97 protein-coding genes, 1 tRNA gene and 4 pseudogenes are annotated in these 108,812 nt (G+C 73.5%); 35 read left to right on the top strand and 67 right to left on the bottom strand.

Translation table 11 applies throughout. The features are described 5' to 3' along the window. Positions 1-184 precede the first annotated feature (184 nt). From ABTW87_RS20725 to ABTW87_RS20760, 8 genes and pseudogenes are all read right to left on the bottom strand, one after another. Complete coding sequence (locus ABTW87_RS20725) at positions 185-775, bottom strand: hypothetical protein (protein ID WP_350652483.1); 591 nt, start codon at positions 773-775, stop codon at positions 185-187. Between the two features lie 578 nt (positions 776-1,353). Next, positions 1,354-1,641: a DUF7660 family protein gene (locus ABTW87_RS20730; RefSeq protein ID WP_350652485.1), complete on the bottom strand. Its 288-nt coding sequence runs from the start codon at positions 1,639-1,641 to the stop codon at positions 1,354-1,356. An 857-nt stretch (positions 1,642-2,498) separates the two neighbouring features. After that, a pseudogene (locus tag ABTW87_RS20735) lies at positions 2,499-3,150 on the bottom strand (integrase core domain-containing protein); the annotation flags it as partial. Between the two features lie 120 nt (positions 3,151-3,270). Next, positions 3,271-3,514, bottom strand: a pseudogene (locus tag ABTW87_RS20740) (helix-turn-helix domain-containing protein); the annotation flags it as partial. A 583-nt stretch (positions 3,515-4,097) separates the two neighbouring features. Beyond that, a complete protein-coding gene (locus ABTW87_RS20745) occupies positions 4,098-4,634 on the bottom strand; it encodes a hypothetical protein (RefSeq protein WP_350652486.1) in 537 nt (178 codons plus the stop codon). Then, positions 4,631-5,383: a DUF6338 family protein gene (locus tag ABTW87_RS20750; protein WP_350652488.1), complete on the bottom strand. Its 753-nt coding sequence runs from the start codon at positions 5,381-5,383 to the stop codon at positions 4,631-4,633. Before ABTW87_RS20750 ends, ABTW87_RS20745 begins: the two co-directional genes overlap by 4 nt. An 11-nt stretch (positions 5,384-5,394) precedes the next feature. Further along, positions 5,395-5,568, bottom strand: coding sequence for a hypothetical protein (locus tag ABTW87_RS20755; RefSeq protein WP_350652489.1), 174 nt, complete (start codon positions 5,566-5,568; stop codon positions 5,395-5,397). A 132-nt stretch (positions 5,569-5,700) separates the two neighbouring features. Further along, positions 5,701-5,784 (bottom strand) — tRNA-Tyr (locus tag ABTW87_RS20760). A gap of 148 nt (positions 5,785-5,932) precedes the next feature. On the opposite strand from ABTW87_RS20760, the gene ABTW87_RS20765 reads away from it, so the two are divergent. Both ABTW87_RS20765 and ABTW87_RS20770 read left to right on the top strand, forming a co-directional pair. After that, positions 5,933-6,427: a YajQ family cyclic di-GMP-binding protein gene (locus ABTW87_RS20765; protein ID WP_350652490.1), complete on the top strand. Its 495-nt coding sequence runs from the start codon at positions 5,933-5,935 to the stop codon at positions 6,425-6,427. Between the two features lie 233 nt (positions 6,428-6,660). Further along, positions 6,661-7,359, top strand: a complete 699-nt coding sequence (locus tag ABTW87_RS20770; RefSeq protein WP_350652608.1) for a YoaK family protein — start codon at positions 6,661-6,663, stop codon at positions 7,357-7,359. A 25-nt stretch (positions 7,360-7,384) separates the two neighbouring features. Here the strand turns inward: ABTW87_RS20770 and ABTW87_RS20775 are convergent, their stop codons facing one another. From ABTW87_RS20775 to ABTW87_RS20820, 10 genes are all read right to left on the bottom strand, one after another. Next, a complete protein-coding gene (locus ABTW87_RS20775; protein WP_350652491.1) occupies positions 7,385-7,855 on the bottom strand; it encodes a GNAT family N-acetyltransferase in 471 nt (156 codons plus the stop codon). Between the two features lie 106 nt (positions 7,856-7,961). Next, positions 7,962-9,221 (bottom strand): MFS transporter, encoded by a 1,260-nt coding sequence (locus tag ABTW87_RS20780; RefSeq protein WP_350652492.1) that lies wholly within the window; start codon positions 9,219-9,221, stop codon positions 7,962-7,964. 140 nt (positions 9,222-9,361) lie between these two features. Beyond that, positions 9,362-10,237, bottom strand: a complete 876-nt coding sequence (gene htpX, locus ABTW87_RS20785; protein WP_350652493.1) for a zinc metalloprotease HtpX — start codon at positions 10,235-10,237, stop codon at positions 9,362-9,364. A gap of 146 nt (positions 10,238-10,383) precedes the next feature. Then, entirely contained in the window at positions 10,384-11,919 is a 1,536-nt protein-coding gene (locus ABTW87_RS20790; protein ID WP_350652494.1) for an NADH-quinone oxidoreductase subunit N, read from the bottom strand. Next, positions 11,916-13,442, bottom strand: a complete 1,527-nt coding sequence (locus tag ABTW87_RS20795) for a complex I subunit 4 family protein (protein WP_350652495.1) — start codon at positions 13,440-13,442, stop codon at positions 11,916-11,918. Before ABTW87_RS20795 ends, ABTW87_RS20790 begins: the two co-directional genes overlap by 4 nt. Before the next feature lie 67 nt (positions 13,443-13,509). Further along, entirely contained in the window at positions 13,510-15,459 is a 1,950-nt protein-coding gene (locus ABTW87_RS20800; RefSeq protein ID WP_350652497.1) for an NADH-quinone oxidoreductase subunit 5 family protein, read from the bottom strand. Next, complete coding sequence (gene nuoK, locus ABTW87_RS20805) at positions 15,456-15,812, bottom strand: NADH-quinone oxidoreductase subunit NuoK (protein WP_350652498.1); 357 nt, start codon at positions 15,810-15,812, stop codon at positions 15,456-15,458. Before nuoK ends, ABTW87_RS20800 begins: the two co-directional genes overlap by 4 nt. After that, complete coding sequence (locus ABTW87_RS20810; protein ID WP_350652499.1) at positions 15,809-16,312, bottom strand: NADH-quinone oxidoreductase subunit J family protein; 504 nt, start codon at positions 16,310-16,312, stop codon at positions 15,809-15,811. The genes nuoK and ABTW87_RS20810 overlap by 4 nt, the downstream gene beginning before the upstream one ends. Further along, positions 16,309-16,959, bottom strand: coding sequence for a NuoI/complex I 23 kDa subunit family protein (locus ABTW87_RS20815; RefSeq protein WP_350652500.1), 651 nt, complete (start codon positions 16,957-16,959; stop codon positions 16,309-16,311). Before ABTW87_RS20815 ends, ABTW87_RS20810 begins: the two co-directional genes overlap by 4 nt. A 73-nt stretch (positions 16,960-17,032) precedes the next feature. Beyond that, on the bottom strand, positions 17,033-17,470 hold the full coding sequence (locus tag ABTW87_RS20820) for an ester cyclase (protein ID WP_350652501.1): 438 nt from the start codon (positions 17,468-17,470) through the stop codon (positions 17,033-17,035). Between the two features lie 94 nt (positions 17,471-17,564). Between ABTW87_RS20820 and ABTW87_RS20825 the strand changes: the two genes are divergently transcribed. Continuing rightward, positions 17,565-18,626, top strand: a complete 1,062-nt coding sequence (locus ABTW87_RS20825) for a glutathione S-transferase family protein (protein WP_350652502.1) — start codon at positions 17,565-17,567, stop codon at positions 18,624-18,626. Between the two features lie 60 nt (positions 18,627-18,686). Here ABTW87_RS20825 and ABTW87_RS20830 read toward each other — a convergent pair whose 3' ends face one another. Continuing rightward, positions 18,687-19,649, bottom strand: coding sequence for a complex I subunit 1/NuoH family protein (locus ABTW87_RS20830; RefSeq protein ID WP_350652503.1), 963 nt, complete (start codon positions 19,647-19,649; stop codon positions 18,687-18,689). Further along, on the bottom strand, positions 19,649-20,365 hold the full coding sequence (locus tag ABTW87_RS20835) for an NADH-quinone oxidoreductase subunit C (RefSeq protein WP_350652505.1): 717 nt from the start codon (positions 20,363-20,365) through the stop codon (positions 19,649-19,651). Before ABTW87_RS20835 ends, ABTW87_RS20830 begins: the two co-directional genes overlap by 1 nt. A 112-nt stretch (positions 20,366-20,477) precedes the next feature. On the opposite strand from ABTW87_RS20835, the gene ABTW87_RS20840 reads away from it, so the two are divergent. After that, positions 20,478-21,524 carry a glucose 1-dehydrogenase gene (locus ABTW87_RS20840; RefSeq protein ID WP_350652506.1) on the top strand — a complete coding sequence of 349 codons (1,047 nt, stop codon included), beginning with the start codon at positions 20,478-20,480 and terminating at the stop codon, positions 21,522-21,524. A 6-nt stretch (positions 21,525-21,530) separates the two neighbouring features. Here ABTW87_RS20840 and ABTW87_RS20845 read toward each other — a convergent pair whose 3' ends face one another. Both ABTW87_RS20845 and ABTW87_RS20850 read right to left on the bottom strand, forming a co-directional pair. Then, a complete protein-coding gene (locus ABTW87_RS20845) occupies positions 21,531-22,847 on the bottom strand; it encodes a DUF2252 domain-containing protein (protein WP_350652508.1) in 1,317 nt (438 codons plus the stop codon). A 43-nt stretch (positions 22,848-22,890) separates the two neighbouring features. Beyond that, entirely contained in the window at positions 22,891-23,472 is a 582-nt protein-coding gene (locus tag ABTW87_RS20850) for an NADH-quinone oxidoreductase subunit B (RefSeq protein WP_350652509.1), read from the bottom strand. A gap of 134 nt (positions 23,473-23,606) precedes the next feature. Between ABTW87_RS20850 and ABTW87_RS20855 the strand changes: the two genes are divergently transcribed. Both ABTW87_RS20855 and ABTW87_RS20860 read left to right on the top strand, forming a co-directional pair. Next, positions 23,607-24,167: a SigE family RNA polymerase sigma factor gene (locus tag ABTW87_RS20855; protein ID WP_350652510.1), complete on the top strand. Its 561-nt coding sequence runs from the start codon at positions 23,607-23,609 to the stop codon at positions 24,165-24,167. Continuing rightward, positions 24,160-25,350 carry a hypothetical protein gene (locus ABTW87_RS20860; protein ID WP_350652512.1) on the top strand — a complete coding sequence of 397 codons (1,191 nt, stop codon included), beginning with the start codon at positions 24,160-24,162 and terminating at the stop codon, positions 25,348-25,350. The genes ABTW87_RS20855 and ABTW87_RS20860 overlap by 8 nt, the downstream gene beginning before the upstream one ends. A gap of 57 nt (positions 25,351-25,407) precedes the next feature. Here ABTW87_RS20860 and ABTW87_RS20865 read toward each other — a convergent pair whose 3' ends face one another. Genes ABTW87_RS20865 through ABTW87_RS20875 form a run of 3 tightly spaced genes read right to left on the bottom strand, consistent with a single transcriptional unit; the run spans position 25,408 to position 28,705 of the window. Next, the gene (locus ABTW87_RS20865; RefSeq protein ID WP_350652513.1) at positions 25,408-26,868 is read right to left on the bottom strand and encodes a pyridoxal phosphate-dependent decarboxylase family protein; all 1,461 of its coding nucleotides are present in this window, start codon (positions 26,866-26,868) and stop codon (positions 25,408-25,410) included. Then, on the bottom strand, positions 26,865-28,358 hold the full coding sequence (locus tag ABTW87_RS20870) for an MFS transporter (RefSeq protein WP_350652514.1): 1,494 nt from the start codon (positions 28,356-28,358) through the stop codon (positions 26,865-26,867). The genes ABTW87_RS20865 and ABTW87_RS20870 overlap by 4 nt, the downstream gene beginning before the upstream one ends. 32 nt (positions 28,359-28,390) lie before the next feature. After that, positions 28,391-28,705, bottom strand: coding sequence for an MGMT family protein (locus ABTW87_RS20875; RefSeq protein WP_350652515.1), 315 nt, complete (start codon positions 28,703-28,705; stop codon positions 28,391-28,393). Positions 28,706-28,718: 13 nt separating this feature from the next. Between ABTW87_RS20875 and proB the strand changes: the two genes are divergently transcribed. Then, positions 28,719-29,876, top strand: a complete 1,158-nt coding sequence (gene proB, locus ABTW87_RS20880; RefSeq protein ID WP_350652517.1) for a glutamate 5-kinase — start codon at positions 28,719-28,721, stop codon at positions 29,874-29,876. 65 nt (positions 29,877-29,941) lie between these two features. Then, on the top strand, positions 29,942-31,183 hold the full coding sequence (locus ABTW87_RS20885; protein ID WP_350652518.1) for a glutamate-5-semialdehyde dehydrogenase: 1,242 nt from the start codon (positions 29,942-29,944) through the stop codon (positions 31,181-31,183). Between the two features lie 69 nt (positions 31,184-31,252). Here the strand turns inward: ABTW87_RS20885 and ABTW87_RS20890 are convergent, their stop codons facing one another. The 6 genes from ABTW87_RS20890 to ABTW87_RS20915 form a co-directional block, all read right to left on the bottom strand. Beyond that, entirely contained in the window at positions 31,253-32,065 is an 813-nt protein-coding gene (locus ABTW87_RS20890; RefSeq protein WP_350652610.1) for a prenyltransferase/squalene oxidase repeat-containing protein, read from the bottom strand. A 148-nt stretch (positions 32,066-32,213) separates the two neighbouring features. After that, positions 32,214-33,395, bottom strand: a complete 1,182-nt coding sequence (moeZ, locus tag ABTW87_RS20895) for an adenylyltransferase/sulfurtransferase MoeZ (protein WP_350652520.1) — start codon at positions 33,393-33,395, stop codon at positions 32,214-32,216. A 113-nt stretch (positions 33,396-33,508) separates the two neighbouring features. Further along, positions 33,509-34,270 (bottom strand): DUF3152 domain-containing protein, encoded by a 762-nt coding sequence (locus ABTW87_RS20900; RefSeq protein WP_350652521.1) that lies wholly within the window; start codon positions 34,268-34,270, stop codon positions 33,509-33,511. 69 nt (positions 34,271-34,339) lie between these two features. Continuing rightward, positions 34,340-35,125 (bottom strand): DUF3152 domain-containing protein, encoded by a 786-nt coding sequence (locus tag ABTW87_RS20905; RefSeq protein ID WP_350652523.1) that lies wholly within the window; start codon positions 35,123-35,125, stop codon positions 34,340-34,342. 254 nt (positions 35,126-35,379) lie between these two features. Continuing rightward, positions 35,380-36,354, bottom strand: coding sequence for an alpha/beta fold hydrolase (locus ABTW87_RS20910; protein WP_350652525.1), 975 nt, complete (start codon positions 36,352-36,354; stop codon positions 35,380-35,382). A gap of 55 nt (positions 36,355-36,409) precedes the next feature. Next, positions 36,410-38,338 (bottom strand): hypothetical protein, encoded by a 1,929-nt coding sequence (locus ABTW87_RS20915; RefSeq protein ID WP_502891624.1) that lies wholly within the window; start codon positions 38,336-38,338, stop codon positions 36,410-36,412. Between the two features lie 1,123 nt (positions 38,339-39,461). Between ABTW87_RS20915 and ABTW87_RS20920 the strand changes: the two genes are divergently transcribed. Beyond that, positions 39,462-40,100: a TetR/AcrR family transcriptional regulator gene (locus ABTW87_RS20920; RefSeq protein WP_350652527.1), complete on the top strand. Its 639-nt coding sequence runs from the start codon at positions 39,462-39,464 to the stop codon at positions 40,098-40,100. 64 nt (positions 40,101-40,164) lie between these two features. Beyond that, complete coding sequence (locus tag ABTW87_RS20925) at positions 40,165-40,392, top strand: DUF3107 domain-containing protein (RefSeq protein ID WP_350652528.1); 228 nt, start codon at positions 40,165-40,167, stop codon at positions 40,390-40,392. A gap of 45 nt (positions 40,393-40,437) precedes the next feature. On the opposite strand, the gene ABTW87_RS20930 is transcribed toward ABTW87_RS20925, so the two are convergent. Beyond that, a complete protein-coding gene (locus ABTW87_RS20930) occupies positions 40,438-41,088 on the bottom strand; it encodes a ferritin-like fold-containing protein (RefSeq protein WP_350652529.1) in 651 nt (216 codons plus the stop codon). Positions 41,089-41,373: 285 nt separating this feature from the next. Between ABTW87_RS20930 and ABTW87_RS20935 the strand changes: the two genes are divergently transcribed. The 3 genes from ABTW87_RS20935 (at position 41,374) to ABTW87_RS20945 (ending at position 45,035) form a co-directional block, all read left to right on the top strand. After that, positions 41,374-43,041, top strand: a complete 1,668-nt coding sequence (locus ABTW87_RS20935; protein WP_350652530.1) for a DEAD/DEAH box helicase — start codon at positions 41,374-41,376, stop codon at positions 43,039-43,041. A 238-nt stretch (positions 43,042-43,279) separates the two neighbouring features. After that, positions 43,280-44,461, top strand: coding sequence for a class I SAM-dependent methyltransferase (locus tag ABTW87_RS20940; protein ID WP_350652532.1), 1,182 nt, complete (start codon positions 43,280-43,282; stop codon positions 44,459-44,461). A 154-nt stretch (positions 44,462-44,615) separates the two neighbouring features. After that, complete coding sequence (locus ABTW87_RS20945; RefSeq protein WP_350652534.1) at positions 44,616-45,035, top strand: helix-turn-helix domain-containing protein; 420 nt, start codon at positions 44,616-44,618, stop codon at positions 45,033-45,035. Between the two features lie 4 nt (positions 45,036-45,039). Here ABTW87_RS20945 and ABTW87_RS20950 read toward each other — a convergent pair whose 3' ends face one another. Then, the gene (locus tag ABTW87_RS20950; RefSeq protein ID WP_350652536.1) at positions 45,040-45,987 is read right to left on the bottom strand and encodes a DUF8832 domain-containing protein; all 948 of its coding nucleotides are present in this window, start codon (positions 45,985-45,987) and stop codon (positions 45,040-45,042) included. A 120-nt stretch (positions 45,988-46,107) separates the two neighbouring features. Then, a complete protein-coding gene (locus ABTW87_RS20955) occupies positions 46,108-48,219 on the bottom strand; it encodes a RecQ family ATP-dependent DNA helicase (protein WP_350652537.1) in 2,112 nt (703 codons plus the stop codon). Positions 48,220-48,322: 103 nt separating this feature from the next. On the opposite strand from ABTW87_RS20955, the gene ABTW87_RS20960 reads away from it, so the two are divergent. Then, positions 48,323-49,135, top strand: a complete 813-nt coding sequence (locus tag ABTW87_RS20960; RefSeq protein WP_350652538.1) for a hypothetical protein — start codon at positions 48,323-48,325, stop codon at positions 49,133-49,135. Between the two features lie 27 nt (positions 49,136-49,162). On the opposite strand, the gene ABTW87_RS20965 is transcribed toward ABTW87_RS20960, so the two are convergent. The 8 genes from ABTW87_RS20965 to ABTW87_RS21000 all read right to left on the bottom strand — a co-directional run bounded on the left by ABTW87_RS20965 (position 49,163) and on the right by ABTW87_RS21000 (position 55,661). Beyond that, positions 49,163-49,909, bottom strand: coding sequence for an SDR family NAD(P)-dependent oxidoreductase (locus ABTW87_RS20965; RefSeq protein ID WP_350652539.1), 747 nt, complete (start codon positions 49,907-49,909; stop codon positions 49,163-49,165). 117 nt (positions 49,910-50,026) lie between these two features. Next, a complete protein-coding gene (locus ABTW87_RS20970; RefSeq protein WP_350652541.1) occupies positions 50,027-51,145 on the bottom strand; it encodes a branched-chain amino acid ABC transporter permease in 1,119 nt (372 codons plus the stop codon). Next, on the bottom strand, positions 51,142-52,032 hold the full coding sequence (locus ABTW87_RS20975) for a branched-chain amino acid ABC transporter permease (RefSeq protein ID WP_350652542.1): 891 nt from the start codon (positions 52,030-52,032) through the stop codon (positions 51,142-51,144). Before ABTW87_RS20975 ends, ABTW87_RS20970 begins: the two co-directional genes overlap by 4 nt. Beyond that, positions 52,032-52,760 (bottom strand): ABC transporter ATP-binding protein, encoded by a 729-nt coding sequence (locus ABTW87_RS20980; protein WP_350652543.1) that lies wholly within the window; start codon positions 52,758-52,760, stop codon positions 52,032-52,034. Before ABTW87_RS20980 ends, ABTW87_RS20975 begins: the two co-directional genes overlap by 1 nt. Beyond that, positions 52,757-53,500: an ABC transporter ATP-binding protein gene (locus tag ABTW87_RS20985; RefSeq protein WP_350652544.1), complete on the bottom strand. Its 744-nt coding sequence runs from the start codon at positions 53,498-53,500 to the stop codon at positions 52,757-52,759. The genes ABTW87_RS20980 and ABTW87_RS20985 overlap by 4 nt, the downstream gene beginning before the upstream one ends. A 4-nt stretch (positions 53,501-53,504) precedes the next feature. After that, entirely contained in the window at positions 53,505-54,710 is a 1,206-nt protein-coding gene (locus ABTW87_RS20990; RefSeq protein WP_350652545.1) for a substrate-binding domain-containing protein, read from the bottom strand. A 403-nt stretch (positions 54,711-55,113) separates the two neighbouring features. Next, on the bottom strand, positions 55,114-55,365 hold the full coding sequence (locus ABTW87_RS20995; protein ID WP_350652547.1) for a hypothetical protein: 252 nt from the start codon (positions 55,363-55,365) through the stop codon (positions 55,114-55,116). After that, a complete protein-coding gene (locus ABTW87_RS21000) occupies positions 55,362-55,661 on the bottom strand; it encodes a DivIVA domain-containing protein (protein WP_350652548.1) in 300 nt (99 codons plus the stop codon). The genes ABTW87_RS20995 and ABTW87_RS21000 overlap by 4 nt, the downstream gene beginning before the upstream one ends. 288 nt (positions 55,662-55,949) lie before the next feature. Here ABTW87_RS21000 and ABTW87_RS21005 point away from each other — a divergent pair, with 288 nt between their 5' ends. Continuing rightward, entirely contained in the window at positions 55,950-56,180 is a 231-nt protein-coding gene (locus ABTW87_RS21005; RefSeq protein WP_350652549.1) for a GntR family transcriptional regulator, read from the top strand. A 461-nt stretch (positions 56,181-56,641) separates the two neighbouring features. On the opposite strand, the gene ABTW87_RS21010 is transcribed toward ABTW87_RS21005, so the two are convergent. Then, positions 56,642-57,760, bottom strand: a complete 1,119-nt coding sequence (locus ABTW87_RS21010; protein WP_350652550.1) for a glycerophosphodiester phosphodiesterase — start codon at positions 57,758-57,760, stop codon at positions 56,642-56,644. A gap of 145 nt (positions 57,761-57,905) precedes the next feature. On the opposite strand from ABTW87_RS21010, the gene ABTW87_RS21015 reads away from it, so the two are divergent. Together ABTW87_RS21015 and ABTW87_RS21020 are read left to right on the top strand one after the other, a co-directional pair. After that, positions 57,906-59,240 (top strand): TrkH family potassium uptake protein, encoded by a 1,335-nt coding sequence (locus ABTW87_RS21015; protein WP_350652551.1) that lies wholly within the window; start codon positions 57,906-57,908, stop codon positions 59,238-59,240. Further along, positions 59,230-59,898: a potassium channel family protein gene (locus tag ABTW87_RS21020; protein WP_350652552.1), complete on the top strand. Its 669-nt coding sequence runs from the start codon at positions 59,230-59,232 to the stop codon at positions 59,896-59,898. Before ABTW87_RS21015 ends, ABTW87_RS21020 begins: the two co-directional genes overlap by 11 nt. Before the next feature lie 11 nt (positions 59,899-59,909). On the opposite strand, the gene ABTW87_RS21025 is transcribed toward ABTW87_RS21020, so the two are convergent. The 7 genes from ABTW87_RS21025 to ABTW87_RS21055 all read right to left on the bottom strand — a co-directional run bounded on the left by ABTW87_RS21025 (position 59,910) and on the right by ABTW87_RS21055 (position 68,638). Continuing rightward, entirely contained in the window at positions 59,910-61,550 is a 1,641-nt protein-coding gene (locus tag ABTW87_RS21025; protein ID WP_350652553.1) for a serine/threonine-protein kinase, read from the bottom strand. 71 nt (positions 61,551-61,621) lie between these two features. Next, positions 61,622-63,175, bottom strand: coding sequence for a fused MFS/spermidine synthase (locus ABTW87_RS21030; protein WP_350652554.1), 1,554 nt, complete (start codon positions 63,173-63,175; stop codon positions 61,622-61,624). 36 nt (positions 63,176-63,211) lie between these two features. Beyond that, positions 63,212-64,213 (bottom strand): coiled-coil domain-containing protein, encoded by a 1,002-nt coding sequence (locus ABTW87_RS21035; RefSeq protein ID WP_350652556.1) that lies wholly within the window; start codon positions 64,211-64,213, stop codon positions 63,212-63,214. A 178-nt stretch (positions 64,214-64,391) separates the two neighbouring features. After that, positions 64,392-65,201 (bottom strand): inositol monophosphatase family protein, encoded by an 810-nt coding sequence (locus tag ABTW87_RS21040; RefSeq protein ID WP_350652558.1) that lies wholly within the window; start codon positions 65,199-65,201, stop codon positions 64,392-64,394. Beyond that, entirely contained in the window at positions 65,194-65,646 is a 453-nt protein-coding gene (locus ABTW87_RS21045; RefSeq protein ID WP_350652559.1) for a response regulator, read from the bottom strand. The genes ABTW87_RS21040 and ABTW87_RS21045 overlap by 8 nt, the downstream gene beginning before the upstream one ends. After that, on the bottom strand, positions 65,643-67,391 hold the full coding sequence (locus tag ABTW87_RS21050; RefSeq protein WP_350652561.1) for a sensor histidine kinase: 1,749 nt from the start codon (positions 67,389-67,391) through the stop codon (positions 65,643-65,645). The genes ABTW87_RS21045 and ABTW87_RS21050 overlap by 4 nt, the downstream gene beginning before the upstream one ends. Continuing rightward, the gene (locus ABTW87_RS21055) at positions 67,388-68,638 is read right to left on the bottom strand and encodes a PP2C family protein-serine/threonine phosphatase (protein ID WP_350652562.1); all 1,251 of its coding nucleotides are present in this window, start codon (positions 68,636-68,638) and stop codon (positions 67,388-67,390) included. The genes ABTW87_RS21050 and ABTW87_RS21055 overlap by 4 nt, the downstream gene beginning before the upstream one ends. Positions 68,639-68,885: 247 nt before the next feature. Between ABTW87_RS21055 and ABTW87_RS21060 the strand changes: the two genes are divergently transcribed. Next, positions 68,886-71,312 (top strand): M28 family peptidase, encoded by a 2,427-nt coding sequence (locus tag ABTW87_RS21060; RefSeq protein WP_502891623.1) that lies wholly within the window; start codon positions 68,886-68,888, stop codon positions 71,310-71,312. Positions 71,313-71,347: 35 nt separating this feature from the next. On the opposite strand, the gene ABTW87_RS21065 is transcribed toward ABTW87_RS21060, so the two are convergent. Both ABTW87_RS21065 and ABTW87_RS21070 read right to left on the bottom strand, forming a co-directional pair. Next, complete coding sequence (locus tag ABTW87_RS21065; protein ID WP_350652563.1) at positions 71,348-71,566, bottom strand: hypothetical protein; 219 nt, start codon at positions 71,564-71,566, stop codon at positions 71,348-71,350. 93 nt (positions 71,567-71,659) lie between these two features. Further along, on the bottom strand, positions 71,660-71,914 hold the full coding sequence (locus tag ABTW87_RS21070; protein ID WP_350652564.1) for a Smr/MutS family protein: 255 nt from the start codon (positions 71,912-71,914) through the stop codon (positions 71,660-71,662). Positions 71,915-72,016: 102 nt separating this feature from the next. Between ABTW87_RS21070 and ABTW87_RS21075 the strand changes: the two genes are divergently transcribed. Further along, the gene (locus ABTW87_RS21075) at positions 72,017-72,754 is read left to right on the top strand and encodes a class I SAM-dependent methyltransferase (protein ID WP_350652565.1); all 738 of its coding nucleotides are present in this window, start codon (positions 72,017-72,019) and stop codon (positions 72,752-72,754) included. 68 nt (positions 72,755-72,822) lie between these two features. Here ABTW87_RS21075 and ABTW87_RS21080 read toward each other — a convergent pair whose 3' ends face one another. Both ABTW87_RS21080 and ABTW87_RS21085 read right to left on the bottom strand, forming a co-directional pair. Further along, a complete protein-coding gene (locus ABTW87_RS21080) occupies positions 72,823-73,185 on the bottom strand; it encodes a tetratricopeptide repeat protein (RefSeq protein ID WP_350652566.1) in 363 nt (120 codons plus the stop codon). Positions 73,186-73,273: 88 nt separating this feature from the next. Continuing rightward, entirely contained in the window at positions 73,274-74,035 is a 762-nt protein-coding gene (locus ABTW87_RS21085) for an ROK family protein (RefSeq protein WP_350652567.1), read from the bottom strand. Between the two features lie 109 nt (positions 74,036-74,144). Here ABTW87_RS21085 and ABTW87_RS21090 point away from each other — a divergent pair, with 109 nt between their 5' ends. The 3 genes and pseudogenes from ABTW87_RS21090 to ABTW87_RS21100 all read left to right on the top strand — a co-directional run bounded on the left by ABTW87_RS21090 (position 74,145) and on the right by ABTW87_RS21100 (position 76,990). Then, the gene (locus ABTW87_RS21090) at positions 74,145-75,782 is read left to right on the top strand and encodes an ABC-F family ATP-binding cassette domain-containing protein (protein WP_350652569.1); all 1,638 of its coding nucleotides are present in this window, start codon (positions 74,145-74,147) and stop codon (positions 75,780-75,782) included. A 38-nt stretch (positions 75,783-75,820) separates the two neighbouring features. Then, a pseudogene (locus ABTW87_RS21095) lies at positions 75,821-76,066 on the top strand (hypothetical protein); the annotation flags it as partial. 198 nt (positions 76,067-76,264) lie between these two features. Further along, a complete protein-coding gene (locus tag ABTW87_RS21100) occupies positions 76,265-76,990 on the top strand; it encodes a methyltransferase domain-containing protein (protein ID WP_350652570.1) in 726 nt (241 codons plus the stop codon). A 128-nt stretch (positions 76,991-77,118) separates the two neighbouring features. Here ABTW87_RS21100 and ABTW87_RS21105 read toward each other — a convergent pair whose 3' ends face one another. Further along, a complete protein-coding gene (locus ABTW87_RS21105) occupies positions 77,119-78,120 on the bottom strand; it encodes a LacI family DNA-binding transcriptional regulator (RefSeq protein WP_350652571.1) in 1,002 nt (333 codons plus the stop codon). Between the two features lie 144 nt (positions 78,121-78,264). On the opposite strand from ABTW87_RS21105, the gene arfA reads away from it, so the two are divergent. The 3 genes from arfA (at position 78,265) to ABTW87_RS21120 (ending at position 82,423) form a co-directional block, all read left to right on the top strand. After that, on the top strand, positions 78,265-79,779 hold the full coding sequence (arfA, locus tag ABTW87_RS21110) for an arabinosylfuranosidase ArfA (protein ID WP_350652573.1): 1,515 nt from the start codon (positions 78,265-78,267) through the stop codon (positions 79,777-79,779). Positions 79,780-80,050: 271 nt separating this feature from the next. Beyond that, entirely contained in the window at positions 80,051-81,709 is a 1,659-nt protein-coding gene (locus tag ABTW87_RS21115) for a glycoside hydrolase family 10-like protein (protein ID WP_350652574.1), read from the top strand. A 174-nt stretch (positions 81,710-81,883) separates the two neighbouring features. After that, on the top strand, positions 81,884-82,423 hold the full coding sequence (locus ABTW87_RS21120) for a phospholipase (protein WP_350652575.1): 540 nt from the start codon (positions 81,884-81,886) through the stop codon (positions 82,421-82,423). Between the two features lie 113 nt (positions 82,424-82,536). Here the strand turns inward: ABTW87_RS21120 and ABTW87_RS21125 are convergent, their stop codons facing one another. Both ABTW87_RS21125 and ABTW87_RS21130 read right to left on the bottom strand, forming a co-directional pair. Then, positions 82,537-85,368, bottom strand: coding sequence for an ATP-binding protein (locus tag ABTW87_RS21125; protein ID WP_350652577.1), 2,832 nt, complete (start codon positions 85,366-85,368; stop codon positions 82,537-82,539). Between the two features lie 153 nt (positions 85,369-85,521). Beyond that, entirely contained in the window at positions 85,522-85,737 is a 216-nt protein-coding gene (locus ABTW87_RS21130; RefSeq protein ID WP_350652578.1) for an FmdB family zinc ribbon protein, read from the bottom strand. Between the two features lie 56 nt (positions 85,738-85,793). On the opposite strand from ABTW87_RS21130, the gene ABTW87_RS21135 reads away from it, so the two are divergent. The 3 genes from ABTW87_RS21135 to ABTW87_RS21145 all read left to right on the top strand — a co-directional run bounded on the left by ABTW87_RS21135 (position 85,794) and on the right by ABTW87_RS21145 (position 91,521). Continuing rightward, positions 85,794-87,062 carry a lytic murein transglycosylase gene (locus ABTW87_RS21135; RefSeq protein ID WP_350652580.1) on the top strand — a complete coding sequence of 423 codons (1,269 nt, stop codon included), beginning with the start codon at positions 85,794-85,796 and terminating at the stop codon, positions 87,060-87,062. A 72-nt stretch (positions 87,063-87,134) separates the two neighbouring features. Beyond that, a complete protein-coding gene (locus ABTW87_RS21140; protein ID WP_350652614.1) occupies positions 87,135-88,151 on the top strand; it encodes a GNAT family N-acetyltransferase in 1,017 nt (338 codons plus the stop codon). Positions 88,152-88,242: 91 nt separating this feature from the next. Then, positions 88,243-91,521, top strand: a complete 3,279-nt coding sequence (locus tag ABTW87_RS21145) for a lamin tail domain-containing protein (protein ID WP_350652581.1) — start codon at positions 88,243-88,245, stop codon at positions 91,519-91,521. A 59-nt stretch (positions 91,522-91,580) separates the two neighbouring features. Here the strand turns inward: ABTW87_RS21145 and ABTW87_RS21150 are convergent, their stop codons facing one another. Then, complete coding sequence (locus ABTW87_RS21150) at positions 91,581-92,099, bottom strand: helix-turn-helix domain-containing protein (protein ID WP_350652583.1); 519 nt, start codon at positions 92,097-92,099, stop codon at positions 91,581-91,583. 242 nt (positions 92,100-92,341) lie between these two features. On the opposite strand from ABTW87_RS21150, the gene ABTW87_RS21155 reads away from it, so the two are divergent. Both ABTW87_RS21155 and ABTW87_RS21160 read left to right on the top strand, forming a co-directional pair. Further along, positions 92,342-92,881, top strand: a complete 540-nt coding sequence (locus ABTW87_RS21155) for an RNA polymerase sigma factor (RefSeq protein ID WP_350652584.1) — start codon at positions 92,342-92,344, stop codon at positions 92,879-92,881. Positions 92,882-92,883: 2 nt separating this feature from the next. Then, the gene (locus ABTW87_RS21160; protein ID WP_350652586.1) at positions 92,884-94,020 is read left to right on the top strand and encodes a hypothetical protein; all 1,137 of its coding nucleotides are present in this window, start codon (positions 92,884-92,886) and stop codon (positions 94,018-94,020) included. Here the strand turns inward: ABTW87_RS21160 and hemB are convergent. From hemB to ABTW87_RS21185, 5 genes are read right to left on the bottom strand one after another with little or no spacing between them, the layout of a single operon-like run. Beyond that, the gene (gene hemB / locus ABTW87_RS21165; protein WP_350652588.1) at positions 94,014-94,997 is read right to left on the bottom strand and encodes a porphobilinogen synthase; all 984 of its coding nucleotides are present in this window, start codon (positions 94,995-94,997) and stop codon (positions 94,014-94,016) included. The genes ABTW87_RS21160 and hemB overlap by 7 nt on opposite strands. A 14-nt stretch (positions 94,998-95,011) precedes the next feature. Further along, entirely contained in the window at positions 95,012-96,592 is a 1,581-nt protein-coding gene (locus ABTW87_RS21170; RefSeq protein ID WP_350652589.1) for a bifunctional uroporphyrinogen-III C-methyltransferase/uroporphyrinogen-III synthase, read from the bottom strand. Continuing rightward, a complete protein-coding gene (gene hemC, locus ABTW87_RS21175) occupies positions 96,589-97,557 on the bottom strand; it encodes a hydroxymethylbilane synthase (RefSeq protein WP_350652590.1) in 969 nt (322 codons plus the stop codon). The genes ABTW87_RS21170 and hemC overlap by 4 nt, the downstream gene beginning before the upstream one ends. Then, a complete protein-coding gene (locus ABTW87_RS21180) occupies positions 97,554-98,903 on the bottom strand; it encodes a glutamyl-tRNA reductase (RefSeq protein ID WP_350652592.1) in 1,350 nt (449 codons plus the stop codon). Before ABTW87_RS21180 ends, hemC begins: the two co-directional genes overlap by 4 nt. Continuing rightward, positions 98,900-99,670, bottom strand: a complete 771-nt coding sequence (locus ABTW87_RS21185; RefSeq protein WP_350652594.1) for a redox-sensing transcriptional repressor Rex — start codon at positions 99,668-99,670, stop codon at positions 98,900-98,902. Before ABTW87_RS21185 ends, ABTW87_RS21180 begins: the two co-directional genes overlap by 4 nt. 366 nt (positions 99,671-100,036) lie before the next feature. Here ABTW87_RS21185 and ABTW87_RS21190 point away from each other — a divergent pair, with 366 nt between their 5' ends. Together ABTW87_RS21190 and ABTW87_RS21195 are read left to right on the top strand one after the other, a co-directional pair. Next, positions 100,037-101,341, top strand: coding sequence for a sensor histidine kinase (locus tag ABTW87_RS21190; RefSeq protein WP_350652595.1), 1,305 nt, complete (start codon positions 100,037-100,039; stop codon positions 101,339-101,341). A gap of 24 nt (positions 101,342-101,365) precedes the next feature. Then, positions 101,366-102,007 carry a response regulator gene (locus tag ABTW87_RS21195; protein ID WP_350652597.1) on the top strand — a complete coding sequence of 214 codons (642 nt, stop codon included), beginning with the start codon at positions 101,366-101,368 and terminating at the stop codon, positions 102,005-102,007. A gap of 5 nt (positions 102,008-102,012) precedes the next feature. Here ABTW87_RS21195 and ABTW87_RS21200 read toward each other — a convergent pair whose 3' ends face one another. The 3 genes from ABTW87_RS21200 to ABTW87_RS21210 are packed head-to-tail and all read right to left on the bottom strand — an operon-like array spanning position 102,013 to position 104,519. Next, positions 102,013-102,660 (bottom strand): HAD family hydrolase, encoded by a 648-nt coding sequence (locus ABTW87_RS21200; RefSeq protein ID WP_350652599.1) that lies wholly within the window; start codon positions 102,658-102,660, stop codon positions 102,013-102,015. A 25-nt stretch (positions 102,661-102,685) separates the two neighbouring features. Beyond that, positions 102,686-102,937 (bottom strand): glutaredoxin family protein, encoded by a 252-nt coding sequence (locus ABTW87_RS21205; RefSeq protein WP_350652601.1) that lies wholly within the window; start codon positions 102,935-102,937, stop codon positions 102,686-102,688. Then, on the bottom strand, positions 102,930-104,519 hold the full coding sequence (locus ABTW87_RS21210) for an AMP-binding protein (protein WP_350652602.1): 1,590 nt from the start codon (positions 104,517-104,519) through the stop codon (positions 102,930-102,932). The genes ABTW87_RS21205 and ABTW87_RS21210 overlap by 8 nt, the downstream gene beginning before the upstream one ends. 606 nt (positions 104,520-105,125) lie before the next feature. Between ABTW87_RS21210 and ABTW87_RS21215 the strand changes: the two genes are divergently transcribed. From ABTW87_RS21215 to ABTW87_RS21225, 3 genes are all read left to right on the top strand, one after another. After that, entirely contained in the window at positions 105,126-106,079 is a 954-nt protein-coding gene (locus ABTW87_RS21215; protein WP_350652604.1) for an ECF subfamily RNA polymerase sigma factor, BldN family, read from the top strand. Positions 106,080-106,355: 276 nt separating this feature from the next. Continuing rightward, positions 106,356-107,240, top strand: coding sequence for a DUF5667 domain-containing protein (locus ABTW87_RS21220; RefSeq protein WP_350652605.1), 885 nt, complete (start codon positions 106,356-106,358; stop codon positions 107,238-107,240). A gap of 136 nt (positions 107,241-107,376) precedes the next feature. Then, the gene (locus ABTW87_RS21225) at positions 107,377-108,255 is read left to right on the top strand and encodes an HAD family hydrolase (RefSeq protein ID WP_350652607.1); all 879 of its coding nucleotides are present in this window, start codon (positions 107,377-107,379) and stop codon (positions 108,253-108,255) included. Positions 108,256-108,353: 98 nt separating this feature from the next. Here the strand turns inward: ABTW87_RS21225 and ABTW87_RS21230 are convergent. After that, positions 108,354-108,716 (bottom strand): annotated as a pseudogene (locus ABTW87_RS21230) (MFS transporter); the annotation flags it as partial. Positions 108,717-108,812 lie beyond the last annotated feature (96 nt).

Here is a 108,812-nt window from a genome sequence, read left to right on the forward strand (position 1 = left end):
CTTCCGTGTACTTCGATGGACGCCCCAACGGGGGACACCCCTTCCTCTGGACCAACATCCAGTCTCAGGGTGTCCACATCTCAGGGGGAAGCCCAACCCTGCACGGGGTGCTGACCGATCATGGATAAGGCTAACGGCATGTCCGTGCTTGCCAAGGCGCTGGTTGTCGAAGCGGGCCGCGGACTCAGGAACTCTGCCCACGATGCTCAGCAACCCGGCTAGGAGAGCCTCCCCGGCGACGGTTTGTCGATCCGCCTTCCCGGCCGGCTTTGAGATCGTAGATCCATTGCCTACTAACACCGGCCGCTGCGGCGATCTGCGTGACACCCAAGCCCGCTTGCAAAGCGCCGCCGACAGCACCGTTGAGAGCGTCTCTCGCAACCCTCAGCCGGCTCTCGATCTCGTTAGCGGAGCCAGCTGCATCCCTTATCAGCCGAAGCGAGCGGATGCGGTCTAGAGCCACGTCACTGTCAACGACGTGGTCGCGCCGCAGTTGATAGCCCGATGAGGTTGGGTGTCGCTCATGTACAAGGTCGAAGACCTCGAAGGCGTAGTCGGCGATGGCTTGCCTCGACTCCACGCCGTCAGGCCAGGTCCCCAGGGACTTGGACCGCAGCCCTCCGTCGCGCATGGCGCCCTGGTACAGCGAGTACCTCGGGAACTCGCCCCGAATCCGCAGTTCCACCACAGAGAGGTCAAAGTAGTCGCGGCCGGTGGCTATGAAGCTCCAAGCGATGGCTGCACGGGCGCTGGAGAACCGGTGGGGTTCGCGCACGTGCTCTAGAGCCCAATGACTCTGCATCCATCGAGTGGAGCAGCACGCCGGTCCAGCGTCAAGTAGGTTGACAGTGGACGTGACGGCTGCGTCGTCGTGTATGCTCCTGTTTCAACAGCTAAAAGGACCTCTGTCAACCGTTGATCTTCAACGGGGGGCAGGGGTCCTTTTTGTCATTTCGCCGAAGGAGGACGATGCAACCGTCGCTGATCAACTTCCTCGTACACGAGGGGGTGCGGACGGTCCGGGACGCTTTGGGGAGCTCAGCCCGGACCGCCCGCCTGTGCGCGCTGCTGATGACGACCGTCATAGCAGCCACTGTCTTGCTCTGGGCCTGGCACACGTTCCAATAGAACGTCGCCCAAGCGGGGAGACAAGACAGACAACATTACCGCCCGTGTGGGCTCCGCTGGTAGGTGGCGGAGCCCACCAGCGCAACGTCACCGCCAGAGCCGACTCGACAACGTGGCTGCCGCCTCGCCGCCTCGCCTCGCCGTTCTGTCTAGTCCCACCACATGCTTGACGAATCCGTCCCACCAGATGCTTGACGGTTGTTAGGACTCTTGCTTCGGCGAGGGCTACTCGCGGCCGGTGGCCATGACGAGGGCTTCGGTGAACTGCTTCCAGGTTGGTTGGTCGGGGAAGTCGTCCCCGCGGTTGCGGTAGAGGGCTGGCAGGGCTTTGAGCGAGGACTCGAGTGCGTCCAGGAAGCGTTCGAGGGTGTGGTTCTCCCACTCGGTGGGGTGCGCGCGCAGGTCGGTGAGCATCCGCGCGACGATGTCGGCCGCATCGGTGTTCGTGGTGACGTGGTCGACCTCGTCGGGGCGGATGTTGGCGAACCTGCCGGTCTCGTATGCGCTGCTCATCGGGTCATCGTGCCTGTCCTGTAGGGGGAGTCGGTATTTCGGGGTCGGCTGGCTTTGACGTTGCGGACGGGCTGGTGAGTGGTGCGGCGGACGGTGCGAATGCCGTCGTCGCAGGTGATGGCGAGTTCGGTGTCGGTGACGTCGATAGTGACGGTCTTGCCGGCGTGGACCCGACCGAGGGCCACTTTCTGCCCGACGACCATGACCACGCCGGTGTTGTAGGCCCGCCGCTGGACCTGAACGGGTCCGGTTGCGGGTCGCGGGGATGGTCCGGCGGGTCGAGCCCCACGCAGCCGGGCCACCTCGGCGGGGGCCAGCGGGTTGGGTCGGGTGCGCAGCAGGTGCCGGGTGTCCAGGTCGAAGAAGCTCAGCGTCTTGTCCTCGACGCGGACGCCGACGCGCCGGCCGCCGAGGATCTCGGCGGCCAGGACGATGTGCTGCCCGAGGGAGACGTGACCTGCCCGGCTGATGGTCCGTTCGACCTCCACCGCTTCACCGGGTGGCGCCGGCGGCAGAGGCGGTTCCCCAGCTGGGCGCCCGCCCTGGCGCAGCAGGGCGGCGAGGTCGGCGGCGGACAGGTGTGAGCGCACCGACTTGAGCCGGGTGCCGGCGATGAGGAGGTGGATGACATCCGTGTCGGCCCAGAACGTGACCGTCACACCGGAGCGGGCCGGGCCAAGCCAGAACTGCTTGCCCGCGACTTGCAGGTTTCCCGACGGTGGCACGATGCGGTCGAACTCCACCGCCCCGGGCGTCACCTGCGCTGGCGGTGGAAGCGGAATCGGCGGTGGGGCAAGGGTCTGGTCGACGGGCTGAGTGAGCCGGGAAGGCAGCTTCACCGGCACCACCTGCTCTGGGGCGGGGGTGAACCGGTCGGCGGGAAAGGCCATGTCCAGGGACTGGTGCGGCCGGTCGGTGTTGTATTCGTGCCGGAAGGCGTCCACGGCAGCCTGAACCGTGTCCAGGTCGGGCCAGACCAGCACCTCGTCCAGGAGTTCCCGGCGCAGGGTCTGATGGAACCGTTCCACCTTTCCCGTGGTGGTCGGAGATGCTGGCTGGGTGAGCCGGTGGATGATGCCGTTCTCCCGGCAGATCCGGTCGAACATCACCTCCCCGCCCTTGCCGAACCGGTCGGTGAACTGCTTGCCGTTGTCCGTCAGCACCTCCTCGGGCACCCCGAACCGCTGCAACCCGTCGGCGAAGGCCATGCAGACCGCCCGGCCGGTGGCCCGGCGCACGACCTGGGCGATGACGCAGAACCGGGAATGGTCGTCCACCCCGGTGACGACCTTCGCTTCGGTGCCGTCGGCGAGCATGATCCCGCCGGCGATGTCCATCTGCCACAACTCCATCGGCCGAGCCCGCTGCCAGCACATAGTCCTTACGGCCCCGGCGCCGCTTGGCCGGTTCGATCAGGCCGTGGCGGACCAGGATCCGATACACCGTCATCCGCGACGGCACCGGATCCGGACACCCATGCCGGCCCAACTCGAACGCGATCCGCCGCGCGGGGGGGGGGGGGGGCGGGGGCGGGGCGCGGCGGGGCGGGGGGGGGGGCGGGGGGGCCGGGGCCCCCCGGCCGCCGGCGGCCGCCCCCCCCCCCCCCCCCCCCAACCCCCCCCCCCCCCCCCCCCCGCGGATGACGCCGGCGCAGCTCACACACCAACGCCTCCACCTCCGCCGACGCCTGATGCGCACACCCCTGCGGCCGCCGAGACCGGTCCTCCAACCCGACCAGGCCTACCCCGGCATAGCGGGCCCGCCAGGAATGGATGGTCTGCCGGGACACCCCGGTCCGGGCTGCCACCTCCACCACGGGTTCTCCGGCTTGGACGGCGAGGACCGCCCGATACCGCTGCTCCACGATCGGCAACTCCACCAGCGCCAATCCCGGCCTCCCCAGCCCGCGATGACCGCAACCATCACGCGATGAACGAAGCCGATATCGATCATGTCAAGCATCTGGTGGGACGCGAGTGTCAAGCATGTCCCGTGACGGGACACTCGCCTCGCCGTTCACATTGCCGAATTGCGCTTTTTGGATCAAGGCGGCCCGCAAGCGGGCCGCGACGGCCCGGCCCCGGCCTGCCGGCGACCTCCGGCCGGCATCGGCCGGGCCGGCCGGCCACGATGGCGAGCACCGGGGCTTGGGAGGCTGGGGCCGTACGATCGCCATCGGGGTTGCTCTCCATCGTTTGCGGGGCGATCGCTGCCGCGCAGCAAAGTTGCTTGCCCCCGAATCACTCCGGCATCGTCCGTGGTTCCACAACGACGAGGACAAGGGCCTGAGCCATCCCCGGGTGCCCGATCCTCTACGCCCCCCGGCCGGCGTCAAGGGCGCTCCGCGTCGGCGCACCGATGGCGTGCGGCCACCCTTGACCCCGACCGGGCGCCGCAGTCCATGGCACCTATGCGGGGACGGGACCAGAGTGGCGACGCCGCGAGACCACGGCGGCTTAGCGCCTCTCCCCGTCGCGGTTACGCCAGATTGAAACGATCCCGGAAGCGCCGACGACGACAGCTGCAACGCCCCCAATTGGATAGAGAATCTTCTCCAAGGAGTCGAGTTCAACCTCCCTAACCAGCGGGGCCACAGACTGCCCCAGTCCACCAAGGATCAATGCGCAGCAGAACACGTAGACCTTCGCATGGCCACGTAGCAGCATGCCAACCACACCAAGCGCGATGCCGAGACCAACGAGGATCAGAACCACCGAACTGAAGATCAGGTATGGCGATCGAGGCAATAGGCCCGCCGCGGCCCCGAAAAGATAGAGAATCGCGACCGCTACAAGGTTAGCCACGACGTTGACGGCAACATCCCTGGTGAACCTTATTCCGGGCGATTGCTCCCCGGGTCGATCGACCGGTCGGCTTAGCGTTCCTCGTTCGCCGCCTTGCCGGCGTAAGTGGTAGAGATACGCTCCTACCCCCAGCATCAGTACCGGAACGACGCCAGCGAGGACGGCTGCGGCGACTGTCCAACCAGTCATGCAGCGTTGTCCCCGCTGGGATCCAGTGGTCCTACCCGGTGTCCTTCCAGATCCTCGCCCGCGTGAAAGTGCTTCACGTCGAGTCGCACGATATGACGCGCGGAGACAACGGAGAACTGAGCGTCGAGTGGCGTCGTTATGCCGCCCTTCGAAGTGACCGACAACGGTGCGGAGAGCAGGATTTCCCTATCCTCCTTCTCCTCGAATGCCGGGTTGAAGGTGTAAACCCGTCCCTGGATATAGCTACCGTCGTCCATCTGGACGCCGACGAGGATCGGGCCCGGATCCTCATCGTCATACATGTGCATGACCGCGTACCAGGCAGACACCGTTTCGATGTCGGTGTCCTTCGAGCCAGTCACCCAGCGCAGAACCCGGGAACGGCGAATCGACCGACTACGCCACACCACCCGGGGGTCTGCGGCCAAGAGGCCAACCAAGATCGCTGCAGCGAGGACAGCGACCGACCACCACGTCAGGTTGACGTGGTGATCCCTTGCATATCCAACCGGATCCCGTACCAGCCCTCGTACGTTAACCGTGTGCGTCGGGGCCAGCGCCCTCAATCCTGCATAGAGCAAGCCGACGGTGGCGAGGCACAGCACGCTGGCAAAGACGACCCTTAGGGACTCCCGAAAGGCCGAGAAGGGACGATTCGGTGTCGTCCGCTCGTGGCGCAGGACGTAGGCGAATCCCGGCGCTAGGAGTGCCACAAAGAGCACTAGGCCGAGGAGCGTGGAGGGCACCACCTCGGAGGCCGCTACTCCTTCATCTGCTTCGGCTGGCTGTCGGACGCCTGGGGAGTGGTCTTGGCAGGCCGCGCCGGCTTCTGGGCCGACACCACCATCTGCTGCCCTCCACGCTCGGAGAACTCGCCCGTCCTGCGGCCGACGATCGCCTCCCGGCCGGTTCGCTGCTCGCGCCCCTCGGCCATCTCACCCTCCCGGTTCGTGCCCGTTGCGTGCCCGATGGGCCGGACAAGCACGGGCAATCAAGGTCATCTGAATATGGAGACGACGAAGGCCCCTGGCTAGCGTTTCCGCAGGTCAGAGGCCTTGCCGTTCCCTGGTGGCGGGTAGAGGATTCGAACCTCTGTAGCTTTCGCGACGGATTTACAGTCCGCTCCCATTGGCCGCTCGGGCAACCCGCCAGGGCACCCACCGCGTAGTGACGCGGCAGCGGAAGCAAGGATAGCGGCTGCCCCCGGCTCCGGTGCAACCGGGTACCGTCAGGGGGTCGTACCGCCGGTCAGCGGTGCACGGAACAGGACAGACCGCCCGGACAACAGGAGCATCAGCATGGCAGCCAACCCGTCGTTCGACATCGTGAGCAAGGTCGACCGCCAGGAGGTCGACAACGCCCTCCGGCAGGCGGAGAAGGAGCTCGCGACGCGGTTCGACTTCCGGGGCACGGGCGCCGAGATCTCGTGGTCCGGCGAGGAGGCGATCAGCCTGCAGGCGGAGACCGAGGAGCGGGTCCGGGCCGCGCTTGAGGTCTTCAAGGAGAAGCTGGTCAAGCGGAACATCTCGCTGAAGTCGCTGGACGCGGGTGACCCGCGTTCCTCGGGCAAAATCTTCAAGATCGACTGCAAGGTCATCCAGGGCATCGACTCGGACAAGGCCAAGGCGATCAGCAAGAAGATCCGCGACGAGGGCCCGAAGGGCGTCCAGGCCCAGATCCAGGGCGACCAGCTCCGCGTCACCGGCAAGAAGAAGGACGACCTGCAGGCCGTCATCGCCATGCTGAAGGGTGAGGACTTCGGCGTGGCGCTCCAGTTCACCAACTACCGGTAACCCCGGGCCGCGGCTGGTCGGCGCAACGCTGGACCGCGCCGGCGACGCCAGCGAAGCCGCCAGGTACGCGACGAGATCCGTACCCGGTCGAGGGGCGCGTCGACGGCCTGCCGCAGCCCCTGAGCGATGGTGCGACCGGCGGCGGGGCTTGCCGCCGGCACCGCGGGCCACGGCGAACATGATCGGTGCAAGCACGGGAAGACCTGCCCTCTCGTCAGAGAGGAGGCAGCCGGATCGCCGAGACGGACGCGGACGTCGACGCCCTGTCGCAGCGGGCCGTGGGGCGTCGACTCGTGGTGCTGGCCGCGGCGGCCGGCTGCCTCGACGTCTTCTGCGTGACCCGGCTGGGCGGCTTCTTCGCAAGCGTCATCACCGGCAACGTGGTGCAGTTCGGGCACGCGCTCGTCGCCGCCGAGGCCCGGCTGGTCCTGGGCGGGGCCGTCGCGGTCCTCGCGTACACGTCGGGCGTGGCCGTCGCCACGTTTTCGCTGCGCCGGGTCGAAGCGGGCTGGCAGGGGCGGACGCGCCGGGTGCTGGCCGCCGAGTCGCTGCTGCTGGCCGGCGTCGCCGCCGGTTGGTGGGCCACGAACGGCCACCCCGGGTACGCCGCAACACTGGCGCTGCTCGCCGGTGCCGCGGTCGCCAGCGGCGTGCAGAGTGTGGTGACGATCAGCTCCGGGATCCGGGGCGCCTCGACGACGTACCTGACCGGCTCGCTGACCGGGATGGTGCGCAACCTGGTGCTCGATCCGCACCGCTTCGCGGCGGGTGCTGGCGGTGCCGCCCGGTTGCTGGGGCTGCTGGCCGGAGCGGTGCTCGGAGCCGCTGCGCTGCGGGTGGCGCCGCGGTGGACGCCCGTCCTGGCGGCGGCGCTGGTGGCGGTCGTCGCGGTCGGCGCCCGTCCCCGGCGGACCCGGCTGCCCGGCCGGTAGCGCCCGGGTGCCGGCGGTCCACCGGTCAGGCGCCGCCGGGGTGGCTCAGCCAGACGTACGCCACGGGTTGCCCCTCGTTCCACTGCGCGGCCTGCTCGGCGGGCACCGGCACGAACCCGGCTCCGGCGTAGCAGCGCAGCGCCGGGACGTTGTCCGGGTGGACCCGCATGAACACCGCCGGGTGGTACGCGAGCCCCGCCGCGGTCAGCCGGGTCACCAGGTCCCGGCCGAACCCGCGCCCGCGCTGCGCGGGCGCGACGATCAGGCGGGCCAGCTCGACCTCCGCCTCGTCGTCGTCGACCCACAGTTCTCCGTACGCGACCGGCTCGCCGTGCTCGACCGCGACGTACGCGATCACGTCCGGCGCGGCGGCCCAGCCGGCGACGACGTCGGGCGTGACGTCGTCGCGGGAGCACCAGCGCCGCGACTCCTCCGCCGACCCGGCCCAGCCGGCCACCACGGGCGCGTGCGCCGCCTCGAACGCCGTCAACTCCATCGCGTACCGCCTCCGCCGCCACCGGACCGGGCGCCGATGTTACCGCTGCGCGGGGTGTTAACAGGGGACCCTTCCTCTACCGGAGGCGTTAACAAGGGGCCCTTCCTTACACCGCGGCGGGGTGGGGGGTGCGGGCGGATTCGGCCTCCGCGCGGGCGATCGGCCCGGCGGGCAGGCCGGCGACCACCGCTCCGACGGCGACCGCCGCCCCGGCGAAGAGGAACGCCCAGGGCACGCCGCCGGCGTGGTCGATGATCAGGCCGGCGACCGCGCCGCCGGCCGCGCTCGCGCCGACCGACATGGTCACCACCCAGGTGTACGCCTCGTTCAGCATGCTGGTCGGCGAGATCCGCCCGACCAGGGTGTTCTCCAGGGTGAGCGCCGGGGCGATGGTGGCGCCGCCGATCACCAGGGCGATACCCAGCGCGGTCGGGGTGCGCATCATCGCGAACACGGCGAAGCTGGCCGCGACGGCGGCGAGCAGCAGGGCGAACTGCCGGCTCATGTTGCTGGCCGCCCGGCGGGTGCCGAACCACAGGCCGCCGAGGGCGCTGCCGACGCCCCAGACGGCAAGCAGCACCCCGGCGAGGCTGTTCGGGTCGTCGGCGGTGTAGCCGGTGGCGAAGGCCGGCACGATGACGCCGGCCGCGCCGAAGGCGATGCCGAGGCTGGCGACGCAGAGCAGCAGCGCCGGGAAGCCGGCGACGCCCAGCGGCCCGAGCCCGCGCGTGTGGTGCTCACGCGGGTGGGGCCGCCAGCCGCGCATGACCTGGCCCAACGCGACGGCCGTGGTGCCGGCGAAGGTAACCACGGCCGAGCCGACAAGTGCGGCGCCCGCGTCGGCGAGCAGTACGAACCCGGCGACGAGCAGCGGGCCGAGCACGAAGACCAGTTCGAAGAGCGTGGTCTCGGCGGCCAGGGCGGTGTTGCGCAGGTACCAGCGGCCGGTGGCGGGTGCGGTGAGGTCGTTCCAGGCGCCGCGGATGGCGGCGGTCAGCGGCGGGTACGTGGCACCGGCCACTCCGGCGGCGACGAAGACGTAGCCGAGGCCGATCGTCTCGGTGCGGGCCGCCCAGAGCAACCCGAGCAGGGCCAGCGGGTGGGCGACGGCGGTTCCGAGCAGCACCGGGCTCGGCCCGATCCGGTCGGCGACGCGGCCGGCGACCGGGCTGAGCGCGGCCCCGGCCAGCGCGTAGATTCCGCCGGCCACGGCGGCGAGCGAGTAGCGGCCGGTGACCTGCTCGACGACGAGCAGCAGCGCCAGTGGTGTCATGCCGATGCCGAGCCGGCCGAGGATGCCGGTGACCAGCAGCATCGGCGCGCCGGGGATCCGCCAGACGCCCAGGTACTGGCGCAGTGCGGCCACGGCCGACCTCCAGGGATGTAATGAGCGGGAGCCCCTCCGACCCTAACGCCGGCCGGGCCGGCGCAAAACGTGTTATCGCCTACCCCGGACACGGCCGCACCCCGCGCCGACACGGCGCGGGGTGCGGGCGGACGGTGGGGTCAGCGACGGTAGCGGATCGGGCCGGTGTCGGCCGCCATCTGCTCCAGCCGGGCGACCCGCTCCTCCATCCGGGGGTGGGTGGCGAAGAGCGCGGCCACCCCGCCGCCCTTGAACGGGTTGTCGATCATCAGGTGGGCGGTGCTGGTCAGCTGCCCCTGCGGCGGCAGCGGGCGGGCCTGCGTACCGAGGTGGATCTTGCGGAGGGCGCTGGCCAGGGCCAGGGGGTCCCGGGTGAGCTGGGCGCCGGAGGCGTCCGCCTGGAACTCCCGGCTGCGGCTGATCGCGAGCTGGATCAGGGTGGCCGCGATCGGACCCAGGATGATCGTCAGCAGCAGCACCGCCGGGTTCGGGGCGTCCTCGTCGTCCCCGCCGCCGAGCGGGATGAAGAACGCGAGGTTGGCCAGTGCGGTGATGATGCCGGCCAGGCCGGCGGCCACGCTGGAGATGAGAATGTCCCGGTTGTAGACGTGTGACAGCTCGTGCCCGATCACCCCGCGCAGCTCGCGGTAGTCGAGGATCTCCACGATCCCCTGTGTGACGCAGACGGCCGCGTTCTGCGGGTTACGACCGGTCGCGAAGGCGTTGGGCTGCGCGGTCGGGCTCACGTACAGGCGTGGCATCGGCTGCCCGGCCTCGGTGGCCAGTTCCCGCACCATCCGGTACAGCTCGGGGAACTGCGCCTCGCTGACTGGTTGCGCCCGCATCGCGCGCAGCGCGAGCTTGTCGGAGTAGAAGTAGGTGATGCCGTTCATCACCAGCGAGACGACGACGGCGATGACCAGTCCGCCACTGCCGCCGAACCAGTAGCCCACCGCCAGGATCAGGGAGGTGAGCAGGCCCAGCAGTAGGGCGGTCTTCAGACGGTTGTGGTGCACGATGACTCCTTCGGTGCGCGGAGCGCGAGGATCCGCTGACCGGTTCAACAACACCGGTACCCGTCAACCATCCGCGGTATGACTGTGAGTTGCCTGGGAGCGCGACCAGCGAACCCCCAGGTCAGCGCGGTCAGGGACCGGCCCGCTCAGCGCGCGGCGAGGTCGAGCACGAGCTGCGGTGCGACGCCGATCACCAGGGCCGCCACCGTGGCCGCCACCAGCACCGCCGCGACCGGCCAGGCCCGGATCGCCAACGCCGGTCCGGCCGACCCGGGACCGCCCGGCACGTGGTCGTTCGGTGCCGGGCCGTCCGCCGCGGGCACGGCGGGGGCGGGCGCCGCCGACCAGAGCAGGGCGGCGACGCGCAGATAGTAGGCCAGGCCGATCACCGCGTTGACCGCCACCACCAGGGCGAGCCAGGCGGCACCGCCGTCGAGCAGTGACCGGACCACGGTGACCTTGGCGAAGAGCCCGGCGAGCCCCGGCGGCAGGCCGGCGAGGCCGACCAGCGCCAGCGCGAGCGCCACCGCCACCGCGGGACGCCGCCGGGCCGCGCCGCGCAGGTCGTCGAGCGTGCCGCCGTCGGCCCCGGCCGGCCGCAGCGCGACGACGGCCGCGAAGGCCCCCAGCTCCAGGACCACGAAGAAGACGGCGTACGCGACGGCGGCCGCGTACGCGGCGGCGCGTGCGTCGTCGGCACGCCCGGCGGCCAGCGCCAACGCGCCCAGCGGCGCGAGGATGTAACCGGCCTGGGCCACGGACGACCAGGCGAGCAGCCGGACGGTCCGCCGCTGGCGCAGCGCCACCAGGTTGCCCACGGTCATGGTGAGCACCGCGAGCAGGGCGAGCACCGGGCCGGTCACTCCGGCCGGCAGGGCGTGCTGCACGACGGCCAGCAGGGCCACCACCCCGCCGAGCTTCGAGGCGGTCGACAGGTACGCGGCCACCGGCAGCGGCGCGCCGTCGTACGTGGCGGGCGCCCAGGCGTGGAACGGCACCGCGGCCACCTTGAAGGCCAGCCCGAGCACGATCAGCGCGACGGCGGCGGTGGTCAGCGGCAGGTCGAGCAGCTCCGGCCGCTCGGCGAACAGGGCACCGAGCCGACCCAGGTGCAGCGCACCGGTGGCCGCGTAGAGCAGGGCCGCACCGAGCAGCGTCAGCGTGGTGGCGACCACACTGACCACGAAGAACGTCACCGCGGCCTCGACGCTCGCGAGACTGCCGCGCCGCAGGCCGACCAGCACGTACAGCGGGAGGGTCAGCGTCTCCAGGGCCACGATCAGGGTGATCAGGTCGCCGGCCGCGCCGAGCACCACGCCGCCGGTCATCGAGGCGGCCAGCAGGAAGCAGTACTCCCCCGCCGGCGTCGTACCGGCCCGCAGCAGCGGCCCGGACAGTCCGAGCACGCCCAGCGTGAGCAGCGCGACGACCACGGCGACCAGTGCGGCCCGGCCACCGAAGACGTACGAGCAGTCGGGCCCGACGCAGAAGGTGCGGCGCTCTTCGGCCGCGCCGACGAGGACCGCGCCGACCACCGTGGCGGTCGCGCCGAGCGCGGCGGCCGCGACGGTGACCCGGGTACGGGCGACCAGGAGGTCGGCGAGCAGCACCAGCACGGCGGTGCCGGCGGCCAGGTACGCCGGGAGCAGCGCCACGTTGTCGACGCTCTGCACCACGCTCATCGCAGCACCTCCACCAGGGCCTCGACCGGCGCCTCGGCGACGCCCAGCACCAGGGTCGGTGCGAGCCCGACGGCGAGCGCGAGCAGCACCAGCGGAGCCCAGGCGGCGAGTTCGGCCCGCGCCACCCCGGGGGTGAGCGGCTCGACGGCCGGGCTGGGCCGCCCGTGGGTCACCTGGCGCAGCAGCCGCAGGAAGTACGCGGCGGTGAGCGCCCCGCCGACCGCCGCGAGCGCGGCGAGCGTCAACCAGAGCGGGCCGCCGACGCGTACCGCGGCGACCACGGCGAACGCCTCGCCCCAGAAGCCGGCCAGGCCGGGCAGGCCGAGCGAGGCGACCGCGGCGAAGCCGAGCAGCCCGGCCAGCCGGGGCGCGGTCTCCCGCAGCCCGCCCAGGTCGGCCAGGTCGCCGGTGTGCGCCCGGTCCTTGACGGCGCCGGCGAGGAAGAACAGCAGGCCGGTGATGATCCCGTGCGCGACGTTGCCGATCAGCGCGGCCTGCAACCCGGTCGCGGTGAGCGTGGCGACGCCGAGGAGCACGAAGCCCATGTGCCCCACGCTGGAGTACGCGATCAGCCGCTTCAGCTCGGTCTGCGCCAGGCAGACCAGGGAGCCGACCAGGATCGCCGCCACCGCCAGCACGCCGAGCACCGGCGCGGCCCAGCGGGCCCCCTCGGGGGCGACGCCGACCGCGATCCGGATCAGCCCGTACGTGCCCATCTTGAGCAGCACCCCGGCGAGGATCACGCTGCCCACGGTGGGCGCCTGGGTGTGCGCGTCGGGCAGCCAGGAGTGCAGCGGCCACAGCGGGCTCTTCACCGCGAAGGCGATCGCCAGCAGGGTGAACGCGGCGAGCTGGGTGCCCCGGGACAGCCCGGCGCCGCCGGTGAGCGCCACCACGTCGCCGGTGCCGGCCGCGGCGACCACGACGAACACGCCCACCAGCAGGAGCACCGAGCCGAACAGGGTGTAGAGGGCGAACTTGCGGGCCGCCCGCCGCCGGTCCGGCCCGCCCCAGCCGGCGATGACCGCGTACATGGGCAGGAGGACGACCTCGAAGAAGACGAAGAACAGCACCAGGTCGAGGGCGAGGAAGGTGCCGAGGATGCCCACCTCGACCACCAGCAGCAGCGCCACCAGGGCCCGGCCGCTGCCGCCGTCCGGGACCTTCCAGAGCGTGTAGCCGCAACAGAGCAGCGTGAGCAGCGCGGTAAGCACCACCAGGGGCCAGGAGATGCCGTCGACGCCGAGGTGGAAGCGCAGGTCCAGCCCCGGCACCCAGGGCAGGTCCACCCGGTGCCAGGGACGGACGGCGGCGCCGGAGGCCGGTGCGGCCGGCAGCGGCGCGTAGGCGAACCAGCCGGTCTCCCGGCCGGCGACCAGCGGCAGTGCGGCGAGCAGGGTCAGCGCGGCGACCGCGGTGCCGACCACCCGGGCCGCCCGGTCGTTCCGGACCACGGCGACCACGGCCGCGCCGACCGCCGGCAGCGCCAGCACCACCACCAGCAGGAACTCACCGAGGCTCACCACACCACCTCACTCGGATCGGCGGTGGCGGCGGTCGCCACACCCGCCGGCCGGAGGCCACGACCGGTCATGCGACGCCTCCGATCAGCACCGCCGCCAGGCCGATCAGCAACGCGCCGGCCAGCACCCCGGCCGCGGCCCGGGGCAGCGCGGCCCGGTGCAGCACCGCCAGGCCGCCGCCGAGGCCGAGCGCGGCCCGGCCGCTGCCGGTGACCGCTCCGTCCACCACCACCTCGTCGGCGGTACGCGTGACCGCGGCGATCCCGCTCACCGGGCGTACCACCAGGGCGTGCTGGACGTCGTCGAGCCGGAACGCGCGGGCGAACAGCGGGCGGAGCGGACCCAGCGTGGTGGCCGGGTCGCCGGCCGGGTCGCGCCGCCAGCGGGCCCAGGCGAGCCCGGCGCCGAGCGCCAGCAGGGCCAACGGCAGCAGCACCGTCGGACCGACGTGCACCAGCGGCTCCGGGGGCAGCAGGTCGGACGGCCGCTCGCGGGTGGCGGGAACGAACGGCTCCAGCCGGCCGGCGAAGTCCCCGGAGAAGCCGGCGAAGCCGAGCAGGGCGGCCGGGACGGCGAGCAGCACCACCGGCCACCGCATCACCGCGGGCGGGTCGTGCGGCTGGACCAGCGGGGTGCGGGGCTCGCCGAGGAACGTGCGCAGCAGCAGCCGGGTGGCGTACCAGGCGGTGACCGCGACGCCGGCCAGGCCCGCCAGCCAGACCAGCCAACCCACCCAGGCCGGCGCCGGACCGCCGTGCAGCGCGGCGTCCTCGGCGGCGTACAGGACGTTGTCCTTGCTGAAGAACCCGGACAGCGGCGGGAGGCCGGCCAGCGCGCCGAGGCCGACCACGGTGCACCAGAAGGTCACCGGCATCGTGCCGCGCAGGCCGCCCATCCGGGACATCAGCGTGGTGCCCACGGCGTGGATCACCGCGCCGGCGGCGAGGAACAGCAGCGCCTTGAAGGCGGCGTGGGTGAGCAGGTGGAACAGCGCCGCCGCCGGCGCGCCGACCGCCAACGCGCCGGTCATGTAGCCGATCTGGGAGACCGTCGACCAGGCGAGCACCCGCTTGAGGTCGTCCTGCGCGGTGGCGGCGAGCGCGCCGAGCAGCAGGGTGACCGAGGCCAGCACGCCGAGCACGGCCAGCGCCACCGGCACGTCGGCAAAGAGCGGGAACAGGCGGGCGACCACGTACACGCCGGCGGCGACCATCGTCGCCGCGTGGATCAGCGCGGAGATCGGGGTCGGGCCGGCCATCGCGTCCGGCAGCCAGGTGTGCAGCGGGAACTGGGCGCTCTTGCCGGCCACCCCGGCCAGCAGGAGCAGGCAGGCCGCGGTCAGCGTCCCGGTGGCGTGGTCGTGGACGAGCACGTCGGCGATCCGGAAGCTGCCCGCGGAGACGCCGAGCAGCGCGATGCCGAGCAGGAATCCGACGTCACCCACCCGGGTGACCAGGAAGGCCTTCACCGCGGCGGCGGGCGCCTCGGGCAGCCGGCGGTCGTGGGCGATCAGCAGGTACGAGCAGAGGCCCATCACCTCCCAGCCGACCAGCAGCAGGATCAGGTCGCCGGAGACCACCACCAGCAGCATCGCCGCGGTGAAGAGGCTTACCTGCGCCGCGTACGGCGGGTAGCGGTGGTCGACGTCCACGTCGTCGTGCGGCCCGCGTTTCAGATAGCCGATCGAGTACACCTGCACCGCGAGGGCCACCGCGGCGACCGCGACCGCCACCAGCGCCACCGTCCCGTCCAGCCGGACGCCGAGGGTGACCGGCAGCCCGCCCAGGTCGATCCAGGTGCGGGACGCCTCGGTCGGGGTGTCGAGAACGGCGAGCAGCGCCACCGCGAGCGCCAGGGACGCCGCCGCGCCGGCCACACCCAGCGTGATCGCCGCCCGCCGGGCCGGCCCCTCACCCGTGGCCGAACCACGCGGCGACGGGGGCAGGAGCAGGCCGACGAGACCGGCCACCAGAGGTACGACCGGCAGCAGCGCGCCGAGCAGGACGGGTGTGCTCACCGGGCCTCCCCCGTCGACGCACCGGCGACGACGGCCGGGGTGGGCGCGGTCTCGGTCAGCGGCACCTCGTCCACCGCGACGCTGGCCCGCAGCCGGTACAACTGGAGGACGATCGCCAGCCCCACGCCCACCTCGGCGGCGGCCAGCACGATCACGAACAGCGCGAAGACCTGACCGCCGTGCGGCAGTTGGGTGCGGACCGTGGTGTCGGCGGTGACCAGGATGAGGTTCACCGCGTTGAGCATCAGCTCCACGGCCATCAGCACCAGCACGGCGTTGCGGCGGCGCAGTACGCCGTACACCCCAAGCCCGAACAGCAGCGCGGCGGTGACGTACGGGATGACCGGCCTCACCGCGACCGCCCGATGTCCGGCCGGGACAGGATGATCGCCCCCACCAGGGCGGCCAGCAGCAGCACCGACAGCACCTCGAACGGCAGCACCCAGCTGCGGAAGACCTGCTCGCCGATGCGGTCCGCGGTGCCGGCCGCCGGCAGCTTCACCGACGACCAGCGGTACGCGTCGACGAGCAGCGCGGCCAGCCCCAGCCCGGTGCCGCCACCGATCAGGGCGGCCGGCCAGCCGGGCCGATCGAGGTCGTCGGAGGCGCCGATCGGGGCGCGGGTGAGCATCACCGCGAACAGCAGCAGCACCACCACCGCGCCCACGTAGATCAGCACCTGCACCCACGCCACCAGCTCGGCGGTGAGCACCAGGTACATCCCGGCCACCGCCCCGAGGCAGACCACCAGGTAGAGGCCGGCCCGGACCAGGTGCTTCGTGGCCACCACAAGCGCGCCCGAACCGACCGCAAGCGCGCCCAGGGCGAGCAGCAGCGCGTCCGCGGCGGTCACGAGGTGGTGCCTTCCCCGGTGCCGGCACCTCCGGCGGGGCCCTGCTCGGGGCGTACCCGGGGGGCGGCCGGACGGGCGGCGGGGCTGGCCGGGACCGCGGCCTTGCGCGCGGCGGCGGTCTCCTCCTTCGCCGGCTCACCGTTCGGGTCGTGCGCGGGCGGCGGCGGGACGGTGCCCATCCACTCCCCGAGATGGTCCTTGTCGTGGAGGAGGTCCTTGATGTCGTACTCGGCGTACTCGAACTCCGGCGACCAGTAGAGCGCGTCGAACGGGCAGACCTCGATGCAGATGCCGCAGTACATGCAGAGGGAGAAGTCGATGTCGAACCGGTCCAGGACGTTGCGCTGGCGGGGGCGGGCCGCACCGGGCACCGCCACCTCCTCCTTGTGCGAGTCGATGTAGATGCACCAGTCCGGACACTCCCGCGCGCACAGCATGCAGACCGTGCAGTTCTCCTCGAGCAGCGCGATCACGCCGCGCGAGCGCGGCGGCAGGGCGGGGGCGACATCCGGGTACTGCTGGGTGGTCGAGCGGCGGGTCATCGTCTTCAGCGTGACCGCGAGCCCCTTGACCAGGCCCGCGCCGGGCAGGCCGCGCTCACCGGCGTCCGGGCCGCTGCGCTCGCTGGGGTCGGTCATGCCGACCATCCTGCCCTGTGCCCCCGGCGCGCGCGACCACCACCCGAGGGCGTCCCGCTGCCGGGACCACCGATCAGCCGGATCACGCCCCGGTCCCGCTGATCCCTCCCGCGGTGGGCGGGAGCATCTCCACCCCGAGCTGTTGGAGGAGCTGGAACAGTTCGTTGCAGCTCCACACGTCCACGATCCGGCCGGCGTCGTCGAAACGCAGGAACGTCGCCCCCGAGTAGCTGACCACCTGGCCGGTCGGCGGCACCGGACCGAACCGGCCGGCCTGGGTCCCGGCCGCCCGCCAGTGCACCGCCACCCGGTCGCCGCCCGCCACCAGATCGACGATCTTGTAGCGCAGGTCCGGGAAGGCCGACCGGCGGTCCCGGTGCCAGGCCAGCGTCGCGTCCGGTCCGGTGCCGCCGCCGAGCCCGGGACACTCCGGAGTGACCAGCTCGTACACCGACTCCTCGCGGCGGGCGTTCCACACGTCGGCGACGAACCGCCGCGCCGCCGCCTCCACATCGGTCATCGCGGCAGCCTAGTCCCGTTCGGCGGTCAGCGGGCCGACCGGGCGCGCAGCGGCCATGATGGGAAGCCAGGCAGACGCGAGCGGAGGGGGCGGCGTGACCGAGGACGGGACAGCGACCAGCAACGACGACGTGCTCCTGCGCACCGGCGGGAAGTACGTCGAGCCGGGCGGCGAGTTCACCCGCGACCAGCGCTACATCGCCACCCGGATCACCGCCGACGCCCGGGACGGCTGGCCGGCGGAGCCGGGGCGCTACCGGCTGGCGGTCAGCCGGGCCTGCCCGTGGGCCAACCGGCTCATCATCGTCCGGCGGCTGCTCGGGCTGGAGGACGCCATCTCGATGGCGGTGGCCGGCCCGACGCACGACAAGCGGAGCTGGACCTTCGACCTGGACCCGAGCGGGCGGGACCCGGTGCTCGGCATCGAGCGGCTGGCGGAGGCGTACTTCAAGCGCTTCCCCGGCTACGAGCGGGGCATCACCGTCCCCGCCCTGGTCGACGTGCCGACCGGGCAGGTGGTGACCAACGACTACGCGCAGATGAGCCTCGACCTGTCGACCGAGTGGACGGCGTACCACCGCGACGGCGCGCCCGACCTCTACCCGGCACCGCTGCGCGACGAGATCGACGAGGTCAACGCGCTCGTCTTCGCCGACGTCAACAACGGCGTCTACCGCTGCGGCTTCGCCGGCAGTCAGGAGGCGTACGAGCGGGCGTACCGGCGGCTGTTCGACCGGCTGGACTGGTTGAGCGATCGGCTGGCGGCGCAGCGCTACCTGGTCGGCGACACGATCACCGAGGCCGACGTACGCCTGTTCACGACGCTGGTGCGGTTCGACCCGGTCTACCACGGCCACTTCAAGTGCAACCGGAGCAAGCTGAGCGAGCTGCCGGTGCTGTGGGCGTACGCCCGGGACCTGTTCCAGACCCCCGGCTTCGGCGACACGATCGACTTCGACCACATCAAGCGGCACTACTACGAGGTGCACCGGGACATCAACCCGACCGGGATCGTGCCGCTCGGCCCCGACCTGTCGACCTGGCTCACCCCGCACGGCCGGGACGAGCTGGGTGGCCGCCCCTTCGGCGAGGGCACCCCGCCCCCGCCCCCGACCGCCGTGGAGCGTGTCGACCCGTCCCACACCCCGCTGCGCTGACGACAGCAGTGTTAGGAAGGGACCCTTTTACTACCCCAGGCGTTAACAGGGGGCCCTTCCTTACATCGCGACGCGGACGGCTGCGGTCAGGACGAGCTGGGCCAGGGACGCGGGGACCAGGACCAGCCAGCACAGGCGCTGGAGCTGGTCCTCGCGCAGACGCGGGTAGCTCACCCGGAGCCAGATGATCACGAAGCTGACCGCGGCGACCTTGAGCAGCGTCCACAGCCAACCGAGCTGGGCGTCGGCGAACGGGCCCTGCCAGCCGCCGAGGAACAGCACCGTGGTGAGCGCGGCGATCACCACGATCCCCACGTACTCGGCGAGCAGGAAGAACGCGAACCGCAGCCCCGTGTACTCGGTCAGGTACCCGAACACCAGCTCCGAGTCGGCGATGGGCATGTCGAACGGCGGGCGCCGGATCTCGGCCAGCCCGGCGACGAAGAAGACGACCATCGCCGGGGCCTGCCAGAGCAGCCACCACGGCTCCCACGCCTCGACGATGCCGGAGAGGCTCAGCGTGCCCGCCGCCATCGCCACCGACGCGGCGGCGAGCACCAGCGGCAGCTCGTAACCGAGTAGCTGGGCCGCGCCGCGCAGCCCGCCGAGCAGGCTGTACTTGTTGGCCGACGCCCAGGCCGACATGAGCACGGCCACCACGCCGACGCCCACCACGGCCAGCACGAAGAACAGCCCGATGTCCAGCGGCTGCGCCACCAGGTCACCCGGCCCGAGCGGGATCACCAGCAGCACCAGCAGGTAGGGCACCAGGGCGACCACGGGGGCGAGCCGGAACACCGGACGGTCCGCCTCCCGGGGCGTCACGTCCTCCTTCTGCACGAACTTCACGCCGTCGGCGATGAGCTGCGCCCACCCGTGGAAGGCACCGGCGTACATCGGGCCGAGCCGGCCCTGCATGTGCGCCATCACCTTGTGCTCGGCCTGGCCGACCAGCAGCGGCAGGGTCAGGAAGGCGACCAGCACGCCGCCCACCCGCAGCAGCAGCTCCAGCCAGAGTGGCATCAGGCCGTCCCCCCGTCGTCGTCGGCCCGCCCGGTCGCCGCGGGGCCGCGCGGGGACGGCCGGGCGGGCCGCTCCCGGGCCGGCCGGGCCGGCACCCCGCCGCGCGGACCCTCCCCCACACCGGCCGCGCCGGCCGGCGTCGGCGTCGTTCCCCACTCCCCCGGAGCGGGTACGCCGGGCGGACGGATCGGCCGCCGGCCGCCACCGGCCTCGGACTCGCCCGGCTCCTTCGCGCCCGGCCACGGCTTGGCGACCCGGGAGGCGAGGACGAACTCCTTGCGCAGCGGATGCCCCTCGAACTCGGGGGGCAGCAGCAGCGGCTTCAGGTCGGCGTGGCCGGCGAAGTCGATGCCGAACATCTCGTGCGTCTCGCGCTCGTGCCAGGCTGCGCCGGGGTAGACCGCGACCACCGACGGGACCGTCGGCGCGGCGCGGGGAACCCGGGTACGCAACAGGAGCCCGTGCCGGTGGCGGGTGGACCACACGTGCGCCACCACGTCGAAGCCGTCGGCCAGCTCGTCGACGGCGGACAGCCAGTCGAAGAAGTCGCACGCCAGGTCGCTGTCGTCGCGGGCGGCGCGCAGCGCGTCGGGCCAGCTCGCCGCCGGTACGTCGACGGTGGCGCGGGCGTGCGCCTGGCCGCCGGAGACCGACGTGGTGACCTCGGCCGGCGCGAGCAACGCCGCCATCCGCTGGCCGACCTCGTCCGGAGTCATGCCGCTGATCCTACGGACCCGCCCGGCGCCCGGCCCGGGCCCGCAGGCTCCGGCCGGTGGGATCTGCCCCATTCGCCGCCACCGGAACCGTCCGACGGTGAAGATGGGAGTCGTGCGGGCTGTGACTGTCACCCCTGGCGTGGCCGATTCGCTGCGGCTGGTCGAGGACCACCCGGAGCCGGCGCACGAGGAGGGCGCGATCCTGGTCGAGTCCCTGGCGGTCGGCATCTGCGGCACCGACAACGAGATCATCGCCGGCCACTACGGCGAAGCACCGCCCGGTACCGACCAGCTCGTGCTGGGGCACGAGTCGCTCGGCCGGGTCGTGGAGGACCCGACCGGCACGCTGCAACCCGGTGAACTCGTCGCGGCGATCGTGCGCCACCCCGATCCGGTGCCCTGTCCGAACTGCGCGGTGGGCGAGTGGGACATGTGCCGCAACGGGCGGTTCACCGAGCACGGCATCAAGGCGCTGCCGGGCTTCGCGCGGGAGCGGTGGCGCGTCCAGCCCCGGTTCGCGGTCGGGCTGGACCCGGCGCTGCAGCGGGTGGGTGTGCTGCTGGAGCCGACAAGCGTGGTCGCCAAGGCCTGGGACCACATCGACCGGATCGGGCACCGCGCGGAGTGGCAGCCGCAGAGCGTCCTGGTCACCGGCGCGGGGCCGATCGGGCTCCTCGCCGCCCTGCTGGCCAGCCAGCGTGGACTCGCCGTGCACGTGCTCGACCTGGCCACCGACGGGCCGAAGCCGGCGCTGGCGACGGCGCTCGGCGCCACGTACCACTCGGCGCCGGTCAACGACCTCGGCTTCGAGCCGGACATCGTCCTGGAGTGCACCGGAGCGCCGTCGGTCGTCCTCGACGTCATGTGCAAGGTCGGGCCGAACGGTGTGGTGTGCCTGACCGGCGTCTCCAGCGGCGGCCGGACCATCGACTTCGACGCCGGCGCCCTGAACCGCACCCTGGTGCTGGAGAACAACGTCGTCTTCGGCTCGGTAAACGCCAACCGCCGGCACTGGGACCTGGCGGCCGCGGCGCTGGCCAAGGCCGACCCGGCGTGGCTGAGCTCGCTGATCACCCGCCGGGTGCCGGTCGACGCGTACGCCGACGCGTACATCCAGCAGCCGGACGACATCAAGGTGGTGCTCGAGTTCGCCTCCTGACAGCGCTCAGATGCCGGGCAGCCGCCCGTTGCGGAACACGTCCACGAAGAGCTGGTGGTCGGCCCGGGTCCGGGCGCCGTACGCGTGGGCGAAGTCGACGAGGTACGCGACGAAGCGGTCGGCGTCCGCACCCACCGCGGCGACGATCGCCTCCTCGGTGGAGTAGTCGACCAGGTCGTGGCTGGACTCGTCGTCGGCCACCGAGTGCATCCGGGCGACCGCGTGGCCGAGGTGGCCGAAGACACCGGCCAGCTCGTCCGGCTCGTTCACGTCGGCCCAGTCCAGGTCGGCGGCATACGGGGAGACCTCGGCGACGAGCTGCCCCACCCCGTCCAGCTCGGTGAAGCCCAGCCACGGGTCCGCGTACGCCTGCAGGGCCCGCTGCGACTCCGCCGTGCGGTGCCCCTGGTGCCGGAAGTAGCCGCGGACCGTCCCGTCCGTGATGTGCCGCGCCACGGCCGGCACCTGCGCCTGCTTCATGTAGAGGACGACGTCGTTCTCCAGCGCCTGCGTGTGCCCCTCCAGCAACAGGTTGTACGAGGGCAGGCCGGCGGAGCCGATGCCCACCCCCTTGCGGAGCACCACGTCCTTGATCTGGGCGGCGACCGGCCGCAGCTTGGTGGCCGACGGTGGCCGCGTGGACAGGTACGCCTCGTAGGCCGCGCAGACCCTGTCCCGCGTGTCCCGGTCGATCTCGAAGACCCCGTCGCCCAGGGAGAACCGCCGCTCGTAGTTGTCGATGGTGGTCTGGGTGGCCAGCAGATCGACCCGGGTGTTGAGCCGGGCCTGCTGCAGCACCCGCAGCAGCACCCCGTCGGCGGTGTCCAGCGTGATCGAGCCGATCGCGTCGTCACCGCCGGTGGCGATGCCCCGCAGCTCGGCCAGGTACGACCGGGCGAACACGCCGACCAGGTCGCTGATCGCGGCGTCGGAGAGCGCCTTGGCGTAGCCGAGCAGCGCCACGCTCGCCGCGAAGCGCTTCAAGTCCCACGAGAACGGGCCGACGTACGCCTCGTCGAAGTCGTTGACGTTGAACACGAGCTGCCCGGAGGCGTTCATGTAGGTGCCGAAATTCTCCGCGTGCAGGTCGCCGTGGATCCACACCCGGCTGGTCCGCTCGTCCAGGAACTCGTCGTCGGCGAAGTCGCCACGCTGGTCGGCGTAGAAGAGCGCGGCGCTGCCCCGGCAGAAGGCGAACGGCGACGCCGCAATCTTGCGGAACTTGCGGCGGAACGCCGCCGGGTCGAGCGCCATCGACTCACCGAACTCCTCGGTGAGCACGTCGACGAGGAAGGCGGAACGCCGCTCCGCGGATTGAATCATGGTGGGCACGCTAGCGCCCGCGCACCACCCGTACCGTCGGCCGTCAGGACGAGGCGGGCGGTCGGACCGGCGGGGCGGTGAGCGACTCGGTGGAGCGCGGCACGAGCCCGTCGGCCGGCGGCGCGGTCACCGGCGGGGCGAGCACGTCCGGGCGGGAGACCCCGCCGACGCCGGACCCCTCGGCGGCGATCTTCTCCTGCAGGCGCAGGATGCCGTGCAGCAGCGCCTCCGGCCGGGGCGGGCAGCCGGGCACGTACACGTCGACCGGGATGAGCTGGTCGACGCCCTTGGTCACCGAGTAGGAGTCCCAGTAGGGACCGCCGCAGTTGGAGCAGGCGCCGAACGAGATGACGTACTTCGGCTCGGGCATCTGGTCGTAGAGGCGCTTGATCGCCGGCGCCATCTTGTCGGTGACCGTCCCGGAGACCACCATGAGGTCGGCCTGCCGGGGGCCGTGGGCGAACGGGATCACGCCGAGACGCATGAAGTCGTGCCGGCTCATACTGGTGGCGATGAACTCGATCGCGCAGCAGGCGAGGCCGAAGTTGAAGACCCAGAGCGAGTAGCGGCGGCCCCAGTTCAGCACGAACCGGATCGGCTCGCCCAGCACCGCCGGCAACTGCACCTCGGGCCTCCCTCGCTGTCTTTCGACTTGACAGTCAACCACAGCGTCCTGGACGGCGGCCCGCGCAACCGGGGCGGGCGTCCGGGCGTGTGACGGGCAGTCGCGCCGGTGGCCGGCGCCTACGGGGAGGGTCGATGACGGTGACGAGGGACCCACGGCTCGACGAGCCGCCACCCGCGGTGGGGACGCCAGCGCTGCACCGATCCGACGGGATCGACTTCGACGGCCTCTACCACGCCCACTTCCGGGCGCTGACGCTCCAGCTCGCCGCGTACTGCGGCGACCTGGCGCAGGCGCAGGACCTGGTACAGGAGGCGTTCTGCCGGGCGTTCGCCCGCTGGTCGCGGGTGTCGCGTTACGACGACCCGGTGGCGTGGGTACGCCGGGTCGCCTGGAACCTCGCCACCAGCCGCTGGCGACGGATGCGGACCGCCCGGTCGTGGCTGCACCGGCAGCGCGAGGAGCACGTGCCCGGTCCGGGCCCGGACCGTGTGGCGCTGATCGCCGCCCTGGCCCAGCTGCCGACCGGCCAGCGGCGCGCGGTGGTGCTGCACTACCTGGCCGACCTCACCGTCACACAGATCGCGGAACAGGAGGGTGTGGCGGAGGGCACCGTCAAGTCCTGGCTGCACCGGGGCCGGGCCGCGCTGGCGGCCCAGTTGGCTCCCACCACGGAGGTGAACCACCATGACTGAACCCGAGGACATCCTGGTCGACGGCGAGTTCGCGGCGTTCCGTGAGGCGTACGCCCCGGTGGTGCACCCGGCCGGGACGGCCGCCGTCCGGGAGACCGTCCGGCGGCGGCGCCGGCGCGCGGCGGTGGTCACCGCGGCGGCCGTGGTGCTCGCCGTGGCGGTCCCGGTGGGGGCGACCGCCGCGCTGCACCGGCCCGATCCGGCACCCGGGCCGGCGCGGACCGGCAGCCCGACCCCATCGGGGACGACCGGCTCGCCGACCACGACCCCGTCGAGCACGGCGAGCCCGACCCCGGCCGCGCCCGACGGCCGGATCACCCGGGCGCAGCTGCTCGCCGCCCGGCTCGACCTGCCGGCCTGGCCCGACCACGTTCCGGACTCCTGCGCCACCGACGACGTCCGCCTCCGGTCGGGACCGCAGGACGACGCCGTGCCGACCCTGCTGGACGGGCCCCGCCACGGCGACCTCGACGGCGACGGGGCCACCGAGACGGTGGTGCTGGTCGCCTGCCGCTTCGGCGAGGCGTCGGCGAAGCAGGTGGTGGCCTTCGACCGGGACGCCGCCGGCCGCATCACCACCCTGGGCCAGGTGGTCGGCACCCGGGAAGGGATGGACGACATCACCGACTTCTCCGTGCCGGCCGACGGGAAGGTCCGGGCGTACGTGGCCGACGTGCAGCCCTGCTGCGGCACACCGGTGTGGTCCCCGCAACGGCAGTGGCGGACGTACGCCTGGACCGCCGACCGGTTCGAGCAGACCGCGGGGCCGACCGCCTTCGGTGTCGACCCGCGGCTGACCGACCTCACCCTGACCGCGGGCGACCTGGTCCTCGGACCGTCGGACGCGAACGGCGACCGGACCGCCACGGTGACCGTCACCGTGACGAACGAGGGGCCGGTGGACGTGCCGTGGCTCGGGTTCACCGACTTCTTCACGATCGGCGAGCCCGCCGGCGGCGACCTCGACCGCTGCCGCGCGGTGCGGTCGGACGGATCGGAGAGCTGCGTCCTGGACGGCCTGCCGGCCGGCGAGCGGAGGACCTACACGTTCGTGTTCCGGTACGACGCGCTGGCCGGCGCCGGGCCGCCGGCCCTGCGGGTCGTCCACTACGACAAGCAGGAACGGTGGTGGGACGACCTGCAGCGGAAGGACAACCAGGTCGAGCTGCGCACGGCGGGCTGACGACGTGGCGACCCGGCTCCCGGGTCGCCACGTCACCTGCGGCCGCCTACCGCGGCATCAGAAGGTCGGTCGCTGGAGCAGCCCGACGAACTCCACCAGGAGCCGCTCCCGCAGGGCCGGCGGGGCGGTGTCGAGGAGCGTGTTCACGGTCGCCATCCGCTCCGGGAGTGTCGCGCCGCCCCCGGCGCCGAGACCGAGACCGGCGGCCAGGCCGGCGACCAGGTCCGGGGTGAGCGCCTCGGGCGTCAGCGAGCCGGCGAGGGCGAGCAGCTCCGCGGGGAGCCGGACCGGTCCGGCCGCCCGGGTCGCCGCGACGGCCTCGGCCAGGTCCGGAGCGAACGCGGGCACCTGCGGCGCGACCGAGGCGGTGACGGTGAGGTGCACGCTCGGCGGCAGGTCGGCGTACGACAGCTGCGGCTGGGTGTGCCAGCCCCGGGCGGCCAGCTCGTCGACGAGCACGAACAGGTCCAGCTCCGGATCGGTGCTGGTGAAGCAGACCACGCTGGACTCCGGCTCGGCCATCAGCCGCAGTCCGGGCACGCCCCGCACGGCGTCCGCCAGCCCGGCCACCGCGTCCCGGGTGAGCCGCGCCAGCCGGAGGTACCCGTCCTCGCCGAGGTGGCGCAGGGTGGCGTACGCGGCGGCGATCGGCCCGCCGGAGCGGGTCGAGGCGATGACCGGGTTGATCATCGTGTAGCCGGGCCAGTCGGCGTACGCGAAGTACTGCGGCGCCCGCAGCGCCGCGTCGCGGTGCAGCAGGACCGAGACGCCCTTCGGGGCGTACGCGTACTTGTGCAGGTCGACCGAGATCGAGGTGACCCCGGGCACGGCGAAGTCGAACGGCGGCACCGGTTCGCCGAGGCGGCGCAGCCAGGGCAGGGTCCAGCCGCCGAAGCACGCGTCGACGTGGCAGCGCACCCCGGCCCGGGCGGCGACCGCGGCGATCTCCGCCACCGGGTCGACGACGCCGTGCGCGTACGACGGCGCGGAGGCGGCGACAAGCACGGTCTCCGGACGGATCGCGGCGGCGACGGCGGCCGGGTCGGGCCGCAGCGTCTCCGCCGACACCGGCACCGGGTCCACGGCCACCCGCAGATAGTGGCCGGCCTTGGCGAACGCGGCGTGCGCGCTGGCCGGCACGACGATCCGGGGTTCGGTGATCTCCGGATGGGCGTCGCGGGCCGACTTCACCGCGAGGATCAATGACTCGGTGCCGCCGCTGGTGACGCTGCCCACCACGTCCGGCGCGGCGGTGCCCGGCCCACCGCCGAGCAACCGCGCGGCGGCGCCGACCAGCGCGTTCTCCATCGCGAGCAGGGACGGGAAGGCGGTCGGGTCGAGCCCGTTGACGTAGGCGCTCATCGCGTGGGCAGCGGTGGTCAGCTCGTCCAGCCCGGGCACCGCCGGGTCGTAGACGTACGCGAACAGCCGCCCGCCGTGCGTCGGCCGATCCGCCCCCCGCAGCGCCTGGATCTCCTGGAGCACCCGCTCAGCGGGAACCCCACTCTCGTCGATCATGGAGTTGTGGTGCCCTTTCCGTGGTTCTCAGCGGCTTTCGTCCCCACCACAACTCCATGATCGCCGGGGGTGGGGGTGGGGGTCAGGTTGTAGGGGCGGAGGAGGACGGTGGCCGCCGCGACCAGGAGGGCCGGGAGGACCGTGAACCCGAGGAGGATGCCGAGGCGGGCGCTGTCCGGCTGGTTCGCCGCCGCGCCGGTGGCGGAGGAGACGTAGCCGGAGAACTGGAGCACGAGCCCGAAGATGCCCGGCCCCAGCGCCAGGCCGAACGTCTCCCCCGCCGTCCACAGGCCGGTGAACACCCCGGCCTGCCGCCGGCCGGTGCGCGCCTCGTCGTACGCGATGCAGTCCGGGAGCATGGCGAGGGCGAAGACCTGCTGGCCGGCGTAGCCGACACCGATCAGGGCGACAAGCAGGTAGATCCCGACGGCCGGGAGCACCTGCGCGGCGACCAGGGCCAGCGCGCCGGCGGCGAAGATCAACGACGCGGCGACCAGGCCGGCGAGCTTGCCGAACCGCCGGCCGACCCGGCTCCACAGCGGCATCACCAGCAGCGCCGGCCCGACGAAGCAGACGAACAGGACGGTCGGCCCGCCCTCCGGGTCGCCGAGGATCTGGGTGGCGAAGTAGTCCACCCCGGCCAGGATCGTCGCCACCCCGGCGGACTGGATCACGAAGCAGACCAGCAGCGCCCGGAACGCCCGGTTGCGCCCCGCGATTGCGAGCTGCGCCCGCAGCGTCGGCTCGCTCTCGCCCACCATGTCGACCGGCGCGGAGCGGGTGCCGAGGAACGCGCCGACCGCTCCGAGCACGATCAGCCCGGCGACGAAGAGCCCCATCCAGCGGTGCCCCGCGAGGCCGCCGCCACCCGCGTCCCGGACCAGCGGGGCCACCGCGCCGGAAACCAGGATGGCCAACGCCAGCACCGCGATCCGCCAGGTCATCAGCCGGGTACGTTCCGCGTAGTCGCCGGTCAGCTCGGCCGGCATCGCCACGTACGGGACCTGGAAGAAGGCGAACGCGGTGGCGGTGGCGAGGAACGCCAGCGCCACGTACAGCCCGGCCGCCGGACCGCTGCCGAACGGCGCGGCGAAGATGGCCGCGAAGAGGACGCCGAGCGCCAGGCCGGCGCCCAGCAGGTACGGCCGGCGGGCGCCCCATCGCGAGCGGGTGCGGTCGGAGATCCGGCCGGCGACCGGGTTGACAAGCACGTCCCACGCCTTCGGCAGCAGCACGAGCAGGGCCGCCACGCCGGCCGCCACGCCCAGCGTGTCGGTCAGGTACGGCAGCAGGAGCAGCCCCGGCACGGTGCCGAAGGCGCCGGTGGCGAACGAGCCGAGCGCGTACCCGCCGTGCACCCGACGGGGCAGCGCCCCGGTCGGTACGGGTCGGGCCGGCGGTGCGGACGTCGCCGTGGGGTCGGTGGACGCGGCGGGGGCGCCGGACGAGCCGGCGGCGGTCGGGCCGGTTCCAGCCGGCGGCGCGTCCATGGTGCCGAATGTTACTCACGTTATGGCGGGGGTCACATCCCCTCTTCCGGCGACCAACTCGCCGCCCGCATGTCCACGCCGTCGCCGCGCAACGGCGTCCCCTCGGCGACCAGCCGGGCCCGCGCCTTCCGCTCGTGACCCGGCGGCAGCCGTCCGGCGGAGGTCACCACCCGGTGCCAGGGCACCCCACCACCGTGCCGGGCCATGATCGAGCCGACCAGCCGGGCGGACGTCCGCCCCGAACGCTCGGCGAGCGCGTCGGCCACCGCCCCGTACGACATCACCCGGCCGGGCGGGATCCGCTCGACCAGTTCCAGTACCGCCTCTACGTACTCCTCGGGTCCCACGACCCGCCACGATATGGGAACGCGGCCGGGCGCCGCCGGAGCGACCACGCAGAATGGGCGGGTGCGCGACATGGTGACGGCGGCCCGGCGGGTGGTCGTCAAGATCGGATCCTCCTCGTTGACCACCGCGGCGGGCGGCCTGGACGACGAGCGGGTCGACGTCCTCGTGGAGACCCTCGCCGACCTCGCCGACCAGGGCCGGGAAGTCGTGCTGGTCTCCTCCGGCGCGATCGCCGCCGGGCTCGCCCCGCTCGGGCTGGCCCGTCGCCCCCGCGACCTGGCCACCCAGCAGGCCGCCGCCAGCGTCGGGCAGGGCCTGCTGATCGGCCGGTACGCGGCGGCCTTCGCCCGGCACCGGCTCACCGTCGGCCAGGTGCTGCTCACCGTCGACGACGTGACCCGGCGGGCGCACTACCGCAACGCGTACCGGACCCTGCGCAAGCTGCTCGACCTGCGCGCGGTGCCCATCGTCAACGAGAACGACACGGTCGCCACCGAGGAGATCAGGTTCGGTGACAACGACCGCCTCGCCGCCCTGGTGGCCGCGCTGGTCCACGCCGACCTGCTGGTCCTGCTCTCCGACGTCGACGCGCTCTGGACCGGCGACCCCGCCCGCCCGGGTTCGGTGCCGATCAGCGAGGTCCGCGACGAGCGGGACCTGGCCGGGGTGACCATCGGCGGCATCGGGCGGGCCGGCGTCGGCACCGGCGGCATGGTCACCAAGGTGGAGGCCGCCCGCATCGCCACCGGCTTCGGCATTCCGGTCGTCCTCACCTCCGCCGGGCTGGCCACCGAGGCGCTGGCCGGGAAACCGGTCGGCACCCTCTTCCACCCCAGCCGGCGGCGTCCCGCCGCCCGCCTGTTCTGGCTCGCCCACGCCACCTCGCCCCGGGGCCGGCTGCACCTGGACCCGGGCGCGGTGCAGGCGGTGGTGGGGCGGCGCAAGTCACTGCTGCCCGCCGGGATCACCGCCGTGGACGGGACGTTCACCGCCGGCGACCCGGTCGACCTGGTGAACACCGAGGGCGCGCCGGTCGCGCGCGGGCTGGTCAACTACGACGCGGTGGAACTGCCGGGCCTGCTCGGCCGCTCCACGGCGGAACTCGCCGCGTCCCTCGGCCCGGCGTACGAACGAGAGGTCGTCCACCGCGACGACCTGGTGCTGTTGTAAGCAGGGGCCCCTTGTTAACGCCGGGCGTTGTACAAGGGACCCCTCCTAACACCGAGGAGTGCAGGATGAGCGTCGTCGAGCAGGCACGGCGGGCCCGGACGGCGGCGGAGACCCTGGCGGTCGCCACGCGTACCGTCAAGGACGCCGCGCTTCATGCGATGGCCGACGCGCTGGTGGCGCGTACCCCGGAGATCCTGGCCGCGAACGGCGCGGACCTGGCGGCCGGACGCGCGGCCGGGCTGAGCGCGGCGGTCCTCGACCGGCTCGCCCTCGACGAGGCGCGAGTGGCCGGCATCGCCGACGCGCTGCGCCAGATGGCCGCGCTGCCCGACCCGGTCGGCGAGGTCGTCCGGGGCTCGACCCTGCCGAACGGCCTGGAGCTGCGCCAGATCCGGGTGCCGTTCGGGGTGGTCGGCATCATCTACGAGGGCCGGCCCAACGTCACCGTGGACGCCGCCGGCATCTGCCTGAAGTCCGGCAACGCCGCACTCCTGCGCGGCTCCTCGACCGCCGCGAACTCGAACGCGGCGCTGGTCGCCGTGCTGCGCGACGCGGTCGCCGACGCCGGCCTGCCGGCGGACGCCGTGCAGCTGCTCGACGCCTCCACGCGCGACTCGGTCAAGGAGCTGATGCGGGCCCGGGGCCTGGTCGACGTGCTGATCCCGCGTGGCGGCGCGTCACTCATCCGCACCGTGGTCGAGGAGTCGACGGTCCCGGTCATCGAGACCGGCGTGGGCAACTGCCACGTCTACGTCGACGCCGCCGCGGACGTCCCGAAGGCCGTCGCGGTCACGCTGAACGCCAAGACGCAGCGCCTGTCGACCTGCAACACCGCCGAGTCGCTGCTGGTCCACGCCGCCGCCGCGGACGCGTTCCTGCCGCCGATGCTTGCCGCGTTCGCGGAGGCCGGGGTGACCGTGCACGGCGACGCCCGGGTGGCCGCGTTCTCCGACGCGGTCGTGCCGGCGACCGACGAGGACTTCGCCACCGAGTACCTGTCGGCCGACATCTCGGTCGCCGTCGTCGACTCGCTGGACGCGGCGGTCGCGCACATCCGGCGGTACGGCACGGGGCACACCGAGGCGATCGTCACCGACTCCCAAGCCGCCGCCCGGGAGTTCGTGGCCCGGGTGGACTCGGCGGCGGTGATGGTGAACGCCTCCACCCGGTTCACCGACGGCGGCGAGTTCGGCTTCGGCGCGGAGATCGGCATCTCCACCCAGAAACTGCACGCCCGCGGCCCGATGGGGCTCCCGGAGCTGACCAGCACGAAGTACGTGGTCACCGGCGACGGCCACCTCAGGTGAAAGGAAGGGTCCCTTGTTAACGCCTGGCGTATAGGAGGGGCCCCTTGTTAACACCCCGCCGGGCGGGCGTCAGCGGCAGGCGCGGATCGCCGTGAGAGTCGCGTGCACGTCGAACTGGTGCCCGTCGTCGCTCTCCCAGCCACCGTCGCTGCGCTGCGTCTCGGCCAGCCGGCGGCGGGCGCGGACCAGGGTCCAGTCCTGCTCGTCGACGCCGACCCGGCGCAGCGTCGCGGCCAGCCACGCCACGTCGGTCGGGGACATGTCCGCGATCCGCTCGGCGAGCGCCACCTGGATCCGCGCGGACTCCTGGAACATCTCCTGGCGGAACAGCACCGCCGCGCTCAACCAACCGGCGGCGAGGAACGACGGCCACGTCCCGTCCGGGTTCAGCCGGGCCACCAGGGAGAGCGCGGCGGCGTGCACCACGCCCGCGTACACCCCGCCGACCCGGTGGTCCAGCGGCCCGGCGGCCCGCGCGTCGAGCCCGGCGACGGTCAACCAGAACGCCGCATTCGCGGTCAGGTAGAAGCCGGCCTCCGGGTCGCCCGGCCGGGCCCACTCGGGGGCGGTCTCCGCCAGCGCGGCGTCCTCCTCCCAGCCGCCGTCGGGCAGCTGCCGGAAGGCGAGCCAGTCCAGCGCGCGCCGGGCCGCGGGCCGGCCGATGGCGCCGAGGTCGTCCAGCTCCGCGAGGCGGAAGCAGGTGGCGTCGACGGACGCCACCTTCCCCTCGAGGTACGCGGGCCAGCCGCCGTCCGGCAACTGGCCGCCCTCGGCGACCTCGAGTACGTCCTCCGTCGGCGACGTGCCGGTGCGCAGCCGGGAGAGCCGGGCGCGGTCGACCACGTCGCCGTGCGCCACCACGAAGCCGATCGCGGCGTCCATGTCCACCACGGCGGACACGCTACCTGTGCAAACGTGACTTCGCCTCGGTGAATCGGCCACCCGACGCCACCCCTGCGAACAAGCACGGGACGTGTTAAGAAGGGGCCCCTCCTCTACCGGAGGCGTTAAGAAGGGGCCCTTCCTTACCTCAGTACGCGGGGAGGGACGGGTCGATCTGCTTGATCCAGGAGAGCACGCCGCCCTGCACGTGCACGGCGTCCCGGAAGCCGGCCGCCTTCAGCGCGGCGAGCGCCTCGGCGGAGCGGACGCCGGACTTGCAGTGCAGCACGATCTGCTTGTCCTGCGGGAGCCGCGCCAGCGCCTCCCCGGAGATGATCTCCCCCTTGGGGATCAGCGTGGCCCCGGGGATGCGCACGATCTCGTACTCGGCCGGCTCCCGGACGTCGACCAGGAAGATGTCCTTGCCGGCGTCCTGCCACTCCTTCAGCTCCAGCGCGGTGATCGTCGCGTCGACCACCGCCTCCTGGGCCTCCACCGACACCGCGCCGCAGAAGTCCTCGTAGTCCTCCAGCAGGTCGGTGACGGTCGGGTTCTCGCCGCAGAGGACGCAGTTCGGGTCCTTCCGCACCTTGATCTTGCGGTAGCTCATCTCCAGGGCGTCGTAGACCATGAGACGGCCGACCAGCGGCTCGCCGATGCCGGTGAGCAGCTTGATCGCCTCGTTCACCTGGATCGAGCCGATCGACGCGCAGAGCACGCCGAGCACGCCTCCCTCGGCGCAGGAGGGGACCATGCCGGGCGGCGGGGGCTCCGGGTAGAGGCAGCGGTAGCAGGGGCCGTGCTCGGCCCAGAACACCGACGCCTGGCCGTCGAACCGGTAGATCGAACCCCAGACGTACGGCTTGCCGAGCAGCACGGCCGCGTCGTTGACCATGTACCGGGTGGCGAAGTTGTCGGTGCCGTCGACGATCAGGTCGTACCGGGCGAAGATCTCGCGGACGTTGTCCCGGTCCAGCGAGGTGTTGTGGATCTCCACGTTGACCAGCGGGTTGATCTCGCGGATGCTCGCCGCGGCCGACTCCGCCTTCGGGCGGCCGACGTCGGAGACGCCGTGGATGACCTGACGCTGGAGGTTGGACTCGTCGACGGTGTCGAAGTCGATGATGCCGAGCGTGCCCACCCCGGCGGCGGCGAGGTAGAGCAGCGCCGGCGAGCCGAGGCCACCGGCGCCGACGCAGAGCACCCGGGCGTTCTTCAGCCGCTTCTGACCCTCGACGCCGACGTCGGGAATGATCAGGTGACGCGAGTAGCGGCGGATCTCGTCAACGGTCAGCTCGGCGGCGGGCTCGACGAGCGGGGGCAGCGACACGGTGGACTCCCCGGGATCGGCGGTGGGAACCGCGCCATTGTCGCTCGCCCGGCGGCCGATCGGCCATGAGGAGGGACACGTCGCCCGAACTGCGGGAGCGGGAATAGGCCCGGTCAGGTCCCGGGCACGGGCTCGCCCGCGTACCGCCGCCCGTCCAGGTACGGCCAGGGGTTGGCGACGCAGCCGTCCAAACCGTACGTCTGCTGCTGCATGACCGGCGCGGGCAGGCCGGGTCCCGGGCAGGTCTCGTGCCACTCCCCGAACTCGTGCCCGACCTCGTGGTTGATCACGTAGGTGCGGTAGACGGCCACCGGCGCCCCGTAGTCGGGCACCGCCTCCATCCAGCGCGCCAGGTTGATGATCACCTGACCCGGGAGCCGGCACGAGGTGTAGCCCTCGGTGTGCAGGCCGCCCTCCGCGCACATTCGCTCCGACGTGTCCGGGGTGGCCAGGTAGACGGTGAAGTCGGCGAGATCGACGTCCTCGACCCGCTGTACGCGCAGCTCGCCGGAGCCGATCCAGCTGCGGGGGTCGCCGAGCGCCGCGTCGACGGCCGCGGCGACGGCGGCCGGGTCCTGCCCGGCACCCCGCTCCACGGCGACCCGGTACCGGTGCAGTGGCCCGTCGTCGCCGCGTACGTCGGTGTCACCGGCGGCGGTGGCGAAGCTGCCCGACCCGGTCCTCGGGTAGGCGGCGGCCTGCGGCCGGTCGACCGCCCCGTACGCGGTGCGGCCCGGCGGTGCGTGCGGTCGGTCGCCGGCCCTGGTCAGCGTCACCGCTCCGGTCGCGGCGAGCAGCAGCACCGCGGCGATCAGCAGCACCGCGACGATCAGCGGGACGTGCCGTCGCCGGCCGGGAGGGGACGAGCTGGACATGTCGCCAGCATCGCAGAGCAATCGGTCACTGCACCGCAGTAGATGACTGAACGCACCGACCGGTTGATCTCAGACCGGCGGGCCGGAGTACCGCCGCCCGTCCCGGTACGGCCAGGGGTTGGCGACGCACCCGTCCAGGAAGAGCGTCTGCTGCATCATCACCGGCGCCGGCCGGCCCCGCCCCGGGCAGCGCTCGTGCCGGTTGCCCAACTGGTGGCCGACCTCGTGGTTCACCACGTACAGCCGGTACACCGACAGCGGCACCTTCAGCGCCACGAAGTGCGGGACGGACAGCCGCCAGCGGTCCAGATTGATGATCACCTTGCCGGGTGCCCGGCACGAGGTGTACGGCCGCCCTCCGACCTGGATGTTCACCCCGCCGGCCAGGCACATCCGCCCCGCCGTCCGGGCGGTGGCCAGGTAGACCGTGAAGTCGTGGGCGGAGCCCTCCGGCACCTGCTGCAGCCGCAGCCGGCCGCCGTCCACCCAGCTCCCCGGCCCGGCGAGCGCCGCTTCCACCGCGGCGCCGAACTCACCCGGATCCTCCTCCGCCCCGGTCTCCACGGCGACCCGGTAGCGGCGCAGCGTACCGGCCTCCCCCAGCACCGGCCCGGTCCGGTCGTCGTACCCGAAGGTGCCCCGCCCGGCCGACGGCACCGGCCCGGCGACCCGGAGCACCGGGGGCGCCGACGGCGTCGCCGGCACCGCGGAGGCGGACGGGGACACGCTTGGCGCGGCGGAGGTCGGCGACGGCGACGGCGACGGTTCGACCGCGACCGCCTCCGCGCCGACGTCGCCGCCGCGCTCGTCGAGCACCACCGCCACCGCCGCGACGACCGCCAGGACGAGCGTCATCGCCTCCACCACCCGGCGCGCGCGGTTGCGCCGGGGACGGTGCCGGCCCCGGACGTCGGCGGACCGCGCCGCACCCGCGCGGGGAGCGGGCACCGGGCCGCCGGACCGGACCGGTGCCGGCACCGCGGCCCGGCCCCCGGGCCGGAGCGGCTGCGGAACAACGGCGCGGCCGTCGGCACTCCGAGCGGCCGGAGCTGAGGTACGACGGTGCGTCGAGGCGTTGGCAGGGGCGTTCCGGGCGGGGGGCATCCCGCTCAGCCTGCCATGTCGGGCCGCCTCGCGCCGTCCACCGTTTCGGTGAGCAGCGGCAGCACGGCGCGCGCGACCAGGCGCGGAACCTCCAGCTGGGCCACGTGACCGACCCCGTTAAGCAGCAGCAGCCGGCTGTCCGGGATGACCCGCGCGGTCTGTGGTGCGACCCGCACGTCCACCAGGCGATCGGCCCGCCCGCCGATCACAAGCGTGGGCGCACCGACCGCGCCGGCCAGCCGCCACAGCGACCCCGAGCCGGGCAGGTACGACCGCAGGAAGCTGGCGACCAGGCCGCGGAACGTGCGCACGTACGCCGCGGCGTAGTGCGCGGCCTCGTAGCGGACCCGGATCTCCTCCAGCGCCTCCCGCCGGCGCTGCGGGCAGATCCGGCTGAGGTCCGCGACGCACGCCTCCATCACCTGCTGGGCCATCACCTCCGGCGCGAGCTGGGCCAGCCGCCAGGCGGCCAGCCGCTCGCCACGGGGGATCGCCAGCAGCGGCAGCATCCGGCCCTGCAACGACCGCCGGAAATCGAGGAAGGGCAGGGCCGGCGAGATCAGCGTGAGGGTACGGACCAGGTCCGGCCGCAGCGCCGCCACCTGCACCGAGATCGCGCCGCCGAGCGAGTTGCCGAACAGGTGCACCGGCCCGCGGTCGGCGTGCTCGATCCAGCGGATCACCCGCTCGGCGAACGACGGGATCGTGTAACGCCGCCCCGGCTCGCTGCGCCCGAAACCGGGCAGGTCGATGGCCTGTCCGTCCAGCCGGTGGGCGAGCAGGCCGGCCAGGTCGGTCCAGTTCTGCGACGACCCGCCGAGGCCGTGCACGTAGAGCGCCGGCTCGGCGCCGGGCGCGGTCGCCGGTGTCTCCCGGACGTACGTGACGGTGCCGTCCAGGCGTACCCCCCGGCCGGGCCAGGGAGGTGGGACGGAGTGCGGGGGAAGCAGGCCGTCCGGGCAGAGAATGGCTCGCTTCATGACTCCAGTCTGCCCGGGGCGGCGCGGGTCGGCAGGTCGTCCCGCACCGCACGGATCAGGCGAGCAGCGCCTCGAGACGGCGGTTGACCGCGGCCAGGGTCGCCCGGACCACGGCCTGCCGGGGGTCGCCGGCGACCAGCGCCGAGCCGGCGAGCTGCTCGACCCAGCCGTCACAGACAAGCAGGACCACGACCGTGGCCACCTCGCAGTTGCCGAACGGGACCACGGCGGCGTGCTCGACGAAGCAGCGCCCGCGGTCCGGCTCCGGCCCCGGGGCGCGCAGCAGCTCGTCCACGGCGGCCGCGGCGGCCACCGCGCACAGGCGCAGCACGTACCCGTCGACGGCGGGCCCGGTCGCGTACCCGGCCGCGGGCGAGCCGGCGGAGACCAGGCGCACCTCGACGGTGGCGTCGAGGCCGAACGTGCTCACCTGCACGTGGTCGAGGACCACCCGCGGCCCCGGCCGGCCGCCGGTGTCGAGCGGGCGGGACGGCGCCGTCTCGGTGGTGGTCACCTGCCCCCCGGTGTACGACGCGCCGAGCGTCGCCGGGCTGCCGGTGGCCCCGGGCCCGACCGGGACCGCGGAACCGTCCACGGTGGCCCGACCGCGGTGCGGCCCAGCGGACTGCCGCCGGCGGCGCGGCGTCTCCGGCGCGGACGTGTCCCGGCGTTCGCCGCGTGACGGCAGCGCGTCCGGCCGCGCGGCCGGCGGCCGGGGCTCGACGCCCGATCTCCCCTCGGCGGGCCGGGGCTCGCCGCCGGCCGGCTCGGCCGCCCGCCGCCGGACGGGCGGCGTCGGCTCAGCGGGCAGGCCGGGCAGGTTCTGCGGGGCGGCCGCGAGGCCCATCCGCTCCTGGAGCAGCCGCGCGACGTGCCGGCTCACCTCGGCGGCGTCGGCGCCGTCGGCGAGGTCCAGCCGGAGGCTGTGCGCGCCGGCGGGAGTGCGGCGCAGCTCGGCGTCGCGGACGCCGGCCACCCCGCGTACGGCGGCGAGGATGGCGGCGACGTCGAAGCCCTCCGGGCGGGCGTGCAGCGGGGCGGGCTCGTCGTCCCGGCGCAGGTGGGTGGCGATACGGGCGAGTTCCGGGGTCTCGGCGGGTGGCTCCACGGCTGGCGGCTCCGGCACTACGGGCACGTCCGGCTCGGCGGGGACGCGCTGCGGCAACACCGCCGCTGGATCCGGCAGCCGGTCGGCGTCGGCCGGCTCGGCCGTCGGTGCCGGTTCGGGGGCGGATCGGCGGGCCGCGTAGGGGGGTGCGCTCGTCGGAGCGGGCGCGGACGGGATGCGGTCGACGCCGGCGGCGGCGCTCGTGGCGGGACCGCTGGAGGTGGGACCGGAGGCGGGCGTGCCGCCGACCGGGTCCGTGACGGCGGGATTCTCCGGACGCAGCCGGAATGGTCGATGGCTCTCCTGCGGGGCCTCGCCGGTCTCGCGTGCGGTGGTGGCAGCCGGCGCGGGCGCCGGGGCCGGTACCGCGGAGCGGGGTTCGCCGGTCCAGGCCGGCCGGTCGGTTCCCGGAACCGTGGAATTCCGGCTGGCCGCCTCGGCGGACGGCTCGTACGCCGGTCGGATGTCGGCGCGGCGGCCCGGCTCGGCGGGCGCGGGCGGCGGCTCGGTGCGCACCGGCTCGTACGCCCGCTGCGGCTCGGCCGCCCAGGTGGGGCGCTCGTCCCGGGCCCGGCGGCCCTCGCCGGCCTCGGCCGGGTCGGTCTCCGGACGGGACCGGCGCCCGGGTGGCGCCCACCGCTCGCCGGCGGAGTCCCGTTCGGTCGGCTCGGACTCGTCCCGGGCGCGGCGGCCCGACGGCTCCGGTTCCCCGTGCGAGCCGCGCCCGGACTGGTCGGCGTCGTCCCGGGCCCGCCGGCCGGCGGCCTCCGGCTCGACCCGGGCCCAGGGGGGTGCCCACTCGTGGCCCCAGCTCGGGCGGTTCCAGTTCGGGCCGGACCAGTCCGGCTCGGGGAGCGACGCGCGCCGGTCGACCACCGGCGCCGAGCCGGGTTCCGCCGGGCGGTCCGGCGCGCCGGACGCGGCGGGGGCCCCGTCGGCGTTCTCGACGGCGCCGGGACCGCGGTCGGCCCCGTCGCCGGGTGCCCACCGAGGGGCGGCCGGCCGTTCGTCGTACGCCGGCTCCCCGCCGGCGGCGGTGTCGGCGGCGGGCCGGGGCGCGTCGGGCCGCTGCCCGGCGAAGGGGCGGTCGCCGTGGGCGGCGTCAGCGGTGCGGGCGGCGCCGTCTCCGGGCGTGGCCGGGAACGGGTCGGGGACCGCCGGCTCGGCCGGGTACCGGCGCGGCGCCGGCTCGGGCGGGAACGGCCGGTCCCAGCCGCGCGGCTCCTCCCGGGCCGGCGGGGGCTCGGACGCCCGCTCGCCGGTCGGGGCGTGGAACCCGGGCGGCACCTCGAAGCCGCTCGCGGCCGTGCCGACCGGTGGGATCTGGACGGCGGGCGGCGCCGAGGTCGGCAGCCCGGGCGCGGCCCAACGGGACGCCGGACCGGGGGGCTGTTCCGCGGAGGCGTGCCGCGCGGGCGGCTCCGGCCGGGCCGGCCCGGGCGACTGCTCGACCGGGGGCGCGGGCCGCGGGGCGGGCACCGCCAACCGGTCGCCGTCGGTGTCCCGGCGCGGCTCGCCCGGGAGCCCGGGCGGGGCGCTCACCGGGGTCTGCCGGCTGGCCGGCGCATCCGCCGGTGGGTGCGGGTGCCCGTTGGTGCGGTGGCCGTTGACGTGGGACGGGGGCGGCTCGCCGGGCGGGCCGGACAGTGGGGCGGGCAGGTCGCCGTGCCGCGGCGAGGAGGCGGCCCAGCCGGCGGGCGGATCGGAGCGGCGCCAGGGCGCGGACTGGTCCGGCGGCCAACCTCCCGTGGGGGGCATCCACCCGCCGCCGGAGCGGGAACTGTCCTCCTGCGGACCGGTCCCGTCACCGTGCTCTCCCGGGGTGGCGGCACCGGGTTGCCCTGCATCACTCACCGCGCGCTCCTTGGTCGCCCCCGCTGAGGCTACCGTGTGGTGACAGTGGCGATAAGTTACAGCGGCGGGCCAATTCCGCGACGGGCGAACAGCCCTGACCGGTACGGGTGATATGCCGGCTCGTACATAGAACTCGGAGGTTCCCATGACCGCTGTGGGGAACGGTGCCCAGACCGCCGGCCGGCCCACCCGCCTGCCCCGTTCCGCCCGTCGCAAGCAGCTGCTCGCCGCAGCTCAGGAGGTGTTCGTCGCCCACGGTTACCACGCGGCCGCGATGGACGACATCGCCGAGCGTGCGGGAGTCTCCAAGCCGGTGCTGTACCAGCACTTCCCCGGCAAGATGGAGCTCTACCTGGCGCTGCTCGACACGCACTGCGACGCCATCGTCGCGAAGGTGCAGGACGCGATGCGCGGGACCACCGACAACAAGGAGCGCGTCAGCGCCTCCGTCCGCGCGTACTTCGACTTCGTCGACCACGAGAGCGAGGCGTTCCGCCTGGTCTTCGAGTCGGACCTGCGCAACGACCCGGCCGTGCGCCAGCGCGTCGAGCGGGTCGAGCAGGGCTGCATCGCGGCGATCACCGACACGATCATCTCGGACACCGGCGTGAGCCGGTCGCACGCCGAGCTGCTCGCGTCCGGTCTGGTCGGCGCGGCCGAGACCGCGGCGCAGTTCTGGCTGGCCGGCGGGCGGCAGGTGCCCAAGGCGGAGGCGGAGGCGCTGGTCGCCGCACTCTCGTGGCGGGGCATCGCGAGCTTCCCGCTGCAAGGTGAGTCAGCCTGACCGTCACCCCGGTGATCGGATAGCCTTCCCAGGGCGGCATTTTCGCCCCAGGTGAGGAGGCACAGTGGAGGTCAAGATCGGCGTGCAGTACGCGCCGCGCGAGCTGGTTCTCGAGAGTTCGCAGTCGCCGGCCGAGGTCGAGCAGATCGTGACCGACGCGATCGGCCAGAACACCGGCACGCTCTCGCTCACCGACGAGAAGGGCCGGCGGGTCATCGTGCCGGTCGACAAGGTCGCCTACGTCGAGATCGCCGAGGCGTCCCCGCGGGCGGTCGGGTTCACCGTCCGCTGATCCGGCTGCACGCCACGGCAGGCGCCCGCCTGCCGTGGCGTCCGGTCAGTTGTTCAGGCCGACGGCCGCCATCCGCTCGGTGTGCGCCGCGGTCAACCTGCGGAACAGGGCCTGCACGTCCACCTGCTCCCCCCGCGCGATGAGTTCGGTAAGCGCGCCGCGGTCGGCGGACGCGACCCGGCCGGCCTGCGACAGGGCCTCGCCGACCAGCCGCCGCGCCCACATCGACAGCCGGTTCGCCACCCGCGGGTCGGCCTCGATGGCGGCCCGGATCTCGGCGGCGGCGAACTCCGCGTAGCGCGACTCGTGCAGCACCTCGAGCACCAGTCCCCGGTCCGGTTCGGCAAGCGCACCGGCGATCTCGCGGATGAAGTCGTCGGTGATGCCGTCACCGACGTGGGCCTTGGTCACCGCCTCCTCCCAGTCCCGGGGCTCCGTCGAGTCGTGGTACGCCTGCAACGGCGCCACGTACGGGGCCATCGCGTCGTCGGGCAGCACGCCGAGCGCACCCAGCCGGTCGGCCAGGCGCCGGTAGTTGCGGATCTCCGCGGCGGCCATCTCGCTCAACGCGGCCCGGCGCCGCAGGTCGGGGGCGAGCCGGGCGTCGGCGGCCATCCGCTCGAAGGCGAGCAGCTCGCCGAGGGCCACCAGGCCGAGCAGGTCGACGAGGGCGGAATCGGGCATCGGGGCGGACACCAGCGCAGAGTACCGCCCGCCGGCGAGGGTGACCGGCGTCATATCCCGCGGGGGCCGGCGGGTGGCGGGACCGGAATCAGGACGGCGGCCAGGGGGTTCAGGTAGACTGGAGCAGTTGCCGTGGGCGCCGACCGACGTTCGATCTGGTCGTAGCCGGTCCCCGCGGCGCGCGTGCGGCCCGGTTGCGCGCGGCAGTTCCGCCGCCGACCGTGTGGCCCGCGCCATACCGAGAGCGCCCTGAGGACTAGACGGGGCGCACCCACGAGAGGGCACCCCCAAATCCATATGAGCGAGCTGACTCAGAACCTCATGGACGGCCAGGAACTGGCCCCCACCGCCCCGGTGCGACCGGAGGCACCCACCTTCGCCGAGCTGGGAGCGCGTCAGGAGACCGTCGACGCGCTGACCGCGGCCGGCATCACCCGCGCCTTCGCCATCCAGGAGTACGCGCTGCCGATCGCGCTGCGCGGCGTCGACCTGATCGGCCAGGCGCCGACCGGCACGGGCAAGACCCTGGGCTTCGGCGTGCCGCTGCTGGAGCGGGTCTTCGCCCCGTCCGAGGGTGGCGACGGCGTGCCGCAGGCGCTGGTCGTCGTCCCCACGCGCGAGCTGGGCATCCAGGTCGCCAAGGACCTGCAGGCCGCCGGCAGCACCCGGGGCGTGCGCGTGCTGCCGATCTACGGCGGCGTGGCGTACGAGCCGCAGATCGAGGCGCTTCGCAAGGGCGTCGAGATCCTGGTTGGCACGCCGGGCCGGCTGATGGACCTGCAGAAGCAGAAGCACCTGCGGCTCGACCGGGTGCGCGCGCTCGTCCTCGACGAGGCCGACCGGATGCTCGACCTGGGCTTCCTCGACGACGTCGAGAAGATCCTTGCGATGCTGCCGGAGGACCGGCAGACGATGCTCTTCTCGGCCACGATGCCGGACCCGATCGTCGCCCTGTCCCGGCGCTTCCTGCGCCGGCCGGTGACGATCCACGCCGGCCACACCGCCGAGACCGGCCCGTCGCCGCAGACCCAGCAGCTGGCGTACCGCACGCACTCGCTGAACAAGGTCGAGATCGTGGCGCGGATCCTGCAGGCCGAGGGTCGCGGCCTGACGATGATCTTCACGCGGACCAAGCGGGCCGCCGACCGGGTCGCGGAGGACCTGGACTTCCGCGGCTTCGCCGTGGCCGCCGTGCACGGTGACCTGGGGCAGGGCGCGCGCGAGCGGGCGCTGCGGGCGTTCCGCGCCGGCAAGATCGACACCCTGGTCGCCACTGACGTCGCGGCCCGCGGTATCGACGTCACCGGCGTCACCCACGTCATCAACTACGACTGCCCCGAGGACCAGGACACGTACACCCACCGGATCGGCCGCACCGGCCGGGCGGGGGCGAGCGGTGTGGCGGTGACCTTCGTCGACTGGGACGACATGCCCCGTTGGCGGATCATCGACAAGACGCTCGGCCTGGACATGCCGGAGCCGCCGGAGACGTACCACACGTCGCCGCACCTCTACACGGACCTGGACATCTCGCCGGAGATCACCGGCACCCTGCCGACCGGTGAGCGCACCCGGGCCGGGCTCGCCGCCGAGGTCGAGGAGGACCTCGGTGGGCGGTCCCGCCGGGGCGACACCCGGGGCTCGCGGCGCGGTGAGGGCCGTGGCCGGGAGCGCCGTCGGGGCCGGGGCGGGGAGGACGGCGGCGGTGGTTCGACCGCCGAGCCGACCGATGCCGCTGTTGCGGCGGACACCGAGGAGCGCGCTCCCCGCCGCCGCCGGCGCCGCCGGGCCGGCGAGGTGATCGCCGCCGGCGAGGCGACCGCGGTGGTCTCCGCAGAGGGCGTCGCCGACCCCGAGCCTGCCGCCGCCGAGGGCGCCGCGGCCCCGAAGCCGCGCCGCCGCCGGCGCCGCCGTGGTGGCGGTGGTTCGGGCACCGGTACGCCGGCCGAGGCGACCGCCGACTGACCCGCGCACGCCTCGACGTCCCCCGCTTGTCCTCATCGGCGGGGGACGTCGCGTACTCCGCGCCGTCCCGGCCGACCAGCACCACCCGCCTTCGCCCCCCTTTGCTCTGCGTCAACCCACGCAATGAAATGCGCCGGCTTCTTGTGCGCCCGTTGAAGCAGAGCAAAGGGAGCGGACGGAACGTCCGCGCTCGCCGTCCGCCGTGGTGCCGGCCGCCTGACCCAGGGAGAATCACGCTATGCCCGAGCCGTTGGACGCCGCTCTCGCCGAGGTGCGCACCCTGTTGCTCGGCCCCACGCTGACCCGTGCGGTCGCCGCCGGCCGCCGCCGCGGGCAGCGCCCCGCCGCGGTCCGCGCGGAACTGCGCCCGGTCGTCCTGAAGGCCGGCCCGCGGCTCCAGATCGCCACGTCCGACGGGAGCCGGCCGTACACCCGCAACGTCGCCCCCGGCCCGGAGACCACGGCGGCGGTGGACGCGTTGCTGGCCGAACCGTTCGGCAACTGGCACGTCGAGACCGCGGAGACGACGCTGCAACTGCGGGTCACGAAGTCCGGTGAGGCTCAGGTGCACCGGTCGGCGCCCACCCGGCCGGCGGCCGCGCCGGCCACGCACGACCGGGCCAAGGACTACCTGCTCGACCCCGGTGACCCGATCTTCGCCGAGATCGGCGGGTCGGCGGCCAAGCGGCGGCAGGTGGACGCGTTCCTGCGGGCGCTCGCCGCGACGCTGCCCGAGGACGTGACCGGCCCGCTGCGGGTGGTCGACCTGGGCTGCGGGAACGCGTACCTGACCTTCGCCGCGTACCGCTGGCTGACCCGGCGGGGCCTCGACGTCCACCTGGTCGGGGTCGACGTGCGCGAGGACCAGCGGCAGCGCAACACCGAACTCGCGGAGCGGCTGGGCTGGGCCGAGCGGGTCCGCTTCGTCGCGGGCACGATCGCCGACGCGGTCGTCGAGCCCGCCCCCGACCTGGTGCTGGCGCTGCACGCCTGCGACACCGCCACGGACGAGGCACTGGCCCGGGCGGTGCGCTGGGGATCCCGCTGGGTGCTCGCCGCGCCGTGCTGCCATCACGACGTCGCCGCGCAGCTGCGCTCCCGGCCGGCCCCGCCGCCGTACGACCTGCTGACCCGGCAGGGCATCCTGCGGGAACGTTTCGCGGACGTGTTCACCGACGCGGTGCGGGCCGGGCTGCTGCGGCTGCACGGCTACCGGGCCGAGGTGGTCGAGTTCGTCGACTCCCGGCACACGCCGCGGAACCTGCTCATCCGTGCCCGCCGCACCGGTGCCGCACCGACTGACGACCAGCGGGCCGAGTACCGGACGCTTGTCGAACAGTGGGGCGTCGTGCCTCGCCTGGCCACCCTGATCGGCGAGCCGGCCGGCGAGCGGACCCCGGCGGTCGCCGGCCGGCAGTGATTACCCGACCCGGGCCCCCGCACCGGCACTATCTGCCGAGTCAGTCTCGCCGACGGGACGGTCTGGTCGATCAGTCAATTGCTTCTGGCGGCCGGCGTACTACCCTCGAACTGCGCACCGGCCGGGTGCCGGTCGGGAGGGAAGACCCGCTGGAATGGCTTCGGGAGAGGTAACGCCACAGGCGGCGTTCGCACGCTTCGTGCGGCGTGCCATCGACGACGCCCGGGAGGAGCGCGGGTGGACGGTGACCGACCTGGCGTCTCACACGGGTGTCGGCCGCTCCACCGTCTTCCGCTGGCTGGCCGGTGACTGGCAGGACTACCCCGAACTGGCCAAGGTGCGCGGCTTCTGCGCCGCGCTGGACCTGCCCGTCGCGGCCGCGTTCCGCGCCCTCGGACTGCCCGACGCCGGGCCGTCGTCGCCGCGCCGGCGCAGCGACGACGGCCCGGTCGACGCCGACGTCCGGGTGATCCTGCAGCGGCTCGCCGACCCGGCCGTGCCCGCCGAGGAGAAGCACCACATCCGGGACCTGCTGCGCTACCTGGCGCGCCGGCCGATCCGCCGGGTGGGTTGACCGGTCAGCGGACGTCGACCGTGAACTCGGCGGTCCGCACCACGCCGGCGACCTGGAAGTCCAGGTAGAGGCGGTACCGCCCGGAGCCCGGAACGGTAAGCCAGAACCGCACCGTCCCGTCGACCAGGTCCGGCTCCGGGTGCACGTGCAGGTAGCCGAGGTCCCCCTCCCGGAGCGCGACCAGGTGGCCGTACGCCCCGAGGTACCGCTCCAGCGGGGCCGTGCCCCCGTCGGTGCCGATCCGGAAGGTCAGCGGCACCGACAGGCCGGCCTGCGGGTTGCCCTGGTAGTCGACGGCGAACCCGTCCACCGTCGTCGCGGTGGCCGCCGCCGGCAGGGCCCGAGGCTGGTAGTCGCCGGCCGCGACCAGGTCGGTCCCCAGGGTCACGGCGGTCTGCCTGCCGTCGTCGGCGAGGGCGGTGAAGTCGGCGTACGCCCGCCAGACACCCGGCCGCGGCAGCGTCAGCGGCACCGACCAGGTGCCGTCGGCCGCCATCGTCGGGTGCAGGTGCTGGTAGCCGGTCAGGTCGCGGCGCACCACGATCACGTGCATCGGCTTGTCGTGCACCACGGCGAACCGGGTCACCGGCCGCCGCTGCGCGTCCCGGATCTGGAACCTCAGCTCGGCGGGCCGGCCGGCGGCGAAGTCCACGGTCGACGGGACGACCGTGTACCCGCCCGCGCTCACCGACAGCCCGGTTGCCTGCGCCGCCAGGCCCTGGTCGGCACCGTGGTCGTGCGCCCCGGTGCCGGGTGCGTGGGCGTGGTCGGCAAGTGCGCTGTCGTAGCCGACCGCCCTGGCCGCGTCGCCGGCGCCGAGACGCCCGAGCCCGAACCCGAGCAGCACGGCGAGGATCAGCCCGCCCACCACCAGCGCCAGCCGGAGCGTGCTCCCGTCGGGCATGGCGGAGACACGCTCGGCGCGCGCGGCGTCGGGCGGCTGCTCGGTCATGCCGCCCACGCTACCGCCGGTCGCGCGGGCGCCCCGGCGGGTGCCGCTCGGGCGTGGCGACCGTCGCATTTCGCCGTACCTCGGAACTTTCCGGGACGGTCCGCGCGGCGAGCGCGCGGCTCAGCCGACGACGGCCAGGGCGAGCGGCAGAACGTCGGGCGCACCGGCCCGGCGCAGGTCCCGGGCGACGACGGTCATCGTCCAACCTGAGTCGACCAGGTCGTCGACGAGCAGCACCGGCCCGTCCAGGCCGGCGAGGGCACCGGTCAGGTCCGGCGGCAGGGTCACCGCGTCGTGCAGGGCACGTACCCGCTGGGCGCTGTTGCCGCGCGGGCCGCTCGTGGCGGACACCGCGGCGGCGCCGAGCAGCGGCAGCCGGCCCACCGCGGCGATCCGCCCGGCGAGCGAGCTGACCAGTCGGGGCCGGCGGCGCGACCCGACCGCGACCACCCCGACCGGGCGGCGCGGCCAGGGGTCGTCGCCGTGCGCCCACGCCTTGAGCACCTCGACCACGGCTGCGGCCACGTCGTCGGGCAGGTCGGCGTCGGCCGCGTCCGGCCCGACCAGCTCGCGCAGCCGGCCGCCCCAGCCCAGATCGGACAGGCGGCCCACGGCCCGGCCGGGCAGCGCCTGCTCCGCCGGGGCGATGCGCCCCTTGAGGGGTACGCCCACCGCCTCCATACCGGTCGGCCAGAGCTTCTTCGGCGGGATCTCGACGCCGGGGCGGCCGAGGAAGGTCTGCGCGGCTCGCAGGGCGGCGTCGGAGACGTCGGTGCGGAAGATCGGGCCGGCGCACCGGTCACACCTGCCGCAGTCGGCCGCGTCGGCGTCGTCCAGGCACTCCCGCAGGTAGCGCAGGCGGCAGCCGGGCGTGGTCGCGTACTCCCGCATCGCCTGCTGCTCGGCGGTGCGGGCGGCGGCGACCCGTCGCAGCCGGGCCTCGTCGTAGGTCCACGGCTCGCCGGTGGCCACCCAGCCCCCGCGCACCCGGCGGACCGCGCCGTCCACGTCCAGCACCTTGAGCATCAGCTCCAGCCGGGCCCGGCGCAGGTCCACGAGCGGTTCCAGGGCCTGGGTGGAGAGCGGCCGGTCGGTGGGCAGGGCGGCCAGCACCGCCCGCACCTGCTCCTCCGGCGGGAACGCGAGCGAGGCGAAGTACCGCCAGATGGCGGCGTCCTCGGCGCCGGGCAGCAGCAGCACCTCGGCGTGCGCGACCGCCCGACCGGCGCGGCCGACCTGCTGGTAGTACGCGATGGGTGACGGTGGCGCGCCGAGATGCACCACGAAGCCGAGGTCGGGCTTGTCGAAGCCCATCCCGAGGGCGCTTGTGGCGACCAGAGCCTTGATCTTGTTGTCGAGCAGGTCCTGCTCCGCGGCGCGGCGGTCCGCGTCCTCGGCCTGGCCGGTGTACGACGCCACGGCGTAGCCCCGGGAACGCAGGAACTCGGCGGTCTCCCCCGCCGCCGCGACGGTCAGCGTGTAGATGATGCCGGAGCCGGGCAGCTCGTCGAGGTGATCGGCGAGCCAGGCCAGTCGGTGGTCCGGGCCGGGCAGGTCGACCACGCCGAGCCGCAGCGACTCCCGGTCCAGGCTGCCGCGCAGGACGAGAGCGTCACCGAGCTGCTCGGCGACGTCCTGGGTGACCCGGGCGTTCGCCGTCGCCGTGGTGGCGAGCACCGGGGTACCCGACGGCAGGTTGCCGAGGAACGTGCGCAGCCGGCGGTAGTCGGGCCGGAAGTCGTGCCCCCAGTCGGAGACGCAGTGGGCCTCGTCGACCACGAGCAGCCCGGTGGTGGCCGCGAGCCGGGGCAGCACCGTGTCCCGGAAGTCCGGGTTGTTGAGCCGTTCCGGACTGATCAGGAGCACGTCCACCGCGCCGGCGTGGATCTCGCCGGTGATGTCGTCCCACTCGTCGAGGTTCGCCGAGTTGATGGTCCGGGCCGGAATGCCGGCCCGGGCCGCGGAGTCGACCTGGTTGCGCATGAGCGCCAGCAGCGGCGACACGATCACCGTCGGACCGTGCCCGCCGGCCTCCCGGAGCAGCGCGGTGGCCACGAAGTAGACCGCCGACTTGCCCCAGCCGGTGCGCTGCACGCACAGCACCCGCCGCCGGTCGACGACCAGCGCCTCGATGGCCCGCCACTGGTCGTCGCGGAGCCGGGCGTGTTCCCCGGCCAGCCGCCGCAGCACCGCCTCGGCCCGCTCACGTACCGCCGTCCGGTCCTCGCTCATCCGGCATTTCTACCAGCGGCCGACGACACCGACGACGCCGTCCGGCCGCCGGCGTGCCAGTATCGACGACGGCCCGTCCTGGTGGAGAGGGAGAGATGAAGTCATGACGCAGCGAACCGGCACCGCCGCACCGGCCCGCCGGGCCGTAACCGGCGCGACCGTCCTGCTGGCCGCCACGACCCTGCTGACCGGCTGCAGCGGCGACGGCGACTCGCCGGAGCCGTCCCGGTCGCCCGACCCGAAGGCCGCCCTGCTGGCCGCCGTGCCGGACGAGAAGGACCCGGCGTTCCTCTTCACCGGCACCGACGTCACCGGCACGGTCAGCGGCTCCGTCGACCCCGCGAGCAAGGGGATGGAGTTGAACGTCGTCCAGAAGGACGCCGAGGCCGGCTTCACCATGCGGATGTCCTTCCGCGTGATCGACCAACAGTCCTGGATGAAGGTCGACTTCGACGGCGCGGAGGAGTTGAGCACGCTGCTCAAGCTGCCCAAGCGGTGGATGGAGCTGGACGAGAGCAAACTGACCGACCCGAAGGGGGTGCCCGCGTACGAAGGCGCCGACCCGGGCAACGCCGGCGTGATCCTGCGGACGGCCGGCGGGATCCAGCAGCAGCCCGACGGGTCGTACCGGGGCACGGTCGACCTGACCAGCGGCCCGGACATCGCGGACGCGGTGGACGGCGTCGACGTGGCGGCGCTGGGCGACGCGGCGAAGGCCGTGCCGTTCACGGCGGTGGTCGGGCCGGACGGCAACCTGACCACGCTGACCGTCGACATTCCCGCCGCCGGCGCGCAAAAGGCCACGAAGTACGTGGTGAAGTACTCCGACTTCGGCAACGCCCCGGCGGTCACCGCACCCAGCGGCGACGACGTGGAGGCGGCGCCCGCCTCGGCGTACGAGCTGCTGAACGGCTGAGGCGGGGCGGTCCGCGCCGCCGGTGCGTCAGCGGCCGAGGACCGATCCGCCGTTGACGCCGAGGACCTGGCCGGTGACGTAGCCCGCGGCCGGTCCGGCGAGGTAGCGGACCGCCTCGGCGATGTCGTCCGGGGTGCCGGCCCGCCCGACAAGCGTGGCCGCCACCCGCTTGGCGTGCCCCTCGGGCGTCATCCGGTCGCCGAAGAACTCGGTGTCCGTGACGTAGCCGGGGCTGACCACGTTGACCGTGATCTGTTCCGGGCCGAGCTGGGCCGCCAGGTCGTACGCCCAGCCGTGCAGCGCCGCCTTCGCCGCCGAGTAGGGCCCGCCGCCGCCACGCTGCGCGGCGATCGAGCTGACCAGGACCACCCGCCCACCGGGACGGCGCAGCCGCGGGCGGAGCGCCTCGGTGAGCAGCACGGCGGTGAGCACGTTCGCGTCGAGGTTCGCCCGCCACTGGGCGGCGACCCCGGCGAGCGTGCCGCTGTCCCCGCCGAGGTAACCCCCGGCGTTGTTGACGACGGCGTCCACCGGCCGGTCCCCGACCGCCTCGACCACCCGGGTGAGCTGTTCCGGGTCGGTCAGATCGGCGACCACGGGCCGCACCGCACCCGGCCGGGCGAGATCCCACGAGATCCGGTCCGCGGCGGCCTTGAGCACGTCCTCCCGCCGCCCCACGACGAGCACGTCGAACCCGTCGGTGGCGAGCACCCGGGCGACAGCCGCCCCGATCCCCGTCCCGCCCCCACTCACGACCGCAACCCGCTCACCCATGCGCCGTCCTCCCAACGTCCGGACCCCGTCGATCATGAAGTTGTCGCTCTCGCACACGGCGTGTCGTGACTATAACTTCATGATCGACGGGGTGGTGGTTCCGCAAGCGGGCGCCGGTCAGGGGCGGGTACGGAGGGAGCGGCGGAGGAGGGCCAGGCGGGGGGCCAGGCTGGCGATGCCACCGGGGAAGAAGTAGACCGCCAGGATGAACACCGTGCCGAGCACGAACAGCGGCTGGGACAGCGGGCGGCTCAGGAACGCCGGGAGGGCGTCCACCGCGTCGCTGGTGCCGAAGGCGACCAGCCGGTGGTCCAGGTACACGTAGAGGATGCCGCCGAGCACCGGCCCCCACCGGGTGCCCGGCCCGCCGAGCACCACCATGACCAGCAGCGACAGGGTCAGCTCGCTGGAGGTGATGTGCGGGGAGGCGCCGCCGACGATCAGGCAGTAGACCACGCCGCCGCCGGCCGCGAGCCCGCCGGCCAGGGTGAAGGCGACAAGCTTGAAACGGTACGGGTCGAGCCCGAGCACCCCGATCCGGCGCTCGTCGTCGCGCAGGCCGGCGAGGACCCGCCCGGTCGGCGAGCCGCTGACCCGGTGCACCACGAACACCACGACGACCAGGTACGCCAGCGCCAGCCAGTACAGGTTGACCGTGTTCGTCACCCCGACCAGCCCCGCCGGGAGCCCGGAGACGTCCAGCGGCAGGCCCTCCTCGCCGCCGGTGAGCCCGCCGAAGTCGCGGGCCACCAGGATCGCGCCGACCTGGGCGAACGCCAACGTCACCATGGCGAAGGCGATGCCGACGGTACGCAGCGCCACCGCGCCGAGCAGGGCGGCGAGGATCGTCCCGCCGGTGATCGTGAACAGCGCGGCCTGCCACAGCGGCAGACCGGCCTTCGTGATCAGGATGTCGGTGCCGTACACGCCGGCGGCGAAGTAGAGGGCGTGCCCGAAGGAGAGCATTCCGGTCCGCCCGAAGAGCAGGTCGTACCCGGCCGCGAGCCCACCGAAGACCAGGCAGACGGCGAGCAGTTGCAGGGTGCCCGGCGAGTTCAGCGCGCCCTCGAAGATGCCCGGCAGGTGCAGCGTCGAGTACGGCAGCATCAGCGCGACCGCCAGCGGGACCAGCGGCAGGAACGGGCGTACCCGGTCCCAGCGACCACCGTCCGGCGTCAGCTCGGCCGGCACCGCGGCCGGGGCGGCGGGAACCTCGGGACTCTTGACCTCGGTCATGCCGTTGCCACCTTTCCGGCGATGCCCTGCGGGCGCAGCAGCAGCACCACGGCGAGCAGCCCGACCACGCAGATGTCGCCCAGGCCGGAGGTGCCGTAGTAGTTGACGAACTGTTGCAGCAGCCCCACCGCGACCGCCGCGTACGCGGACCCGACGACCGAGCCCATGCCGCCGATCACCACCACGATGAACGCGAAGATCAGCAGCGAGCCACCCTGGCCCGGCGAGACGGTGCCGAAGTAGACGCCGCCGAGGGCGCCGGCCAGCGCCGCCGCCGCCCCGCCGATCGCGAAGACCAGCGTGAACGCCTTGCGTACGTCGATGCCGAGCGCGGTGACCATCTCCCGGTTCTCCACCCCGGCTCGGATGATCAGGCCGTAGCGGGTCCACCGGAGGAAGGCCAGGATCGCGCCGAGCACGAGCACCGCCGCGATGATCAGCAGCAGGCCGCCGTTTGGCACGTTGGCTCCGAGCACGTTGGTGACCTGCCGGGTCCATTCCGGGCGCGGGAAGGTGCGCGGGTCGGCGCCCCAGGTCGCCTGGAGCAGCGCCACGCCGGCCAGGGAGAGACCGACGGTGACCAGCACCTGTTCGATGGTGCGCGAGTAGAGCGGCCGGATCAGCACCAGTTCGACCAGGACCGCCACAAGCGTGCCGGCGAGGACGCCGAAGGCGACGGCGACCACGAAGCCGAAGCCGTCCCCGCCGGCGCCGGGCAGGTTGCCCGCCGCCCACCAGGTCGCGTACGCGCCCACGCCGAGGAACAGCCCGTGCGCGAAGTTGAGCACGTCGGCGAGGCCGAAGACCAGGGACAGGCCGGAGGCGACCAGGAAGTAGAGCGCCGCCAGGCCGAGCCCGGTCAGCGTCAACAGGATGATCGTGTCCATCAGTGGTGCACCTCCGCGGAGCCGACCCCGAGCAGGGACTTCGTGAGCGCGGTCTCCAGCAGGAGTTCCTGGGCGTCGCCGGTCCAGGCGACCCGCCCGGCGGCGAGCACCACCGCGTCCCGGGCCAGCCGCCGCACCACGGCCAGGTTCTGCTCGACCAGCAGCACGGGCACCGACTCGGCCACCCGCTCCAGCACCTCGGCGACCTCGGTGACCACCTTCGGCGCGAGGCCCTTGGTCGGCTCGTCGATCAGCAGCAGGCGGTTGTCGTTGAGCAGCACCCGCCCGATCGCGAGCATCTGCTGCTGCCCGCCGGAGAGCGAACCGGCCCGCTGCCGGCTGCGCCGCTCCAGTTCGGGGAAGAGCGCGTAGACCCGGTCGTACGCCGGGGTGGTGCCCCGCCGCTCGGCGAGCCGCAGGTTCTCCGCGACGGTGAGGGCGGAGAAGACGCACCGGTCCTCCGGCACGTAGCCGAGCCCGCCGCGGACCAGCCGGTGGGTGGGCCGGGCCAGCAGGCTCTGCGCGCCCATCCGGATCGTGCCGCGCACCTCACCGGCGCGCGGGGTGAGCCCGACGATGGCGCGCAGCGTGGTGGTCTTGCCGACGCCGTTGCGCCCGAGCAGCACGGTGACGCCGGTGGGGGCGACCGTGAAGGAGACGCCTTGGAGGATGTGCAGCCCGGAGATCCGGACCGACAGGTCCTCGACGCTGAGTACCGGCTCGCTCATAGTGACTCCCCCAGGTAGGCCTCCTGGACGGTCGGGTTCGCCATGACCGTCTCCGGGGTGTCGCAGGCCAGCAGCGCGCCGTGGTGCATCACGGCGATCCGGTCGGCCAGTTCCAGGATGACGTCCATGTGGTGCTCGACCATCAGCACCGACCGGCCGCTGTCGCCGGTCAGCGAGCGGATCACCCGCACCAGCTCGGGCACGTCCTCGGCGCTGACCCCGGCCATCGGCTCGTCGAGCAGCATGACGCGGGGCTCGCCGGCGAGCAGCAGGGCGATCTCCAACTTGCGCTTCTCGCCGTGGGCGAGGGTGCCGGCGAGCGCCGTACCCCGGTGGGCGAGGCCGACGCGGTCCAGCGCCGCGTCGGCGGCGGCGGCGACCTCCCGGTCGGCCGCCGCCCGCCGCCACAGCTTCATCGAGCCCCCGCGGTACGCCTGCACGGCGAGCCGGACGTTCTCCCGCACGCTGAGCGAGCCGAAGACCGAGGACGCCTGGAAGGTACGGCCGAGCCCGAGGCGGGCCCGCCGGTGCGGCGGGAGGGCGCTGATGTCCTGCCCGTCGAGGGTGATCCGACCTTCCGTGGCCCGGCGCAGGCCGGTGATCAGGTTGAACAGTGAGGTCTTGCCGGCGCCGTTGGGCCCGATCACGCCGAGGAACTCCCCGGGTGCCAGGTCGAGGTAGACGCTGTCGACGATGGCGACCTCACCGATCCGCCAGGTCAGACCGCGGGTGGCGAGCATTGCGTCAGCCCTTCATCGCCACGACGGGCGGCGCGGTCTCGTCACCGGTGAGGCTCTTCTGCGCGGTGGCGGTGAACGCCTGGCCGCTGCCTTCGAGCTTCGCCTGGAACATCGGCTGGAGCAGGGCGTGGTCCTCCTTGCGGATGGTCAGCTGACCCTTCACGCCCTCGAAGCTCCACCCCTCCAGGGCGGTGATCATCTTCTCGACGTCGTCGCCGCCCTCGGCGATGGCGCGGACGATCATCTGCGCGGCGTGGAACCCGTCCGGGTGGAACAGGTCGAGCGTGCCACCGGGGACCTTCGCCTTGGCGGCCTTGGTCGCCTCGTTGTCGGTGGCACCGTCGAAGTAGTGCGACAGGAACGAGATCTTGCTGCCGGCCGCGCCGAAGGTCGGCCAGGAGGCGCGGATGTCCAGGCCGGTGACGACCGTGGTGGAGGTCAGCACGCCCTGCTGGTCGAGGGTCTGCCACATCGCGGGGGCGGTGGTGCCGGCCCAGGCGACGAAGAGCAGGTCCGGCTTGGCGGCCTTGATCTGGCTGGCGAACGGGGTGAACTCGGTCGCGCTGGCCGGTGCCCGGACGCTGCTGACGTTGGCACCGGCGCCGCCGATGACCGCCTTGACGGCGGCCTCGTTGGCGTCACCGAAGGCGCCGTCCTGAGCGAAGACGACAACCTTCTTGCCGGCCGCGTCGCCGATGAACGACTTCGCGGTCACCACGTCCTGGTACGACTGCCGGCCGGAGCGGAACGTGTACTTGTTCGCGCCGGTCACGCCGTCGGTGGCGGCCGGCCCGGAGATGAACAGCACCTTGTTCTGCGCGGCGATGGGGGCGACCTGGAGGGCCACGCCGGACGCCGTCGAACCGGCGATGATCTTGTGTCCCTTGCCGACCAGGTCCTTGGCCGCGGAGACCGCCTTCGCGGGGTCACCGGCGTCGTCGACCTCGGTCAGCTCGATGGCCCGGTCGCCGACCTTGTTGGTGCCCTTGGTTGCGTAGTCGAGGCCGGCCTTGAACCCCTCGATGTACTGCTTTCCGTAGCTGGCCAGCGCTCCCGACTGGGAGTACACCAGGCCAACCTTGACCGGCGCGGCGCTGTCGCCGCCGCCGGAGGCGGTTTCCTGCGGGCTGCCACAGGCCGTGGCGGCGAGCGCCGCGGCCATGATCGTGGCGGCGGAGAGGAACGTCCGCCGCGTCGTCCGGACCGTCATTGCGACTCCACGTGAGGACTCGGAGGTGGGGGAACTCATATGACGGCTCACGCTAGAAGTGACGTCACGCACGGGCTATGTGGCCGAAACACACAAGTAACAGGAGGTGGGTGGCCGTACGTTACAACGCCGCCGGTCGAGCGGTGCCGGCCGGTCGAGGCGACGGCCGCGGCCGCCACGGCGCATCCCGACGGTGTGTCGGACCCCGCCACCAACCCCAACCGAACGCCGTTCACCCCCGCCCGTCCCGGCACCGCACCCCACCCGACCGGACGACCGGCCCGCCGCCGGAGGGCGAACCTCGTCGGTAGGGCGCTTTGGAAGTGATGTCGTGGCTGGATCGCGTGCCGCGGTGCCGCCCGGTGGACCGGTGCGGGGGACCGGCGCGGGGCGATCGCGACGGTCAGTGACGCGGCGGGGTACAGGGGCCGTCGTGGTCGGCCGGGCGCGCGCACCGCCCGGCGCCGTCGAGGCGGGCGTCGCAGAAGACCCGATGGCGTACGAACTGCGCATCCTCCTCGGACACCGTCGTCTCCGCCGGGTCGATGTGCGGCAGGAAGCCGAGTGAACGGGTGATCGTCCGGGCGAAACGCTTCGCGGCGGCCAGGTCGGTGGCGAGTACCGGCAGGTGCACCACGAACCGCTCCCGGGTCACCGTCGCACCCCCGGCGTGAACCGGGCCTGCCAACTCCGCAGCGCCCGCTTGATGCGTACGTTCTCCTCGGTGACCGTGACCAGGTCACGCCGCGCCGCGGCCAGCTCGCCGGCCACCCGGTGCAGGAACGCGTGCACCTCGACCGGGTCCAACCCTCGGCGTACCGACCGGAACCGCCGTTCCCGCACCTGCCCCACGGTCAGGGGGCGGCACGATTCCGAGCGGTACCAGCCGCCATTCGGTGACCGTCCCGGCCGACCACGCTCCGGGCGGAACAGGTTGAGCAGGCTACGCACGCCGGACCTCCCTCGTCACTGCCGTCTGGAGGCGGTCCGGCCCGCCGATAGGGGACGCGGGCCGGACCGCCGGCCCCGCGACCGCAGCCCTCATCGGCGGTACGACCCCGGAGCCCACTTTCGGGCCCGACCCCGAGGCTTGCCGAACCAACCGGAGCCGGACACCGGTCAACCTACTACAGCAGGTACAGCAGGTCGAGCCCGGAACGTGGTCGAGGGGCAACTTATTGCAGTAGCTAGAGCAAGTCGGGCATGATCGGAGATGCCGAACCAACCGGAGTCCCAACCATGCCCACTGCACAGCCGTCATTCCGTCGCATCGTCGACGAGATCAGCGAGAAGATCAGGACCGGCGAGATGAAGCCGGGCGACAAGCTGCCGTCGACCAGCCAGCTCGCCGACATGTACAACGTCAGCACCGGCACGGTGTACCGCGCCCTGTCACTGCTGCATGACCGCCAACTGATCATCGGCCAGTCCGGCCGGGGAACCTACGTCGCGGAGCAGCCCGGTCGCTGACGCCGCCAGGAGATCACACTCCGTCGACGATCCACGGCGAACGGGGGCGACGGCCTCCGCGAAGTGCATGCCTGCGGCATCGCCGCACCCGGCCGCCCCGGAAACCCCACGCCGCCGGCGCGTAGTCGACCGACCACGACTCCGGGCGACCCACCGACGACATCAGTTCCAAAGCGCATGATTGCTCCACTCGACCGCACATGGGAGCCCGCATGCTCGTGTCAGGCTGGGACTCCGGCACCGAGTTCCATGCCACCGGGTGCGGAATGACAAGCCATTACCGGGCCGAGCGCGCGGCTGACGGCGGTTGATCGACTCGCCTTCATGGACGTCGGGGCGCCCGCGGCGGCGGGATAGCGCGACTTCCATGATGCCGAGATGGCCTTGAGGCAGGAGATGGAGGAAGGCGTCGGCCCGCCACCCCAAACCTGGGGTGGCGGGCCGACAGAGGGGCGGAACTTTCAGCGGCGGGGCAGGCCGGCGCGGGCCGCGACCGCCGTGTCCGGGTGGTCGGTGAAGACGCCGTCGAGGCCCAGGCCGTAGAAGAGCTCGTACTCGGCCTGGATGTCGCCGCGCGCGTTCGGGTCGGCGCCGATCCGGAAGTCCGCGGGAAGGAACTGGTTCTCGGCCCGGAAGGTCCAGGCGTGCACGATCAGCTTCGCCCGGTGCGCGTCGCGGACCAGGGTGGTCGGGGCGAGCAGCTTCCCGGCGCCGTCGCGCGGGACGATGAGGTTCTTGTTGGCCCCGATCCCGTCGGCGTACCCGGCGATCCACTTCAGGCCCGCCGGCGTGGCCAGGTCACGGTAGGTGCGAGCGTCGCCGGCGACGGTGAAGTCGTACGGGCGGCCGGAGGCGTCGAGCAACTGGGCCAGCTTGACGTCGATCATCCGATCCAGCTTCCGGAGGTTCGCGGTCTCGAAGGACTGGATGATGACCGGCGAGTTCCGGTGGGTCAGCTTGTTGCGCCGCAGCACCCGGACCAGCGGCTCCTCCAGCGGCAGGCCGATCGAGGCGAAGTAGGTCGGGTGCTTGGTCTCCGGGTAGACGCCGATCACCCGGCCCCGGGCCCTGCCCTCCAGCCGGGCCAGGTCGATGACCTCCTGGAGCGTCGGCACCTCGAACTGACCGTCGAAGGCCGTGTTCGCGACCCGGACCTGCGGCAGCCGCTCCTCGGCGCGCAGCGTCTTCAACTCGGCGAGCGTGAAATCCTCGGTGAACCAGCCGGTCACCCGCACGCCGTCGATGGTCTTCGTGGTCTTCCGGGCGGCGAACTCCGGCCGGGCCGCCACGTCGGTCGTACCGCTGATCTCGTTCTCGTGCCGGGCGACAAGCACACCGTCCCGGGTGGCCACCAGGTCCGGCTCGATGTAGTCGGCGCCCTGCCGGATCGCCAGCCGGTACGCCTCGAGCGTGTGCTCCGGCCGGTAGCCGCTGGCACCACGGTGACCGATGACGATCGGGCGGTCGTCCGCCCGGGACCGGTCGACGCCGGGGGCGGCGGAGGCGGTCACGGTCGGTACGGCCACCGCGGCCGTGAGCAGGGCGCAGGCCAGCCCGAGGGCGGAAAGGGTGCGTCGCAACGCCGTCTCCTGTCGTTCGTCGTGGACAACGGCCTCAGCAGAACCGGCGACGTTGACGGCGGGATGGTCGGCGGCTGGCCGGCGGATGAACCCTCCGGATGCCGTTTCCGTCTCCGCAGAGCGGGCGAAACCGGAAGATTGTCTGGTGCGCTGGCTGCATCGTCGCCCCGTCCGGCTGGTGCCGATCGGGTTCGCCGTGGCGATCCTGCTCGGCACCGTCGTGCTGATGCTGCCGGCCGCGACCAGCCAGCAGCGCTACACCCCGTTCATGACCGCGCTCTTCACCGCCACCTCGGCGGTCTCGGTGACCGGCCTGGCCGTGGTGGACACCCCGAACTACTGGACCGGGTTCGGCCTGGCGATGATCACCGTGCTCACCCAGATCGGCGGGCTCGGCATCCTGACCGGCGCGACCCTGGTCATCCTGGCGGTCGCCCGGCGGCTCGGGCTGCGCAACCGGCTGCTCGTGCAGGCCGAGACCGCCGAGTTCGGCCTCGGCGACGTCCGGCGCCTGCTGGTGCGGATCGCCGCCACCTCGCTGATCTGCGAGGCGGTCATCACCGCGCTCCTGACCCTGCGGCTGTGGGGCCGCTACGACTATCCGTTCGGCCGGGCGCTCTGGAGCGGCGTCTTCCACGCCGTCCAGTCCTTCAACAACGGCGGCTTCGCCCTCTACACCGACAACCTGATCGGATTCTCCCCGGATCCCTGGTTGACCCTGCCGCTCGCACTCGGTTCGATCATCGGCGGGCTCGGCTTTCCGGCCCTCTTCGAGGCCGTCCGCGAGTGGCGGCACCCCGCCGGCTGGGCGGTCGCCACCAAGCTCACCGTCTGGGGCAGCGTGGCCCTGCTGCTGCTCGGCTTCCTCGCCCTGTTGGCCGCGGAGTGGTCCAACCCGCACACGCTCGGCATCCACTCCTGGCCGGAGAGGATCCTCATCGCGTTCACCCAGAACGCGTTCATCCGCACCGGCGGCTTCAACGTGGTCGACATCGACGCGCTCGACGAGGAGAGCGTACCGATCATCATCGCCTTGATGTTCATCGGTGGCGGCAGCGCCAGCACCGCCGGCGGCATCAAGGTCAGCACGTTCTTCCTGCTGGCCTTCGTCATCTGGGCCGAGCTGCGGGGCGAACCGGACGTCACGATCGGTCACCGCCGCGTGGCCACCGCCAGCCAGCGTCAGGCGCTCACGGTGGCGCTGCTCGGCGTCGCGCTGGTCGTCGCCGGCACGGTGGCGCTGATCCTGCTGACCGAGGGAGTCCCCTACCACGCCGCGTTGTTCGAGGTGACCTCCGCCTTCACCACCACCGGGCTGTCGCTCGGCGTCGCGGCCGAACTGCCCGACAGCGCGCAGCTCGCGCTCATCGTCCTCATGTACATCGGCCGCGTCGGGCCGCTGACCCTCGGGTCGGCGCTCGCCCTGAACACCCGGCGGCGGCTCTACCGATACCCGGAGGAGCAACCCATTGTCGGCTAGGAGCGAGGAACGCAGCGGCATCGTCGTGATCGGGCTGGGCCGGTTCGGATCCCACCTGGCCGGCTCGCTGGTCCGGCAGAAGAACCAGGTGCTGGCGATCGACCGGGACGCGGCCCCGGTGCAGCGCTGGTCGGCCCAGCTCGACCGGGTCGTACAGGCCGACGCCACCCAGGAGGGCGTCCTCCAGCAGCTCGGCGTCGCCGACATCGAGCGGGCGGTGGTGGCGATCGGCGACTCGGTGGAGGCAAGCGTGCTGACCGTCCTGGCGCTTGTCGAGATGGGCGTGCCACAGATCTGGGCCCGGGCGACGTCGAGCCGACACGCCAAGATCCTCTCGTCGGTCGGCTCCCATCACGTGATCTTTCCCGAGCGGGAGGCCGGTGAGCGGGTGGCCCACCTGATCGTCAGCAAGATGCTCGACTTCATCGAGTTCGGTGACGACTTCGCGATCGCCAAGGTGCTCGCCCCGCAGAGCATGACCGGGCGGCCGCTCGCCGAACTGCGACCGGCCGACCGCTACGGCGTCCGGGTGGTCGGGGTCCGGCTCCCGAACGAAGAGTTCCGGTACGCCACCGACGACACCGTGGCGGTGCCGGGGAGCATGCTGATCGTGGAGGGCAGCATCGACAAGGTTCAGCAGTTCGCCGCGCTCAGCTGAGCGCCCGATGCTCAGTCGTCATCGTCGTCGTCATCGTCCTCGTCCCTTTCCTCCCCTTTTTTTGCGCCACCCCCCTTGCCCTTTCCCTTGTCGTCGTCCTTCTTGACCTTGGCAGCGGGGCCGGCCTTCGCCGGTGCCTTCTTCGGCGGCGCCTTCGCGACGGGCGCCTTCGTGGCGGGTGCGGTGCTCGGCGCCGTCCCCGCCACCCCGCTCACCTGGACCCCGCACAGCTCGTCGGCGATGCGGAACTCCACCGGCAGCGGGTTGACCCCGGCGTGCCGCCCGTTCAGCGTGAACGTCTCGGTCCCGCCCGGCGCCAGCGCGGGCCGTGCCGGCACCGGCCGCACATGCACCGTCCGGCCCTCCTGGCGCACCGGCGCCGGTGCCGCCTTCGTCACCGTCTGCTGGCCCGGGAACGCGAACGTGAGCTGCCAGTCGCGCAGCTCCCGGCGGCCCGTGTTGGTCAGCTTCACCTCGGCCGAGAAGTCCTTGCCGGTGTCGGTGCGCAGCGCGTACGCGACCTCGCAGGACAGCTTCTCCGCCGCGCCCATCCGTGCCTCGGTCGGCTGTTCGACGTCACCGCTGGCCGGGGTGCGTGCGGTCACCCCCCACAGCGCGGCCGTCACCGCGACCAGCCCGGCGGCGGCCACCCCGGCCTCCACCCGCCGACGCCGGGCCACCGCCCGGCGGTTCCGGGTCCGCGAGAAGGGCAACGCGTCCGTCGCCGCCGACCAGGGCAGGATCGTGGTGCCGAGGTTCGCCACCGTCGTCGGGTCTTCCCCGCCGTCCGGCGCGGGCGACACCGGCACCGCCGGGATCATCCCCGCGGCGGTGGCCAGGGTACGTGCGACCTCGGTGGTGCTCGGCCGGTCGCCGGGGCGCTTCGCGAGGCAGCGGCGCACCAGGTCGGCGACGCCCTCGGGGAGTCCCGGAACCGGCGGCATCGGGTCCGGGTCGTTGTACATGTGCGCGCGCAGCATCTGCGTGGTGGTCTCGGCCCGCCACGGCAGCCGCCCGGTGAGCATCCGGTAGAGGAGCAGTCCCACCGCGTACACGTCGGTCGCCGGCGAGACCTCGCCGTTGTCCAGCCGCTCCGGGGCCAGGTACGCGGGCGTGCCGAGCAGCGCGCCGTCCGGGCCCTTCTCCTTCTCCCCAACCAGCGCCGAGATGCCGAAGTCGACCACCTTCACGCCGGTCGCGGTCAGCATGATGTTGCCCGGGGTCACGTCCCGGTGCACCACACCCCGCGAGTGCGCGGTGGCCAGCGCCGAGGTGACCTCCGCGCCGATCGTCACCGCCTCCCGCCAGGGCAGCTCTCCGCGGCGCAGCCGCCCGGTCAGCGACTCACCGTCGATCAGCTCCATGACCACGTACGGCACGGTGAGCCCGACCTGCTCGGACTCGCCGTAGTCGTACACGTTCGTGATGTTGGGGTGGCAGAGCCGCGCCGCGGCCTGCGCCTCGATCCGGATCCGGTGCCGGAAGGCGCGGTCGCTGGCGAGCCGGGAGGCGAGGACCTTCACCGCCACCTGACGCCCGAGCACCTCGTCGTAGCCACGCCAGACCACGGACATGCCACCGGCACCGAGCTGTTCGATCAGCCGGTACCGGTCACCGAGCAGTTGTGCGCCGTCGCGGATCTCTCCACCCATGGGGTTCGTTGTTGCCCCGGACCGCCCGCCCTACACCTGCCGAACCGGATTCGCGGCTCGATGTCACCCGATCAGGCGGTCGCGAGCAGTTGGTCCGTCGGCGCGTAGTCGTCGGTCAGCACCAGCGCGTCCGCGACGAACCCGGCCAGCGCCTGGTCGCTCAGCAGGGCGACCCCCGGGTCCACCTGGTCGAGCCGGCCCCGGACGGCGTCCAGCGGCAGCGGCGCGTCCGAGGCGACGATCAGGAAGTTCGAGCCCTGCTCGCCGGCGAGCGCGGCGGGCGGGGCGATCAGGGCGACGTGCCGGAACTCGGCGGCCACCGTGGCCACCTCGCTGCGGATGAACCGCATCGGCGGGTAGTCGATCACGTTCTGCACGTACACGCCGCCGGGGCGCACGACCCGGCGGACCTCGGCGGCCATCTCGCGGGTGGCCAGGTGCCACGGCACCACGAGATGCCCGAACGCGTCCCCCACCACCAGGTCGCGGCTGTCCGACGGCTCGTCGGCGACGAGCATCCGGGCGTCACCCACCACCGCGCGAAGGTCCGGCCCCTGGCGTACGCCGAGCTTCTCCTCGCCCAGCTCGACAAGCCCACCGTCGATCTCGAACACCACGTTGTCGGTGCCCGGCCGGGTGGCGGTCAGGTACCGGGGCACGGTGAACCCGCCCCCGCCGAGGTGCAGCGCGTCCAGCCGTTGCCCGGCCGGCGCCGCCACGTCGGCGACCGCCCCGATCCACTTCGTGTACGCGTACTCCAGGTGGGTCGGGTCGGTCAGGTCCACGTACGAGTGCTCCGCGGAGTTGAGCAGCAGGGTGCGCCCGCCGTCCCGGCCCGGGTCGGCCTCGATGCGGGCGCAGTGGTAGGCCGTCTCGATGTCGCACGGGTCCGGTGCGACGGTGGTCAGACCGGCGCCGAGCAGCCCGAGCACCGCCAGGCTCGCGCTGACCCGCGCCGGCCCGGTCAGCTGGGAGCCGGCGGTGCGGCGCAGCCACACGCCGAGGGCCAGCCCGGTGACGCCGAGGGACACCGCCAGGCCCAGCAGGATCACCGTGCTGGGCAGCGCAGCCACCAGCACGAACCCGGTGACCAGGGTGGCCGTGACCGCGCCCAGGGTGCCGATCGAGGAGAGCCGGCCGACCACCTGGCCGGTCCGGCGCAGGTCGGCGAGCTGCAGCTTGACCACCATCGGGGTGACCGCCGACAGCAGCATCGCCGGCACGAACACGGCCAGCGCCACGAGCAGGAGGATCGCGGAGGCGGCGCCCCCGCGCAGCACCTCACCGGCGTACCGGACGGCGGGCAGGGTCACCGCCGTGGCGATGCCGGCCAGCACCAGCGCCGGGGCCAGCAGGGTACGCGGGTCCCGCCGGTCGGCCAGCCACCCGCCGGCCCACGCCCCGTACGCGATGGCGGCCAGCGCGATGCCGATGACCGAACTGGTCACCTGGAGGGTCACCCCGACGTACGGGCCGACCAGGCGCAGCGCGGCGGTCTCCAGCACCAGGACCGCGCCGCTGGAGAAGAAGACCAGGAACGCGGCGAGCCCGTTGGGCAGGGCCCGCCCGGACGCCGGTACGGGCCGGGCCGGCGGGACCGTGACGTCGGAGGATGCAGGGTTCACCCGCGCGATGGTACGCAGCGAAACTGATCGCCCGGGTCAGTACATCGAAACGTGAACATGGTTTGTGTGGTCGGCGGCCGGACTGCCGCCACCGCTGTACGCCCGCCAGCCGGTGTTCGGCATCCAGATCTGCCGGTACCAGATCACGTACATCACACCCAGCCGGCTCGCGTTGCTCTTCAGGTACGCCGCCAGCTTGTCGCCGTACGCCTTGTCCCCGCCGGTCGCCGAGACGTTCTCGAACCCGCCCGGGGCGGCCGAGAAGTCGCAGGCCTTCCCCTTCGGGTGCTCACCGTCACCGCCGCTGCGGAAGCAGGAGACGTGCCGCTTGAAGCCGGCCGCCTGGGACTGCTTGAGCATGTGGAACGTCCGCGGCGAGATGCAGCCGGAGGTGGTCGGGTCGTCCACCGAGCAGGACTCCGACGGCCAGGAGCCGTCCGAGTTGCGCGGAGCCGGTTTGGCGCTGGCCGCCAGGCTGCCGAACCCGGAGCCGCCGCCCGAGCTGACCGCGGCGAGCGCCGCCTCCGCCGCCTTCTTGTTCTTCGCCAGCACGGCGACCTGCTTCTGCTGCTCGCGCACCTCGGTGTCGAGCGCGATCCTGGCCTCGTTCGCCGCCTGCCGGGCCTCGGTCAGCTCGCGGACCTTCCGGCCGTCCCGCTGGGCCATCGTGTCCAGGCTCGCGACCCGCTCCAGGAACACGTCCGGTGAGGTGCTCTCCAGCAGCATGGCCGCCGAGGTGAGCCGGCCCAGCCGGTACGACTGCGCGGCCACCTCGCCCACCTGCGCGGTCAGGCTCACCATGCGTACCTCGATGGCCTGCATCTCCGCCGTCAACGCCTTCTGCCGGCGCTTGGAGTTGTCCAGCTTGGCCGTCGCCTCGATGTGCGCCTTGGCGGCGGCCGTCAGCGCGTCCCGCAGCTTCTTGGTGCCACCCTCGTTGGGCTCCGCGTACGCGGGCACCGCGCCGAGGAGCACCACGACGGCGGCGAGGAGTGCGACAAGCGGGCCGCGACGCCCGCGGGGCAGGGTCGTACGCACGGTGCATCCTTCCGTCATCCGCCGGCCCCCGTGGTTGCCACTGCGCGGCGGCGGCCCCGCCGGCGCCGGGCGGCGGCCTGCTGGCGGAGACCGCCGGACACGATACCGGACCGGCCGCCCCTGACCAGGCTCCCGACCCGGCGGACCATCGAACATCGACGCTCCGTCGCGGCGGCGGTCACGCTCCGCCGAGCAACGCGTCCCGGACCTCCGTCCAGACCCGCTCGCTCGCCGCGACGAGCAGGCCCTCGCCCTCGTCGGCGGGGTGGTAGTCGGTGCCGTCGAACCGCCGGGCGACTCCCCCGGCCGCCCGCACCAGGAGGGTGCCCGGCGCGTGGTCCCACGGCAGGGTGCGCCAGAAGAGCACGAACTGCTGCTCGCCGGTGAGCACGTCCAGGTACTCCCGTCCGGCGCAGTGCTGGCCGGGTAGCAGCTCACCCAGCCGCTCGCCCCCGGCCTCCACCCGGCTTCGCGCGGCCGGGGGCAGGAAGCGCGACATGGCGGCGCCGCGCAGCCCACCGGCCCCGGCGGGCACGGTCGTCCGCACCGGGCGCCCGTCGACGTACGTCCCCTCGCCCGCCAGCGCGACCGCCATGGTGTCGGCCAGCGGGTCGAACACCCACGCGCCGACCGGCTGCCCGTCGGTCAGCAACGCGACCATCAACGCGAACGGCCGGCGGCCGGCGGCGAAGTTGGCGGTGCCGTCGACCGGGTCCACCAGCCACACGTCGCCCGGCTGCCGCAGGTGCCGCAGCAGCGCCGGGTCGTCGGCGACCGCCTCCTCGCCGACCACCACCGACCCGGGCCGCAACCGGCGCAGGCCGGCCGAGATCAGCTCCTCGGCCTGCCGGTCGGCCACCGTGACGAGGTCACCGGGGGCCTTCTCCGCGATGTCGGCGTCGTCGAGCTTGCGGAACAGCGGCAGCACAGCCTGGTCGGCCGCCTCGCGCAGGAGCTCACCGACGTCGTCGAGCAGGGTGTCAGCCACGCGGCGGCAGCTTGACCACGCTGACGAAGAACTCGTCGATCTGCCGCACCACCGAGATGAACCGCTCGAAGTCCACCGGCTTGGTCACGTACGCGTTGGCGTGCAGCTGGTAGCTGCGCAGGATGTCCTCGTCGGCCTGGGAGGTGGTGAGGACCACGACGGGGATCCGGCAGAGCTCCTCGTCCTTCTTTATCTCCTCGAGGACCTCCCGCCCGTCCCGGCGGGGCAGGTTCAGGTCGAGCAGGATCAGGTCCGGCAGCACCGCGTCGCTGTACGGGCCCTCGCGCCGCAGGTACGCCAGAGCCTCGGCACCGTCGGACACCACCGTGAGGCGGTTGCGGAGCTTGTGCTCCTCGAACGCCTCCTGGGTCATCAGCACGTCGCCCGGGTCGTCCTCGACCAGCAGAACCTCGATCGGGCTGTTGCCGTCCGCCGGTGCGGTCATCCCACCGTCTCCCTCATGTCACCCGTTCTACCGTCTCCCGGCGCCCCGCCGGGGCCGTCCACGCCATCCGTCCGGCCTCCGTCGCCGTCGCCGGCCCCGCTGTGCGTGGCTCCCGGCTCGTCCGCGCCGGCCGGCGCAGTTTCCCCGGCCGGCGCCACGGTCCCGTCGCCCTCCGCCACGCACTCCGCAGTCTCGACGTCCTCGGGCAGCGCGGGCAGCGTGAAGCGGATCGCCGTCCCCTCCGGGACGCTGGTGTCCACCCAGACGCGGCCGCCGTGGTACTCGACGATCTTCTTGACGATGGCCAGCCCGATGCCGGTGCCCGGGTACGCGTCCTTCGCGTGCAGCCGCTGGAAGATGACGAAGATCTTGTCGGCGAACTCCGGCTCGATCCCGATGCCGTTGTCCTGACAGCTGATCTCCCACTCGTCGCCGACCAGCCGGGCCGACACGTGCACCTTGGGCGGCACGTCCGGCCGGCGGAACTTCACCGAGTTGCTGACCAGGTTGGCGAGCAGGTTCGTCAGCAGCGGCTCCTCGCCCCGGATCACCGGCAGCTCGCCCCAGGTCAGCTCCGCGTCGGCGTACTGGCGGGCGGCCTCGGTCTGCCCCGCCACGTCACCCATCACCTTGTTCAGGTCGACCTCGGTGAAACCGACGGTGAGACGTCCGATCCGGGAGAAGGCGAGCAGGTCGTTGATGAGGCGCTGCATGCGCTGCGCCCCGTCCACCGCGAAGGCGATGTACTGGTCGGCGCGCTCGTCCAGCTGGCCCGCGTACCGGCGCTGGAGCAACTGGCAGAAACTCGCCACCTTGCGCAGCGGCTCCTGCAGGTCGTGCGAGGCGACGTAGGCGAACTGCTCCAGGTCGCGGTTGGAGCGGGTCAGCTCCTCGGCCTGCTTCTGGAGCTGGCTGTTGACCCACTCGATCCGCTCGCGGGCCTCGCGTACCTCGTCGAGATCCCGGGCGATCTTCAGCCGCATCGCGTCGACGTCGCTGGCGAGCCCGACGAACTCCGGCGGGCCGGAGCCGGAGATCCGGTGCCGGTAGTCGCCCTCGGCGACCTCGCGCACCTGCCCGGCGACGTCGGTCAGCGGCCGGATCACGATCCGGTCCAACGAGACCAGCAGCACCGCACCGGCGACCACCACCACCAGCGCCGCCACGATCAGCAGGACGACAAGCATCGTGCTGGTGCGGTAGATGTTGTCGGCCCCCACCTCGCGCTCGGCGAGGATGCCCTGCTGGAGGAGGGCGACGGAGATGCGGATCGCGTCGAAGAGCTGCCGGGTCTGTTCGCCGATCAACGCCTGGCCGGCCGCCGTGCCCTCGTCGCGGGTCGCCGCGATGACCGGGTCGGCGACGGTCCGGCGCCACTCGGCGGCCCGCGCCTCGACCTCGCCGAGCTGCCGCTCGAGTGCCGGGTAGGGCTCGAGCAGTGCCCGCATGTCCCGGACGAGGTCCTGCTCGCGCTCCAGGCTGGCAGCGTAGGGCGCGAGGTTCTCCGGGTCGGCGGTCACGGCGTAGCCGCGGACGGCGGTCTCCTGGTTGACCAGGACCGCGAGCAGCTCCTGGGACTGGGCGCGCGCCGGGCCCCAGCGGTCCAGCACCTCGTGGGTGTACTCACGGTTCTGTGCCGCCACCGCGATGACGGCGGCGACGAGGATGCTCAGCAGCACGCCGACGACGGCGAGCAACGCCACCACCCGGCGGCGCAGGGTCCAGCCGTGGTCTCTTGTCCTCACCGGCCACCGCCGCGACTCACCAGCAGCATGGCGACGTCGTCGGCCAGCGGACCGCCGTTGAGCTGCTCGGCGCTGCCGACCAGCCAGGCCGGCAGCGCGGGCAGGGTCACCCCGGTCGCGGCCGGGTCGGCGAGCAGGCCCACCAGGCCGTCCACGTCCAGCCGCTCGTCGCCCTCGCCCACGCGTCCCTCGATCAGGCCGTCGGTGTACATCAGCAGGGACCAGTCCTCGGTGTCGAACTCCAGGTCGTACGCGACGGGGCGGCGCGGACGCACGCCGAGCAGCAGCCCGCCGGGCGCCGGAACGGGCGCGACGCGCCCGCCGGTGAGCAACAGCGGCGGCGGGTGCCCGGCCAGCCGGACGGTGGCCCGGTTGGCGGCCAGGTGCAGCCGGACGGTGGCGACGGTCGCGAAAATCTCCTGGAGCCGGCGTTCGCTCATCAGCACCTGCTCCAGCGCCGGCAGGACCTCGTCGTCCGGCACCCCGGCGAGGACCAGCGCACGCCAGGCCACCCGCAGCTCGACCCCGAGCGCGGCCTCGTCCACCCCGTGCCCGCAGACGTCACCGACGATCAGGTCGACCCGGTCGGGGCTGGTCTGCACCACGTCGAAGAAGTCGCCGCCGATGAGCGCCGCGTGCCGGCCGGGCCGGTAGAAGGTGTGCACCGCCACCTGGTCGGTGGTCATCAACGGCTGGGGCAGCAGGCCACGCTCCAGGCGCGCCGACTCGGCCTGGCGCAGCTCCACCTCACGCAGCCGGCGGGCGTTCTCGTCGGCGCGCTTGCGCTCGACCGCGTACCGCAGCGCACGGGTCAGCAGCACCCCGTCGACCTGGCCCTTGACCAGGTAGTCCTGTGCGCCCTCGGCCACCGCGACGATGCCGAGGTGCTCGTCGGACCGGCCGGTGAGCACGCAGACCGCGGCTCCGCTGGTCATCTCCAGCACCTGGCGCAGGCCGTCGATGCCCTGTGCGTCGGGCAGCCCGAGGTCGAGCAGGACGCAGTCGACGCCCATCACCCGCTGGCGGGCCTCGCTGAGACTGGCGGCCACCAGCAGGTCGATGCCCGAGTTGGTCTCGGCGAGCAGCTCGCCGACCAGGAAGGCGTCACCCTCGTCGTCCTCGACCAGCAGAACCCGCAGCCGCTCGCCGGGCGGCACGCTGGCATGGTGCCCGAGACCGCCGAGCGCGTCGGCCCGGGGCACGACGGACCGACCGGCCAGGCCGGTCCCCCGGTGCGGCCGGGTCACCGCCGCGAGACGCGGGAGATCGCTGGTGATGTCGGGCTCCTTCCGAGTGCCCTGCTGATCCTGTATTAGACAACGCTCGCACACAACACGACGGGCTCGGCTCGGCCGCCGATGCCGCCGATCACCCGCGAGGAAGGGACAGAGCGGACGAATCCGGCACCGGGAAGGCCCGATCACCCGTACCGGGAGTCCCGCCACCCGGGGCCGGGGTGCAGGATGGTCCCACCCCCATCCCCGAGGAGTCCCCGTGGGCGTCCCCTCCCTCCCGACCAGGAAGCGCGCCACCGCCGGTGGGCCGCCGCTCGTCCGCGCCGCCGACCGGGCGCTGGCCCGTCCCCGCCGGCGTCGCCTGGCCGCCGTGGCCGCGCTGGCCGCGCTCGTCGCCGTGGGCGCCGCCGCCCTGATCGACCTGCGCCCGCCCGCACCACGCCCGGCCGACGCGCCGGCCGCGGAGTTCAGCGCCGCCCGGGCGTACGAGCACGTCAAGGTCGTCGCCGCCCGCACCCACGTGGCCGGCAGCCCGGCCAACGACCAGGTCCGCGAGCACCTGCTCGGCGTGCTGCGCGGTCTCGGCCTGGAGACCGAGGTGCAGGACGCGGTCGCCCCGGAGGCGGGCCAGCTCAGCGGCGCCGCCGGAGGCGCCACGCTGGCCCGCGTCCGCAACGTGGTGGCCCGGCTCCCCGGCACCGACCCGACCGGGAAGGTCTTCCTCGTCGCCCACTACGACTCCGTGCAGTCCGGGCCCGGCGGCAACGACGACGCCGCCGGCACCTCGACGATCCTGGAGGTGGCCCGGGCGCTCACCACCGGCCCGCGCCCCCGCAACGACGTGGTCTTCGTGCTCACCGACGCGGAGGAGGCCTGCCTGTGCGGCGCGTCCGCGTTCGCCGCCGGCCACCCGCTCGCGGCGGACGGCGGTGTCGTGCTCAACCTGGAGGCCCGGGGCTCGACCGGGCCGGTGATCATGTTCGAGACGTCCGAGCGGAACGCGGCTCTCGTCGACGCCTTCGGCCGGGCGGCACCGCACCCGGTGGGGACCTCGTTCGCGGTCGAGATCTACCGGGCCCTGCCCAACGACACCGACTTCACGGCGTTCCTCGACCAGCCCGGCTTCGTCGGGCTCAACTCGGCGTACATCGACGGCGGCGCGATCTACCACACCCCGCTGGACACGCCCGCCGCGATGAACCGGGCGAGCCTGCAGCACCACGGCGACAACACCCTCGCCCTGGCCCGCGAGTTCGGCCGGCTCGACCTGGCCACGCTCGACACCGGGCAGGACGCCACCTACTTCCCCGTGCCCGGCGGGCTGGTCCGCTACCCGGGCTGGCTGGTGCTGCCGCTGGCCCTGGCCGCGCTCGCCGGCGTGGTCGCGCTCGGCTGGCTCGCCCGGCGTCGGGGCCGGGTCAGCACCGGCCGGCTGGCCGCCGGATTCGGGCTGGGGCTGGTGCCGCTGGTGGTCGCGCCGGTCGCCGCGACCCTGCTCTGGGCGGGGATCACCGCGCTGCGCCCCGGCTACGCCGAACTGCTCGACCCGTACCGGCCCACCTGGTACCGGCTCGCCGTCGTGGCGCTCGCCGCCGCCGTCCTGCTCACCTGGTACGCGCTGACCCGCCGCCGGGTCGGCCCGGCCGCGCTCACCATCGGCGCGCTGGGCTGGCTGGCCCTGCTCGGGGTGCTGCTCGCGGTGCTGGTGCCCGGCGGGGCGTACCTCGCGACCCTGCCGGCGCTGGCCGGCGCGCTCGCCGGGCTGGTGGCGCTGGCCACCCGGATCGACGGTCCGTGGCCGGTGGTCGCGGTGACCCTGGCCGGCGCGGTGGGCGTGGTGATCCTGCTGCCCACCGTCGTGCTGCTCTTCCCCGCCCTCGGCATGACGATGGGCGGCGTGGCCGCGCTCGTCGCGGTGCTGCTCGGCCTGGCCGTGCTGCCGGTGGTCGACCTGCTGCACCCGCGCGCCGGCGGGCAGCGCGGGCTGGTCGCCCTCCGGGCCCGCCGGCTGGGCGCGCTGCCGGCCGCCGCGGCGACCCTGGCGGCGGTGGTGTTCGCCGGGATCGGGCTCGCCGTCGACCGGTTCGACGCGGCGCACCCCGTGCCGACCCACCTGATGTACGCGCTGGACGCCGGCACCGGCCAGGCCCGCTGGCTCAGCCACGAGACCGAGCCGCAGCCGTGGACGGACGGCTACGTGACCGGAGACCGCGTCACGGTCGGCGACGAGTTCCCGCTCTTCGGGGACGAGGAGTTGCTGACCGGTCCGGCGCAGGCCGCCGACCTGCCCGCGCCGAAGGTGGACGTGCTCGCCGACACCACCGCCGGCACCGAGCGCACGCTCCGGCTGCGGCTCACCCCGCAGCGCCCGGTCCGGCTGGCCGCCCTGCACGTGGACACCGGCACGGCGACGGTGCTCCGCGCCGAGGTCGCCGGCCGGTCGGTTCCGGTCGAGCCGCGCGAGGGCCGCTGGGGCTTCGGCGTCGTCTTCCACGCACCGCCGGCCGAGGGCATCGAGGTGACGCTGACGGTGACGCCCCGGGCGGGTCAGGTGGCGCTCCGGGCGATGGACGCCAGCGACGGCCTGGACGCGCTGCCCGGCTTCCGCCCCCGACCGCCGGACGTCGGGGTGGTCGGTTCGCACAGCTCGGAGATGCTCGCGGTGGCCCGCACGTACCCGGTGTGACCCGGCCCTGCGGGAGGCTGCCCCGGGGGGCGTGGTCAGTGAAGCAGTTCGCGCCACCCCGGGCTGGCACCGCGCCACGCCCCGGCGAGGATGCTGGCTGAGCTACGGCTGAAGCACTCCAGCACCTTCGAGCGGCCGCTGTCGCCACCGATCTGCGCCTGCACCTCCCAGCGCTGGCCGTCGGTGCGGATGTAGACATCGCGACGACCGCGCGCCGTCGTGTCCCCGTTCCACCAGTGTTCCTCGACGATCACCTGGCGACCGTACCAGCAGGTCGCCGGCCGGACGAGAGCCCGAGCGCGGCAACCTGCCCCACCCCGTCGGCCGACGACGCGGCGGCGTCGGCACTACTTCCAGCGAAAGTGCACGAAGAGCCGGCCGAAGTTCTTCGAGTCCTTCTCGACCCGGTGGTAGAGCGCCTTCACGTCCTTCTGATCGAGGAAACGCAGCACCCGCTTCTTGAGCTGCCCGGAACCCTTACCCGGGATGATCTCCACCAGGGTGGCCTTCTTCGCCACCGCCTCGTCCATGATCCCGCGCAGGGCCCGTTCGATGTCGGTGCCCTTGTTGTAGATGTCGTGCAGGTCCAGCTTGAGCTTCACGGCCGGGCCTCCGCCGGGTCGGGTTCCATGGCTGCCCATCGTAGGTCGGCGGGCGCCCCGAAATCAGTGGACAGCGTCGCCGCCGGTCGCGACCGTCGGGGGATGCGACAGGAGGACCTCTGGAACGCCGACGCGGCGCGGCGCTACGACACCCCGGGCACCGGCATGTTCGCACCCGAGGTGCTGGAACCCACCGTCAACCGGCTCGCCGCGCTCGCGGCCGGCGGCCGGGCCCTCGAGTTCGCCATCGGCACCGGCCGGGTCGCGGTCCCGCTCGCCGAGCGGGGCGTGCCCGTCACCGGCATCGAACTGTCCGGCCCGATGATCGACCAGCTGCGGACGAAGGCGGACGAGGCGACGATCCCGGTGGTCCGGGGCGACATGGCCGTGGCCACCGCCCCCGGCACGTACGCCCTGGTCTACCTCGTCTACAACACGATCTCGAACCTGCAGACCCAGGCCGAGCAGGTCGCCTGCTTCCGCAACGCGGCCCGCCACCTCGCGCCCGGCGGCCGGTTCGTGATCGAACTGTGGGTGCCGGAGCTGCGCAAGCTCCCGCCCGGCCAACCGGCCACCGTCTGGCACTACGAACCGGGCTACATCGCCCTGGACACGTACGACGTCCTGCACCAGCGGGCCGTCTCGCACCACGTCCGGTACGAGGCGGACGGCCGGGCACAGGTGTTCTTCAGCCCGCACCGCTACATCTGGCCGGCGGAGCTGGACCTGATGGCCCAGCTCGCCGGGTTCGAGCTGGAGAGCCGGCACGCCGACTGGGCCGGGGCGGAGTTCGACGCGGACTCCCGGTCCCACGTGTCCGTCTACCGCCTGCCGACCTGATCGGCGCCGCCGGCAGGCACGGCACGAGGGGGCAGCCCGGTCAGCGGCTGCCCCCCTCGTGCTCGCGTTCAGCGGCCGACCCGGGTCTCCACCCGGCGCAGCGCCGCCTGGTAGTCGTCGTTCTCGTGGTGCATCGCCGCCGCGATGCGCAGGTGCCGCAGCGCGTCCGCCGGCCGGTTCAGCCGCTCCAGCGTCCGGCCCAGCACGTGGTGGGCGTAGTGGTCGCTCGGGTCCCGGTCGACCAGCTCGCGGAGCTGCTCCTCGGCCCGGTTGAGCTGGGCCGACTGGAAGTACGCCCGGGCCAGCAGTTGCCGCACGGCGGCGTTGCCGGGCTCGACCTCGACGATCGGCTCGAGCAGCCGGGCCGCTCCGGTCGGGTCACCGGCTTCGAAGAACAAGGTCGCCCGCCGGTACTCGGCCAGAAGATCCATTCGACCCACCCCCTCGTGTCACGTCATTCCCCGACGCTGGCACAACGCCGGCCGTCCCGCGACTGTTCCCGGGTGGGAATTGCGCCGCTCAGGTGGAGCGTGCGCCGGCGAGATCCCAGGCGCGTACGCCGCCGACGATGCCCGCCGTGTTCGGCACCACCACCACGTCGTCGCCCATCCGCGCCAGCTGCTCGGGGCGGATCAGCCGGGAGTTGCCCCCGCCCAGGTAGAGCCGGTCCCACCGGAACACCGGACGGAGGCCCTCCACCACCTGCCGGACCCGCCGGGACCAGAAGGCGTCCCCGAGCCGGCGCCGCTCCACCTCGCCGACGTACGTGTCGTAGGTGGTGCCCCAGCGGACCGGGGCGTGGGACAGCTCCAGGTGCGGTGCGAGCACCCCGCCGTCGAAGAGCGCGCTGCCCAGACCGGTGCCGAGGGTCAGGACCAGTTCGCATCCGGTCCCGGCGACCACCCCGGCGCCGTGCACCTCGGCGTCGTTGAGCACCAGGGCCGGTACGCCGAAGGCGTCGGCGAGGGCGCTGCGCGCGTCGTACCCGGACCACTCGGCGACCAGGTCGGGGTCCACCCGGCTGCGCGGGCCGGACCGGGTGACGTAGTGCGGGGTGGCGACCACGACCCCGTGCCGGATCATGCCCGGCATGCCGACCGTGAGGCGGTCCGCCGGCGGCAACCGCGATCCCAGCTCGCGCAGTGTCTTGACGAAGAGTGCGGGCGCCAGCGGGTACGGGGTCGGGACCCGCAGTGGTCGTGCCCGCATGGTCCCCGCGGCGTCCAGCACGGACGCCTTGATCCCGCCCCCACCGCAGTCGATCGTCAGAGTCGTCACCACGCCGAGCAGTGTGCCCCGTCCCGCCGCCACCATCCGCATCGATCATGCACTTTGTCGGGGCGGAAACCGCAAGATCGCGGGGGCGGGGGCGGGATAGGGTTTCGGGCTGATGAGTGGGAATCTCGTAGTCAAAGGGCTGGCGGCCGGGCACGGGGAACGGGTGCTGTTCGCCGGGCTGGATCTCGTCGTGTCGCCGGGGGACGTCGTCGGGCTGGTCGGGCCGAACGGGGCGGGGAAGTCGACGCTGCTGCGTACGCTCGCCGGGTCGCTCCCCGTCGAGGCCGGCAGCGTCATGTTGAGCCCGCCCACCGCGAGCGTCGGGTACCTGCCGCAGGAGCCGGAGCGGCGGCCGGGCGAGCGGGTCCGGGACTTCCTGGCCCGGCGCACCGGCGTGACCGCGGCGCAGGCGGCCCTGGACGCGGCCACCGAGGCACTGACCGCGGGTGCGCCCGGTGCCGACGACGCGTACGCCGAGGCCCTCGACCGCTGGCTCGCGCTCGGCGGGCCGGACCTGGACGAGCGCGCCGAACAGGTCGCCGCCGACCTCGGGCTCGGCGTCTCCCTCGACGCCGGGATGACCGGCCTCTCCGGCGGCCAGGCGGCCCGTGCCGGGCTCGCGTCGCTGCTGCTCAGCCGGTACGACGTCTTCCTCCTCGACGAGCCCACCAACGACCTCGACCTGGCCGGGCTGGAACGCCTGGAGGAGTTCGTCACCGGCCTGCGCGCCGGCACCGTCCTGGTCAGCCACGACCGGGAGTTCCTGACCCGCACGGTGACCCGGGTGCTGGAGCTGGACCTGCACCAGCAGCAGGTCAACCACTACGGCGGCGGCTACGCGGCCTACCTGGAGGAGCGGGAGGTGGCGCGGCGGCACGCCCGCGCCGGCTACGAGGAGTACGCCGAGACGCGCGCCGACCTGGAGGCGCGCGCCCGCACGCAGCGGGCGTGGATGGAGAAGGGCGTCCGCAACGCTCGCCGGAAGGCCACCGACAACGACAAGATCGGCCGGAAGTTCCGCTCCGAGGCGAGCGAGAAGCAGGCGGCCAAGGCCCGGCAGACCGAGCGGCTGATCGAACGGCTCGAGGTGGTCGAGGAGCCGCGCAAGGAGTGGGAGCTGCGCATGGAGATCGCCGCCGCGCCCCGCGCCGGCGCCGTCGTGGCCACCCTCCGCGACGCCGTGGTACGCCGTGGCGCGTTCACCCTCGGGCCGGTGAGCCTGCAGATCGACTGGGCCGACCGGGTGGCCGTCACCGGGGCGAACGGGTCCGGCAAGTCCACCCTGCTGGCCGCCCTGCTCGGCCGGCTGCCGCTGGACGCCGGGCAGTCCGCGCTCGGGCCTGGTGTCGTCGTCGGCGAGGTGGACCAGGCGCGCGGCCTGTTCCTCGGCGACACGCCGCTCCTGGACGCGTTCCGGCTGGCCGTACCCGATCTGTCGCCGGCCGACGCGCGGACCCTGCTGGCCAAGTTCGGCCTGCGCGCGGCGCACGTCCTGCGGCCGGCGGCGACCCTCTCCCCGGGCGAGCGGACCCGGGCGGCGCTGGCGCTGCTCCAGGGGCGCGGGGTCAACCTGCTGGTGCTCGACGAGCCGACGAACCATCTCGACCTGCCGGCGATCGAGCAGCTGGAATCCGCGCTGGCAAGCTACCCGGGCACGTTGCTGCTGGTCACCCACGACCGGCGGATGCTGGACGCGGTGCGCGTCAACCGGCGGATCCGGGTGGACGCCGGGCGGATCGCCGAACACTGATCCGGGCGCGCCCGGCCGCGCCGGGTGAGAATGGGCCCATGCTCAAGTGGGAGTACGCGCTGCTGGTGCGCCGCCGCCAGGCCGCCAGCAACGACACCGGCTGGGAGGTCGTCTTCAGCTGGTACGGCCCGGACGGCTCGATGGTCGACGTCACCCCGTACGGGGACACCGCGCTCGCCCACCTGAACCGCGCCGGTGACCAGGGCTGGGAGCTGGTGGCGATGAGCGAGGACCCGTCCCTGCCCGGCAACAACGAGCTACACCGGTACCACCTCAAGCGGCCCAGGCCGGCCACCCCGCAGCCGCGCTCGCGGATGCGCACCGCCGCCCGCCCCCGCCGCCCGATCCCCGGCTGACCCGTCGCCGGAGTCCGCTGCCGCCGGAGGCATGGCGGCGGTGGAAGCGGCGGCCCGGCCCGCCCGGAGCACGGGGCCGGGCATACCGGGCGCTGATGTGGGTAACGGGCGGCCGGAGGTGGGCCGATGGTCGCGCTGGCACTGACCCCGCCCTCGGCCGAGCGGCTGCGGGCGGTCGACGAGTTCCTCGCTGAGGCCTGGACGGACCAGGCCCGGCACGACGACCGCCTGCGGGACCTCGCCGTCGAGGTGCGCTTCGACCGGGGGGTGGCCCACCTGACCGGGGAGGTCGGCGGGCCGGACGACCTGCGTCTGGTGCGGGACCGTGTCGGCCGGCTCGCCGGGGTCCTGGCCGTGTGGTGCCGGGTCCGCGTCGGTGGGCGGGATCCGGTGGTCGTCGACCTGGGCTGCGGCCCGACCAAGCAGTGGCCGGGCAACCTGGGCCTGGACATCTTCCCGGCGCCGGGCGTGAACGCGGTGGCGGACCTGTCGCGGACCCTGCCGCTGGCCGACGACTCGGTGGACGTGCTCTTCGCCGTGCACATCCTGGAGCACCTGATCGATTTCCTGCCGCTTGTCGACGAGGCGCACCGGGTGCTGCGCCCGGGCGGCGTCCTGCACGTGATGAGCCCGTGGTGGGGCCACGTCAACGCGGTCGCGGACCCCACGCACGTCCGGCTGCTGGACGTCCAGACCTTCAAGGGCATCTGCCTGCAGCGCCCGCCCGGAACCCCGCGCTGGTACCCCCTGCACGCCGGTTGCGACGGCGCGTCGATCTTCGCCGACCTGACCCCGCTCCCGCCTGAAGCCGACGGCCCGACCCCCGCCCATCTGGCCCGCTTCTTCGCCTGACCGCACTCACCACCACAAGCCTGGTTGATCAAGAGGTTTTGGTCGCCGGGAGGCCCCACCGGACACGAAAACCTCTTGATCAACCGAGCTGGCGTCGCCGGGGGAGGGAGGAGAGTCGGGAGGGCGGGTCAGGTGGCGGGGGTGGTGGATTCGCGGGGGGTCAGGGCCCAGGGGGCGGGCAGTTCGCGGGGTGGTGCTGAGCGGTCCCGCAGGCGGCTGGCGAGGAGTTCCACCGCCAGTCGGGCGATGCGTTCCTTGTCCGGCGAGATCGTGCTGAGGGTGGGGATCGAGAAGCGGCCGTCCTCGATGTCGTCGAAACCGGCCAGCGCGACGTCCTCCGGCACGCGCAGGCCCGCCTCGTGGAGGGCCCGCAGGGCGCCGAGAGCGAGGGTGTCGTTGAAGCAGAAGACGGCGTCGGGGCGTACCCCCGAGTCGAGCAGGGACCGCATCGCCGCCGCGCCCACCGCGCGGTGCCAGGCCGGCGCGGGCGCCACCAGCGCTTCGTCGTACGCGATGCCGGCGTCGGCGAGCGCGGCGGCGTAGCCGGCGAGCCGGAGCCGGGCGCTGGCGCCCTCGGGGGTGCGCTGCGAGCCGATGGCGGCGACCCGGCGGCGGCCGAGTCCGATCAGGTGAGCGGTCATCGCCCGGGCGGCCGCCACGTTGTCGATGCCCACGTGGTCGGCGGGGCCGTGGTCGACGCGCTCGCCGAGCAGCACCGTCGGGGTGCCGTCCAGAAAGGTCAGGTCGTCGGCGGTGAGCGCGAGCGGGCTGAAGATCAGCCCGTCGATCATGTGGTCGCCGATGCCGGCGGCGCGCTCCTGCTCCCGGCCGCCGCCGGTCTGGTCGATGAGCACCGTCCAGCCCAGTTCGGCGGCGGCGACGACGACGTGCCGGGCCAGCTCGGCGAAGTACGGGATGTCCAGCTCCGGCACGGCCAGGGCGATCACACCTGTGCGGCCCTTGCGCAGGTTACGGGCGGAGAGGTTGGGCCGGTAGTTGAGCTCCGCGATCGCCTCCTCGACGCGGGCCCGGGTGTCCGGCCGGACGTGCACGTAGCCGTTGACTACGTTGGAGACCGTCTTGACCGACACGCCGGCGCGCTCCGCGACGTCCTTGAGCCTGTGTCGCACGACTGCCCTCCCGCGAGACGCTGGCCGCACTCTACCGTGTTACGAGCACCTCACGACCTCTTCTACAACGTTGCCTACAACGTTGTAGACGACAAGCCGGAAGGGGCGACCACGGTCACCCCTGACAAGGAAAGGTGGCACCCCTTGCCGACCGCGCAGCTCACGATCGACCCGGCGTTCACCATCGGCCCGGCGGACCGCCGGCTCTTCGGCTCCTTCGTCGAGCACATGGGCCGCTGCGTGTACGGCGGGGTGTACGAGCCGGGCCACCCCACCGCCGACCCACTCGGCCTACGCGGCGACGTGCTGGAGCTGACCCGGGAGCTCGGCGTCTCGGTGGTGCGCTACCCCGGCGGCAACTTCGTCTCCGGCTACCGCTGGGAGGACGGGGTCGGCCCGGCCGGCGACCGGCCGCGCCGGCTCGACCTCGCCTGGAAGACGATCGAGACCAACGCGTTCGGGCTGGACGAGTTCATGACCTGGGCCGCCGCGGCCGGCGTCGAGCCGATGATGGCGGTCAACCTGGGCACCCGGGGCGTGCAGGAGGCGTGCGACCTGCTGGAGTACACCAACCACCCGGGCGGCACCCACCTGTCGGACCTGCGCCGCGAGCACGGCGCCGAGAAGCCGTACGGGGTGCGGCTCTGGTGCCTCGGCAACGAAATGGACGGGCCCTGGCAGGTCGGCCACAAGACCGCCGACGAGTACGGCCGCCTCGCCGCCGAGACCGCCCGCGCGATGAAGCTGATCGACCCGTCGATCAGCCTGGTGGCCTGCGGCAGTTCCAACCGGGGGATGCCCACCTTCGCCTCCTGGGAGGCGACCGTGCTGGAGCACACGTACGAGCACGTCGACTACATCTCCGCGCACACCTACTACGACCCGTCCGACGGCGACCGGGCCAGCATCCTCGCCTCGGCCGTCGACATGGACAACTTCATCCGCGAGGTGGTGGCCACCGCCGACCACGTGGCGGCGAAGCAGCGCCACCGGCGCAAGCTCAAGATCTCCTTCGACGAGTGGAACGTCTGGTACCACTCGCGCCTCCAGGCCGACCTGGACCGGCGCGGCTGGGTGGAGGCCCCGGCGCTGATCGAGGACGACTACACCGCGCTCGACGCGGTGGTCGTCGGCGACCTGCTGATCACCCTGCTCCGGCACGCCGACCGGGTGGGCATCGCCTGCCAGGCCCAGCTCGCCAACGTGATCGCCCCGATCCGGACGCGCACCGGCGGCCCGGCCTGGCGGCAGAGCATCTTCCACCCGTTCGCGCTGACCGCCCGGTACGCCCGGGGCACCGTCCTGCGCACCGAGCCGGTCTCCCCCACCTACGAGACGGCGCGGTACGGCGAGGTTCCGGTGCTGGACACGGTCGCGGTGCACGACGACGGGACCGGTGTGCTGACGGTCTTCGCGGTGAACCGCGGCGAGACCGACCTCCCCCTGGACCTCGACCTTCGCGGGCTGCCCGCCCTGCGCGGGCTGGACCACACGAGCCTCGCCGCCGGCGACGACCCGGCGGCGACGAACACCGAGGCCGAGCCCGAGCGGGTGAGCCCCCGACAGCTGGCCATCCCCACCGCCGACGCCGGCCGGTCCGCGGTGCTGCTGCCGGCCATGTCCTGGAACGTGCTCCGCTTCGCCCCCGTCGGCGACTGAGCCGGCACGTCCTGACCCTGCTACGCCGCCCGGTGCTCGCACCGGGCGAGCGGTGGCGACGGACGGTGCGGGGCCGAACACGACCGGTACGGTGATGCCCACCACTTCGGCGACGGTGAAATCCGACGGACGGATCGATCCGGCGCAGACCCTTGCGCCCGGCCCGTCCGGTGTGAAAATTTCCTACCAGCGGCACTACGTTCAACGGCGGTTGTTGCCGAGAACGCCGCGTCGAACCCTGTCACGGGGGCCCAACGAAGGGACACACCGTATGAAGGCATCTCGGCTCGGCGCCGCCGGGCTCGCCGCCGCGCTGCTGGGGGCGTTCGTCGCCGCCACCCCCGCGGCCGCGGCGACCGACGCGGCCAGCGCCGCCAACAGCACCACCTGCGTCACCGACCCGGCCACCCCGAAGCGGCAGTTCCGCGCCATGTGGATCGCGTCGGTCACCAACATCGACTGGCCCACCAAGGGCTCCTGGACCGCCCCGGACCGGGTCGCGGCCCAGAAGGCCGAGTACCTCGGCTGGCTCGACCTGGCCGAGCGGCTCAACCACAACGCCGTGGTCGTGCAGATCCGGCCGACCGCCGACGCGTTCTGGCCGTCACCGCACGAGCCTTGGTCGGAGTACCTGACCGGGGAGCGCGGCAAGGACCCGGGCTGGGACCCGCTGGCCTTCGTCGTCGAGGAGGCCCACAAGCGCAACCTCGAGTTCCACGCCTGGTTCAACCCGTACCGCGTCTCGATGCCGGCACCGAGCGGCGCCGGCGCCGACATCAGCAAGCTCGCGCCGAACCACCCGGCCCGCGAGCACCCGGACTGGGTCTTCGCGTACCCGCCGGCCGGCGTCGCCGGCAGCCGGCTCTACTACAACCCCGGCATCCCCGAGGTCCGCGAGTTCGTCCAGACCGCGATGCTCGACGCGGTCAAGCGGTACGACGTCGACGGCGTCCACTTCGACGACTACTTCTACCCGTACCCGAGCGGCACCCACCAGGTGCCGGACGACGCGACGTTCGCGCAGTACAACCGGGGCTTCACCGACAAGGCCGACTGGCGGCGCGACAACATCAACCTGCTGGTCCAGGAGATGAACGCCAAGATCAAGGCCGAGAAGCCGTGGGTGAAGTTCGGGGTCAGCCCGTTCGGCATCTGGCGCAACAAGTCGGTCGACCCGCTGGGGTCGGACACCACCGGCAGCCAGTCGTACGACATCATCTCCGCCGACACCCGCAAGTGGATCAAGGAGGAGTGGATCGACTACGTGGTGCCGCAGCTCTACTGGTACATCGGCCAGTACCCGGCCGCGGACTACGCCCGGCTGGTGCCGTGGTGGGCCGAACAGGTGCGCGGCACCCGCGTGCAGCTCTACATCGGACAGGCCGACTACAAGAGCGGCGAACCGGTGTACGGCTCGTTCTGGATGAACCCGCGGGAGCTGTCCGACCACCTCACGCTCAACCGGCAGTACCCGGAGGTGCTGGGCAACGTCCACTTCTCGGCCGTCCAGGTCCGGGCCAACCGGCTCGGCGCGACCGACATCTACGCCGGCGAGCACTACTCCCGCCCGGCGCTGGTGCCGACCATGTCGCACCTGCCGGCGAAGCCGCTGCTGATGCCGGTGGTCACCGGCGCGAGCCGGCAGGACGACGGGGTCCGGCTGCGCTGGCTGCAGCCCGCCGACGGGGTGGGCCCGCTGGGCACCGCCACCTCGTACGCGATCTACCGGTTCGACGGCCTGAAGCTGGCCGGCAGGTGCGACGTCGCCGACGCCGCGCACCTGGTGGACACGGTCCGGGCGAACCCGGGCGACGTGCAGTCCTGGACGGACACCACGGCCGAGGCCGGCAAGCGGTACACCTACTACGTGACCGCGCTGGACCGGCTGGCCAACGAGAGCCCGCTCAGCCCGCCGCGTTTCGTCCACTGATCCCCTGACCGGATGCCCCGGACGCCGCCGGCGTCCGGGGCATTCGTGTGTTTCAACTCATGTCACCAATTGTTCATGAGGGCACAAGATCCCGGGACGTCACTTCATCGACACTAATCAACACCCGGTGACCCGCCGGTAACCAAGAGTCCGCACATCCCCGCGGAGGTTGCCATGTCCCGTCGTCTCGCCACCCTGTTCACCTCGATCGGGCTCGCCCTCCTGGTCGCGCTCGGTGCCGCCAGCCCCGCCGCCGCCGTCACCCGCGACCAGAAGCTCTCCGTCCTGTACAGCTGGACCCAGCCCAGCGCCACCAGCTACAACGCCTGGAACGCCGGTCGACTGAACAAGGCTGCCTGGGCCGACTACACCTTCGACTGGTCCACCGACTACTGCTCGTCCAGCCCGGACAACCCGCTCGGGTTCAACTTCACCCTCTCCTGCTACCGGCACGACTTCGGGTACCGCAACCACAAGGCGATGGGTGTCTTCTCGTCGCACAAGTCCCGCCTCGACAGCGCCTTCTACGAGGACCTCAAGCGGGTCTGCGCCACCTACAACTCGGTGGTCCGGCCCGCCTGCCTCAGCCTCGCCTGGACCTACTACCAGGCGGTCCGGGCCTTCGGCTCGGTCGCCGCCGTGCAGCAGGCCGACATCGACCGCGCCGCGAAGATGAAGGCCGACGCCGAACGTCGCGCCACCACCCGCCGCTGACCGACCCCCGTCCCACCCCCGAGCGCTCCGATGCGTGATCAAGAGGTTCTGGGCACTTGGCACCGCGCCGACGCACCAGAACCTCTTGATCAACCGGTGGCGGCGCGGGTGGTTCAGGCGTGTTCGGTGTGGGGAGTGGGGGTGCCGGTGGGCTGGCGGGGCGTGGGCTGGCCGGTTCCGGTGGCGAAACGGGTCGAGTCGGCCGCCAGATCCGGGTGCTCGACCCCGAGCGCCAGCGCCGCCGCGTCCTCCAGGCCCAGCTCCGCGCCCTCGGCGTACGCGCCGTCGAACGCGGCGTCGCCGAGCGCCTCCCGTACCTCCGCCTGCCGCTGCGCCCAGTACGCCCCGTAGATGCCCGGTGTGGAGCGCAGTGTCGCCCTGGTCGCCTGCGCCGCGCCGAAGAGCCGCGCGGCGGTGAGCCGGTCGCCCCCGGCGGCGCACCGGACCGCGATCGCCTGCAGCGTGTCGCAGGCACGGCGGTGGAAGCCGTGCGCCATCCGGGACCGCAGAGCCACCAGCAGGTGCTCGTGCGCGGCGATCAGGTCGCCCCGGGCCAGCGCCACCAGGCCGAGCAGCATGTCCACGGTGCGGCGACCCCGCTCCGCCGGCCGGGCCGCCTCGACCGGCCGGGCCGCCCCCAGCAGCTCCGCCGCCTCGTCCAGGGCCCCCCGCCGCCAGAGCAGCTCGGCGAGGCTGAACACCGCGAAGAGGGCGTCGCCCACCACGTCCTGCCGGTGCGCCCAGTCGATGACCTCCCGGCACACCCGCTCGGCCTCGGCGAACTGTCCCATGTCGACAAGCGGGGCCGCCCGCCCCGCCAGGACCCGGGCCAGCAGCCCGGCGTCACCCGCCTGCCGGGCCGCCTCCTCCGCCCGCTGCGAGAACCGCAGCTCCTCGGCGAACTCGCCGTCCGCGCCGGCGTGCAGCGAATGCATGTGGTACGCCGCCGCCAGCTCCGCGTCGGGGATCCGCTCCCCCGTCTCGGCGATCCGGCCGTACAGCCGGGACAGCCAGAGCCGACCCTCCCGGGCCAGGCCGCGCTCCCGCCACCACTGGTCCAGCCCGCCCGCCAGGGCCAGACCGGCCCGGGGGCTGCCACCGGTTGCGCACCAGCGCAGCGCGGCACGCAGCTCCCCGGCGAGCGGGTCGAGCGCGTACAGCGAGAGGGTGACCGGCCGGCCGTCCGGCCCCAGGTGCAGCCGCTCCAACGCGTGCGCGGACCAGGCCACGTGCCGGTTCCGCGCGGCCTGCTCCTCGCCCGCCTCTACCAGCCGGCGGGCCGCGTACGCGCGGATCGGGTCCAGCATCCGGTAGGTGCTGCCGGCCGCGTGCGGCTCGGCCAGCACCATCGACTTGTCCACCAGCACCGAGAGCGGGTCGAGCGGATCGTCCCCGAGCAGCCACTCCACCGTGGCCAGATCCACCGGACCGGCGAACACCGCAAGCCAGCGCAGCAGCCGGGCGGCGCGTGGGCCGAGCGTCCGGTACGACCAGGTGACGGTGGCCTGCATGGTGAGGTGCCGCTCGACGGCGGACCGCTGCACCGCCCGGCTGGCCGCACTGGGCGGACTCGCGCCGGCCGCCGCCGCGACCAGGTCCACGGTGTCCTGCTGGTTCCCCGTCCAGCCCCGCTCGGCCGGCGGCGGCTCCGGATCGTCCCGGCCGGCGTCGAGGGTGCCCAGCACGTCGTCGAGGCGCTCGGCGAGCTGCCCGACCGAGAGCACCCGCAGCCGGGCGGCGGCCAGCTCGATGGCCAGCGGCAGCCCGTCCAGCCGCTGCACCACCCGGCGCAGATCGGCCGACTCCGCCGGGTCGGGCTGCCGCCCGCCCCGGGCCGCCGCCGTCCGGTCCAGCAGCAACGCGACGGCGTCGCTCTCCGCGCCGTCGACCGGCGGGTCGACCGACAGCGGAGGGATCCGCCACACCACCTCGCCGGGCAGCCCGAACGACTCGCGGCTGGTGGCGAGGACCCGCACCCCCACCCCACCGGCGAGCAGCCGGGAGATCACCTCGGCCGACGCCGCCGGCTGGGCGTCGCAGGTGTCCAGCAGGACGAGCATCCGGCGGCCGGCCGCGTACTCCACCAGGGTGTCCACCATCGGGCGGCCGGGCTCCGGGCGCAGGCCGAGCACCGCGGCGATGGCGAAGGCCACCAGGCCCGGATCGGTGACGGTGGCGATGTCGACGAACCAGGCGCCGTCCGGGTAGGACTCGACCAGGTCGGCGGCGAGTTCCACGGCGAGCCGGGTCTTGCCCGTGCCGCCCGCGCCGAGCACCGTGACCAGCCGGTGCTCCTCCACCAGTCGCCGCAGCTCGGCCCGCTCCGCCTGCCGGCCGACGAACGACGTGATCTGCGTGGGAAGGTTGTGCGCCACCGCGTCGGCGGTGCGCGGGCGCGGGAACTGCCGCTCGAGGCCGGGGGCGACGAGCTGGAACAGCCGTTCCCGGTCGTCGAAGCCGCGCAGCCGGTGCAGGCCGAGGTCGAGCAGGGAGGCGCCGCTCGGCAACGGGTCGGCGTGCCGGGCGGTCGCCGCGGAGCAGAGCACCTGCCCGCCGTGCGCGGCGGCGGCGACCCGGGCCGCGCGGTGCACCTCGGGGCTCGCGTACTCGCCGTCGCGGGGCTCCGCCCAGCCGGTGTGCAGGCCCATCCGCACCCGCGGCACCGCGTCGGCGGTGGGCCACTCGTGGCTGGTCAGCGCACGCTGGGCGGTCAGGCAGGCAGTCAGCGCGGCGGACGCATCCCCGAAGGCCAGGAAGAACGAATCCCCCTCGGTGAGCAGCTCCGCCCCCTCGGTGGCGGCGAGGGTCCGGCGCAGCAGCCGCCGGTGCTCCCGCAGCACCGGCCGGTAGTCGGGGCCGAGCAGCTGGGCCAGCCGGGTCGAGCCCTCGATGTCGGTGAAGACGAAGGTCACCCACCCGGTCGGGAGGTGGATCCGTGGCGACATGCGTGGAACCTCCGCCCGTGACGTCGGGTTCATGCTGCCTGAACCCGAGCCGTCACGCATCGTGAGAACGGCCGGCCCGGCTCCGCACCAACGTGCCACTACGTGCACTCGCGAGCAAGCGCCTCGGGGACGCTGGCGGACCGGGAGTCCGTCTCAGCAGCCGCAGGCGCCGCCGCAGCAGCCACCGCCACCCGACGTCGGGGCGGCGGCGCCCGCCCCGCCGCGACCGGTCACCGCCACGGTGGAGAGGAGCTTCACCGTGTCGTCGTGCCCCTGTGGGCACGGTGCCGGCTCGCTGGCACGCGCCATCGGACGGTTGACCTCGAAGGTGTCGCCGCAGGCGCGGCAACGGAACTCGTACCGGGGCATGACTCCAGCGTACGACCGGTCCTGACGCCCGGGCGAACATGGGTGATACTCGACGGGTGGTGGACGGCGAGGACAGGCAGACCCTTCGGCCCCTCCGACCGGCCGCGCCGGCCGACGGGCCACTCGCCGAATCCGGCGCCGCCCCGGACGAGCCGGCCGCTTCGGTGCCCCGTCCCCGCCGACCGTGGCTGCGGCCACCGGCACCGCCGACCGACGGCCCGACGCCGGACGCCCCTGCCGCACCGCCGACGGGCACGGCGGCGGAGGCGACGGCCACGACCGGGACGGCGGACGACGGTACGGCCGGCGGCGCACCCGCGCGTACCGGTGACGACCTGACGGTGACCAGGGTCGACCCGCTGCCGCCGGTGGACCCGGCCGACCCGGACCGGCCGGCGGCAGCCCGGCGGCGCCGGGTCCCCTTCGCGCACGCCGTACGCACATCGCCCGGACGGCTCGCGGCCGGCGCGACACGATCGGTCCGCGACTGGTCGAGGCGCCCCAGCGGCCGGCTCACCCTGCCCGGCGTCTTCCTGCTGTTCTTGGTCGCCGCGACCGCTGCGGCCGGTGCCCTGCTGGTGCCCGCCGCCGTGCGCCCCCGGGCGGTCGCCGTCGACGCCGGCGCGCCGAGCGCCACCGCACCGACGTCGGCTCCCGACGCGCCGCTGCCCGGCACCATGCCCCCGCTCGGCGGGCCCTCGATCACGCCGCCCACGGGTGGGACCGTCCCCGTTCCCACGTCGGGCACCGGCCGACCCGCGGACGCGCTCGCCGGCTGGGCCGGCCAGATCGGGCCCAAGGTCGGCATCGAGCCGCTGGCCATGCAGGCGTACGGCTACGCCGAGCTGGTGCTGGCCCAAACGACCCCCAGCTGCGGTCTGAGCTGGACCACGCTTGCCGCGATCGGGCACGTCGAGTCCGCGCACGGGCAGGCCAACAACGCCCGGCTCGGTCCGGACGGCCGGGCCACCCCGGAGATCATCGGCCTTCCGCTGGACGGGCAGGGCGGCCGGATGCTGATCCGGGACACCGACCGCGGGACGCTCGACCGGGACACGACCTACGACCGGGCGATCGGGCCGATGCAGTTCATCCCGACCACCTGGCAGGAGGTCGGCGCCGACGCGGACAACGACGGCCGCAAGGACCCGCACGACATCGACGACGCGGCCCTCGCCGCCGCGAACTACCTGTGCAAGGGCGGCCGGAACCTGAGCATCGCCGGCGACTGGTGGAACGCCATCCTGTCGTACAACGACGTCCGGCGGTACGCGCAGGACGTCTTCGACAAGGCCAACCAGTACGGGCGGGCCAGCCGTACGTGACGTGACCGTCCGCGCACATTGGAGAACTGGACACTTCCCCCGGGCAGCGGTTAGCGGCAAGCTAGACGGGTGATGGTGCGCGAGTGGGACCCCAGGACCGCGTCGTCCGCCGAGATCGCGTCGCTGCTGGACACGCTGAACGCGGTCCTGGCGGCCGATCTCCCGCAGGATCCGCCGTGGCGGGAGAGTTCCCTGCGGGAATACCTCGCCGAGGTGATGCCGGGTGAACGGCGGATCTCCTGGATCGCCCAAGCGGAACCGGCGGTCAACGGCACCCCGGGAAAGGTCCTGGGGCAGGTCCACGTGCTGCTGCTCGGCGACATCGGCGTGCTCGAGGTGCTGGTGCACCCTTCGGCGCGTCGCAGCGGTCTCGGCCGCGACCTGGTCCGGACGGCCGCCCGCCGGGTCTACCAGGAAGGGTTCCAGTCGATCGGCGTGGAGGTCGTCGGCGACACCCCGTCCGTCGCCTTCTACGAGGCGCTCGGCTTCGCCAAGGAGTACGTGGAGACCCGCAGTGTGCTGGACCTGACCACGGTGGACTGGGCCGAGCTGGGCCAGATGGCCGGCGGCGTCGGCGCGGGTTACCACCTGGAGTTCCACCCGGGCGGGCCGCCGGACGAGCTGATCGAGGCGTACGCGCGGGCCAAGGCCGAGGTGCGGGACATCGACGACGGGGAGCTGCGGCCCAGCTCGTACGATCCGCAGCGGCTGCGCGACAGCCTCGACTGCCTGCACCGGCGGGGCATGAAGCCGTACATCGTGCTCGCCCAGCACGAGCAGACCGGTGAAGTGGCCGGCCTGACCGAGGTGGTGGTGCCCGCACAGCACCCCACCCGCGCCGACCAGTACGACACGATCGTCGTGCAGGACCACCGCGGCTACGGCATCGACCGGGCGATCAAGGCGCGCATGCTGATGGAGCTGCGGTCGGCCGAGCCCCAGCTGGCCGAGGTGCAGACCTGGAACGCCCAGGCCAACGAGGCGATGCTCAAGGTGAACGCGGAGCTGGGCTACCGCCCCGACCGGGAGTGGTGCGAATACAGCGTCGACGTGGCCGAGCTGGTGCACCGACTCGACGCCGCCCGGTGAGAAGTTCACGAAACGGTTCATCGGGGGATGGACGGCGGTCAACCATGCCCCTTAACGTGCGTTAGTTCTGTCCACCCACCGTGGAGGCTCAATGCGCCCGCGCCGCACACTCGCCGCGCTCGCGACCGCCACCGCCGCCGTGACCGTCACGGCCGTCGGGGTCGCGCCCAGCGCGGCCAGCGCCGCGCCCACCGACCTGTTCATCTCGGAGTACGTCGAAGGCTCGTCCAACAACAAGGCGATCGAGCTCTTCAACGGCACCGGCGCGCCGGTCGACCTGGCCGCCGGCGGTTACCAGCTGCTGCTCTACTTCAACGGCTCCACCACGCCGACGTCGTTCGCCCTGACCGGCACCGTCGCGGCGGGTGACGTCTTCGTCTTCGCCCACTCGTCGGCGAACGCGGCGATCCTCGCCCAGGCCGACCAGACCACCGGCGCCGGCCTGTTCAACGGGGACGACGCGGTGGTGCTGCGTCGCGGTGAGACCGTGCTCGACTCGATCGGCCAGGTGGGTGTCGACCCCGGCACCGAGTGGGGCGGCGGCGCCACCAGCACCGCCGACAACACCCTGCGCCGCCTGGGCACCGTCACCGCCGGCGACACCGACCCGACCGACGCCTTCGACCCGGCCGCCCAGTGGGCCGGCTTTCCCACCGACACGGTCGACGGTCTCGGCGCGCACAGCACCGACGGTGGCGGCCCGGTCGACGTACCGGCCACCGTCACCTGCGGCGGCGCTCTGGTCACCCCGGCTGGCACGGCGGCGACCCGGGAGGTCAGCGCGACCGACCCGGACGACCGGATCGTCGACCTGACCGTCACGTCGGTCACCCCGGGGCCGGCCACCGGCTCGATCAGCCGGACGGCCGTGACCCCGGCCGACGCGGTCGGCGGCACCGCCCGCGCCACCGTCAGCGCGAGCGCCGACCTGGCGGCCGGGGCGTACTCCGTGGTCCTGACCGCGACCGACGCCGACGGCGCCACCGCGACCTGCACCCTCACCGTGCAGGTGACGCGGGAGCTGACAGTCGGCGAGGTGCAGGGCCCGACCACCGACGCCGAGTCCGGCGCGGCCGACCGCTCGCCGCTCGCCCCGGCCAGCGGCAACGGCACCAGCAGCAGCCTGTACGACGTCCGCGGGGTGATCACCCAGCGCACCCTGGCGCGCGACTCGTCCGGCCGGGACCAGCACGGCTTCTTCCTGCAGAGCCGCGCCGACGCGACCGACGGCGACCCGGCCAGCTCGGACGGCATCTTCGTCTTCATGGGCTCGTTCACGTCGCTCATCGGCGGGTACGTGCCGACGGTCGGCGACGAGGTGGTGCTCCGCGCCCGCGTCTCCGAGTACTTCAACATGACGCAGCTCTCCAGTGCCTCGCTGGTCCGCCGGGTCGCCGCCGGCCTGGACGTGAACGCCGTGGTCGCGGTCACCGACGCGGTACCGCCGGCCGACCTGGCCGACGCGCAGCGCTTCTGGGAGCGGCACGAGGGTGCCCGGCTGCGGGTACGCGCCGGCAGCGGCGCGGTGAGCGGACGGAACGTGTTCGCCTCCACGGCCGACTCCGAGACGTGGCTCGTGGACCGGGACGACCCGCTGCTCGACCGCACCGACCCGTACGCCCGCCGCGTCTTCCGGGACGTCCACCCGCTGGACAACGACCCGACCCGGGGCTTCGACGACGGCAACGGTCAGCGGATCATGCTGGGCGGCATGGGCGTGAAGGCGGCCGCCGGGGACAACACGGCACTGCTGCCGCCGGCGCACACCTTCGACACGCTGACCGCCGACGCCGTGGGCGGCCTCTACTACTCCTTCGAGAAGTACGGGGTCCAGGTCGAGTCCGCGTCGTTCGCCGCCGGCACCGACCCGTCGCGGAACAATCCGCCGAAGCCGGCCAAGCGGTCGGAGGAGTTCGCGGTCGCCACCTACAACGTGGAGAACCTGTACGACTACCGCGACGACCCGTTCGACGGCTGCGACTTCGCCGGCAACTCCGGGTGCACCGGGGTCCGCCCACCGTTCGACTACGTGCCGGGCAGCGAGCAGGAGTACCGGGACCAGCTCGCCGCGCTCGCCGACCAGATCACCACCGACCTGCACTCCCCCGACCTGATCCTCGTCCAGGAGGCCGAGGACCAGGACATCTGCACGGTCGAGGGCACCGAGCTGGTCTGTGGCTCCACGAACGACGCGGACGGCGCGCCGGACACCCTCCAGGAGCTGGCGCTCGCCGTCGCCGCCAACGGCGGTCCAGCCTACGCGGCCGCGTACGACCGCACCGGCGCGGACGACCGGGGCATCACCTCGGCGTTCCTGTACCGCACCGACCGGGTCGCACTGGCCGCGGTGACCGCCGACGACCCGCTGCTGGGCTCCTCGCCGACGGTCCAGTACCGCGCGCCGGGGCTGCCGTCGAACGCGGACGTGCAGAACCCGAAGGCGCTCAACGCCGTGCTGCCGTCCGACGTGGACACCTCGACGGGCCGCGACGGCGACAACGTCTTCACCCGCGCGCCGCAGCTCGGCAAGTTCACCGTGGCCGCCGCGCCCGGCTCGACCGAACGGTTCAACGTCTGGGCGGCGAGCAACCACTACTCGTCCGGGCCGGACAGCCGGGTCGGGCAGCGCCGGGAGCAGGCGGCGTACGGTGCCGCGATCGTGACCGCGATCGAGGCGGCGGACCCGCACGCCCGGGTGGTGTACGGCGGGGACTTGAACGTCTTCCCCCGGCCCGACGATCCCATCGCCACGGCTGCCGACCCCACCCCGTCGGACCAGCTCGGCCCGCTCTACGGTGCGGGGCTGCGCAACCTGTGGGAGGACCTGCTCGCCGACGCGCCGTCGTCCGCGTACTCGTACAGCTTCGAGGGGCAGGCGCAGACGCTGGACCACCTGTTCGTGAACGAGGCGCTCTACGGCGACCTGGTGGAGATGCGGGCCGCCCACATCAACGCCGACTGGCCGGCCGAGCACGCCGCTGACGGCTCGCGCGGCTCCAGCGACCATGATCCGCAGGTCGCCCGGTTCCGCTCCCGGGCGGCGCTGAGCGTCGCGGACGCGTCGGTGGTCGAGGGCGACCGGGGCACCTCCCAGCTCGCCTTCGACGTCACCGTCTCGCGGCCGCTGTCCCAGCCGGTGCTGGTCTGCGCCGCGACCTACGGCACGACCGCCCGGTCGGGCTCCGACTACGAGTCGTACGTGGGGTGCCTGACGCTGGCGGCCGGCCAGACGAGTCTCACCGTCCCGGTGACCGTGCGCGGTGACCGCAAGCGGGAGGCCGACGAAAAGCTGACGCTGCTCGTGGCCGGCATCCCGGGGCTCCGTCTCGCCGACCCGCTCGGTACCGGCACGATCATCAACGACGACTGACGACGGCTCACTGTCCCGGCGGCCCGCCGGCCCGGCCCTGTTGCCGGGTTGGCGGGCCGTCAGCCGTACCGGTCCGGGTTCGGCGGCCGTGGGACGGCACGGTTCTGGGCGACCCGCACCTCCCAGACGCTCAGGCGGCGCCGCATCTCCCGCTCGACCGGGCAGCGATGGTACGTCTCGGGTGGGCGAGCCAGCCCGTAGATGTCCGCCCACCACTCGCCGGGCTCCGGATCGAGGATCGTGTCGAGATGAGCGGGATAGCGCCGGCCGGCGCCGTCCCTCGTGTCGTCCCAGACCGCCATCGGCTGGATGATCCGCCCGTTCTGGTCCACCACGACGAGGTAGAGCCCCGCGGCTCCCAGCAGCCGATCCAGCACTGCGAGGCTGGGTGCCAGGTTGCCGGCCTCGACCCGGGCGACGGTCGACGGCGCGACCTTGGCGAAGCGGGCCATGCGGTTCTGGCTCAGGCCGAGGATGCGGCGCGCGCGACGGACGAGCCCCGCGACGGGGAACGGACCGACGGTCGGCCCGGGATCCGGCGGGTCGAAAACGTCCGGCAGGTCGGCGGAGGAGGTCATGGCGAGACTGTCCCGCCCCGTCGACCGACGCGACAACCCCTGTGGATAAACCTGTGGATAATGGCGTGTCGCGCAACCGAGCAACCCCTTCCTCGCCCCCTTTGCTCTGCTTCAACCCACGCACTGGAATCTGGCCCCTTCTGTTGCGTCCATTGAGGCAGAGCAAAGGGGGCGGGTGGGAGGGTTGTCGCCGGCACGGCCGACGGCGGGAACCGATTCGGGGTCAGCGGCGTGTACCTGACATGGGAAGCGACGTCGCCTCGCCGATCCGGCCGCCCGACCAGCTCGGTCCGGCTCGGCCCGACGCCGACCCGGACGCCTCGTTCGAACGGTTCTACCGGACGCACGTCGACCGGATCCACCGCGCGCTCGCCCTCGCCACGGGGGACGTCGGCCTGGCCCGCGAGGCCGCCGACGAGGCGATGGCCCGGGCGTACGCGCGGTGGGACCGGATCCAGAAACTCGACAACCCCGCCGGGTGGGTCTTCCGGGTCGGGCTGAACTGGGCAACCTCGTGGTGGCGAAAGGTCCGCCGGGAACGCCCGCCCGCCCCGGACGACAGCGACGCGCCCGCGGCCGGGCCGGACCCGGTCGGGATGGCCGCCCGGTCGGCGTTGGACCAGCTCCCCACCGCCCAGCGTGCGGTGATCGTCTGTCGCGTCCTGCTGGACCTGTCCACCGCCGAGACGGCGGCGGTACTCGACCTGACCGAGGGCACGGTGAAGAGCCGGCTCTCCCGCGGTCTGGCGGGGCTGCGAACGGCGCTGGCTGAGAAGGAGTGACGATGGACGCCGTACCCGACGACCTGGCCGAAGCCGTGCACCGCGCCGCACGGACCACCCCGCCGCACGGTTCCGACCTGGCGGCCGTACGCCGCCGGGCGCGGGCCGGGCGGCGTCGGCGGAGCGCGGCGACGGCGGGTGGGTTGGCGTTGTTCGTGGCACTCGCCGCCGGGGCGGTGCCACTGCTCGCCGGCAACGCCCCGGCACCCACGAGCAGACCGGCGGCGACGTCGGCCGTCCCCGCCGCCCCCTCGTCACCGTCGCCGACGTGGACTCCCCCGGCGCAGCGGTTGGTGATGACGGTCGACCCCGCGCGCCACGGGCCCGGCGAGGACCTGCCGTTTCTCCCCGTCGAGGAGGTGCTGGCCGACGGCTCGGTACGACGGCACCCGGTGCCGGAGAACTTCAGCCTCGGCGCGGCACTGCCCGACGGCCGCCTCGTCGGGCTCGTGTACACCGATCTGCTGCCCGGCAGCCCGCGCGCCGACGGCCCCGACGTCGAGGGTCTGTCGATCAAGCTGGTGGTGCTCGGTGCGGACGGCGCCCTCGAACGCAGCCGCGAAGTGCGGATCAAGGGCCAGGGAGTCGAACTGATCGGCGCCGACCAACGGGTCGCCTACCTCGCCCGGGACACCGGCATCGTGACGCACGACCTCGCCACGGGCCGGGAGCGGATGCTGCTCCGGTCGTCGACCGCCGGCGTGGACCTGCTCACGGCGAGCCGGACCGACGTACGCCCGGACCTGCTTGTCGAACAGCGCGACGACGACGGCTGCCGCACCGACGTGCGCCGGACCGCCGACGGGGTGCGCATCGCTCGGCTGACCGTCGGCGGCGTCTGCGAGAACGGACTCCGACTCGCACCGGACGGCGCCCTCGTCGCGGTCCCCTACCGCCGCCTCGACCAGTCCCGTGACCGCCGGGAGCAACGACTCGCCGTCTTCGACACCGCCACCGGAGCCCTGCGGACCGATCAGGCGATCGGCAACCCCGCCATGACCCCCGGCGCGGTCCACGGCGTCGCCTGGTCGGACGACCTGACGGTCCGGGTCGCCTGGACCGGGCTACCGGTGAACGCCGGCCGGGACGTGGGGGTCGATGCCCTGGTCCGCGAGGTGACGACCGTCCGGGTTCAGTAGCGCTGGCGGAGCAGCCCGGCGGCCTCGACCGCCCAGTAGGTGAGGATGATCTGCGCGCCCGCCCGACGGATCGAGGTGAGCGTCTCCAGCATCACCCGCTCGCGGTCGATCCAGCCGTTCGCGGCGGCCGCCTCGACCATCGCGTACTCGCCGGAGACCTGGTAGGCGGCGACCGGGACGTCGACCGCGGCCCGGACCGCCGAGACCACGTCGAGGTACGGCAGCGCCGGCTTGACCATCACGATGTCGGCACCCTCGGCGACGTCCAGCTCGACCTCGCGCAGGGACTCCCGCAGGTTCGCCGGGTCCTGCTGGTACCCACGGCGGTCGCCCTCCAGCGCCGACTCCACCGCGTCGCGGAACGGGCCGAAGAACGCCGAGGCGTACTTCACGGCGTACGCCAGGATCGTCACGTCCTGGTGGCCGGCGGCGTCCAGCGCCCGGCGGACCACGCCGACCTGGCCGTCCATCATCCCGGACGGGCCGACGACGTGCACCCCGGCCTCCGCCTGGGCCACCGCCATCTCGGCGTACGCGGCGAGGGTGGCGTCGTTGTCCACCGACCCGTCGGGGGTGAGCAGGCCGCAGTGCCCGTGCGAGGTGAACTCGTCCAGGCAGAGGTCGCTCATCACCACGGTGGCGTCACCCACCTCGGAGACGACGTCCCGGATGGCGACGTTGAGGATGCCGTCCGGGTCGGTGCCGCCGGAGCCGCGCTCGTCACGCGACTCCGGCACCCCGAAGAGCATGATCCCGCCGACGCCGGCCTGGACCGCCTCCACGGCGGCCTTGCGCAGCGAGTCCCGGGAGTGCTGGAGCACGCCCGGGAGCGACGCCACGGCCCGCGGCTCGGCCAGCCCTTCCTTGACGAACATCGGCACGACCAGCTCGGCCGGGTCGACGCGGGTCTCGGAGACCAGCCGCCGCAGGGCCGCGTTGCGGCGCAGCCGGCGGGGCCGGATCTCGGGGTACGGCACGGGAGCCTCCAGGGTCAGCGGAACCTCAGGGCGGTCGGCCCCTGCACCTTCGAGCCGCGACGCTGCTTCGCCGGCATGGCGGCGAGCTTCTCCCGCAGCTCGACGGCGTAGGCGGCCAGCGCCTCCACCAGGTCGGGAACCGAGGCGTGCGGCGGCTGCACGTCGACCCGCAGGCCGAACTCGGTCGCGGTCTCCGCCGTCTTGGGCCCGATCACAGCGACAACGGTACGCGCATGCGGCTTCCCGGCGATGCCGACCAGGTTCCGGACGGTGGACGACGACGTGAAGAGCACCGCGTCGAACCCGCCGGACTTGATCGCGTCGCGGATCTCGGCCGGCGGCGGCGCGGCCCGCACCGTGCGGTACGCGGTCACGTCGTCGACCTCCCAGCCGCGCTCGGTGAGCCCGGCGGCGAGCGTCTCGGTGGCGATGTCGGCGCGCGGCAGCAGCACCCGGCCGACCGGGTCGAGCACCTCGTCGTGCGGCGAGAACTCGGCCAGCAGGCCCTCCGACGACTGCTCGCCGGACGGGATCAGCTCCGGCTGGATGCCGAACGCGCGCACCGCGTCGGCGGTCGCGTCGCCGATACAGGCGATCTTGACGCCGCCGAAGTGCCGGGCGTCGAGGCCGTGCTCGGCGAACTTCTCCCACACGGCCCGGACGGCGTTCACCGAGGTGAAGATCACCCAGGCGTACCGGCCGTCGACCAGGCCCTTGACCGCCCGCTCCATCTGGGCGGGGGTACGCGGGGGCTCGACCGCGATGGTCGGCACCTCGCAGGGGATCGCCCCGTACGCGCGCAGCCGGGCGCTCATCACGCCGGCCTGCTCCTTGGTCCGGGGTACCAGCACCTTCCAGCCGTACAGCGGGCGGTTCTCCCACCAGCTGAGCTTGTCCCGCTGGCCGACACCGTCACCGAGGGTGAGCACGACCCGGCCGGTGAAGCCGAGTGCCGCCGCGACGAACGAGTCCACGGTCGACGTGGTCGTGTACTGCGTCTCACCGGTGCCGTCGCCGGTCACGCCCACGGCGGTCGTGCCGTCCACCCCGGCCGCGAGCAGCCCGTCGCGGATCGCGGCGAGATCACCGGCGTCCACCGCGAGCGCCAGCGAGCCCCGTGCGACGGCGGCGGCCAGCGCCTCGAAGTCCAGCGTGGTGACGTCCTCGATGTCGGCCGCCGTGCGCACGCCCGGCAGCGGCACACCCGCGTACGTGGCCACCCCCTCGGCCTGGCCGACGCCCGGGACCACCTCGAAGTGCGCGGCGGTACGCGCGACCGCCTGCACCTCCTTGACCACCGAGTCGTGGCCGAACGGGTCGCCCGCGACCAGGTGCACCGCGTTCAGCCCGGAGCGCGCCGCCGAGATCAGCACCTTCGCCACGTCACCCGGCGCGCCCTCCGCCGGGCTGAACTGGGCGTCCTCCTTCGCCTGGGCGCGGACGACGTCGAGCAGCGACTCGGGGACTCCCCGGTCGTACACCACCTGGTCGGCGTCGACCAGGGCGTCGTGCGCCCGGCGGGTCAGCAGGCCCGGGTCGCCGGGACCGGCCCCGACGAACGCGATGCGGCCTACGGGCTTACGGGTGCGGGTCATTCTGTGCTCCCAAATTGCTGGGTCCCCGGGCCGGTGTGTCCTTCCTGGCCGAGGATCGAGTCGGCGCCGAGGTCGAGGAGTTCGGCGGCGAGTGCCTTGCCGATCTCCGCCGCGTCGGCGGGCGTTCCGGTGCGGGACAGCCGGAGGTCACGGGTGCCGTCCGGGCTGATCACCGCCCCGCGCAGGTAGATCTCTTCACCCGAGTCGCCCTCGGCGAGCTCGGCGTAGGCGGCGACCGGTGCGCTGCAGCCGGCCTCCAGGGTGGCCAGCAGCGCCCGCTCCGCGACGACGGCGGCGCGGGACGGTGCGTGGTCGAGCACGGTGAGCAGCCCGACCAGGTCCTGGTCGTCGATTCGGCACTCCACGGCCAGCGCGCCCTGGGCGGGCGCCGGCAGCATCAGCATCGGGTCGAGCGTCTCGGTGATCACGTCGGCCCGGCCCAGCCGGGCGAGCCCGGCCCGGGCCAGCACGACCGCGTCCAGGTCGGCCTCCGGGCCGAGCACCCGCGCCAGGCGGGTGTCGACGTTGCCCCGGATCGGCTGGACCTCGAGCTGCAGCCCGAGCGCGTGCAGCTGGGCGATGCGGCGCAGCGCTCCGGTGCCGATCCGCGCGCCGGGCGGCAGCTCGGCGAGCGTGCGGCCGTCGCGGGCGATGAGGGCGTCGCGCGGATCCTGCCGGGGCGGCACGGCCGCGACGTGCAGGCCGGGCGCCGCCGCGGTGGGCAGGTCCTTGTACGAGTGCACCGCGAAGTCGATGGTGCGCGCGGCGAGGGCGTCCCGCAGCGCCGACACGAAGACGCCGACGCCGAGCCGGTGCACCGGGGCGTTCGACCGGTCGCCGGCCGTCACCACCTCGACCAGCTCCACCGGACGCCCGGTGGCCGCGGTTAGGGCCTCGGCGACGTGCCCGGACTGGGCCATCGCCAGGGCGCTGCCCCGGGTCCCGAGGCGCAGGGGCGTGCTCATCGCTCACCTCCGGTGGGCGGGTAGTCGTCGACGGTGGCGTCCACCACGTCGGGGACCGTGTCGACCGGGGAGGTCTGCGGCACCTCGAGGTCGAACAGCTCGCGCAGCAGGGCCGCGTACTGGTCGCCACCGGGTTCGGCGGCGAGCTGGCGGACCCGCACGGTTGGCTGGTGCAGGAGGCGCTGCACGACCCGGTGCACCGTCCGGGCGACCTCGGCGCGCTGGTCGTCGGTGAGGTCGGGGCGCCGCTGGGCCAGCCGGCGCAGCTCGGCGCTGACCACGTCCTCGGCGCGGCCGCGCAGCGCGGCCACGGTCGGCGCGACGTCGGCGCCCCGCAGCCAGGTGAGGAAGGCGTCGACCTCGGCGGCGACGATCTGTTCCACGGCGGCGGCGTCGGCGGCGGCCGGGCCCTCGGCGACCAGCGCTGCCATCCGGTCGATGTCGATCACCTCGACGCCGGGCAGGCCGGCGACGCCGGGCTCGACGTCCCGCGGTACGGCGAGGTCGAGCAGCACCAGCGGCCCGCGGTCGCGGTCCCGGGCGGCGAGCGCCCGGGTCACCACGTCGCGGGTGAGGACCGCCTCGGTGGCGGCCGTGGCGGCGACTACGATGTCCACTGTGGAGAGCGTGGTGGTCAGCTCGGCCATCGGAGCGGCGGCGGCGCCGTACGACTCGGCCAGCCGGACGGCCCGGTCGGCGCCGCGGTTGGTCACGGTGAGCGGCCCGGCGCCCAGCCGGGCGAGGGTCGCCACACCCAGGGAACCCATGGCCCCCGCGCCGACGACAAGCGCCGGGCGGCCGGCCAGGTCGCCGTCGAGCAGCTCGGCGGCGAGGTCGAGGGCGGCGGTGACCACGCTCTGCCCGGCCCGGTCGATGCCGGTCTCGGAGTGGGCGCGCTTGCCCACCCGCAACGCCTGCTGCATCAGCTCGTGCAGCAGCCGGCCGGCGGTGTCCGCGCCGGACGCCCAGTGGTACGCGTCACGGAGCTGGCCGAGGATCTGGGCCTCGCCGACGACCATCGAGTCCAGCCCGGCGGCGACCCGGAAGACGTGGTCGACCGCGGCGGCGTCGAAGTGCACGTAGAGGTTGTTGGCGAGAGCGGCGGGCCGGCAGCCGGCCTGCTCGGCCAGGACGACGCAGATGTCGCCGAGGCCGCCGTGGAAACCGGACACGGCGGCGTACACCTCCACCCGGTTGCAGGTGGAGACCAGGACGGCCTCGGTCACGTACGGCTGTGCGATCAGGCGGTCCAGGGTGCGGGTGAGGTCGGCGGGCGCGACCGCGAGCCGCTCCAGCGTGGCGACCGGTGCGGTGCGGTAGGACGCGCCGACGACGATCAGTTTCACGTGCCGGTCGCCTCCTGCGGGTCGTTGACCGCGAGCCCGCCGGGCAGGGCGGTGAGGGTGGACCCGCCGGTGGCGGGGAGCGCGGTCAGGGACGCCTTGCGGTGCTCGTGGAAGGACAGGATCTGCAGCTCGATCGCGAGGTCGACCTTGCGCACGTCGACCCCGTCGGGCACCGAGAGCACGCAGGGCGCGAAGTTCAGGATGCTCGTCACGCCGGCGGCGACCAACTGGTCGGCGACCCGCTGCGCGGCGGCGGCCGGGGTGGCGATCACGCCGATGGCGATCGACTCCTCGGCGGCGACCCGGGGCAGGTCGTCGACGTGCCGGACGACCAGGCCGCCGATCTCCTCACCGACCCGCGAGGGGTCGGCGTCGAAGAGCGCGGCGATGCGGAAGCCGCGGGTGGCGAAACCGTCGTAGCCGGCCAGGGCGTGACCGAGATTACCCACACCGACCAGGGCGACCGACCGTCGCTGGGTGAGCCCGAGCACGTACTCGATCTGCTCGATCAGCAGGGCCAGGTCGTAGCCGACGCCGCGGGTGCCGTACGACCCGAGGTGCGAGAGGTCCTTGCGGAGCTTCGCGGAGTTCACCCCGGCGGCGCTGGCCAGGCCCTCGCTGGACACGGTTTCGTGACCGGTCTCAGCCAGGTTGTGCAGGGCACGGAGGTACTCGGGGAGCCGGGCCACGGTCGCCTCCGGCAGGTCCGGCAGCGCCGGCACGGCGGCGGGGCGGTCGGGCCCGCCTGGCGGGCGGTGCTGACTCATGAGACTCCGTGCGGTGCGATCCTGGGCCAACTCCGCCGGTCGGCCGCGTCGGGACTCCCGCTGGCGACCGAGGTTGCCGGCTGTGCTAGCAGGGCGCGTCGGAACTACAGGGTAGGCGCTTGTGAAGACACGCACAAATCGCGATCTTGGTCGCGTGCGACGCGGCGTCACCAGGCCCTCCATTCCGCAAGATCGATCTGGCGGCTCTCGCCCACGCCGCACGGCGATTATTGCTCAATTACGACTTCTCTGACCAATCGCGCGCGGGCGCGTCGCTCCACATCACAGCAGGTAGGGCCAGCACCCCCAGGCAGAGACCGGCGTACGGGATGGGAGCGGGCCGCACGCCTACCTAGCCTCGGTGACATGACCGCCGTACCCGTCGCCACCGCGCCGTCGCCCACCACCCCGGCCCGCAGCCTCGTCCGCCAGCTCCTGCGCGACTCGGGCTACGTGCTGTTCGGCCTGCCCCTGGCCCTTGTCGGTTTCGTGCTGGCCGTGGCCGGGATCTCGCTCAGCGCCGGCCTGCTGGTCACCACGCTCGGCCTGCCGGTCCTCGCCGGCACGCTGTACGCGGCACGGGTGCTGGCCGACGTCGAGCGGCTCCGGCTCCCCGCCGTGCTGCACCAGCCGCGGGTCCGCCCCGTCTACCGGGCACCCGAGCCGGGCGCGGGCTTCTGGCGCCGGGTCCTGGTGCCGATGCGCGACCTGCAGTCCTGGCTCGACCTCCTGCACGCCCTCGGCAAGCTGCTGGCGGCACTGCCGACCTTCGTGGTGCTGCTCGTCTGGTGGGCGCTCGCGGTCGCCGGCACTCTCTACGGCGCGTACGACTGGGCGATCCCGCGCGGCCCGGGCGACCAGGACCTGAGCGAGCTCCTCGGGATGGGCGACGGCTCCGGTCCCCGCATCTTCCTGAACACCGCGATCGGCGTGTTCGCCCTGTTCACCCTGCCGCTGGTGGCCCGCGCCTGTGCCCGGATCCAGGGCGGCCTGGCCCGCTCGCTGCTGACCGGGGTGGCGGAGATGCGCAACCGGATCACCACCCTCGAGGAGCAGAAGCGCGCGGCCGTCTCGGCCGAGGCCAGCGCACTGCGCAAGCTGGAGCGGGACATCCACGACGGTCCGCAGCAGCGGCTGGTCCGGCTCGCCATGGACCTCAGCCGGGCCCGCGAGCAGCTCGCCTCCGACCCCGAGGCGGCCCGCCGGACGCTTGACGAGGCGGTCGGGCAGACCCGGGAGGCCCTCGCCGAGCTGCGCTCCCTCTCCCGGGGCATCGCACCGCCGATCCTCGTCGACCGGGGGCTGCCGAGCGCGCTCGCGGCGCTGGCCGGGCGCGGGCTGATCCCCATCGAGCTGCGGGTCGACCCCGCGCTCGGCGAGCCGGGCGGCCGGCTCGACCCGGCGGTGGAGAGCACGGCGTACTTCGTGGTCGCCGAGGCGCTCACCAACGTGGCGAAGCACAGCCGGGCCACCGAGTGCCGGGTCACCGTGGAGCGGGACGGGCCGCGGCTGCGGGTCGGCGTCGACGACGACGGCCAGGGCGGCGCGCACCTGGCCAAGGGGCACGGGCTGGCCGGCATCGCGGACCGGGTCCGTGCGGCCGGTGGCCGGCTCGGCGTGACCAGCCCGGCCGGCGGCCCCACCGGCGTGCACGCCGAACTCCCGCTGTGAGCGGCGCGTGGTACACATCCGTGCATGCGGATCGTGATCGCCGACGACGCCGTCCTGCTCCGGGAGGGGCTGGTCCGGCTGCTCACCGAACGCGATCACCAGGTGCTGGCCGCCGTCGGTGACGGGGACGCCCTGGTGACGGCGGTGGCGCAGCACCGGCCGGATGTGTCGATCGTCGACGTCCGGATGCCCCCGTCACACACCGACGAGGGCCTGCGGGCCGCGGTGGAGGCCCGCCGCCGGGTGCCCCGGACACCGATCCTGGTGCTGTCCCAGTACGTCGAGGTGTCGTACGCCGAGGACCTGCTCGCCACCGGCGCCGGGATCGGCTACCTGCTCAAGGACCGGGTGGCCGCCATCGGCGAGTTCCTCGACGCGCTGGAACGGGTCGCCGGCGGCGGCACCGTCCTGGACCCCGAGGTGATCGCTCAGCTCTTCGCCCGCCGCCGCCGCGACGACCCGCTGCGGAACCTGACCCCGCGCGAGCGCGAGGTGCTCGCCCTGATGGCGGAGGGGCACTCCAACACGGCGATCGCCCGCACCCTCGTGGTGTCCGACGGGGCGGTGGAGAAGCACGTCCGCAACATCTTCACAAAGCTCGACCTGCCCCCCGACACCGAGCAGCACCGCCGCGTACGGGCCGTCCTGACCTACCTCCGCACCTGACCCACCTACAGGTCCCGGGCCAGCTTCACCGCGTCGGTGAGGGTCTCGGCCACCGGGTGGCCGGAGGCCCGCAGCCGGGCCGGGTCGGTGAAACCACCGGTGTAGAGGACCGCGCGGCCACCGACCGACCGGGCCGCGTCGGCGTCGTCGAGCGAGTCGCCGATCAGCACCACGTCCCGACCGCGGACGCCCAGCTCGGTCAGGTGCCGGGCCAGCGACTCGGCCTTGCGGTCCCCGCCGACCTCCGCCCGCAGCCCGTCGACCCGGAGGAAGTGCCCGGTCAGCCCGTAGGTGTGCACGGTCGGCACCAGCTCGTCGTGGAACCACATGGACAGCAGCGACTGCCCGCCCGGCCAGGAGGACATCGCCTCCACCGCGTCGTGCGCCAGCGCGCAGGTGGTCAGCCCGTTGCGGTACGCGTCGTGGAAGATCCGGTCGAGCCGGCCGAACGCCTCGTCGTCGACGGCTTGACCGAGCACCTCCGCGTAGTAGTCCGCGACCGGCCGGCGGAACCGGACCCGGTGCTCGTCGGGGCTGACCGCGGGCCCGCCGACGCTGGCGAAGGCGGCGTTGGTGGCCGTCACGACGAGGTCCAGGTCGTTGAGGAGGGTGCCGTTCCAGTCCCACACCAGGTGGGGGCGCGCAGGGGTCATCGCCGCACCCTAACCGGCGGCGCGCTCAGAGCTGGGGGGTGGTGAGGTCGCGCAGCAGCCGCTCCTCCTCGACCCGCCAGTACCCGTGCTCCTTGCCGTCGAGCAGCACGACCGGCAGCCGGTCGCCGTACTCCCGCTCCAGCTCGAGGTCACCGGTCACGTCCTTCTCGACCCAGCGGTCCCCGGTGACCGCCACCACCCGGTCCATCGCCGCCTTCGCGTCCTCGCAGAGGTGGCAGCCGGGCCGGGTGATCAGGGTGAGGCGGGGTTCACGCATGGGTCTCCTCCGTCGTGCCGGCCCCGGCCGGGGACCGGAGCAGTGTCTTGCGGACCTTGCCGATGGCCGAGTGCGGCAGCTCGTCGACGAACTCGACGACCGCCGGGCACTTGAACCGGGCGAGGTTGCGGGCGCAGTGCACCAGCAGCTCCTCCACCGTCACCTCCTGCCCCGCCCGCGGCACCACGTACGCGTGCACAGTCTCGCCGGTCCGCGGGTGCGGCACACCCAGTACCGCCGACTCCGCCACACCCGGGTGCCCGTCGAGCACCAGCTCCACCTCGTGCGGGTAGACGTTGAAGCCGTTGACCAGGATCAGTTCGCCGATCCGGTCGACCAGGAAGAGGTCACCGTCGTCGTCGGCGTACGCCACGTCGCCGGTGGCCCACCAGCCCTCGGCGTCCGGCCCACCCCGCCCGTCCGGCCAGTACCCGGAGAACAGGTTGGCCCCCCGCACGACGATCTGCCCCGGGTCGGTGCCGGGCGCGACGTCGGACACGTCCAGCTCGTCGGCGTCGTCCTCGGGCACGGCCGCGCCGTCGCGCCACAGGTCGGTCCCGTCCGGCGCGACCAGCCGCAGCTCCACCCCGGGCAGCGGGCGGCCGATCGAGCCGGGCTTCGGTTCGCCGTTCACGAGGGTCGAGGCGAGCACGGGGGCGGTCTCGGTCAGCCCGTACCCGACGTGCACCGGCAGCCCGGCGACCTCGGTGAAGCGCGCCGCGACCGCCGGCTCCAGCGGCGCCGCGCCGCAGACCGCGATCCGCACCGACGCGAGGGCGGCGGCGGCGTCCGTCGTGGACCAGGCGGCGACCATCGACGGTACGCCGACCAGGACGGTGGCCCGGTGCCGGGCGATCTCGGCGAGCCCGGCGTCGGCGCCGAGTTCGTCGACGAGCACCCCGGTCGCGCCATGGTGGACGACCGCACCGAGCCCCGAGTTCAGCCCGTACGCGTGGAACAGCGGCAGCGCCAGCAGCACGGTGTCGTCGGGGCCGACCACGGGCGGCTCGATCCGGGCGACCTGCTCGTGGTTGGCGGCAAGCGCGCGGTGCGCGAGCATCGCCCCCTTCGGGTGCCCCTCGGTGCCGGACGTGTAGAGCAGTACGGCCAGGTCCGCTCCGCCCCGGGCGGGGAAGTCGCCGCCGCCGTCGGCACCGGGCGGCGCGGTGTGCACGGCGGAGAGGGACGGCAGCGCGTGGGACACGGTGGCGACCCGGTCGGCCACCTGAGGGGTGCCGATCAGGACGGACGCGCCCGAGTCCGCCAGCACGTGCGACAGCTCCCGGGTGGTGAGGCCGGGGTTGACCGGCACCGCGACCAGCCCGGCGCGCAGCGTGGCGAGGAAGCTGACGACGAAGTCCGGCGTGTTGCCGAGCGCGATCGCGACCCGGGGCGGGTGGGGGTCGGCGAGCGCCACCCGCGCCGCCAGCGCCCGGGCTGTGACGGTCACCGCCGCGTCCAGCTCGGACCAGGTCAGCGACGTTCCGCGCCAGTGCAGCGCGGTGCGGTCGCCGTGCGCGGCGGCGGCTCGACGGAGCCGGTCGGCGAGGTTCGTCGCGGAACCCCCGGTTGCGTCCTGCACGGTCGCTGAGTCTGGCACAGCGGACGGTGACCGGCCACGCCGGAACGGCCCGGGCGGCGGGGTCCTGAATCGACGGATGTCGACAACTCGGACAGCTCCGACTCGGTCGGTCCCGGCGACGGGACCGGGCAGGTAGCCTGCCTGTGACATCGCCGGTCCCGTCCACAGGACACGTCGGCGCCGGCCGACACACCGACCCGCCCTCAGCCGACCGGCTGGCGCGAACCACCGAGACAGCCAGCGGATGCAGCATCTACCTGGGAATCCGGCACGGACCATCGTGGAATCCGAAAGTCAACCGCACACGACGGACAACCGGTCCGCCATTCGTGCGACACAGCGGGAAATACTTCGGCCCTGTGTAACGGACTTGCCACGCGCGGGTGACGTTGGCCCTATCATCACTCGGGTCGGCTCACCCCATTTGCCGTGAGTCGACACCCCTCAGCCCGAGGAGGCCCCCGTGCCCGTCAGCGCATTGGACCAGCACCTCAAGGGGAGCTGCCGTACGGCGGCACACCCCCGACCCGCACTGCCGGACCGACGCGTGCCCAGCCACTGCCCGCGACAGGCGCGGCGCGCCCGCGGCGGAACGGAGGTGGCCCGATGACGACCTTCGGATACGCGGAGCGGCCCGTCGGCCTGACCAGTTCGACGCCCCGGCCCGCCGTGAACGAACGGCCGGCCGCCCGGGTGCCCGTGGAGGACACGGGCACCCTGGTCACCCGCGGTGACAGCGGGTCCAGCCGGATCCGCAGCCGCCCGCACCAGAACGAGGCTCCGGCGCGGCCGGCGACACCGGGCGGCAACGCCAAGCCGGTCGGCGGCCGGATCGCGTCGCCGGCCCGCCCGACCATGCCGGTGCAGGGCCGGCGGTCGGCCGACCCGCCCGCCGCGGCCGACTCCTCCTCCACCGAGACCGCGGTGCTGCCGGCGGTACCCGCCGGCGCCCCCGCCACCACGACCGGCTTCCCGAGCCGCCCCGACCCGTCCGACCCGGCGACCGAGGTCTGGGCGCTCGTCGAGCGGGCGCAGGCCGGTGAGGCCGAGGCGTTCGGCCTGATCTACGACCGGTACGTGGACACGGTCTTCCGGTTCGTCTACTTCCGCGTCGGCAACCGTCAGTTGGCGGAGGACCTCACGTCCGACACCTTCCTCCGCGCGCTCAAGCGGATCGGCAGCTTCACCTGGCAGGGCCGGGACCTCGGCGCCTGGCTGGTGACGATCGCCCGCAACCTGGTGGCGGACCACTTCAAGTCCGGCCGGTACCGCCTGGAGGTGACCACCGGCGACGTGCTCGACGCGGACCGGGAGGACCGGGGGCCGGAGGGCAGCCCGGAGGCCGCCGTGGTCGAGCACATCACAAACGTGGCCCTGCTCAGCGCCGTCAAGCAGCTCAACCCGGAGCAGCAGGAGTGCATCGTGCTCCGCTTCCTCCAGGGCTTCTCGGTGGCGGAGACCGCGCGGGCGATGGGTAAGAACGAGGGCGCGATCAAGGCGTTGCAGTACCGGGCGGTACGGGCCCTGGCGCGCCTGCTCCCGGACGGCTTCCAGCCGTAGTCCGCCCGACCGGCCGGTCGGCGTACGGGCAGGTCCACCTCGTCGGCGCTCGAGTGAGACCGATCACTTTGCGTGATTTCTCCTCCGCCAGCCCCGTAACCCATGCCAGGTGCGGCGCGTTTTTCCGGGTGCGACCGTTTCATTCCCGGCGTCCCCCCGGGTTCCTCAGGTCCGGCACCATCGCCGGCCACGAGCCTCCCTGTGGTGTCCGCCGTCACCGGTCGCCGGTGACGACCGCGGCCGACCGGCCGTGTCCAGCGAGAGGAGGTGCCAGCGGTGGACAGCGACCTCTTCTTCTCCCGTCGGCGCGCGGAGCGCTTCGCGCAGCTTCTCGACGAGGCCAACGGCGGCCGGCGGCACCACGTGCGGTCCCGGATGGACGACGAACTCGCCACCCTCGTCGCGGTCGGGCAGCGGCTCAGCGCCGCGCCGCCGCCCGTGGCGGTGAACCCGGAGTTCCGTACCGGCCTGCGGGCGATGCTGCTGGCCACCGCCGAGCGCGAGGGCATCGGCGAGCCTGCCCCGAAGGCAGCCGCCGCGACGGCCGGCCGCCGTTCGGCGACCAGCCGCTCCGGCCTCGTCCCGGCGGTCACCGCGCGACGGGCCCGGGCCCGCGGCGCCATCCTGATCGGCATCGCGGTCGGCGCCGTCGCCGTCTCCGGCATCTCGGCCGCCAGCGAGAACGCGGTGCCCGGCGACGCCCTCTACGGCATGAAGCGCTCGACCGAACGCGCCCAGCTCGCGTTCACCAGCTCGGACGTGAGCCGCGGGCAGCTCTTCCTCAACTTCGCCCGCACCCGGCTGGACGAGGCAGCGGAGCTGCGCGGCGACCGGACCGGCTACAGCGGTGTCCTGGACGACATGGACGCCGACACCCGCCAGGGCGTACGCCTGCTGACCGGTGCCGCCGCGCAGCGCTCCGACCCGGCGGCGCTCGACGCGGTCAACGCCTTCGTGACCGCGCAGCGGGAGGCGGTGAGCGCCCTGCTCGACGACGGGACCCGCGCCGAGCGCGACCGCACCCGCCGCTCGCTCGCCCTGCTCGACGACGTCCGCGAGCGCTCCGACGCGCTGCGCGCCGCCATCGGGTGCGGCCTGCCGGCGCCGGTCGGCAGCGACGCGCTCGGCCCGGCACCGGCCACCTGCCCCGCCGGCCGCTGACGCGGGCCCACCGGCCAGCCCGATCCGGGCCGCAGGAGCCTCACCACAGTTGCCCGGTCGAGTGCCCGGTCGGGCCGTCGTCCCCGCTACCCTCGCAGGTGGCGCACAGCGCGCCCACACAGCGGAGGGAGGGCGCGTGGCCCGCAGCCGTAAGGTGACGGTCAGCACCGACACCCACGGTCACACCGCCGGCTGGGCGGAGACGGAAGCCCCGCCCGCGGCGCCGGATCGGACCGCCGCCGCCTTCTTCGACGTCGACAACACGATGATGCAGGGCGCCTCGATCTACTGGTTCGCCCGCGGGCTCGCCGCACGCAACTACTTCACGACCGGTGACCTGCTCCGGTTCGCGTGGCAGCAGCTTCGGTTCCGGGTGCTCGCCACCGAGCACGCCGGGGACATGTCGCAGGCCAAGGAGGCGGCTCTCGCCTTCATCGAGGGCTGGCGGGTGGACGACGTCGAGCGCCTCGCGGAGGAGATCTTCGACGAGTTGATGGCGCCCCGGATCTGGAGCGGCACCCGCCGCCTCGCGCAGCGCCACCTCGACGCCGGGGAGCGGGTCTGGCTGGTCAGCGCCGCACCGGTGGAGATCGGCCGGGTGCTCGCCGCCCGGCTCGGCCTGACCGGCGCGATCGGCACCGTGGCCGAGGTGGTCGACGGCGCGTACACCGGGCGGCTGGTCGGCGACCTGATGCACGGGCCGGCCAAGGCCGAGGCGGTCACCCAGCTCGCCGCCGTGGAAGGGCTGGACCTGTCCCGCTGCACCGCGTACAGCGACTCGTCGAACGACCTGCCGATGCTCAACGCGGTCGGCCGTGGGGTCGCCGTCAACCCCGACGCCGCGCTGCTGCGCGAGGCCCGCCGGCGCGGCTGGGAGGTGCGGGACTTCCGCACCGGCCGCCGGGCCGTGAAGATCGCCGTCCCGTCGACGGCCGCCGCCGGCCTGGTCGCCGGGGCGGTCACCGCCGGCCTGGCGCTGCACCGCCGCCGCCTGCAAGGAAGGGCCCCTTCTTAACGCCTCCGGTAGTAGAGGGGCCCCTTCTTAACGTGCGGCAGGTCAGCCGGCGGCCGGGACGGGCGGCAGGTCAGCCGGCGGCCGGGGCGGGCGGCAGGTCAGCCGGCGGCCGGGACGGCCGGCGGCGGGGCCGGGGCCGGCTCGTCGCTGTGCGCGATGCGGGTGAACTCGCGCCACAGCAGGACGACCAGCACCGCCGAGCCGGCGAACGCGAACCAGAACGGCCCGGTCACCCCGAAGGGGGTCACCAGCAGCCCGCCGATCGCCGACCCGGCGACCAGCCCGCCGTACGTGCTGATGGCGTTGATGCTGTTCACCCGGCCCTGGAGGTGGGTCGGGACGGCCCGCTGCCGGACCGTCAGCGAGGTGGCGCCCCAGACGAACCCGTGCGCCCCGAAGACGAAGAGGACGGCCGAGGCGACCCAGGGCGACGTGGTGAGGGCGAGCCCGAGATGTGTGAGGCAACACCGTTGCGTTTAGCGCCGTGACCGGGAGGCAAGCCCTTTTTCGAAGGTTGTGATGTCGGCGTGGAAGCTGTAGGTCTGTGTGGTTGCGGG

Source organism: Micromonospora sp. NPDC126480, assembly GCF_040302465.1.
Taxonomy (GTDB): Bacteria; Actinomycetota; Actinomycetes; order Mycobacteriales; family Micromonosporaceae; genus Micromonospora.

Excerpts from the sequence above, each read along its gene's own strand:
- ABTW87_RS20730 (WP_350652485.1), bottom strand. The coding sequence starts at position 1,641 with ATGAGCAGCGCATACGAGACCGGCAGGTTCGCCAACATCCGCCCCGAC.
- ABTW87_RS20745 (WP_350652486.1), bottom strand. The coding sequence starts at position 4,634 with ATGACTGGTTGGACAGTCGCCGCAGCCGTCCTCGCTGGCGTCGTTCCG.
- ABTW87_RS20755 (WP_350652489.1), bottom strand. The coding sequence starts at position 5,568 with ATGGCCGAGGGGCGCGAGCAGCGAACCGGCCGGGAGGCGATCGTCGGC.
- ABTW87_RS20765 (WP_350652490.1), top strand. The coding sequence starts at position 5,933 with ATGGCAGCCAACCCGTCGTTCGACATCGTGAGCAAGGTCGACCGCCAG.
- ABTW87_RS20775 (WP_350652491.1), bottom strand. The coding sequence starts at position 7,855 with ATGGAGTTGACGGCGTTCGAGGCGGCGCACGCGCCCGTGGTGGCCGGC.
- ABTW87_RS20790 (WP_350652494.1), bottom strand. The coding sequence starts at position 11,919 with ATGAGCGTGGTGCAGAGCGTCGACAACGTGGCGCTGCTCCCGGCGTAC.
- ABTW87_RS20815 (WP_350652500.1), bottom strand. The coding sequence starts at position 16,959 with ATGGTCGGCATGACCGACCCCAGCGAGCGCAGCGGCCCGGACGCCGGT.
- ABTW87_RS20820 (WP_350652501.1), bottom strand. The coding sequence starts at position 17,470 with ATGACCGATGTGGAGGCGGCGGCGCGGCGGTTCGTCGCCGACGTGTGG.
- ABTW87_RS20830 (WP_350652503.1), bottom strand. The coding sequence starts at position 19,649 with ATGCCACTCTGGCTGGAGCTGCTGCTGCGGGTGGGCGGCGTGCTGGTC.
- ABTW87_RS20835 (WP_350652505.1), bottom strand. The coding sequence starts at position 20,365 with ATGACTCCGGACGAGGTCGGCCAGCGGATGGCGGCGTTGCTCGCGCCG.
- ABTW87_RS20845 (WP_350652508.1), bottom strand. The coding sequence starts at position 22,847 with ATGATTCAATCCGCGGAGCGGCGTTCCGCCTTCCTCGTCGACGTGCTC.
- ABTW87_RS20855 (WP_350652510.1), top strand. The coding sequence starts at position 23,607 with ATGACGGTGACGAGGGACCCACGGCTCGACGAGCCGCCACCCGCGGTG.
- ABTW87_RS20860 (WP_350652512.1), top strand. The coding sequence starts at position 24,160 with ATGACTGAACCCGAGGACATCCTGGTCGACGGCGAGTTCGCGGCGTTC.
- ABTW87_RS20865 (WP_350652513.1), bottom strand. The coding sequence starts at position 26,868 with ATGATCGACGAGAGTGGGGTTCCCGCTGAGCGGGTGCTCCAGGAGATC.
- ABTW87_RS20870 (WP_350652514.1), bottom strand. The coding sequence starts at position 28,358 with ATGGACGCGCCGCCGGCTGGAACCGGCCCGACCGCCGCCGGCTCGTCC.
- proB (WP_350652517.1), top strand. The coding sequence starts at position 28,719 with ATGGGAACGCGGCCGGGCGCCGCCGGAGCGACCACGCAGAATGGGCGG.
- ABTW87_RS20885 (WP_350652518.1), top strand. The coding sequence starts at position 29,942 with ATGAGCGTCGTCGAGCAGGCACGGCGGGCCCGGACGGCGGCGGAGACC.
- ABTW87_RS20890 (WP_350652610.1), bottom strand. The coding sequence starts at position 32,065 with ATGGACGCCGCGATCGGCTTCGTGGTGGCGCACGGCGACGTGGTCGAC.
- ABTW87_RS20900 (WP_350652521.1), bottom strand. The coding sequence starts at position 34,270 with ATGTCCAGCTCGTCCCCTCCCGGCCGGCGACGGCACGTCCCGCTGATC.
- ABTW87_RS20905 (WP_350652523.1), bottom strand. The coding sequence starts at position 35,125 with ATGACGCTCGTCCTGGCGGTCGTCGCGGCGGTGGCGGTGGTGCTCGAC.
- ABTW87_RS20910 (WP_350652525.1), bottom strand. The coding sequence starts at position 36,354 with ATGAAGCGAGCCATTCTCTGCCCGGACGGCCTGCTTCCCCCGCACTCC.
- ABTW87_RS20920 (WP_350652527.1), top strand. The coding sequence starts at position 39,462 with ATGACCGCTGTGGGGAACGGTGCCCAGACCGCCGGCCGGCCCACCCGC.
- ABTW87_RS20935 (WP_350652530.1), top strand. The coding sequence starts at position 41,374 with ATGAGCGAGCTGACTCAGAACCTCATGGACGGCCAGGAACTGGCCCCC.
- ABTW87_RS20940 (WP_350652532.1), top strand. The coding sequence starts at position 43,280 with ATGCCCGAGCCGTTGGACGCCGCTCTCGCCGAGGTGCGCACCCTGTTG.
- ABTW87_RS20945 (WP_350652534.1), top strand. The coding sequence starts at position 44,616 with ATGGCTTCGGGAGAGGTAACGCCACAGGCGGCGTTCGCACGCTTCGTG.
- ABTW87_RS20950 (WP_350652536.1), bottom strand. The coding sequence starts at position 45,987 with ATGACCGAGCAGCCGCCCGACGCCGCGCGCGCCGAGCGTGTCTCCGCC.
- ABTW87_RS20955 (WP_350652537.1), bottom strand. The coding sequence starts at position 48,219 with ATGAGCGAGGACCGGACGGCGGTACGTGAGCGGGCCGAGGCGGTGCTG.
- ABTW87_RS20960 (WP_350652538.1), top strand. The coding sequence starts at position 48,323 with ATGACGCAGCGAACCGGCACCGCCGCACCGGCCCGCCGGGCCGTAACC.
- ABTW87_RS20965 (WP_350652539.1), bottom strand. The coding sequence starts at position 49,909 with ATGGGTGAGCGGGTTGCGGTCGTGAGTGGGGGCGGGACGGGGATCGGG.
- ABTW87_RS20970 (WP_350652541.1), bottom strand. The coding sequence starts at position 51,145 with ATGACCGAGGTCAAGAGTCCCGAGGTTCCCGCCGCCCCGGCCGCGGTG.
- ABTW87_RS20975 (WP_350652542.1), bottom strand. The coding sequence starts at position 52,032 with ATGGACACGATCATCCTGTTGACGCTGACCGGGCTCGGCCTGGCGGCG.
- ABTW87_RS20980 (WP_350652543.1), bottom strand. The coding sequence starts at position 52,760 with ATGAGCGAGCCGGTACTCAGCGTCGAGGACCTGTCGGTCCGGATCTCC.
- ABTW87_RS20985 (WP_350652544.1), bottom strand. The coding sequence starts at position 53,500 with ATGCTCGCCACCCGCGGTCTGACCTGGCGGATCGGTGAGGTCGCCATC.
- ABTW87_RS20990 (WP_350652545.1), bottom strand. The coding sequence starts at position 54,710 with ATGACGGTCCGGACGACGCGGCGGACGTTCCTCTCCGCCGCCACGATC.
- ABTW87_RS21005 (WP_350652549.1), top strand. The coding sequence starts at position 55,950 with ATGCCCACTGCACAGCCGTCATTCCGTCGCATCGTCGACGAGATCAGC.
- ABTW87_RS21025 (WP_350652553.1), bottom strand. The coding sequence starts at position 61,550 with ATGGGTGGAGAGATCCGCGACGGCGCACAACTGCTCGGTGACCGGTAC.
- ABTW87_RS21045 (WP_350652559.1), bottom strand. The coding sequence starts at position 65,646 with ATGACCGCACCGGCGGACGGCAACAGCCCGATCGAGGTTCTGCTGGTC.
- ABTW87_RS21075 (WP_350652565.1), top strand. The coding sequence starts at position 72,017 with ATGCGACAGGAGGACCTCTGGAACGCCGACGCGGCGCGGCGCTACGAC.
- ABTW87_RS21080 (WP_350652566.1), bottom strand. The coding sequence starts at position 73,185 with ATGGATCTTCTGGCCGAGTACCGGCGGGCGACCTTGTTCTTCGAAGCC.
- ABTW87_RS21090 (WP_350652569.1), top strand. The coding sequence starts at position 74,145 with ATGAGTGGGAATCTCGTAGTCAAAGGGCTGGCGGCCGGGCACGGGGAA.
- ABTW87_RS21100 (WP_350652570.1), top strand. The coding sequence starts at position 76,265 with ATGGTCGCGCTGGCACTGACCCCGCCCTCGGCCGAGCGGCTGCGGGCG.
- ABTW87_RS21115 (WP_350652574.1), top strand. The coding sequence starts at position 80,051 with ATGAAGGCATCTCGGCTCGGCGCCGCCGGGCTCGCCGCCGCGCTGCTG.
- ABTW87_RS21120 (WP_350652575.1), top strand. The coding sequence starts at position 81,884 with ATGTCCCGTCGTCTCGCCACCCTGTTCACCTCGATCGGGCTCGCCCTC.
- ABTW87_RS21125 (WP_350652577.1), bottom strand. The coding sequence starts at position 85,368 with ATGTCGCCACGGATCCACCTCCCGACCGGGTGGGTGACCTTCGTCTTC.
- ABTW87_RS21130 (WP_350652578.1), bottom strand. The coding sequence starts at position 85,737 with ATGCCCCGGTACGAGTTCCGTTGCCGCGCCTGCGGCGACACCTTCGAG.
- ABTW87_RS21140 (WP_350652614.1), top strand. The coding sequence starts at position 87,135 with ATGGTGCGCGAGTGGGACCCCAGGACCGCGTCGTCCGCCGAGATCGCG.
- ABTW87_RS21145 (WP_350652581.1), top strand. The coding sequence starts at position 88,243 with ATGCGCCCGCGCCGCACACTCGCCGCGCTCGCGACCGCCACCGCCGCC.
- ABTW87_RS21150 (WP_350652583.1), bottom strand. The coding sequence starts at position 92,099 with ATGACCTCCTCCGCCGACCTGCCGGACGTTTTCGACCCGCCGGATCCC.
- ABTW87_RS21155 (WP_350652584.1), top strand. The coding sequence starts at position 92,342 with ATGGGAAGCGACGTCGCCTCGCCGATCCGGCCGCCCGACCAGCTCGGT.
- ABTW87_RS21160 (WP_350652586.1), top strand. The coding sequence starts at position 92,884 with ATGGACGCCGTACCCGACGACCTGGCCGAAGCCGTGCACCGCGCCGCA.
- ABTW87_RS21170 (WP_350652589.1), bottom strand. The coding sequence starts at position 96,592 with ATGACCCGCACCCGTAAGCCCGTAGGCCGCATCGCGTTCGTCGGGGCC.
- hemC (WP_350652590.1), bottom strand. The coding sequence starts at position 97,557 with ATGAGCACGCCCCTGCGCCTCGGGACCCGGGGCAGCGCCCTGGCGATG.
- ABTW87_RS21185 (WP_350652594.1), bottom strand. The coding sequence starts at position 99,670 with ATGAGTCAGCACCGCCCGCCAGGCGGGCCCGACCGCCCCGCCGCCGTG.
- ABTW87_RS21190 (WP_350652595.1), top strand. The coding sequence starts at position 100,037 with ATGACCGCCGTACCCGTCGCCACCGCGCCGTCGCCCACCACCCCGGCC.
- ABTW87_RS21195 (WP_350652597.1), top strand. The coding sequence starts at position 101,366 with ATGCGGATCGTGATCGCCGACGACGCCGTCCTGCTCCGGGAGGGGCTG.
- ABTW87_RS21200 (WP_350652599.1), bottom strand. The coding sequence starts at position 102,660 with ATGACCCCTGCGCGCCCCCACCTGGTGTGGGACTGGAACGGCACCCTC.
- ABTW87_RS21205 (WP_350652601.1), bottom strand. The coding sequence starts at position 102,937 with ATGCGTGAACCCCGCCTCACCCTGATCACCCGGCCCGGCTGCCACCTC.
- ABTW87_RS21215 (WP_350652604.1), top strand. The coding sequence starts at position 105,126 with ATGACGACCTTCGGATACGCGGAGCGGCCCGTCGGCCTGACCAGTTCG.